The 113,711-nt window shown below is 56.0% G+C and carries 109 protein-coding genes and 2 pseudogenes (1 of these 111 running past the window's edge); 37 read left to right on the forward strand and 74 right to left on the reverse strand.

Going from position 1 to position 113,711, the window contains the following annotated elements:
• The coding region (locus tag QEP11_RS16645) for a hypothetical protein (protein WP_284337770.1) at nt 1–180 on the forward strand (180 nt) is incomplete at its 5' end.
• A 15-nt stretch (nt 181–195) separates the two neighbouring features.
• Here the strand turns inward: QEP11_RS16645 and QEP11_RS16650 are convergent.
• The 8 genes from QEP11_RS16650 to QEP11_RS16685 form a co-directional block, all read right to left on the reverse strand.
• Entirely contained in the window at nt 196–1,179 is a 984-nt protein-coding gene (locus QEP11_RS16650; protein WP_284337771.1) for a Bug family tripartite tricarboxylate transporter substrate binding protein, read from the reverse strand.
• 21 nt (nt 1,180–1,200) lie between these two features.
• Entirely contained in the window at nt 1,201–2,202 is a 1,002-nt protein-coding gene (locus QEP11_RS16655) for a Bug family tripartite tricarboxylate transporter substrate binding protein (RefSeq protein ID WP_284337772.1), read from the reverse strand.
• A gap of 113 nt (nt 2,203–2,315) precedes the next feature.
• Entirely contained in the window at nt 2,316–3,563 is a 1,248-nt protein-coding gene (locus tag QEP11_RS16660; protein ID WP_284337773.1) for a CaiB/BaiF CoA transferase family protein, read from the reverse strand.
• Nucleotides 3,564–3,602: 39 nt separating this feature from the next.
• Nucleotides 3,603–4,412 carry an oxepin-CoA hydrolase, alternative type gene (locus tag QEP11_RS16665; protein WP_284337774.1) on the reverse strand — a complete coding sequence of 270 codons (810 nt, stop codon included), beginning with the start codon at nt 4,410–4,412 and terminating at the stop codon, nt 3,603–3,605.
• Between the two features lie 85 nt (nt 4,413–4,497).
• A complete protein-coding gene (locus QEP11_RS16670) occupies nt 4,498–5,634 on the reverse strand; it encodes an acyl-CoA dehydrogenase family protein (protein ID WP_284337775.1) in 1,137 nt (378 codons plus the stop codon).
• 25 nt (nt 5,635–5,659) lie between these two features.
• Entirely contained in the window at nt 5,660–6,856 is a 1,197-nt protein-coding gene (locus QEP11_RS16675) for an acyl-CoA dehydrogenase family protein (protein ID WP_284337776.1), read from the reverse strand.
• A 23-nt stretch (nt 6,857–6,879) separates the two neighbouring features.
• Nucleotides 6,880–8,076, reverse strand: coding sequence for an acetyl-CoA C-acyltransferase (locus QEP11_RS16680; protein ID WP_284337777.1), 1,197 nt, complete (start codon nt 8,074–8,076; stop codon nt 6,880–6,882).
• Between the two features lie 220 nt (nt 8,077–8,296).
• The gene (locus QEP11_RS16685; RefSeq protein WP_284337778.1) at nt 8,297–10,408 is read right to left on the reverse strand and encodes a 3-hydroxyacyl-CoA dehydrogenase NAD-binding domain-containing protein; all 2,112 of its coding nucleotides are present in this window, start codon (nt 10,406–10,408) and stop codon (nt 8,297–8,299) included.
• 128 nt (nt 10,409–10,536) lie between these two features.
• Between QEP11_RS16685 and QEP11_RS16690 the strand changes: the two genes are divergently transcribed.
• Nucleotides 10,537–11,454 (forward strand): LysR family transcriptional regulator, encoded by a 918-nt coding sequence (locus QEP11_RS16690; RefSeq protein WP_284337779.1) that lies wholly within the window; start codon nt 10,537–10,539, stop codon nt 11,452–11,454.
• Between the two features lie 39 nt (nt 11,455–11,493).
• On the opposite strand, the gene QEP11_RS16695 is transcribed toward QEP11_RS16690, so the two are convergent.
• Complete coding sequence (locus QEP11_RS16695; RefSeq protein ID WP_284337780.1) at nt 11,494–12,102, reverse strand: chromosomal replication initiator protein DnaA; 609 nt, start codon at nt 12,100–12,102, stop codon at nt 11,494–11,496.
• A 106-nt stretch (nt 12,103–12,208) separates the two neighbouring features.
• Nucleotides 12,209–14,164, reverse strand: coding sequence for a GGDEF domain-containing protein (locus QEP11_RS16700; RefSeq protein ID WP_284337781.1), 1,956 nt, complete (start codon nt 14,162–14,164; stop codon nt 12,209–12,211).
• 689 nt (nt 14,165–14,853) lie between these two features.
• Here QEP11_RS16700 and QEP11_RS16705 point away from each other — a divergent pair.
• Nucleotides 14,854–16,269, forward strand: a complete 1,416-nt coding sequence (locus tag QEP11_RS16705; protein WP_284337782.1) for an ABC transporter substrate-binding protein — start codon at nt 14,854–14,856, stop codon at nt 16,267–16,269.
• Nucleotides 16,270–16,323: 54 nt separating this feature from the next.
• On the opposite strand, the gene htpX is transcribed toward QEP11_RS16705, so the two are convergent.
• The 3 genes from htpX to pyrC form a co-directional block, all read right to left on the reverse strand.
• Nucleotides 16,324–17,196, reverse strand: a complete 873-nt coding sequence (gene htpX / locus QEP11_RS16710; protein WP_284337783.1) for a protease HtpX — start codon at nt 17,194–17,196, stop codon at nt 16,324–16,326.
• A 224-nt stretch (nt 17,197–17,420) separates the two neighbouring features.
• Complete coding sequence (locus QEP11_RS16715) at nt 17,421–18,287, reverse strand: NYN domain-containing protein (protein ID WP_284337784.1); 867 nt, start codon at nt 18,285–18,287, stop codon at nt 17,421–17,423.
• Between the two features lie 316 nt (nt 18,288–18,603).
• Entirely contained in the window at nt 18,604–19,647 is a 1,044-nt protein-coding gene (gene pyrC / locus QEP11_RS16720) for a dihydroorotase (RefSeq protein WP_284337785.1), read from the reverse strand.
• A gap of 86 nt (nt 19,648–19,733) precedes the next feature.
• Between pyrC and QEP11_RS16725 the strand changes: the two genes are divergently transcribed.
• Nucleotides 19,734–20,510 (forward strand): siderophore-interacting protein, encoded by a 777-nt coding sequence (locus tag QEP11_RS16725; RefSeq protein ID WP_284337786.1) that lies wholly within the window; start codon nt 19,734–19,736, stop codon nt 20,508–20,510.
• Between the two features lie 100 nt (nt 20,511–20,610).
• Here the strand turns inward: QEP11_RS16725 and QEP11_RS16730 are convergent, their stop codons facing one another.
• From QEP11_RS16730 to QEP11_RS16750, 5 genes are all read right to left on the reverse strand, one after another.
• Complete coding sequence (locus QEP11_RS16730; protein ID WP_284337787.1) at nt 20,611–21,351, reverse strand: amino acid ABC transporter ATP-binding protein; 741 nt, start codon at nt 21,349–21,351, stop codon at nt 20,611–20,613.
• A 32-nt stretch (nt 21,352–21,383) separates the two neighbouring features.
• Nucleotides 21,384–22,055, reverse strand: coding sequence for an amino acid ABC transporter permease (locus tag QEP11_RS16735; protein WP_284337788.1), 672 nt, complete (start codon nt 22,053–22,055; stop codon nt 21,384–21,386).
• Nucleotides 22,056–22,058: 3 nt separating this feature from the next.
• Nucleotides 22,059–22,814: an amino acid ABC transporter permease gene (locus QEP11_RS16740; protein ID WP_284337789.1), complete on the reverse strand. Its 756-nt coding sequence runs from the start codon at nt 22,812–22,814 to the stop codon at nt 22,059–22,061.
• A gap of 105 nt (nt 22,815–22,919) precedes the next feature.
• A complete protein-coding gene (locus tag QEP11_RS16745) occupies nt 22,920–23,816 on the reverse strand; it encodes an amino acid ABC transporter substrate-binding protein (RefSeq protein WP_284337790.1) in 897 nt (298 codons plus the stop codon).
• 321 nt (nt 23,817–24,137) lie between these two features.
• Nucleotides 24,138–25,088 (reverse strand): LysR substrate-binding domain-containing protein, encoded by a 951-nt coding sequence (locus QEP11_RS16750; protein WP_284337791.1) that lies wholly within the window; start codon nt 25,086–25,088, stop codon nt 24,138–24,140.
• A gap of 195 nt (nt 25,089–25,283) precedes the next feature.
• Here QEP11_RS16750 and QEP11_RS16755 point away from each other — a divergent pair, with 195 nt between their 5' ends.
• From QEP11_RS16755 to QEP11_RS16765, 3 genes are read left to right on the forward strand one after another with little or no spacing between them, the layout of a single operon-like run.
• The gene (locus tag QEP11_RS16755) at nt 25,284–25,844 is read left to right on the forward strand and encodes a TRAP transporter small permease (RefSeq protein WP_284337792.1); all 561 of its coding nucleotides are present in this window, start codon (nt 25,284–25,286) and stop codon (nt 25,842–25,844) included.
• Nucleotides 25,841–27,139, forward strand: coding sequence for a TRAP transporter large permease (locus QEP11_RS16760; protein ID WP_284337793.1), 1,299 nt, complete (start codon nt 25,841–25,843; stop codon nt 27,137–27,139). Before QEP11_RS16755 ends, QEP11_RS16760 begins: the two co-directional genes overlap by 4 nt.
• A gap of 46 nt (nt 27,140–27,185) precedes the next feature.
• On the forward strand, nt 27,186–28,223 hold the full coding sequence (locus QEP11_RS16765) for a DctP family TRAP transporter solute-binding subunit (protein ID WP_284337794.1): 1,038 nt from the start codon (nt 27,186–27,188) through the stop codon (nt 28,221–28,223).
• A gap of 85 nt (nt 28,224–28,308) precedes the next feature.
• Here the strand turns inward: QEP11_RS16765 and QEP11_RS16770 are convergent, their stop codons facing one another.
• The 3 genes from QEP11_RS16770 to QEP11_RS16780 all read right to left on the reverse strand — a co-directional run bounded on the left by QEP11_RS16770 (nt 28,309) and on the right by QEP11_RS16780 (nt 33,079).
• A complete protein-coding gene (locus QEP11_RS16770; RefSeq protein WP_284337795.1) occupies nt 28,309–30,141 on the reverse strand; it encodes a Na/Pi cotransporter family protein in 1,833 nt (610 codons plus the stop codon).
• A gap of 133 nt (nt 30,142–30,274) precedes the next feature.
• Nucleotides 30,275–31,216 (reverse strand): 2-hydroxyacid dehydrogenase, encoded by a 942-nt coding sequence (locus QEP11_RS16775; protein ID WP_284337796.1) that lies wholly within the window; start codon nt 31,214–31,216, stop codon nt 30,275–30,277.
• A 42-nt stretch (nt 31,217–31,258) separates the two neighbouring features.
• On the reverse strand, nt 31,259–33,079 hold the full coding sequence (locus QEP11_RS16780; RefSeq protein ID WP_284337797.1) for an ABCB family ABC transporter ATP-binding protein/permease: 1,821 nt from the start codon (nt 33,077–33,079) through the stop codon (nt 31,259–31,261).
• Between the two features lie 42 nt (nt 33,080–33,121).
• Here QEP11_RS16780 and QEP11_RS16785 point away from each other — a divergent pair, with 42 nt between their 5' ends.
• Nucleotides 33,122–33,574 (forward strand): acyl-CoA thioesterase, encoded by a 453-nt coding sequence (locus QEP11_RS16785; protein WP_284337798.1) that lies wholly within the window; start codon nt 33,122–33,124, stop codon nt 33,572–33,574.
• 108 nt (nt 33,575–33,682) lie between these two features.
• On the opposite strand, the gene QEP11_RS16790 is transcribed toward QEP11_RS16785, so the two are convergent.
• The 14 genes from QEP11_RS16790 to argB all read right to left on the reverse strand — a co-directional run bounded on the left by QEP11_RS16790 (nt 33,683) and on the right by argB (nt 48,753).
• Nucleotides 33,683–34,261, reverse strand: coding sequence for a bactofilin family protein (locus tag QEP11_RS16790; RefSeq protein ID WP_284337799.1), 579 nt, complete (start codon nt 34,259–34,261; stop codon nt 33,683–33,685).
• Between the two features lie 172 nt (nt 34,262–34,433).
• Nucleotides 34,434–34,925, reverse strand: coding sequence for a thioesterase family protein (locus QEP11_RS16795; RefSeq protein WP_284337800.1), 492 nt, complete (start codon nt 34,923–34,925; stop codon nt 34,434–34,436).
• Nucleotides 34,926–35,225: 300 nt separating this feature from the next.
• Nucleotides 35,226–36,017: an enoyl-CoA hydratase gene (locus QEP11_RS16800; protein ID WP_284337801.1), complete on the reverse strand. Its 792-nt coding sequence runs from the start codon at nt 36,015–36,017 to the stop codon at nt 35,226–35,228.
• 78 nt (nt 36,018–36,095) lie between these two features.
• Nucleotides 36,096–36,953 carry an acyl-CoA thioesterase gene (locus tag QEP11_RS16805; RefSeq protein ID WP_413788746.1) on the reverse strand — a complete coding sequence of 286 codons (858 nt, stop codon included), beginning with the start codon at nt 36,951–36,953 and terminating at the stop codon, nt 36,096–36,098.
• Between the two features lies 1 nt (nt 36,954).
• Nucleotides 36,955–37,974 carry an alpha/beta hydrolase family protein gene (locus QEP11_RS16810; RefSeq protein ID WP_284337802.1) on the reverse strand — a complete coding sequence of 340 codons (1,020 nt, stop codon included), beginning with the start codon at nt 37,972–37,974 and terminating at the stop codon, nt 36,955–36,957.
• A gap of 3 nt (nt 37,975–37,977) precedes the next feature.
• Entirely contained in the window at nt 37,978–39,171 is a 1,194-nt protein-coding gene (locus tag QEP11_RS16815) for an acetyl-CoA C-acyltransferase (RefSeq protein ID WP_284337803.1), read from the reverse strand.
• Nucleotides 39,172–39,340: 169 nt separating this feature from the next.
• The gene (locus QEP11_RS16820) at nt 39,341–41,743 is read right to left on the reverse strand and encodes a 3-hydroxyacyl-CoA dehydrogenase/enoyl-CoA hydratase family protein (RefSeq protein WP_284337804.1); all 2,403 of its coding nucleotides are present in this window, start codon (nt 41,741–41,743) and stop codon (nt 39,341–39,343) included.
• A gap of 99 nt (nt 41,744–41,842) precedes the next feature.
• Nucleotides 41,843–42,277, reverse strand: coding sequence for a DUF2147 domain-containing protein (locus QEP11_RS16825; protein ID WP_284337805.1), 435 nt, complete (start codon nt 42,275–42,277; stop codon nt 41,843–41,845).
• Nucleotides 42,278–42,333: 56 nt separating this feature from the next.
• Nucleotides 42,334–44,130 carry an acyl-CoA dehydrogenase C-terminal domain-containing protein gene (locus tag QEP11_RS16830; RefSeq protein ID WP_284337806.1) on the reverse strand — a complete coding sequence of 599 codons (1,797 nt, stop codon included), beginning with the start codon at nt 44,128–44,130 and terminating at the stop codon, nt 42,334–42,336.
• A 39-nt stretch (nt 44,131–44,169) separates the two neighbouring features.
• Nucleotides 44,170–44,865 (reverse strand): TetR/AcrR family transcriptional regulator, encoded by a 696-nt coding sequence (locus tag QEP11_RS16835; RefSeq protein ID WP_284337807.1) that lies wholly within the window; start codon nt 44,863–44,865, stop codon nt 44,170–44,172.
• 186 nt (nt 44,866–45,051) lie between these two features.
• The gene (gene slmA / locus QEP11_RS16840; RefSeq protein ID WP_284337808.1) at nt 45,052–45,741 is read right to left on the reverse strand and encodes a nucleoid occlusion factor SlmA; all 690 of its coding nucleotides are present in this window, start codon (nt 45,739–45,741) and stop codon (nt 45,052–45,054) included.
• Between the two features lie 90 nt (nt 45,742–45,831).
• Nucleotides 45,832–46,911, reverse strand: a complete 1,080-nt coding sequence (locus QEP11_RS16845; RefSeq protein WP_284337809.1) for an ATP-binding protein — start codon at nt 46,909–46,911, stop codon at nt 45,832–45,834.
• A gap of 39 nt (nt 46,912–46,950) precedes the next feature.
• Entirely contained in the window at nt 46,951–47,673 is a 723-nt protein-coding gene (locus tag QEP11_RS16850) for a response regulator transcription factor (RefSeq protein WP_284337810.1), read from the reverse strand.
• Nucleotides 47,674–47,862: 189 nt separating this feature from the next.
• Nucleotides 47,863–48,753 (reverse strand): acetylglutamate kinase, encoded by an 891-nt coding sequence (gene argB, locus QEP11_RS16855; protein WP_284337811.1) that lies wholly within the window; start codon nt 48,751–48,753, stop codon nt 47,863–47,865.
• 153 nt (nt 48,754–48,906) lie between these two features.
• Between argB and QEP11_RS16860 the strand changes: the two genes are divergently transcribed.
• Nucleotides 48,907–49,971: an MraY family glycosyltransferase gene (locus QEP11_RS16860; RefSeq protein ID WP_284337812.1), complete on the forward strand. Its 1,065-nt coding sequence runs from the start codon at nt 48,907–48,909 to the stop codon at nt 49,969–49,971.
• Here the strand turns inward: QEP11_RS16860 and QEP11_RS16865 are convergent.
• From QEP11_RS16865 to glyQ, 7 genes are all read right to left on the reverse strand, one after another.
• Nucleotides 49,968–51,095, reverse strand: coding sequence for a glycosyltransferase family 4 protein (locus QEP11_RS16865; protein ID WP_284337813.1), 1,128 nt, complete (start codon nt 51,093–51,095; stop codon nt 49,968–49,970). The two genes, QEP11_RS16860 and QEP11_RS16865, sit on opposite strands and share 4 nt — an antisense overlap.
• Nucleotides 51,092–52,234 carry a glycosyltransferase family 4 protein gene (locus QEP11_RS16870; RefSeq protein WP_284337814.1) on the reverse strand — a complete coding sequence of 381 codons (1,143 nt, stop codon included), beginning with the start codon at nt 52,232–52,234 and terminating at the stop codon, nt 51,092–51,094. Before QEP11_RS16870 ends, QEP11_RS16865 begins: the two co-directional genes overlap by 4 nt.
• Before the next feature lies 1 nt (nt 52,235).
• Nucleotides 52,236–53,156, reverse strand: coding sequence for an EpsG family protein (locus QEP11_RS16875; protein ID WP_284337815.1), 921 nt, complete (start codon nt 53,154–53,156; stop codon nt 52,236–52,238).
• Nucleotides 53,157–53,229: 73 nt separating this feature from the next.
• On the reverse strand, nt 53,230–54,336 hold the full coding sequence (locus QEP11_RS16880) for a glycosyltransferase (protein WP_284337816.1): 1,107 nt from the start codon (nt 54,334–54,336) through the stop codon (nt 53,230–53,232).
• Nucleotides 54,320–55,750, reverse strand: a complete 1,431-nt coding sequence (locus QEP11_RS16885) for an oligosaccharide flippase family protein (RefSeq protein WP_284337817.1) — start codon at nt 55,748–55,750, stop codon at nt 54,320–54,322. Before QEP11_RS16885 ends, QEP11_RS16880 begins: the two co-directional genes overlap by 17 nt.
• A gap of 119 nt (nt 55,751–55,869) precedes the next feature.
• Nucleotides 55,870–57,984 (reverse strand): glycine--tRNA ligase subunit beta, encoded by a 2,115-nt coding sequence (gene glyS / locus QEP11_RS16890; protein WP_284337818.1) that lies wholly within the window; start codon nt 57,982–57,984, stop codon nt 55,870–55,872.
• 75 nt (nt 57,985–58,059) lie between these two features.
• Nucleotides 58,060–58,998 (reverse strand): glycine--tRNA ligase subunit alpha, encoded by a 939-nt coding sequence (gene glyQ / locus QEP11_RS16895; RefSeq protein ID WP_284337819.1) that lies wholly within the window; start codon nt 58,996–58,998, stop codon nt 58,060–58,062.
• Between the two features lie 362 nt (nt 58,999–59,360).
• Between glyQ and QEP11_RS16900 the strand changes: the two genes are divergently transcribed.
• Both QEP11_RS16900 and QEP11_RS16905 read left to right on the forward strand, forming a co-directional pair.
• Nucleotides 59,361–60,476: an SPFH and helix-turn-helix domain-containing protein gene (locus QEP11_RS16900; RefSeq protein WP_284337820.1), complete on the forward strand. Its 1,116-nt coding sequence runs from the start codon at nt 59,361–59,363 to the stop codon at nt 60,474–60,476.
• A 101-nt stretch (nt 60,477–60,577) separates the two neighbouring features.
• Nucleotides 60,578–61,729, forward strand: coding sequence for a TFIIB-type zinc ribbon-containing protein (locus QEP11_RS16905; RefSeq protein ID WP_284337821.1), 1,152 nt, complete (start codon nt 60,578–60,580; stop codon nt 61,727–61,729).
• Between the two features lie 63 nt (nt 61,730–61,792).
• Here the strand turns inward: QEP11_RS16905 and rfbC are convergent, their stop codons facing one another.
• The 5 genes from rfbC to QEP11_RS16930 form a co-directional block, all read right to left on the reverse strand.
• Complete coding sequence (gene rfbC, locus QEP11_RS16910; protein WP_284337822.1) at nt 61,793–62,347, reverse strand: dTDP-4-dehydrorhamnose 3,5-epimerase; 555 nt, start codon at nt 62,345–62,347, stop codon at nt 61,793–61,795.
• On the reverse strand, nt 62,344–63,231 hold the full coding sequence (rfbA, locus tag QEP11_RS16915; RefSeq protein ID WP_284337823.1) for a glucose-1-phosphate thymidylyltransferase RfbA: 888 nt from the start codon (nt 63,229–63,231) through the stop codon (nt 62,344–62,346). Before rfbA ends, rfbC begins: the two co-directional genes overlap by 4 nt.
• Nucleotides 63,232–63,242: 11 nt before the next feature.
• Complete coding sequence (gene rfbD, locus QEP11_RS16920) at nt 63,243–64,133, reverse strand: dTDP-4-dehydrorhamnose reductase (protein WP_284337824.1); 891 nt, start codon at nt 64,131–64,133, stop codon at nt 63,243–63,245.
• Nucleotides 64,130–65,200 carry a dTDP-glucose 4,6-dehydratase gene (gene rfbB / locus QEP11_RS16925; protein ID WP_284337825.1) on the reverse strand — a complete coding sequence of 357 codons (1,071 nt, stop codon included), beginning with the start codon at nt 65,198–65,200 and terminating at the stop codon, nt 64,130–64,132. Before rfbB ends, rfbD begins: the two co-directional genes overlap by 4 nt.
• Nucleotides 65,201–65,289: 89 nt before the next feature.
• On the reverse strand, nt 65,290–66,063 hold the full coding sequence (locus QEP11_RS16930; protein ID WP_284337826.1) for a type III pantothenate kinase: 774 nt from the start codon (nt 66,061–66,063) through the stop codon (nt 65,290–65,292).
• Nucleotides 66,064–66,247: 184 nt separating this feature from the next.
• On the opposite strand from QEP11_RS16930, the gene lysM reads away from it, so the two are divergent.
• Together lysM and galE are read left to right on the forward strand one after the other, a co-directional pair.
• Nucleotides 66,248–66,727, forward strand: a complete 480-nt coding sequence (gene lysM / locus QEP11_RS16935; protein ID WP_284337827.1) for a peptidoglycan-binding protein LysM — start codon at nt 66,248–66,250, stop codon at nt 66,725–66,727.
• An 88-nt stretch (nt 66,728–66,815) separates the two neighbouring features.
• Nucleotides 66,816–67,835: a UDP-glucose 4-epimerase GalE gene (gene galE / locus QEP11_RS16940; protein WP_284337828.1), complete on the forward strand. Its 1,020-nt coding sequence runs from the start codon at nt 66,816–66,818 to the stop codon at nt 67,833–67,835.
• 134 nt (nt 67,836–67,969) lie between these two features.
• Here galE and QEP11_RS16945 read toward each other — a convergent pair whose 3' ends face one another.
• The 10 genes from QEP11_RS16945 to QEP11_RS16990 all read right to left on the reverse strand — a co-directional run bounded on the left by QEP11_RS16945 (nt 67,970) and on the right by QEP11_RS16990 (nt 76,785).
• On the reverse strand, nt 67,970–68,392 hold the full coding sequence (locus QEP11_RS16945) for a rhodanese-like domain-containing protein (protein WP_284337829.1): 423 nt from the start codon (nt 68,390–68,392) through the stop codon (nt 67,970–67,972).
• A gap of 158 nt (nt 68,393–68,550) precedes the next feature.
• Nucleotides 68,551–69,240 carry a M48 family metallopeptidase gene (locus tag QEP11_RS16950; protein ID WP_284337830.1) on the reverse strand — a complete coding sequence of 230 codons (690 nt, stop codon included), beginning with the start codon at nt 69,238–69,240 and terminating at the stop codon, nt 68,551–68,553.
• 59 nt (nt 69,241–69,299) lie between these two features.
• Nucleotides 69,300–70,088, reverse strand: a complete 789-nt coding sequence (locus tag QEP11_RS16955; protein ID WP_284337831.1) for a lysophospholipid acyltransferase family protein — start codon at nt 70,086–70,088, stop codon at nt 69,300–69,302.
• 54 nt (nt 70,089–70,142) lie between these two features.
• Entirely contained in the window at nt 70,143–70,700 is a 558-nt protein-coding gene (locus QEP11_RS16960; RefSeq protein WP_284337832.1) for a D-glycero-alpha-D-manno-heptose-1,7-bisphosphate 7-phosphatase, read from the reverse strand.
• 102 nt (nt 70,701–70,802) lie between these two features.
• Complete coding sequence (fabB, locus tag QEP11_RS16965) at nt 70,803–72,023, reverse strand: beta-ketoacyl-ACP synthase I (RefSeq protein ID WP_284337833.1); 1,221 nt, start codon at nt 72,021–72,023, stop codon at nt 70,803–70,805.
• Nucleotides 72,020–72,544 carry a bifunctional 3-hydroxydecanoyl-ACP dehydratase/trans-2-decenoyl-ACP isomerase gene (gene fabA, locus QEP11_RS16970; protein WP_284337834.1) on the reverse strand — a complete coding sequence of 175 codons (525 nt, stop codon included), beginning with the start codon at nt 72,542–72,544 and terminating at the stop codon, nt 72,020–72,022. The genes fabB and fabA overlap by 4 nt, the downstream gene beginning before the upstream one ends.
• 171 nt (nt 72,545–72,715) lie before the next feature.
• The gene (gene lnt / locus QEP11_RS16975) at nt 72,716–74,272 is read right to left on the reverse strand and encodes an apolipoprotein N-acyltransferase (RefSeq protein ID WP_284337835.1); all 1,557 of its coding nucleotides are present in this window, start codon (nt 74,270–74,272) and stop codon (nt 72,716–72,718) included.
• On the reverse strand, nt 74,269–75,153 hold the full coding sequence (locus tag QEP11_RS16980) for an HlyC/CorC family transporter (protein ID WP_284337836.1): 885 nt from the start codon (nt 75,151–75,153) through the stop codon (nt 74,269–74,271). Before QEP11_RS16980 ends, lnt begins: the two co-directional genes overlap by 4 nt.
• A gap of 103 nt (nt 75,154–75,256) precedes the next feature.
• Nucleotides 75,257–75,967: a GNAT family N-acetyltransferase gene (locus QEP11_RS16985; RefSeq protein ID WP_284337837.1), complete on the reverse strand. Its 711-nt coding sequence runs from the start codon at nt 75,965–75,967 to the stop codon at nt 75,257–75,259.
• Between the two features lie 335 nt (nt 75,968–76,302).
• Complete coding sequence (locus QEP11_RS16990; protein WP_284337838.1) at nt 76,303–76,785, reverse strand: Lrp/AsnC family transcriptional regulator; 483 nt, start codon at nt 76,783–76,785, stop codon at nt 76,303–76,305.
• 230 nt (nt 76,786–77,015) lie between these two features.
• Here QEP11_RS16990 and QEP11_RS16995 point away from each other — a divergent pair, with 230 nt between their 5' ends.
• Nucleotides 77,016–78,725, forward strand: coding sequence for an AMP-binding protein (locus tag QEP11_RS16995; protein ID WP_284337839.1), 1,710 nt, complete (start codon nt 77,016–77,018; stop codon nt 78,723–78,725).
• Nucleotides 78,726–78,727: 2 nt separating this feature from the next.
• Nucleotides 78,728–79,672 (forward strand): MBL fold metallo-hydrolase, encoded by a 945-nt coding sequence (locus QEP11_RS17000; protein WP_284337840.1) that lies wholly within the window; start codon nt 78,728–78,730, stop codon nt 79,670–79,672.
• Between the two features lie 23 nt (nt 79,673–79,695).
• Here QEP11_RS17000 and QEP11_RS17005 read toward each other — a convergent pair whose 3' ends face one another.
• Nucleotides 79,696–81,678 carry a lytic transglycosylase domain-containing protein gene (locus tag QEP11_RS17005; RefSeq protein ID WP_284337841.1) on the reverse strand — a complete coding sequence of 661 codons (1,983 nt, stop codon included), beginning with the start codon at nt 81,676–81,678 and terminating at the stop codon, nt 79,696–79,698.
• A gap of 14 nt (nt 81,679–81,692) precedes the next feature.
• On the opposite strand from QEP11_RS17005, the gene QEP11_RS17010 reads away from it, so the two are divergent.
• The 3 genes from QEP11_RS17010 to QEP11_RS17020 all read left to right on the forward strand — a co-directional run bounded on the left by QEP11_RS17010 (nt 81,693) and on the right by QEP11_RS17020 (nt 83,298).
• The gene (locus QEP11_RS17010; RefSeq protein ID WP_284337842.1) at nt 81,693–82,265 is read left to right on the forward strand and encodes a 5-formyltetrahydrofolate cyclo-ligase; all 573 of its coding nucleotides are present in this window, start codon (nt 81,693–81,695) and stop codon (nt 82,263–82,265) included.
• Between the two features lie 8 nt (nt 82,266–82,273).
• Nucleotides 82,274–82,549, forward strand: coding sequence for a hypothetical protein (locus QEP11_RS17015; RefSeq protein WP_284337843.1), 276 nt, complete (start codon nt 82,274–82,276; stop codon nt 82,547–82,549).
• Nucleotides 82,550–82,614: 65 nt separating this feature from the next.
• A complete protein-coding gene (locus QEP11_RS17020; protein WP_284337844.1) occupies nt 82,615–83,298 on the forward strand; it encodes a glutathione S-transferase family protein in 684 nt (227 codons plus the stop codon).
• A 39-nt stretch (nt 83,299–83,337) separates the two neighbouring features.
• Here the strand turns inward: QEP11_RS17020 and queC are convergent, their stop codons facing one another.
• Both queC and QEP11_RS17030 read right to left on the reverse strand, forming a co-directional pair.
• Nucleotides 83,338–84,048, reverse strand: coding sequence for a 7-cyano-7-deazaguanine synthase QueC (queC, locus tag QEP11_RS17025; protein WP_284337845.1), 711 nt, complete (start codon nt 84,046–84,048; stop codon nt 83,338–83,340).
• Nucleotides 84,049–84,119: 71 nt separating this feature from the next.
• Nucleotides 84,120–84,575: a hypothetical protein gene (locus QEP11_RS17030; RefSeq protein ID WP_284337846.1), complete on the reverse strand. Its 456-nt coding sequence runs from the start codon at nt 84,573–84,575 to the stop codon at nt 84,120–84,122.
• Nucleotides 84,576–84,681: 106 nt separating this feature from the next.
• Here QEP11_RS17030 and QEP11_RS17035 point away from each other — a divergent pair, with 106 nt between their 5' ends.
• The 5 genes and pseudogenes from QEP11_RS17035 to QEP11_RS17055 all read left to right on the forward strand — a co-directional run bounded on the left by QEP11_RS17035 (nt 84,682) and on the right by QEP11_RS17055 (nt 89,266).
• On the forward strand, nt 84,682–85,920 hold the full coding sequence (locus tag QEP11_RS17035; RefSeq protein ID WP_284337847.1) for a multifunctional CCA addition/repair protein: 1,239 nt from the start codon (nt 84,682–84,684) through the stop codon (nt 85,918–85,920).
• Nucleotides 85,921–86,039: 119 nt separating this feature from the next.
• Nucleotides 86,040–87,560 carry an acetaldehyde dehydrogenase ExaC gene (exaC, locus tag QEP11_RS17040; protein ID WP_284337848.1) on the forward strand — a complete coding sequence of 507 codons (1,521 nt, stop codon included), beginning with the start codon at nt 86,040–86,042 and terminating at the stop codon, nt 87,558–87,560.
• A 127-nt stretch (nt 87,561–87,687) separates the two neighbouring features.
• Nucleotides 87,688–88,074: a DUF779 domain-containing protein gene (locus tag QEP11_RS17045; protein WP_284337849.1), complete on the forward strand. Its 387-nt coding sequence runs from the start codon at nt 87,688–87,690 to the stop codon at nt 88,072–88,074.
• Between the two features lie 47 nt (nt 88,075–88,121).
• Nucleotides 88,122–88,844: pseudogene (locus tag QEP11_RS17050) on the forward strand (aminotransferase class V-fold PLP-dependent enzyme); the annotation flags it as partial.
• 77 nt (nt 88,845–88,921) lie between these two features.
• On the forward strand, nt 88,922–89,266 hold the full coding sequence (locus QEP11_RS17055; RefSeq protein ID WP_284337850.1) for an aminotransferase class V-fold PLP-dependent enzyme: 345 nt from the start codon (nt 88,922–88,924) through the stop codon (nt 89,264–89,266).
• Nucleotides 89,267–89,288: 22 nt separating this feature from the next.
• Here the strand turns inward: QEP11_RS17055 and trxC are convergent, their stop codons facing one another.
• The 4 genes from trxC to QEP11_RS17075 all read right to left on the reverse strand — a co-directional run bounded on the left by trxC (nt 89,289) and on the right by QEP11_RS17075 (nt 91,652).
• Complete coding sequence (gene trxC / locus QEP11_RS17060) at nt 89,289–89,732, reverse strand: thioredoxin TrxC (protein ID WP_413788747.1); 444 nt, start codon at nt 89,730–89,732, stop codon at nt 89,289–89,291.
• A gap of 143 nt (nt 89,733–89,875) precedes the next feature.
• On the reverse strand, nt 89,876–90,082 hold the full coding sequence (locus tag QEP11_RS17065) for a DUF2905 family protein (RefSeq protein ID WP_284337851.1): 207 nt from the start codon (nt 90,080–90,082) through the stop codon (nt 89,876–89,878).
• A 24-nt stretch (nt 90,083–90,106) separates the two neighbouring features.
• Nucleotides 90,107–90,526, reverse strand: coding sequence for a hypothetical protein (locus tag QEP11_RS17070; RefSeq protein WP_284337852.1), 420 nt, complete (start codon nt 90,524–90,526; stop codon nt 90,107–90,109).
• A 22-nt stretch (nt 90,527–90,548) separates the two neighbouring features.
• Nucleotides 90,549–91,652: a class I SAM-dependent methyltransferase gene (locus QEP11_RS17075; RefSeq protein WP_284337853.1), complete on the reverse strand. Its 1,104-nt coding sequence runs from the start codon at nt 91,650–91,652 to the stop codon at nt 90,549–90,551.
• Nucleotides 91,653–91,805: 153 nt separating this feature from the next.
• On the opposite strand from QEP11_RS17075, the gene QEP11_RS17080 reads away from it, so the two are divergent.
• From QEP11_RS17080 to QEP11_RS17105, 6 genes are all read left to right on the forward strand, one after another.
• Nucleotides 91,806–92,180: a dihydroneopterin aldolase gene (locus QEP11_RS17080; protein ID WP_284337854.1), complete on the forward strand. Its 375-nt coding sequence runs from the start codon at nt 91,806–91,808 to the stop codon at nt 92,178–92,180.
• A complete protein-coding gene (gene ttcA, locus QEP11_RS17085) occupies nt 92,174–93,160 on the forward strand; it encodes a tRNA 2-thiocytidine(32) synthetase TtcA (RefSeq protein WP_284337855.1) in 987 nt (328 codons plus the stop codon). Before QEP11_RS17080 ends, ttcA begins: the two co-directional genes overlap by 7 nt.
• 193 nt (nt 93,161–93,353) lie before the next feature.
• Nucleotides 93,354–94,061: a DUF4136 domain-containing protein gene (locus QEP11_RS17090; RefSeq protein ID WP_284337856.1), complete on the forward strand. Its 708-nt coding sequence runs from the start codon at nt 93,354–93,356 to the stop codon at nt 94,059–94,061.
• Nucleotides 94,062–94,232: 171 nt separating this feature from the next.
• Nucleotides 94,233–94,643, forward strand: coding sequence for a DUF2501 domain-containing protein (locus QEP11_RS17095; RefSeq protein WP_284337857.1), 411 nt, complete (start codon nt 94,233–94,235; stop codon nt 94,641–94,643).
• 160 nt (nt 94,644–94,803) lie between these two features.
• Nucleotides 94,804–95,307, forward strand: a complete 504-nt coding sequence (locus QEP11_RS17100) for a YjjA family protein (protein ID WP_284337858.1) — start codon at nt 94,804–94,806, stop codon at nt 95,305–95,307.
• Nucleotides 95,308–95,339: 32 nt separating this feature from the next.
• Nucleotides 95,340–95,630, forward strand: coding sequence for a hypothetical protein (locus QEP11_RS17105; protein WP_284337859.1), 291 nt, complete (start codon nt 95,340–95,342; stop codon nt 95,628–95,630).
• A 12-nt stretch (nt 95,631–95,642) separates the two neighbouring features.
• Here QEP11_RS17105 and QEP11_RS17110 read toward each other — a convergent pair whose 3' ends face one another.
• The 3 genes from QEP11_RS17110 to QEP11_RS17120 are packed head-to-tail and all read right to left on the reverse strand — an operon-like array spanning nt 95,643 to nt 98,635.
• Complete coding sequence (locus QEP11_RS17110; protein ID WP_284337860.1) at nt 95,643–96,383, reverse strand: phosphoribosyltransferase; 741 nt, start codon at nt 96,381–96,383, stop codon at nt 95,643–95,645.
• A 45-nt stretch (nt 96,384–96,428) separates the two neighbouring features.
• Nucleotides 96,429–97,640 (reverse strand): M20 aminoacylase family protein, encoded by a 1,212-nt coding sequence (locus QEP11_RS17115; RefSeq protein ID WP_284337861.1) that lies wholly within the window; start codon nt 97,638–97,640, stop codon nt 96,429–96,431.
• A gap of 5 nt (nt 97,641–97,645) precedes the next feature.
• Nucleotides 97,646–98,635, reverse strand: a complete 990-nt coding sequence (locus tag QEP11_RS17120; RefSeq protein WP_284337862.1) for a Bug family tripartite tricarboxylate transporter substrate binding protein — start codon at nt 98,633–98,635, stop codon at nt 97,646–97,648.
• Between the two features lie 494 nt (nt 98,636–99,129).
• Here QEP11_RS17120 and QEP11_RS17125 point away from each other — a divergent pair, with 494 nt between their 5' ends.
• Nucleotides 99,130–100,047: an EamA family transporter gene (locus QEP11_RS17125; RefSeq protein ID WP_284337863.1), complete on the forward strand. Its 918-nt coding sequence runs from the start codon at nt 99,130–99,132 to the stop codon at nt 100,045–100,047.
• Between the two features lie 325 nt (nt 100,048–100,372).
• Here QEP11_RS17125 and QEP11_RS17130 read toward each other — a convergent pair whose 3' ends face one another.
• Both QEP11_RS17130 and QEP11_RS17135 read right to left on the reverse strand, forming a co-directional pair.
• Nucleotides 100,373–100,507, reverse strand: a complete 135-nt coding sequence (locus QEP11_RS17130; protein ID WP_284337864.1) for a hypothetical protein — start codon at nt 100,505–100,507, stop codon at nt 100,373–100,375.
• A gap of 136 nt (nt 100,508–100,643) precedes the next feature.
• Nucleotides 100,644–100,778 (reverse strand): OmpA family protein, encoded by a 135-nt coding sequence (locus QEP11_RS17135; protein WP_284337865.1) that lies wholly within the window; start codon nt 100,776–100,778, stop codon nt 100,644–100,646.
• Between the two features lie 213 nt (nt 100,779–100,991).
• On the opposite strand from QEP11_RS17135, the pseudogene QEP11_RS17140 reads away from it, so the two are divergent.
• A pseudogene (locus tag QEP11_RS17140) lies at nt 100,992–101,204 on the forward strand (IS5/IS1182 family transposase); the annotation flags it as partial.
• 248 nt (nt 101,205–101,452) lie between these two features.
• On the opposite strand, the gene QEP11_RS17145 reads toward QEP11_RS17140, so the two are convergent.
• From QEP11_RS17145 to QEP11_RS17160, 4 genes are read right to left on the reverse strand one after another with little or no spacing between them, the layout of a single operon-like run.
• Nucleotides 101,453–103,198: an ABC transporter ATP-binding protein gene (locus QEP11_RS17145; protein ID WP_284337866.1), complete on the reverse strand. Its 1,746-nt coding sequence runs from the start codon at nt 103,196–103,198 to the stop codon at nt 101,453–101,455.
• Nucleotides 103,199–103,200: 2 nt separating this feature from the next.
• A complete protein-coding gene (locus QEP11_RS17150) occupies nt 103,201–104,142 on the reverse strand; it encodes an ABC transporter permease (RefSeq protein WP_284337867.1) in 942 nt (313 codons plus the stop codon).
• Between the two features lie 10 nt (nt 104,143–104,152).
• Complete coding sequence (locus QEP11_RS17155) at nt 104,153–105,118, reverse strand: ABC transporter permease (protein WP_284337868.1); 966 nt, start codon at nt 105,116–105,118, stop codon at nt 104,153–104,155.
• Nucleotides 105,119–105,122: 4 nt separating this feature from the next.
• Entirely contained in the window at nt 105,123–106,724 is a 1,602-nt protein-coding gene (locus QEP11_RS17160) for an ABC transporter substrate-binding protein (RefSeq protein WP_284337869.1), read from the reverse strand.
• Nucleotides 106,725–107,057: 333 nt separating this feature from the next.
• On the opposite strand from QEP11_RS17160, the gene QEP11_RS17165 reads away from it, so the two are divergent.
• From QEP11_RS17165 to QEP11_RS17190, 6 genes are all read left to right on the forward strand, one after another.
• Nucleotides 107,058–107,699, forward strand: a complete 642-nt coding sequence (locus QEP11_RS17165) for a histidine phosphatase family protein (protein WP_284337870.1) — start codon at nt 107,058–107,060, stop codon at nt 107,697–107,699.
• Between the two features lie 172 nt (nt 107,700–107,871).
• Nucleotides 107,872–108,798 (forward strand): TauD/TfdA dioxygenase family protein, encoded by a 927-nt coding sequence (locus QEP11_RS17170; protein WP_284337871.1) that lies wholly within the window; start codon nt 107,872–107,874, stop codon nt 108,796–108,798.
• A gap of 117 nt (nt 108,799–108,915) precedes the next feature.
• Nucleotides 108,916–110,274, forward strand: a complete 1,359-nt coding sequence (locus tag QEP11_RS17175) for an ABC transporter substrate-binding protein (RefSeq protein WP_284337872.1) — start codon at nt 108,916–108,918, stop codon at nt 110,272–110,274.
• A gap of 21 nt (nt 110,275–110,295) precedes the next feature.
• A complete protein-coding gene (locus tag QEP11_RS17180; RefSeq protein WP_284337873.1) occupies nt 110,296–111,285 on the forward strand; it encodes a carbohydrate ABC transporter permease in 990 nt (329 codons plus the stop codon).
• On the forward strand, nt 111,275–112,096 hold the full coding sequence (locus QEP11_RS17185; protein ID WP_284337874.1) for a carbohydrate ABC transporter permease: 822 nt from the start codon (nt 111,275–111,277) through the stop codon (nt 112,094–112,096). The genes QEP11_RS17180 and QEP11_RS17185 overlap by 11 nt, the downstream gene beginning before the upstream one ends.
• 4 nt (nt 112,097–112,100) lie before the next feature.
• Entirely contained in the window at nt 112,101–113,177 is a 1,077-nt protein-coding gene (locus QEP11_RS17190; RefSeq protein ID WP_284337875.1) for an ABC transporter ATP-binding protein, read from the forward strand.
• A 77-nt stretch (nt 113,178–113,254) separates the two neighbouring features.
• Here the strand turns inward: QEP11_RS17190 and QEP11_RS17195 are convergent, their stop codons facing one another.
• Nucleotides 113,255–113,711, reverse strand: the 3' portion of a protein-coding gene (locus QEP11_RS17195) for a YbhB/YbcL family Raf kinase inhibitor-like protein (protein ID WP_284337876.1). 41 nt of this gene lie beyond the right edge of the window; the window shows 457 of its 498 coding nt (coding positions 42–498); its start codon lies off the right edge, out of view — the gene reads right to left on this strand; it ends in the stop codon at nt 113,255–113,257.

Here is a 113,711-nt window from a genome sequence, read left to right on the forward strand (position 1 = left end):
ATCGCTCTTCACACGGACTTTGACGTTGTAGTCCACCACGCGCTTGACTGGGACCAATACCTTCATGGTTTGTTCTTTCAGAAATTGTTGGTTAAAACATTCGCTAAAGCTTATACCTTAAGCGCTAGCAGCTATGAATTCAATAATTCGGCAATTGTGGCTTCGCAAAATAGCAGGTGATATGAGCAAAACGAATTACTCTGCAACCATGCCCTTGTCCCTGACCACCTTGCTCCACTTGGCGTAATCCTGCGTCAGGCTCTGCTGCAACTGCTGAGCAGGCATAAAGCGCGCAATGGCACCAGCCCCAAGAATGCGCTCTTGCACATCCTTTTTCGCCAGGATTTCTTGCACTTCCTTGTTCAGGCGGGCAACGATATCAGCGGACATGCCTTTCGGCCCCAGCAACGCTCCCAGTGAGACTGCGGAGAAACCATCAATGCCTTGCTCAGCAATGGTCTTGACCTCCGGTACCACGCTCACGCGCTCGGGAGAACCCACGGCCACAGCCACCAACTTGCCCGATTTGATATGTGGCAGCGCTGCCACCAAATCGGCATACATGATGGGCACCTGACCTCCAATGGTGTCTGTAATGGCTGGCACACCACCTTTATAGGCAACGTGCTGCATGTCGAACTTGCCCAGCTCTTTGAGCAACTCCATGCTCATATGACCAAAGCTGCCAGCCCCGCTGGTGGTGTAGTTCAGCGGATCTTTTTGCGCACGTGCAGTTTCTATCAACTGCGGCAAATTCTTCACATTGGGCAGCTTGCTGGGATTGACCACCATCACGATGGGCAAGTCATAGATCATGGAAACAGGCGTGAAATCCTTGGTGATTTCGTAGCCTGCGCCTTTGTAGAACAGGGGAGCAAACAATGTGGGAGTGGCCAGCGTCATCAAGGTATAGCCATCAGGTGCCGCACGCTTGACCTGATTTGCCGCAATCGAACCCGATGCACCCGCGCGGTTTTCCACGATCACCGGTTGCTTGAGGCGATCTGACAGCTCTTTACCCACAATGCGAGACACCACATCCGTGGGACCACCCGCAGGGAAAGGCACGATCAAAGTGATGGGTTTGCTAGGCCAGGCTGCCTGCGCCATGGCCGAGCCGGCAACCAGCGTTGCTGCGGTAGCCAAGATGATGCGGCGAGAAAAAGATACGTTGTTCATTGCGATGTCTCTGGGTTTGTTTTAGTCCACTTTGGCTTCAGCCACTTCAATCAGCGACTTCCACACCGGTGCTGCTTTGGCATAGGTTTGGGCGAACTCTTGCGGCGTGCTGAACACGGGCAGGAAGCCTGCACCATCAATGCGCTCCTTGACCTTGGCGTCTTGTGATGCATCCTTGAGTGCTGCAAACAACACATCCACAATCTCTTTGGGAGTGCCCGCAGGCAGCGCCATACCGACAAAACCAGCAATCGCGTAGGCGTCATCGGTCACGCCCTGCTCATAGATGGTGGGCACATTGGGCAACACACTCATGCGCTCCTTGCCTGTGACGCCAATGGCCTTGAGGCGGCCAGATTCAATAAAGGGCTTGGTGTTCTGGGCACTGGAGAAGCACATTTGCAGCTGACCACCGATCAACTCCTGAATCATGGGTGCTTCGCCCTTGTAAGCCACATGGCTCATGTCAGCGTCCATGCTCTTGCTCATGTACGCGCCACCCAGATGTGCATACGAGCCCACTCCCCAGCTGCCATAGGAGACCTTGCTCTTGTTGGCCTTGACCCATGCCAGCAGCTCTTTCATGTTGCTGGCAGGCACCGACGGGTGCACCACCAGGGTGACAGGCGCCGATGCAATCTCGGACATCATCAGCAAGTCACGCTGCGGGTTGTAAGCCATCTTGGAATACAGGAACTGGTTGATGAGCAATGAGGTGCTCAGTGACAACACCACGGTATAGCCATCAGGTGCGGCCTTTGCCACCTGGTCTGTGCCCAGCATGCCTGCTGCTCCACCCTTGTTCTCCACCACGATGGGCTGCCCCAGCTTCTTCGACATAGCCTCTGCCAGCACGCGAGCGACGATATCGGTAGCTCCGCCTGGATTAAAGGGCACGATGAAGCGAATGGGCTTGCTGGGATACGCAGCCTTGGCCCAGGCAGGCAGGCCGATCAGACTGCTGCCCGCTGCCGCTGCGGCAGCCACCATGAGGTGGCGGCGATTGGTTTGAACCGTGTCCATATTGTTGTCTCCCTAAAAAAACGTGCTTGCACGCAGGAAATGGCCCGACCTCCTACCCCGGCATGCAACCCTCTGATGGAGTTGTTGTGCCGAAAGCCTTGCCGTCGAAAAAGTTACTGAGGATTTGCCGAATCGGGCAGTGTGAGCACGCCCTTGTCTTTGAGCGCCTGCAACTGTGCATCGCTCATGGAGAGCAGCTCTTGCAACACCTCACGTGTGGCCGACCCCAGAGTGGGTGGTGTATGCCGAATAGGCAAACGCTGACCATCCATGCGGTAAGGCGGTGCAAACACCCAGGTCTTGCCCACCACGGGATGGGGCATTTGCTGGAACACGCCGGTTTGCTGGGTGCGCTCGCTGGTCAGCGCCTCGTGCAGACCTGCAACTTCACCACAGGGTATGCCAACAGCATGCATGCGTTCGAGCAGCACTTTGCGCGGGAAGCTGGCAATGATGCTTTTGAGCAGCGGCAAAATTTCCAGACGGTTTCTGGCCCGCTCCACATTGGTGGCATAACGCGGGTCTTCAAAAATGTCTGCTCGGTCAATGACGCTGCGACAAAACGCCTCAAACTGGCGGTTGTTGCCCACGCCAATGATCAGCGGGCCGTCCGCAGCATCAAACAAACCATAGGGCACGATAGACGGGTGGGCATTTCCATAGCGCTGCGTGTCATGTCCCAGCAGCATGGCATCCAAAGCATAGTAGCCATTGATGGTCAGACCGCAGTCATACAAAGCCAGCTCAATCTGCCGACCTCGCCCTGTGCGACTCTTGCGATACAGCGCAGCCAGCACGGCCTGTGCGGCGTACATGCCAGTCATCAGATCCACCACGGCCACGCCAAATTTGAGTGGCGGTGTCCCCTCTTCGCCGTTGATGGCCATCAAGCCTGCTTCGGCCTGAATCACCAAGTCATAGCCAGGGCGCTTGGCTTCTGGGGTGTCGCTGTTGTAACCCGCCACGCTGCAATAAATCAGATCAGGCTTGATGGACTTGAGCTTGTCATAGCCCAGACCCAGCTTATCGGCACCGCCATGCTTGAAGTTGTGGATGACCACATCAAACTGCGGCAGCAGGTCATAAATGATTTGCACGCCTTCGGGGCTTTGCAAATCCAGCGTGACCGAACGCTTGTTGCGGTTCATGCTGTTGTAGTAGGTAGTCTCTGTGTTGCCGATACGCATACCCCAGTCGCGCGTGTCATCGCCCCGCCCGGGGTGCTCCACCTTGACCACGTCGGCACCAAAATCAGCCAACACCTGACCACACAAAGGGCCTGCAAATACGCGTGACAAATCCAGTACGCGCACGCCTTCCAACGGAAAATCCATGCCTTCCGGCAAGGTGGATGAGGTCATTGCTCTTGTCTCCTGCGCTTTAATGTTTGAATACCCGGCTTACTCTGCCAGCGGCACATGAGGGGCTTGACGGAAACTGGCGCTGCGCTTTTCCAGAAAGGCAGCAATGCCTTCGCGGGACTCTTCACTCTCTTGCGACTGCACCATGTACTGCGCCTCCAGCTCCAGCTGCTGCTCCAGCGTATTGCGCGGCGCCTGGCGGCACAGATCCTTGATACGCGCCATGGCCAGCTCTGGCCCCTGCGCCACTTGCTGCGCCAGGCCCAAAGCCCAGACTATGGCTTGACCCGGTTCCGCCAAACGATTCACCGCACCCAACTGGTGCAAGCGCTCTCCACTGATGCGCTCGCCCGTAAGACACAGCTCGGTCAGAACCTGACGTGACACAAACTCGGAGAGAAAAGCGGTGGCACCGCCATCAGGGGTCAGCCCCACCTTCACATACGCCACCGAAAACACACTGTTCTTGGCCGCCACCAGCATGTCGCAAGCCAGCGCCAGAGAAAGCCCTGCGCCAGCGGCCGCACCTTCCACCGCAGCAATGACGGGCTTGGGGCAGTCTCGCACCGCACGGATCAGGTCGTGCAGACCTTCCAGCTTTTCGCGGCGAACCTCAACGGGCAGCTCGCGGCGCTTGGCAAGTTGCCGCAAGTCACCACCCGCACAGAAATGCCCACCTTCACCAGTCAACACCACCGCGCCCACACTATCGTCAGCGGCAGCATCTGCCAGCGCTTGCATCACCGCCGCGTAGAACTCTGGCGACAAGGCGTTGCGTGCAGCCACATTGTTGTTGGAGAGAATGAGCACATTCCCTTCACGACGTTGCAACAGGGGTTCTGGATTCACTGCATGTCTCCTCGTTGTTATGGATGCTGAAAAGCAACACCAGCCCTTGTCGCACCGTGCAGCAAGGGCTGTATGAGCAAAGGCTTTAAGCCGCCTGCCCCAATGCAATAAAGCGGGCCAGGTGATGGTCTTCGTCACCAAACTGGTGATCAATCATGACCAGACGTTTGGCATAGTGCGCCAAAGGCAATTCCCAGGTCATGCCAATGCCCCCATGCAGCTGGATGCTTTCCTGCGCCACCTTGGTACCCACATAGCCCACGGTGTACTTGGCGGCCGACAAGGCTTTTTCCTTGGTGGCGCCTGTAGCGTTGTCGATGGCATCTGCCGCGTTGATGACTGCAGAGCGAGCCTGCTCCACTTCCAGCAGCACATCAGCCATGCGGTGTTGCAGGGCCTGGAATGTGCCAATGGCCACACCAAACTGCTTGCGCGTTTGCAGATATTCCAGCGTGTGCTGCTTGGCCACGTCCATCGCCCCTACAGATTCTGCAGCCAGTGCCAGCAGCGCGTAGCCACTGATGTGTTCCAGCACCGCATGCCCCTTGCCTTCCGCACCCAGCAAGGCGTCACCCGACAGCCCGACGTTGTCGAATGTCAGCTCAGCCACACGGCCACCTTCAAAGCGCTGCAGACTGCGCTTGGCGATGCCGGCAGCACTGCCATCCACCAGGAACAGGCTGATACCGTCTTGGTCGTACTGGTTGCCTGATGTGCGTGCGGAGACCAGCAGCAAGTCAGCCTTGGCACCAAATGCCACCACGCCCTTGGCACCATTGAGTACCCAGCCTGTGGCAGTCTTGACAGCGGTGGTCTTGACGTTGTTCAGTTCATAGTGGCTGCCGGGCTCGTCGTGTGCCAGCGCAGCGATCACACCACCGGCCACAATGTCTTCCAGCTTGGCTTTTTGCGACTCGGTGCCTGCAGCGATCAACGCCTGCCCAACAACCAACGCCCCCAGCAGAGGCTCAGCCACCAGACCCCGGCCCAGCGACTCAAACACCACGCTGATGTCAAAGCCTGCCCCGCCAAAACCACCGTCTTCTTCCTTGAACAGCGCGCCAATGGCACCCAGTTCGGCAAATTGTGCATACAGCTCGGCACTATGGCCTTCTTGGCCGTACGCGATCTTGTTGCGGTGCTCGATACCGTACTGCTCAGCCACAAAACGGTTCAAGGTGTCCGCCAGCATGCGGCGGTCTTCGGTATGTTCGAAGTTCATGAGCTTGTTCCTTCCTTCGCCCGAATCAAAGGCCCAGGATCATCTTGGAGATGATGTTCTTTTGGATTTCGTTGGAGCCGCCAAAGATCGACAGCTTGCGGTAGTTGAAGTAAGCGGCTGCCGCCGAGAACGCTTCTTCAGGCCCCACGGTTGGCTCCGTGTTGTTGCCGTGCATGGCAGCCTCTTCAAACGGCGCAGCGTAAGGGCCCATGGCGCGGCGGATCAGCGACAGAATTTCCTGGCGAATCTCTGTGCCCTTGATCTTGAGCATGGAGCTTTCAGCACCTGGCACACCACCGCCAGCCACTGCTGCAATCACGCGCAGATTGGTGGTCTTCATGTTTTCCAGATCAATTTCGACCTTGGCCATGCGGGCTGCAAACAGCGGGTCTTGCGACAGGGGTTTGCCGTTGTAGAAGGTGCGGCTTGCGGCCACTTTCAGCTTTTCCAGCGAAGCGACGGAGAAGCCCACACCTGCAATATTGGTGCGCTCATAGGTCAACAGGTACTTGGCGTAGGTCCAGCCCTTGTTTTCTTCGCCCACCAGGTTCTCAACAGGCACCTTCACGTCAGTGAAGAACACTTCGTTGACTTCGTGCTCACCATCCAGCGTGATAATGGGGCGCACTTCGACGCCGGGGGTGTTCATGTCGATCAGCAAGAAACTGATACCAGCCTGCGCCTTCACGTCCTTGTTGGTGCGCACCAGGCAGAAGATCATGTTGGCGTGCTGGCCCAGCGTCGTCCAGGTCTTTTGGCCGTTGACGATGTAATGATCGCCATCGCGCACAGCAGTGGTCTTCACCGAAGCCAGGTCCGAGCCTGAACCGGGTTCCGAATAGCCCTGGCACCACCAGTCCGCACCATTCAGGATGCGTGGCAGCCAGTAGTTCTTTTGCTGCTCATTGCCGTACTTGATCAGCACAGGGCCCAGCATGTTCACGCCAAAAGGCACCAATCGGGGAGCGCCTGCCAGCGCACACTCGTTTTCGAAGATGAACTTCTCGACTGCGCCCCATCCTGGGCCACCGTATTGTTCAGGCCAGTGGTTGGCCAACCAGCCACGCTCGTTAAGCACATCGTGCCAGCCCTGCAAGTCTTGCTTGTTCAGGATTTGACCACCGCGAACCTTGTTGGCCAATTCGGGGTTGAGATTGGCCTTCAGAAAGGCTTGCACTTCCGCACGAAAGGCTTGTTCTTGGGGGGTGAATTGGAGATCCATTGCAATACCTCGGATAAACCAGATCAGAAAATTTCAAACAGGCCTGCAGCGCCCATGCCACCGGCAATGCACATGCTGACGACGCCGTATTTCACGGAGGGGTCTTTGGCCTTGCGACGCTGGCCTTCCAGCAAGATGTGACCAGCCAGACGCGCACCGGTCATGCCAAAGGGGTGACCAATGGAGATCGCGCCACCATTGACGTTCAGCCGTTCCAGGGGGATACCCAGTTGGCGCTGGCAATACAGCGCCTGGGAAGCGAAGGCTTCGTTGAGCTCCCACAGATCGATGTCGTCCACCGTCAAGCCATGGCGCTTGAGCAGCTTGGGCACCGCGAACACGGGGCCGATACCCATCTCGTCAGGCTCGCAACCGGCCACGGCAAAACCACGGAATGCTCCCAAAGGCTTGAGGCCCAGACGTTCTGCCACCTTCGCTTCCACCACCACACAGGCGCTGGAACCGTCCGACAGCTGCGAGGCATTGCCAGCCGTAATGAAGTTGCCTGGCCCTTTCACAGGCTCCAGCTTGGCCAGCCCTTCCAGCGTGGTGCTGGCACGGTTGCAGTTGTCCTTGGTGGCGATGACATCGCGGTAAGTGACTTCGCCCGTTTCCTTGTTCTTCTCGGCCATCTTTGTGGCGCAAGCAATGATTTCGTTGTCAAAAATGCCTGCCGCTTGCGCCGCCGCTGTACGTTGCTGGCTCAGCAGCGAGAAAGCATCCTGATCTTCACGCGAAATGTTGTAGCGCTTGGCCACCACGTCGGCGGTATCGATCATGGCCATGAACAGATCCGGCTTGTGCTGCACGAGCCAGGGGTCCATGTCCGTGGGCAAGTTGTTGCTAGCCCGCATGCCAGAGATCGTTTCCACCCCACCTGCCAGCATGGCATCCACACCTTCGGCCACGACGCGGCCTGCTGCAATAGCAATCGATTGCAGCCCGGAAGCGCAGTAACGGGTGATGGTTGTACCCGCAATGCTCAAGGGCAGTTCGGCACGAATCACGGTCTGGCGCCCCAGGTTACGCCCCTGGAACCCATCGGGGTTGCCGCAGCCGAGAATCAAGTCCTCAATCATTTCGGGATCAACGCCTGAACGCTCCACCGCCGCCTTGACCGAAAAAGCGGCCAGTTGAGCAGCCGGAGTCACGTTGAATTCTCCGCGGTGCGACTTGGCCAACGGAGTGCGGGCAGTGGAAACAATGACGGCTTCGCGCATGGTGTGTTTGTCTCGATTTGGTTTTTTGGATCGTCACCAGCACTGCTGCTTTATCGCACTGTGTACTGGCAACTTCTTTTGAAATTTGGAAAAGCACGGCAAGCTTTTCCGGTGGCGCGGCACCGCCAGCAACATGGGACAAAGATCGCCCAAAGCGCTGGCTCCACCCCATCGGCATTGCCTGGACAGGGCAAGTTCCGCGAACCACACGGAAGGTGGCTTATTTGTTCAAGCTGTCAAAGTTCTTGCCTTCAGCAACCAGCTTTTCCAGCAGGGCTGCTGGTTTCCAGAACAGCGGGTCTTCTTTTTCAAATTCCTTGATGTCTGCCAGCACCTTGTCCAGGCCTTGCATGTCGGCCCACTTCATGGGACCGCCGCGGTAACGCGGGAAGCCATAGCCTGAGATGAAGGTCACGTCCACATCCAGTGGGCGCAGGGCAATGCCCTCTTCCACCACCTTGGCACCTTCGTTGACCATGGAAGCCATGTAACGGCGCAGAATTTCCTCAGGTGTGAACTTGCGTGGTGTCACGCCCTTCTTGGCACGCTCGGCATCCACAATGGCCAGCACTTCAGGGTCAGGCTGGCCCACACGTGCACCTTGGGGATAGAGGTAAAAACCACGGCCTGTCTTTTGACCGAACCAGCCGTTTTCACAAATGCGGTCAGCCACTTCCACGTAGCGTGCCTTGGGGTCACGAGTGGCAGCGCGGCGCTTGCGCGTGGCCCAGCCAATATCACCACCAGCCAGGTCTGTCACCTGGAAGGGGCCCATGGGGTAGCCAAAACCTCGCACGGCTTCGTCAATTTCGTAGGGCGATGCCCCGTCTTCCATGATGTAGTCAGCAGCCTGCTTGTACACGGCCAGAATGCGATTGCCGATAAAGCCATCACACACACCAGCGCGCACAGGCACTTTCTTGAGCTTCTTGGCCAACTCGAATGCGGTTGCCACGACATCGGCGGACACCTTGGCAGGTACCACGATTTCGAGCAACTTCATGATGTTGGCAGGGCTGAAGAAGTGCAGGCCAATCACGTCTTGAGGACGGCTTGTGGCAGCAGCAATCGCGTCAATATCCAGATAAGAAGTGTTGGTGGCCAGCACAGCGCCTGGCTTGCACACACGGTCCAGCTCCTTGAACACGGCTTTCTTGACTTCAAGGTCTTCGAACACCGCCTCGATCACCAGGTCCACCTCTTTCAGGTCGTCATAGCTGGTCGAAGGTGTGTAGCGCGCAAGAATGGCGGCCTTGCCCTCTTCAGTCATGCGGCCCTTGGCGATCAAACCGTTGTAGACCTTCTCCACATTGGCATGGCCACGGGCAATCGATTCGGCATCGCGTTCAACCATGATCACAGGGTAGCCCGCATCCAGTGCTGCCACAGTGATGCCTGCACCCATGGTGCCTCCGCCAATGATGGCCAGCTTGTTGAACGCGCGGGGCGCAGCAGCCTTGGCTTCTGGGATCTTGGCAGTTTCACGCTCAGCAAAGAATGCGTGAATCAGTCCTTGGCGCTGTGGGCTTTCCAGGCATTGCACAAACAGCTCGCGCTCCTTGGCCAAACCCTGGTCAAAAGGCAGCTCCACGGCAGCCTTGGCGCATTCGATGATCTTCAAAGGCGAGAACAGGCCTCGCGCTTTCTTGGCAGTGTCGATGGCCAGTGCCTCCAGATCGGCCAGAGCAGCCACCTTGTCCGAAATTTCGATATTGCGGGTACGGAGCACCGCAGCACCATCAGCCAGCAGTTCACGTGTGTAGTTGAGGCCCGCGGCCAGCACATCATCGCCATCCACCAGCTTGTCTACCAAGCCTGCCGCAGCCGCAGCCTTGGCGCTCAGATGCTTGCCGCTAAGCATCAACTCGGTGGCGGCCTTCACCCCCATCACACGTGGAGCTCGCTGTGTGCCCCCTGCGCCGGGCAACAGGCCCAGATTTACCTCGGGCAGACCCAGCAGGGCTTTGGGCAATGCCACACGGTAATGTGCCGACAGTGCAATCTCCAGCCCGCCGCCAAGCGCAGGCCCGTGAATGGCGGCAACCACCAGCTTGTCGCTGGCTTCAATGCGGTTGCACACATCGGGAAGTGATGGTGGCATCGCAGGCTTGCCAAATTCACGGATGTCAGCCCCCGCGATAAATGCCTTGCCCTCTCCCACTATCAGCACCGCCTTCACAGCCACATCAGCAGCGGCCTGTTCCACAGCAGCCAGCAGCCCAGCGCGCACCGCCTGGCCCAAAGCATTCACGGGTGGATTGTTGATGCTGACGACCAGAACCTCGCCATCCAGGCGGGTTTGGACTACGGAAGCGTTGCTGTCAAAACTCATTGCGCGTGTCTCCGGAACTACGTTGTGAGAGGAAAAGTCGTTTTTACTACGACAATGCTTCTTTACAATTCCTTAAAAAATTGACACAGTGTCAAATACTTTTGAACAATAACAAGGGAAAACCCTAGGTGGACCTGCAATCACTCACTCTGCTCGTAGAGATCATCGACAGCGGAAACCTCAGCCAAGCCGCCCGCAAACTGAAGATGACGCGTGCCAACGTGAGCTATCACCTGGCACAGCTAGAAAAGTCGGTGGGCGTACAGTTGGTCAAACGCACCACACGCCGCGTAGAACCTACAGAGGTGGGTTTGCGCCTGTATGAGCATGGCCGCAATGTGCACAACGAAATACTGGCCGCGCGCGAAACCATTACCAGCCTGGGGCATGAGCTGCGTGGCCGCGTGGGTATCAGCGTGCCCAGTGGTTACGGACAGATTGTGATGAGCCAATGGCTGATCGAGTTCAAGCGCCTGAACCCTGGCATCGTGCTGGACGTGCTGTTCGAAAATCGTGCAGACAACTTGCGCGATGAAGTGGACATTGCGATTCGTGTGATGCAAGAGCCACCACTGTCAGTGATTGCTCGTAGCCTGGGCGATGTGCGCTATGTGGCCTGCGCCTCCAGGGACTACGCCTTGCAGCATGGTCTGCCTCAAACCCTGATGGAGCTGCGTGCCAGCCCCTTGATCACTGCAGGGGTCACTGGCCGCCAGCTGCGGCTATCGGCATACCAGGGCCTGGAGCGCCAGGAAGTGATGCTGGAGCCCACTCTCAGCTCCGAACACTTTCCATTCTTGCGAGAAGGCATTCTGGCAGGGCTGGGCGTTGGTCTGGTGCCCGATTACGTGGTCAAGGACAAAGTTGCCAGCGGCGAAATTCTGACAACGCTCAGCGATTACCGGCTGAGCATCTTTGGCACACATATGTACTTGCTCTATCTTCCCAACCGCCACCAGACTCGGGCAGTACGCACATGCATTGATTTTCTGCTGGCCAAAGCACGTAGCGACAACCTACCGCCATCCCGGCCTGAGCGAAGCTAAAAAAGCCTGCTGGCGTACCCGCAGGCCTTTACAGGAAATCTAGCCTCTCTCATCGCGCCGATCTGGGCGTGATGGTCCACCTCCACCGCGGTTGTGCTCACCTTCTCTACGTGGAGGACGGGCATCTTCGCGCTGTGGCGGGCGGTTAGGCCTTGCCTGCGGCGGGCGTGGTTGATCAGGCCGCATCTGCGGTGGTCGTTGCCCCCCATCCGGACGCATTTGCGGAGGCCGTGGGCGTGGCTGATCCGGCCTGAACTGCGGGGGACGGGGGCGATCATCCGGCCGCACCACTGGAGGTCGAGGGTTGGGCGGCGGCATGATGTGCGGAGGTCGAGGTGGCTGCACCATCGGACGATGCGGAGGCGGTGCAGGGCGATAGCCTGGCGGAGCCCAGCGACCTGGGCGCCAATCGTATCGGCTGCCACCCCAAAACCAGTCCCCGGCCACCCACACGTGGTGCGGCGAAGGTGCCACCGTACGGTATTCCACGCGAGGCGGTGGCGGGTGGCCATAGTCTGTATACACCGTGGTGCTGGTGTAGCCGTATTCCGCATAGCCATCATCCATGGGCGCAACCACACATCCACTCATTGCAGCCAAGGCCAGCAGACTAAAGGCCCATGTGGCTCGACGCATATTTGTTTGCACGGCAATCGCTCCTTGGAAATAGATGGATCTCAGTTTTTTTGTAACGTCCGCCATACCTTGGAAGCTGACACCTGATCCAGGCAATTTGTAAGACTTCTTAAAGCGCTTACACCCCCTCTTTGGGCTGCATGCTCACATCGAAGGCGCAAGCACGATTGCGCCCCAATTTCTTGGCTTGGTACAAAGCAACATCTGCCTGAGCAAACAATTCACGCATCGCACACTCCTGGTCCTCAGGCTTTTTGTTATAGACCGGCCAGACAGTAGCCCCTCCCACACTGATGGTGACCACTTTGTACTCCGGCGAAGCCAGGTGCTCAATTTGCATACGCTCAACGGCTTGGCAAAACTTCTTGGCAATCATCAGCGCATTGGCTGCATTGGTATTGGGCAATAACACAGCAAATTCTTCACCGCCGAAACGAGCCACGACATCTTCCTCCCGCGTGACTGTTTCAATCAGTTTTCTAGCTACACGTTTGAGGCACTCGTCCCCATCCAGGTGGCCATAGAAATCATTAAAACCTTTGAAGTAGTCAACATCCACCATCAGCACCGAAAGCGCCTGACTGCTACGACATGCCCTCATCCACTCCTGTCTGACGGCTTCGTCCAGCGCAAACCGGTTTGCCAGCCCCGTCAAGGCGTCAGTGCGCACTTGTGCTTCCAAAGAGCGACGGTAGGTGGCCAGTTCCTCTTCTGTTTTCTTGCGTAGACTGATGTCCTGGATAGTGCCTATCAGCTTCTTCTCATCGCTAAGGCCTTCATATTCGCACCAAGCCTCCAGCCATTTGGGGTGCACGCTTTTTTCAGGGAATACCCGGAAATGCGCCTGAAATGATTCATTGAGCACCAAGCTTTTGAATTTATCCCGGAGTACCGCTGCAATATCTTGCTCATGCAGCATTGATTTGATTTTTTGAATGGAGAGATTCTCCTCCCCCATGAATCCCAAAATACTAGCAGCCATGGGAGACAGTGTGACTTCTCGCTTTTTCAAATCCACGGAGAAGTGACCAATTGACGCTGTTTTCTGCGCACGCTCCAGCCAACGCATATTACGCTGCAGCTGCGTCTTGAATTGCCGCTCCTGTTTTACTAGCTGCCACACAGCATAAAGCGCCATGCAAGAGAGCACCAAAATCAGGCCGCCCACAGACAGCCCCAACCATAGGCTGTCGCTGCGTTGCTGCTCCAGAAATGCATCGGCTTCATCAATTTTGGAGACCAGCACCCAGGGTGAATCTGGAATCACGCTGACTACAGCTAGAACGCGTTGGTAACGGTAGTCTTTGTCATATACCACCCCCCGCAAACCATGAAATGCCTGGACGGCTACAAACTGTATGTCAGTGATACTTCCAAACTTAGCCAATGCACCAGCATTATTGTGGCGCAAGGGATTGATGTGATAGATGTTCTCGCCTTCACGCTGCAGCAGGAGAGACTCTGATGAACTGCTGGCAGCACGCCATAAATCCAATAAGGGAAACAATGTGGCCCTGAGGTCAACAATCAACCAAATCGCTCCAACCGCTTCGTCCCGGTCAAACAAAGGAGCCAGCAGACTCAAGGACGGGTAGGCAAAGTTGCTATTGTCGTAAGGCTCCACAAACACTGCGCTGGCCGTTTCCAGTGCCTCTCGTAGTGCTTCCGACTCCCTAGGAGGCAATGAAGTATGGTTGCCGCCAGAACTGAGTAAAACTTTTCCCTCGACATTCAGCAGTACGGCTTTGGTGAAGTCCCCGCGTTCAACCAAGGAGCGCAGCCGGTCCGAAAGAGGCGTCAGATTTTCCTCTGTGGCGACCAACTCCCATGCATGGACTGCACGCGCCAGCAACTGGTCGTCTGAAATTGAATTGGCTGATGCCTGCAAACGGGTACGCCACTGCACCAAGCTGCGCACCGTCAGTTCGCTGGTGGTTTTCACCCCCGTTTCAACCTGATGACGAAAGCGTTTCTCCCGCTCCGCATAGCTTGCCCCTCCCCAAATGGCCAAGCCGGTAAGGAAGATCAGTAGCAATCCCAATGCCCACCAAACACGGCGCACTCTGAAGTTCATAGCTGGCTGTTTTTATGGAACGGAATGAAATAGCTAACGCATTAATTTTTATTAAAAATTTGTTCACATTCTTTCACAGAAAAATACAATAACAAAAGAATCATTGGTGAGTACATACATCTCAAATATAAAAAAAAGTCTCTCAGTCCCTTGAAGTTGCCCCATCAGGATCATCTTGAAGGTGCTGCCCCAAGCCTCACCTCGGCGCCCACCCTTGTCTCCACCACAAAGAAACGGAGGTCGAGTGTGTTTTTTCCTGCATCCAGCACAGAAGTTCCACAGAACACGCTTGACTGCCTCAGCCACTAGCTGCATAGCTTGGCCCAAACCAATCAAAGTCATCGCAGGCCCATGCCATCCTCAAACACCTCAAATAAGCATTTAGAAAAGACGCGACGCAGATTTGTGTGTTGAACAACACGCATGCAGCACATAGAGGAGGCAGCGATGCATAAGCGCAGTGAAAGCACGCAGCAAGGTGGCGATGAAAACATCTGGCTTACTCATCAAGAGCATTCGACATCTCTAGGCTTCAGAACCTAGAAATTCATTGACGCAGTTTTCGAATAAAAAAACCAATATCCGCTATGAAAAAGATATACAACACCCTCGTATCGAGGCGAAGATGTTTACAAATTGCCACGGCCCTGGGCAGTGCCCCCCTTGCTTCGCAAGCATGGACTAGCCCAATGGCCGGGCGCAATACCGTCACCGCCAGCATTTCACTGGAGCCTGATGCACTCGATCCAACCACCTACCATGCAGCGTCCATCGGCCAGATCATCCACCTCAATGTGTTGGAAGGACTGGTCAAAATCAATGAAAGTGGAGAGGTGGCTCCGCTCCTGGCGCAACGTTGGGAGATCAGCGCCGACCGCAAGACATACACTTTCGAGCTACACCCCAACACGCTGTTTCACGACGGCTCTCCGCTCACAGCAGAAACCGTGCGTTTCAGCCTGGATCGTTGCCAGCAAGTAGGCAGCCGAAACAAGGCTCATGCCAGCTTCTTCAAAAATATTGCGCGAGTCCAAGCACTTGCTCCGCTGCAAGTGCAGTTACAACTGCACCGCCCCGATCCGCTGACACTGTTTCGCCTGGGCGAATCCACTGCCGTCATATTGCACCCTGACACCGTAAGCCAGGCAGCGCAGCACCCGGTAGGCACAGGGCCATATGCCATTGTTGAATGGCGCAAAGGGCACAGCCTGCGCATGCGCAAGTTTGCGAACTATCGCCAGGCAGCTCCCCAGCGCATTGAGCATGCAACCTTCCGGTTCATCCCATCGCTTTCCCTGCAATCCGAGGCCATGGAGCGTGGTGATATCGACATTTCATTCAACCTCATCACACACGACTTGCATCGTTTTCAAAGCGATCCCCGATATCAGGTGATGATAGGAGCCACCAGCGGCAAGGGCCTGCTAGCACTCAACCACCGCATGCCAGTCCTACAAGATGTGCGTGTACGGCAGGCGCTGTCACATGCGATCGACAAGCAGGCCTTTATCGAACGCGTGTTAAAAGGCAAAGGCACTGCCATTGGCAGCCATTTCACGCCTGCAGATCCTGGTTTTCTCAACCTCGCAAACACCTACCCTTACAGCCCGGTACAAGCCAGGCGATTGTTGCGTGAAGCAGGTATTACTAAGCCACTGGAGTTTACTTTGACGGCCTTGCCCATCCCCTACGCGCGGGAGGGAGCACCAGTCATTGCAGAATACTTGGCCCAGGTAGGCATCCATCTCAAAATTCAGCCGGTGACCTGGGCAGAATGGTTAGGTAAAACATTCAAAGGGGACTTTGAACTGACGCTGATCACGCATATCGAACCACAGGATCACTTGATCTACCTGGATCCTGATTACTACTTTGGCTACGACAGCCCCGCATTCAGAGATTTGGCGCAGCGCCATAACAACAGCAACAGTCCCCGCCAGCGCCAGCAGATGTTCAGCGAGATGCAACGCCATCTGGCAAGCGATGTTGCCAGTGTGTGGTTGTTTTCTCCGCAGCTGTGCACGGTCGCACGGCGCGGCCTACAAGGCCTTCAGATGAACCACCCGGTATGGGTGCATGATCTCAGCGGTCTTCGCTGGGTGTGAATCGGATACAAAAAAGCCCGGTCAAGCCGGGCTTTTTTCCAAAGTTATTCGCGCTCAGCCATGATTTTGCAACGCAGCGATACGTTCTTCAATCGGTGGGTGGCTGGAGAAAAGCTTGCCAATACCACCGGTGATACCCATGGCCTGCATGCTCTTGGGCAGCTCACCTGGCACCATGCCACCTAACCGCGCCAAGGCATTCACCATGGGCTGCTTGCGGCCCATCAACTGTGCTGCACCGGCATCGGCACGGAATTCACGCTGGCGTGAGAACCAGGCCACGATGATCGCTGCTGCAAAGCCCAGCAAGATGTCCATCACGATGGTGGTCACGTAGTAGCCAATGCCAGGTCCGGAGTTTTCCGAATCCCCCTTGCGCAAGAAGCTGTCAACGGCGTAACCCACAATGCGCGAGAGGAAAATCACAAAGGTGTTCATCACACCCTGAATCAGGGTCATCGTGACCATATCACCATTGGCAATGTGCGCCACTTCATGGCCAATGACGGCCTCCACCTCTTCACGTGTCATCCCCTGGAGCAAACCCGTGGATACCGCCACCAGGGCACTGTTTTTGAACGCACCAGTCGCAAAAGCATTGGGCTCGCCCTCGTAAATACCCACTTCAGGCATACCAATGCCGGCCTTATCAGCAAACTTGCGCACGGTGTCCACAATCCAGGCTTCGTCGGCATTGCGGGGCTGCTCGATCACGTGCACGCCTGACGACCATTTGGCCACGGGCTTGGAGATCAGCAAGGAGATGATGGCACCACCAAAGCCCATGATGAAGGCAAAGCCCAGCAAGGCACCAAGGTTCAGGCCATTGGCGGTCAAAAAGCGATTCACGCCCAGCAAGCTGGCCGTAATGCCCAAAACCACCACCACGGCAATATTGGTCAACAAAAAGAGTGCGATACGTTTCATTCTTGGATTTCTCCACGGTGGGGAAAAAACAGGTTCATGACCTCATGCAGCAAGATAGGGGCCAAGTCTGCGGATTCAAGCGTTGTCACCTTTCACACCCCTGCTGTTGTTTCGATATTTTGAGGGTGTACGCCATTTCTTAACGGTTGCAATCATAGATGGCAATGCTGGCTATGAGCAGACAGCAGCCATGTTAGTTCCGCAGCTTCTTCAGGGGAATGTGCCTACGTGGCGGCGGCGGATGGGTCTCGCACCGCCACACGCGCGGTGCCCTCATCACGCAGCTCAAAGACTTGCGTCGCTGCCATCAATTTGGTCAATGTGGCGTAACCATAGTTGCGCGCATCAAAAGACAGTTTGTTGCCAATATGCGTTCCAACCGCGGCCACACGTGCCCAGCCGGTCTCGTCCTGGGTGGCTTTGACGGCATCGCGCAGCATGGCAATCAGCTGTTTGTTCTCACGCAACATGTGTGTAGGAACCCGCAAGCCCACCGTAGCGGGCATAGCAGCACCTGTTCCTCCTGCCTGCTTGCCAAGGCTGGGCCTGGCGCCATTCTCCACTTCAGGCACATGCGGCAGAACACGCACATCAGCCGCTGCTTCATCCTGCTCGCGGCGATCACCACGGCTGGTAATGCCATCCCCCAATGCCACCAGCGCGTCAAAATACAGAAAGCGTGAACAGGCGTTGACAAAAGCTTTGGGAGTTTGTTCTGCACCGAAGCCGTATACGGCTGCACCCTTGGCACGCAGATGCATGACCAACGGCGTGAAGTCGGCATCAGAGGAAACAATGCCAAATGCATCCGGTTGATCCGTATAGAGCAGTTCCATGGCATCCACGGTCATTGCCATGTCCGTCGCATTTTTTCCTTTGGAATAGTCGAACTGCTGCATAGGGCGCACGGCATATTCGAGCAATTTGTTTTGCCACCCCTGCAAGCCTGCCTTGGTCCAGTTGCCATAAGCGCGGCGGGTGTTGATGACCCCAAAGGTTGACAACTCGGTCAGGATTTCATCAATCATCTCCGCCGGCGCGTTGTCGGCGTCAATCAACAGGGCAATACGGGGTTGGTCTTCGGCGGCCATGCAGTCTCCTTGAGGCAGTTAGAACTTGTTCCCGATCTCCTCACGCCACGACTGTGGCTAAGCAGGAGGCATGCTGGGCGCAGGTGTGCAGCAAGGCTCATGAATTGCAAGCGATTGCCACAACCTTGACCGCCCGCATAGCCATGGTCCCCAAACGGCTGGATCGCAAGCAAGTTCCTAGGCACAGACTAGCGCAGCGCCCCAAGAATGCCAAGCCCCATAAAAAGGGCTACCTCAGCAGCTCTTGGCGACATTGACAGTCTGGAAAGCTGCCGCAGATAGCGTTATGCAGTTAGGCTGCACAGTGCTCTGGCACTCAATCCAGCATCTTCCAGGGCAGCGCATCACCAAAGCGTAGCGGCTTCAAGACAGCCCCCTCCCCGTATTCAAAGCTCACGGGCGGTGTCCAGCTTTCCTTGACCAAGGTGATGGTGTCGGTGTTGCGTGGCAAACCATAGAAATCTGCGCCGTTGAAAGAGGCAAATGCTTCCAACTTATGCAGTGCTCCCACACTATCAAACACTTCTGCGTACATCTCGATTGCTGCATGGGCACTGTAGCAACCCGCACAACCGGTGGCAGCTTCCTTGAGATGTGCAGCGTGTGGCGCACTGTCCGTTCCAAGAAAGAACTTCTTGCTGCCACTGGTGGCCGCCTGCACTAGCGCCACACGGTGTGTTTCACGCTTGAGGACAGGGAGGCAATAAAAGTGTGGACGCACGCCACCCAGAAAAATGGCATTGCGGTTGAACAGCAAATGCTGTGGTGTGATGGTCGCAGCCAGAAAGTCATCAGCTGCTGCAACGTACTCCGCGGCCTCCTTGGTCGTCACGTGCTCCATGACAATCTTCAGCTCAGGGAAATCCTTGCGCAGTGGTTTCAGTTGCTGCTCAATGAACACGGCCTCGCGATCAAAAAGATCAATGCTTTGGTCGGTAACTTCACCATGCACCAGGAGTGCCAGACCTTCCCGCTGCATAGCTTCAAGTGTCGGGTAGATCTTGCGCAGATCGGTCACACCGTGATCCGAATTGGTGGTTGCGCCTGCAGGGTACAGCTTGCAGGCCACCACACCTGCCGACTTGGCACGCACAATTTCTTCGGGCGTCAAGTTGTCAGTGAGGTACAGCGTCATCAGAGGCTGGAACTTGCTTCCTGCTGGCACTGCAGACAGGATGCGCTCTCTGTAGGCCACAGCCAACTCTGCGGTAGTGACGGGGGGCTTAAGGTTGGGCATGATGATGGCACGGCCCATTTGTCGGGCACTGTGGGGCACCACGCAGCGCATGGCATCTCCATCGCGCACGTGCAGGTGCCAATCATCGGGACGGGTAATGGTGAGGGTCGTGGGGGAAGTCATATCCCTATTGTCCCATTGACTGCAAAACTTTCATCCGCCATCTGCTGTGCATAATGAGAAACACTCTCATTTGAAAAGAAGAAGATATGACAACTACAATGAACACTCCAGCTTTTGAACGCGTGCGCCACCCTTTCAAAGCACGCCACCTGCAATTGCTCTCGCGTGAGCAAATCAGCCCAGGCTTTGTTCGCCTGACACTGGTGGGGGAAATGCGTGACTTTGCCAGCGATGGTTTCGATGACCATTTCAAGCTCATCCTGCCTCAAGAAGGACTGGAAAAGCCTTTGTTGCCCGAGATGGTGGATGGAAAGCCTTTCATTGATGGCCCCCGCCCCACCATGCGCGACTACACACCCTTGCGCTGGACCACCAATACCCTCACCGTGGACTTTGCACTGCATGACCAGGGCCCTGCCACGGAATGGGCGCGCACCGCACCCATGGGTTCCTGGGTGGGCGCTGCCGGCCCACGTGGTTCCATGGTGATTCGCAAAGACTTCAACTGGTACTGGATGCTGGCCGATGCCTCGGGTCTGCCAGCCGTGGAACGTGCCCTGGCAGAGCTTCCTGAAACGGCCAACATCACATTGCGCTTGGCTCTACCTGAGGCCGATCGCCGTCCCCTCACTTCAGCAGCTCAACTGGATCTGCAATGGGTGAACTCCCTGACAGAAGCTGCACAAGCCCTGAAACTACCTGAAGATGAAGGCTTTATCTGGGCTGCTGGCGAGCACAGCGATATGGCTCAGCTGCGTAAGATTGCTGTGTCCAAGGGCGCATCCCCCAAACGCATGCGTATCTCCGCCTACTGGAAACGCGGGGAAGCTGACCACCATGAAGAGCTTGCCGACAAAGAGTGATATCACGCATCCAGCAACGGCACAAGCCATTGCCACGCCTTCTTTGGACACATGAAAAAAGCCGCTGACAGCAGCGGCTTTTTTCCTCAGTCAGCATCAATCAATGCTGCAGAATTTTGCTCAAGAAATCCTTGGTCCGAGGCTGGCGAGCCTCGGGATTGCCAAAGAACTCCTCCTTGGTGCAATCCTCCAAAATCTTGCCGCCTACATCCATGAAAATCACGCGGCTGGCCACCTTTTTGGCGAAGCCCATTTCGTGCGTCACGCACATCATGGTCATGCCTTCATGGGCCAGCCCCACCATCACGTCCAGCACTTCTCCCACCATTTCAGGGTCGAGTGCAGAAGTAGGCTCGTCAAACAGCATCACGTTGGGGTCCATGGACAGCGCACGCGCAATGGCCACGCGTTGCTGTTGCCCCCCCGAGAGTTGACCTGGAAACTTGTCTTTGTGTGCCATCAGTCCCACACGATCCAGCATCTTCAGCCCCCGCGCCTTGGCGTCGTCGGCTGAGCGGCCAAGCACCTTGATTTGGGCAATCGTCAGATTCTCCGTTACTGTCAGGTGTGGAAACAATTCGAAATGCTGAAACACCATGCCCACCGTGGAGCGCAGCTTGGGTAAATTGGTGTTCTTGGTGTCATGCACGGCTGTTCCATTGACCCAGATTTCACCTTTCTGTATGGGCTCCAGGGCATTGATGGTTTTGATCAGCGTGGACTTGCCGGACCCGGAAGGGCCACACACCACCACCACTTCGCCCTTTTGGATGCGGGTGGAGCAGTCATTGAGCACCTGGAAGTCGCCGTACCACTTGGAAACGTTCTTGAGTTCGATCATGAATAAATCCTCAATCTTTCAAACCGCATGCATCAACGAATGATGGCGATCTTTTTGTGCAAGCGCTTGACCAGATACGACAGGCCAAAGCAGATCACAAAGTAAACAACAGCGGCGGCCAGATACGCCTCCATGGGGCGGCCAAAGTTCTTGCCCGCCACTTCAAAGCCCTTGAGCATGTCGTAGGCGCCAATTGCGTAAACCAACGATGTGTCCTGAAACAAGATGATGGTCTGTGTCAGCAACACCGGCAGCATGTTGCGAAATGCCTGTGGCAGGATCACCAAGCGCATGTTCTGGCTGTAAGTCATCCCCATGGCTTGACCTGCAAACACCTGCCCGCGAGGAATCGACTGAATGCCTGCACGCATGATTTCGGAGAAGTAGGCAGCCTCAAAAGCAATAAATGTGACGATGGCCGACATCTCTGCACCGATGGGCTTGCCGATGACCAAAGGTACCAGCAGAAAGAACCACAGAATCACCATCACCAGCGGAATGGAGCGCATACCATTGACATAAATGGTGGCAGGCACATCCAGCCACTTCTTGCCCGACAGGCGCATCAGAGCCAGCAAAGTGCCAAAGAAAATGCCGCCCAGCGTAGCGATGATGGTCAGCATCACGCTGAAACCCAGACCCTTGATCACAAAGTTGCTGATCAGATCCCAGTTATAGAAAGACCAATCCAAAGAGAAATTCATGGCTTAGTGACCTCCCGATGCGGTAGAGGCCACCAGGCCGGGCACTCGCGTACGTTTTTCAATGAAGGCCATGATGCGGTTGATGGTGAACGCCGAAACGATGTACAAGCCGGTCACTGCCAAATACACCTCGATCCCGCGACCCGTTTCTTCCTGCGCTTGCATGGCAAACATTGTCAGCTCTGTCACCGAGACAGCAAACGCCACGGACGAGTTCTTGAAAATGTTCATCGTCTCACTGGTCAACGGCGGAATGATGATGCGAAACGCATTGGGCAACAGCACGTAGCGGTAGGTTTGCCAGGTGGTGAATCCCATTGCCATACCGGCGTAACGTTGACCGCGCGGCAAGGCCTGAATACCAGAGCGCACTTGCTCTGCAATACGAGCCGACGTAAAGAAGCCCAAAGCCAGCACCACCAGCACAAAACCCGAGACTGATTTCATCGACGGGAAGATCGTTGGCACCACGTGGTACCAGATAAAAATTTGTACCAGCAATGGAATATTGCGGAAAAACTCCACCCATGCATTGCCAAAGCGTACCGTCCAGGGACGCCCTTCCAAGGTGCGCAAAGTACCAATCACCACCCCGGTGATAAGTGCCAATATCAAAGCCAGAATGGACACGGAGATCGTCCATCCCCAGGCCGACAACATCCAGTCCAGATAGGTAATGTCGCCATCTTTGCCAAAACAGCCTTCGCGCACCGTGCGGTCCAGCGTATCCTCGCAAAACATTTGCCAATCCCAATTCATAGGATTCCCTTCCAATAAACCTGCCAACGCATGCCAGCACATGCCATCCAACAGAAAACGCCCCGACCCACAGCAATGCAGGCGGGGCGTTCAACTGGTGAAAAATTACTTGTTGTAATCTTCCTTAGGCTTGTTGTTGGGGTTCTCCCAAGCGTGCTTGGTAGCTTCCGACAGAGGCAGCCCCACGGCCACATTCGCTGGAGGAATTGGCTGGAGGAACCACTTGTCCCACAGCTTGGCCATGGTGCCGTCCTTGACCTGACGAGCGATGGAGTCGTTAACCGCCTTCAGGAACGCAGGATCGTTCTTGCGCACCATGCAAGCGATTGGCTCGGTGGACAGCGGCTCTCCCACAATCTTGAAGTCCTTGGCATTCTTGGACTTGGAGATATTGCCGGCCAAGATGGAGCCATCCATCACGAAGGCATCCGCACGGCCTGTTTCCAGCAACAAGAAGCTGTCTGCATGGTCCTTGCCCATGATGTTCTTGAACTCAATGCCCTCAGCACGCTTGTTCTGGCGCAGCAGTTGCACAGAAGTGGTTCCGGTGGTGGTGGCCACGGTCTTGCCATTCAGATCCTTGACATCATTGATGCCTGAGTTGGCTTTCACTGCAATACGCACTTGCTCCACGTAGGTGGTATTGGCAAAGTCCACATCCTTTTGACGGTTCAGGTCATTGGTGGTGGAGCCGCACTCCAGATCCACGGTGCCATTCACCACCAAAGGAATGCGGTTTTGCGATGTCACTGGCTGGTACTTCTTTTCCACCTTCACGCCCAATTGCTTGGCGATATCGTCGGAGATGTTCTCCGCCATTTCCGTGTGGAAACCCACGTACTTGCCATCACCCAGGGTGTAGCCCAATGCACCAGAGGATTCACGCACTGCCAGCGTAATGCTGCCAGACCCCTTGATTTTTGCCAGCGTGTCATTCGCTTGCGCCATGGCACTACCGGTTGTCAACACCATCACGGCTGCTGCCAGCAAATGTTTCTTCATACAGTGCTCCTCAAATCAAACTTTGTGAACGAGCCGCCCTATAGCGAATCGCATAGGGTCATGCAAGACATACATAATCTGCCACACTTTGTCCTGCATGTGACAGACCTCTCCGCTCTTTAATGCATCGTCAAGCGGCATGACTTCCATCGTAAAAGGTTGCAATGCGTTTCACGAGAAAGATAGATGCGTGAAAACCCGTAAAGAATTCACTTTTTTGCAATTCTTCTGCCCAATTCACACAAAAAAATGACCTCCCTGAACTTCAGGGAGGTCATCCGCATTGAGGGCATCACCTTCTTTTGCAATCTGGAAAGCAGACTAGTCGGGTTTGGACTTGTCCTGCTCAGCCGCCAGCTGCTGAAGGAAGCTCCACAAGGCATGCGCCACATTTTTTTGCGCTTCTTTGCCATTTGGCTTTTCACGGTACGCAAGAACATCCATGGGCAGCTGAAATTTGTCTGATCCGGTGGGCACTGCACTCACCAAGCGTCCGGATGCCAGTTCATTGCGTACTGCGCTATAGGGCAAAAAGGCCACACCATGCCCTTCAATGGCCATGGCTTTAAGGCCTTCAGCCATATCGGTCTCGTACACACGCTCCAGATGCACTGGCATATCGGCCTCTTTGAGCAACAACTCTGTCAGGCGCCCCAGATACGCACCAGGCCCATAGGCCAGGAAAGGCAATGGCTCAGTACCAGTGCCCGGAAGCATGAACATGGGTTTGCCATCGGCATCTGGCTTGGCATATGGAGCCAGCAATTCCTCACCCAGTCGCACCATTTCATAGCGTGAGGTGTCCAGCTGAAAAGGCTGGGAGCTGTGGTGGTAAGCGATCAACAGATCACAACCACCTTCAACCAGGCGCATCACTGCGTCATGCACGTTCAAGGCAATCAAGCGGCTTTTGAACGAGCCGAACTGCTCCTGAACCTGCGACACCCAGGCAGGAAAGAAGGTGAAGGCCAGCGTATGCGGCACTGCAAATCCCACCATGCCTTTGTCGCTGCTGGAGTGCGCCCTGAGCATGGAGCGGGTGCTTTGCAGCGACTGGAGCATCTCCAGCGCCTGGTCGTACATGGTCTTGCCCGCCGACGTCAGACGGGTGGGGTAAGAGCTGCGATCGACAAGATCGGTACCAGCCCACGCTTCCAGTGCCTGAATACGGCGCGAGAACGCGGGCTGTGTCACATGGCGCAGTTGGGCGGAGCGGCTGAAGCTGCGCGTTTCAGCCAGACTTACAAAGTCTTCAAGCCATTTTGTTTCCATTCCATGATTATCGCCTTGCCGCCACGCAACGCTACGAGACGTTCCCATAGGCAACGTAATAGAAAGCCCCAATAATGTCGAATGCGCCTTCTTTTCCATCCGTATAGAAGGTGCAGCGTCCGGCTGGCGTGCACAACACGGTCAGATCAGGGATCGCACTAGCGTTTGTATTGCTTCTGTTACCGATTCCGCGAAATGTCCGACCCCACACCCAGCCCAGCCACCAAGGCTGAAGGCTCCGACGAGCCACGTTCCCTGCGTATTGAAGACTGGCTGACCGTCATCATCGTGGCGCTGTTGGCCCTGATCACATTTGCCAATGTGCTCGTACGCTACTTCACCGATGCCTCATTTGCGTGGACAGAAGAAATCTCCATCTTTTTGATGATTTTGCTGGCCATGGTGGCTGGCAGCGCAGCGGTTGCTCGCGATCAGCACATCCGCATTGAATTTCTCACCACCCGTGGCAGTGCTGCGCGCAAAAAGGCACTGGCCCGTTTGGGTTCATCCAGCGTAGCCCTGCTGTTTGCCTTGCTGATGGTGCTCAGCGCACGTGTTGTCTGGGACGACTGGCGCTATGAGGAAACCTCACCCGGCATTGGAGTGCCACAGTGGTGGTACTCCATGTGGCTTCCGATCTGCTCTTTAGCCATTACCTTGCGCGCCATCGGTTTGTTCATCCGTCAAGGCAAGCCAGACGCATTCAGCACTGAGATCACCGATAACGCAGCCTCCTCAAACAAGGAGCAAGCATGATCGCCACCCTCCTGTTTGTCGCTTTTCTGGTGCTGATGTTTTTGGGCGTACCGATTGGCGCTGCCTTGGGACTTGCTGGGGCAGCGTGCATTGCGCTGGCCAATATGGATGTGCAATGGTTCGGCCTGTTGGCTGTGCCGCAAAACTTCTATGCCGGCTTGGGTAAATACCCTCTGCTGGCCATTCCCATGTTTGTATTGGTGGGCGCCATCTTTGACCGTTCAGGTGTGGCTGCACGCCTGGTGAATTTTGCGATCGCCATCGTGGGTCGTGGCCCTGGCATGCTGCCCTTGGTGGCGATTGTGGTGGCCATGTTCCTGGGCGGTATTTCCGGCTCTGGGCCCGCGAATGCGGCTGCCGTGGGCGGTGTCATGATCGCAGCCATGTATCGCGCAGGCTACCCCGGCAGCTTCTCTGCCAGTGTGGTGGGTGCCGCAGCAGCCACCGACATTCTGATTCCGCCGTCTGTGGCATTCATCATCTACTCGGTCTTGGTGCCAGGCGCTTCGGTGCCCGCCCTGTTTGCAGCTGGCATGGTGCCCGGTGTGCTCGCTGGTATCGCCTTGATCGTGCCAGCTGTCTGGATGGCGCGCAGACACAAGATGGGCCACCTGGAAGCAGGTCTGCCTCGTCCCGGACTATGGAAGAGCTTCAAAGAAGCAATCTGGGGCCTGTCTGCACCTGTATTGATTCTGGGCGGTATGCGCGCAGGCTGGTTCACTCCGACCGAAGCAGCCGTGGTCGCCGTGTTCTATGGCCTGTTTGTGGGCATGTTTATCCACCGCACCATCACCGTGCGCGACCTGTTCACGATTCTGCGTGAAGCTGGCGAGCTGTCTGCCGTGATCATGCTGGTGGTGTCACTCGCTGGCATTTTTGCATTCTCGCTGTCCACGCTGGGGGTGATCGACCCCGTCGCCAACGCCATCGTCAACTCGGGTCTGGGCGAATACGGGGTATTGATGCTGCTGATCCTGCTGCTGATCAGCGTGGGCATGTTCCTCGACGGCATCTCGATTTTCCTGATTTTTGTCCCGCTGCTGTTGCCCATCATGAACCACTACGGCTGGGACCCCGTCTGGTTCGGCGTCATCCTGACCCTGAAGGTGGCACTGGGTCAGTTCACACCGCCTCTGGCCGTCAACCTGATGGTTTCATGCCGTATTGCCAATGTGCAGATGGAGTCCACCATACGCTGGGTCATTCCCATGCTGCTGGCCATGTTCTGCGTGATGCTTCTGATCATTGCCTTCCCGCAACTTGCGCTGTGGCTTCCTGCGCGCCTCGGCTATTAACACTGCTTCATTACCCGACAACACCACCTTATCCAAGGAGACAAACATGCAACTGCGTACTTTTTTGACCGCCACTGCTGCTGCAGCCACTTTGCTCACACTGGGCCTGCCTGCTGCACATGCACAGGCCAAATACAAAAGCGAGTACCGCCTTTCTATCGTGCTTGGCACGGCTTTTCCCTGGGGCAAGGGCGCAGAGCTTTGGGCAGACAAAGTGCGTGAACGCACCGAAGGTCGTATCAACATCAAGCTCTACCCCGGTACCTCACTGGTACAAGGCGACCAGACCCGTGAATTCAGCGCCATTCGCCAGGGCGTGATTGATATGGCCGTGGGCTCCACCATCAACTGGTCGCCCCAGGTCAAGGCCTTGAACCTGTTCTCGCTGCCCTTCCTCTTCCCAGACTACGCGGCAGTGGATGCTGTCGTGCAAGGTCAGGTGGGCCAGGAGATTTTCAAGACCATCGACAAAGCTGGCGTGCTGCCCCTGGCATGGGGTGAAAACGGATACCGTGAAATCTCCAACTCCAAGCATGCCATCACCAAGCCTGAAGACTTGAAGGGGCTGAAGATTCGTGTGGTGGGTTCGCCCTTGTTCCTCGACACCTTTACAGCCCTGGGCGCGAACCCTACGCAAATGAGCTGGGCTGATGCCCAGCCCGCCATGGCCAGCGGTGCCGTGGATGGTCAGGAAAACCCCGTTTCGGTGTACATGGCGGCCAAGCTCACTACCGTGGGCCAGAAATACATGACGCTGTGGGGGTATATGAACGATCCGCTGATCTATGTGGTCAACAAGGACGTATGGAACAGCTGGACCCCAGCAGACCAAGCCATCGTCAAGCAAGCGGCACTGGATGCCGCCAAAGAGCAAATCGCTATCTCCCGCAAGGGCATGATCGAAGCCGGCAAGCCCCTGGTCAAAGAACTGTCTGCCCAAGGTGTGACTGTGACTGACCTGGATGCCGCGCAGCGCAAAGTGTTTGCTGATGCCACCAAGAGCGTCTATAGCAAGTGGAAGCCACAAATCGGTACCAACTTGGTGGACATGGCTGAAAAGGCCATTGCCGAGCGCAAGAAGTAATTCTTCTACATCTCCAATTTGAAGGGGCCTTTCGGCCCCTTTTTCACTACGAAACCATCTACACGGAATATCCGCTCATCGCTGCCTACACTGTCTGAATCAGCGGTGCCTCACCCATCAACAGTTGCTGCTGGCGTGCAGCTTCATGTCCTTCGCCCAGCAGCAATACATGGCGCAGACCTTGAATGATGGTCTGCGCAAAACCCAAATCGTTCATCAATGAGCTCACGGTGAGGCTGTCGAGCATTCCTCCACGGATGGATGCAAACAAGTGCTTGCGGAACTGCGCATCAAAAGCCTGGAAGGAATCATCCAAAGCCTTTAGCTCTGACACCCATTGCGCCTCAGGCATATCCGAGACGCTCAGCACATGCATGTCTTTCAATGCATGCAACAAGTACGTGCGCAGTTCCAAATAACTGCTGCGTGCCGCCGAATCATCGGGTCCCTGCAGAAACTTGTACATATTGCGCTGCAGACGCTGGGCATCCTTGACCGCATCCACCAACTGGAAGGCGGCAACCTGGCTGCTGTGCCAGAACGCTTGCTGCGCACTGTCCATCGGCAACACCACGCTGCCCATGAACTCCAGCAAATCGGCATACACGCCTTTAATGTGTGTTTGGTACAGCGCATCTGCGTTGATGGCTTGTTGCTGCAGCCGATTGCGCAGACCAGCATCTTCACGCTCCAGCGTTGCGGGATCATTCGGTGCTGCATACAGGGCATGCGCCACCACCTCCAGACCCAGACGCCCCAGATGCTGCAGCTCTTTGGATACAGCACTGCTGGCGCTTTCCACACTCTGCAATGAGGCAGGCTGCAGATAACGGGCACGCGTGACCTGCGCCACTTCCTTGGTGTCGGTCGCAATCAGTACCGTGGGTTCTTGCGCGTCGGGCATCCAACGCTCCAGCACAGCAGCCAGCTGCTGCTGAAAAGGCCAGAACACCAAGACACCCATCACGTTGAACAAGGTGTGAAACATAGCCAGCTGAATCAGCTTGTTCTCTCCCAAGCCGATCCAGCCGGTGGCCAGCAACACCAGCCATGTCATGGGTGACAGCAGAAAAAAGGCGATGACTGCCGTAGTGCAGTTGAACACCACATGCGCTACAGCCAGACGCTGGCCGCTGCGTGCACTGCCAATCACCCCCATCACACCAGTCGAAACAGCCGAGCCCACGTTCGAGCCAATGGCAATGCAAAGCGCTTGCGACAACTCCAGTTGCTGGCTGGCCAAAGCTGCCAATGTGAGCATCAAGGTGGCATGGCTGGACTGCAGCACCACAGTTATCAGCGACCCCACGCCAATGAACAGCAACACCCCTTTGACGCCTTCAGCGCTGTAGCGATCCAGACGCAGATCGCCAAAGCTGGAAAAACCTTCCTTGATTTCATCGATCCCCAGGAAAATCAATGAAATACCCAATAAAAACCGGCCAGTTGCCTTGCCTTTGTCACCCGAAAATCCCAGCAGCACACCAAACACCAGCAACGGCATTGCCAGCTTGGACATGCTGATGTCTTGACCGGCCAGTGCCAGCAACCAAATGCCACTGGTCGCCCCCAGATTGGCACCAAATAACACCGCGATGCTGCCTGCCAGCGAAATCAATCCTGTACTGAGAAAAGCAATGGTCAGCAGCGACACCAAAGTACTGGACTGCAGCACAAAAGTAGCCGCGGTGCCAAACAGCAAGCCTTTGAATGGCGTTGCCGTGCTTTGGGACAACAAGCCCTCCAGCTTGCTTCCGGCCAGACTTTTAAGGCCCTGCTCCAGGTTCTGCATGCCAAACAGAAACATGGCCAAGCCGGCGCAAAGCACCAGCCAGCCAACGCTGTACCAGAAAGACCAGGCTAGCGCTGCAAACGCCAGCACGACCAGTGAATGTTTGGAATAGACGGGGCTGAGCACGCCATACCTCTGCAAAGTGGGTGTCTAGGAATTGCGCGCATGCCTCTTGTGTTCATCAAGGCTCAGCCCAAAATGTTCAGCCTGAAGGTTTTAACGCCGCAAAGCTTTGCAGTGTAGGGGCTCGTCCTGACTTTTAAATAGGGGTGCGCAAGGGTTGCCCGGAAAAATGTCGTAACGCGTTGTCCAGAAACAAATCCACTGTCGCTTGCACCGCCTCGGGAGACCACCCCGCCACATGCGGCGTCAGCACCACATTGTTCAGCTCCAGCAAGGCTGCGGGCACCTTGGGCTCTGTTTCGAAAACGTCCAAGCCCGCGCCAGCCAGTGCCCCACTGCGCAGAGCCTGCGCCAAGGCCTCTGTATCCACCACAGAACCGCGCGCAATATTGACCACATAGCCCCCTGGCCCCAGCGCTTGCAACACCGAGGCATTGACCAAATGCTGTGTCCCCACACCGCCCGGCGTTGCCACCACCAGCACATCGGCCCATTGCGCCAAGCCCTGCAAGCTGTCGAAATAGCGATAGTCCACATCAGCTTTGGGCTTGCGGTTGTGATAGCCCACCGGCATATCAAAGGCCTCGGCTCTACGCGCAATCTTTTGGCCGATCGTGCCCAGCCCCAGAATACCCAAACGCTTGCCTGACACATTGGGAGGCAATGGAATGTCATTGCGCCATCCACCTTGCCGCGTGAGCTTGTCAAGTTGCACCAGTCCACGCACGGCAGCAATCACCAAGCCAAAAGCGTGATCCGCCACACAGTTATCGTTGGTGCCTGCACCATTGCTCACTGCAATACCGCGTGCCTTGGCATAGGCCACGTCCACGTTCTCATACCCAGCGCCCAGTACGCCCACCATACGGAGCTTGGGCATGGCATCCATTTGCCCCGCAGTCAGGCCGATCGCTCCAATCGTCAGCACCAGCTCAACGCGGTCGCCGTGCTGCGCAATCGCCTGTGCGCCTTGCTGTGCATCTGGCGCATACAGCACGTCAAAATGTTCGGCAATCTGCACCCTGTGCTCAGGCGACAAGACGTGCAAAATTAATACAACGGGCTTGGAATCAGACATGGCAGACACTTTCGGCAATCAATCAAACTACATTTGAAACGCTTATTCTGTGGTCTCCGCACTTTGTTGCAGTGCCCACATTTCGGCATAACGGCCACCTTGTGCAAGCAAGTCCGCATGTGTGCCGCGCTCGGTAATCTGTCCCGCTTCCATAACCAGGATTTCGTGAGCCTCCACCACCGTGGAGAGACGGTGGGCAATCACCAAGGTGGTTTTCCCTGCTGCGGCACTGCTCAACTCATGCTGGATGGCTCGCTCGGTCTGGCTATCCAGCGCTGAAGTGGCTTCGTCAAAAATCAAGACCGGCGGGTTCTTGAGCAAGGTGCGCGCAATAGCCACACGCTGCTTTTCACCGCCAGACAGCTTCAGACCGCGCTCTCCCACCTTGGTGGCATAGCCCTGAGGCGTTGAGATGATGAAGTCATGAATGCGTGCTGCCTTGGCTGCCGCTTCCACTTCAGCCTGGGAAGCTCCGGTACGACCATAGGCAATGTTGTACGCCACTGTATCGTTGAACAGCACCGTGTCCTGCGGCACTATGCCAATGGCCTGGCGTACGCTGTCTTGCGTGACCTGCCGGATGTCTTGCCCCGCAATGGTGATGCGTCCTTCACGCACGTCATAAAAGCGATACAGCAGACGCGCCAGCGTGCTTTTACCGGCGCCCGAGGCACCCACCACGGCCACGGTTTTACCTGCAGGAATGGTGAAGCTCACCCTTTTCAAGATGGGACGCTCGGCATCGTAGGCAAACTGCACGTTGTCGAACCGCACATCCGGCTGACCGTGCAGCTGCAAGGGCTGGGCACCAGGGCTGTCCGCCACTTCACGCTCCTTGTCCATGAGCATGAACATGCGCGAAAGATCTGCCATGCTTTGCTTGATTTCACGATACAAGGTACCCAAAAAGTTCAGCGGTATGTAGAGCTGAATCATGAACGCATTGACCATGACAAAGTCACCCAGCGTCAACTCCCCTGCCACCACACCCTGCGTAGCCCGCCACAACATCGCCACCAGGGCCGTGGCGATGATGAGCTGCTGACCACTGTTGAGCAGGCTCAATGTGCGCTGGCTTTTGAGGCGTACACGACGCAGCTCCTGCAGGTTCTGGTCATAGCGCTGCGCTTCAAACTCCTCGTTGTTGAAGTATTTGACGGTCTCATAGTTCAGCAGTGCATCCACGGCCTTGGTGTGCGCAGCCGAGTCCTGCACATTCGCCGCACGGCGAAACTGCGTGCGCCACTCCGTCACTTTCACCGTAAACGTGATATAGCACAGCAGTGCCACGGCAGTGATGGCGGCAAATCCCGCATCAAAGGTGATTGCCAAAATACCCAGCACCAGCGCCATTTCGATCAGCGTTGGCAAGATGCTGTAGAGCGAATATGAAACCAGTGACTCGGTGCTGCGAACACCGCGTTCAATATCACGTGTCATGCCACCAGTTTGGCGCTCCAGATGAAAGCGCAGGCTCAGCGCATGCAAGTGGCGAAAAGTAGCTAGCGCGATGGAGCGCGAAGCCCCTTGCGTGGCCTTGGCAAACACCAGATCGCGCAGCTCGGTAAACAGCGACGTACTGAAGCGCAAAGCCCCATACGCCAGCAGCAACCCCACAGGCACCACCAACAGCGCTGCAGGATCTCCGGCTTTCACATCCAGCGCATCCACCAGCTGTTTGAGCAATAGCGGCACTCCCACATTCGCCAGCTTGGCGCCCACCATGAACAGCAAAGCAGCAATCACACGCCATTTGTATTGCCACAAATAGGGAAGCAAACGGCGCAGTGCCGTCCATTCAGCGGCATTAGCCACATTCGTCAATGAGGGTTCTGAAGAAGCTGCTTCACCGCTGCGTCGCATAGGGGACAATTCCGAGCTGTTTTTGTTGCCAGATTGTCTCCCATGCCCCGTTCTCCCGTCCTGCCCAGCGTTGCATTGCCTACCGACAAAGCGTTGATTCTCAAGGTTGTCCCCATGCCTGGGGATTGCAATGCCAATGGCGACATCTTTGGTGGCTGGGTGATGTCCCAGGTGGACTTGGCAGGATGCACGCTGGCCATGCGTCTGGCTGGTGGGCGTATGGCCACCGTAGCGGTCAAAGAGTTTGTCTTCAAACACCCAATCCGCGTAGGTGATGTTGTGTCCTTTTACGGCTGTGTGACCCGTGTAGGCCGCACCTCAGTCACCGTCGATATTGAAGTCTTTGCCGAGCGTATGAGCCGCCAAGGAGAGTACGTGAAGGTCACCGAGGCCGTACTGACCTATGTGGCCATCGACTCCGAAGGTAATCCTCGCCCATTGAATGCTCCTGTGCCAGAAGAAGTGTCTGCCTCCATCCTTCCCCAGCAAGATTGAGTAGCTTGCAGCGAAAGCTGCGCCTGCCGCTTCTACATAAAAAAAGCCCAGTCATAAGATGCCGGGCTTTTTTTGCATGTGCGGTGAAGCGGTTTTACGCGCTATCTCTTAGGCAGTAGCGACAGCGGTGCTGGTATCGGTACTGGCTGGTGCAGCAGGCTTATTGCTGGCGGTGACACTAGCGCGAGGCCCCACACCCACTTCAATCTCACCAGAAAGCTGTCCGCCCTCTTCAATCACTATCTTGCCGTAGCGAATCTTGCCACTGACTTTGCCTGTGCTGTGAATCACCAGCTTTTGGCGCACAGTCAAAGAGCCCTGAAATTCGCCATGGATCTCGGCGATGTCAATTTCAGCGGAACCATGAAAAGCACCTTGCTGGGCGATCTGGATGACGCGCGAATCCATGGTGGCTTCCACGGTGCCTTCCACCACCAAGGTATCGCAATCAGTAATCTCTACGCCTTTGAGCTTGATGTTGGGGCCAACAGTTAGCTTGCTGCCACCTTGCTCCGTAGCAGGAGCTGCTGTAGCAGCAGAGGAAGCGCTCTCCACAGGACGCACACTGTTGCTCTCACTTGTAGTCGTGGCACTCGCGCCACCGGAAATGCCGCCCACAGGGGTGGTAGGACGGGTAGAAAACGTCTGCGGTTCGCGCTTGGTAAAAAATGGACTGTTCACGGCCATGCATCCTCCAGATAGAAAGGCTTTAGCTTAGAAAATCACGGCAGATACCTTTTACCTCGTTTCGCAACAAGCGTAAGCAAAGACTTCGTTTGTGACTTTTGCTCACACCTATTGCCTAAGCAAACAGGGGCTCGGTAACCAAACGCTTCTGTGCGCCGCCTTTCAGCACTTGCTATGAAGTGATGTAAGCGGCCATACCTGCTGCCAGGATTACGCCTTCTTCACTCAGGAATTCCATGCGCGTTGTGGCCACACGCGAGCCCAAACGCAAAACTTCCGCACAAATAGTAAAGCGCTCACCGATGCCAGGGCGCATAAAGTCCACGCGCAAGTCGATGGTACCTAGTTTGCCGAAACGTTCTGTACGCTTCATCACAGGCTCATCCATATGCTTTGCACCGATCGCGCACATCACGGCAACCCCTCCAATACCATCCAAAGCTGCGCTGATGGCACCACCATGGATACGGTTGATGGCTGGATGCCCTACCAGAGCTGGCCGCATCTCCAGGCATGCCGTTACCGTGGTGGCATTCGCGCTGAGCAGCTTCAGGCCCAGTACTTTGTTGAAAGGCACATACTCTTCGGTCACATGCTTGAGCGCTGCCATAAATTCAGGCTCAAATTGAAAATGTGGTGGTGTGCTGGATTTTTTAGAAGACATGGCTCTTCCCAGAACAAAGCAAACCGCTCAGGCAGCCACAAAGAGCTACCTGTAGCGCTGACAGCAGTGAAGCCACGGCTTCGTCCAACGCTATCCCCCGGCCGATGCGAGCTCGGCCCCCCTATTTCAGCACCTGCTGAAATAGGGTTTGCGCTTTTAACGAAAGCCAAAACCTTCGCTATCGCTCAAACCGAGACAAGCTCGGCCCCCATTTCAGCACTTGCTGAAATCGGGTTTGCGCTTTTAACGAAAGCCAAAACCTTCGCTATCGCTCAAACCGAGACAAGCTCGGCCCCCATTTCAGCACTTGCTGAAATCGGGTTTGCGCTTTTCCATGAAGGCGGTGAAGGCTTCTCGGGCAGCGGGTTGGCCCAGCATGCTGCCAAAGCTTTGGCCCTCTTCAACCATTTGTGCCTTGATTTCGGCACGCTGACCGCTTTTCATCAAGCGCTTGGTCTCCACCAGCGCAGACAGTGGCTTGGCAGCCAGCTTGGCAGCTTGTGCCTGCGCCACGGCATTGACCTCGGTTGGTGGCACAACGCGGTTGACCAGGCCAGCTTCCATGGCGGCTTCTGCCATAAAGGGCTCGCCCAACAACAGCGCCTCGGCAGCCCGCTGATACCCCATCAGGCGTGGCAGCAACAAGCTCGATGCGGCCTCAGGACACAGGCCCAGATTGACAAACGGCATGGAGAAAGCTGCATTGTCACCGGCATACACCAGATCGCAGTGCAGCAGCATGGTCGTGCCAATACCCACGGCAGGCCCTGCTACAGCTGCAATCAATGGCTTGGGAAAATCAGCCAGCGCATGCAAAAACTGGAATACGGGACTTTGCTGAGGCAGCCCATCGTTGCTGCTTTGGCGCGCCAAAAAGTCACCGATGTCATTGCCCGCACTGAATACCGTGGCATCGCCTTGCAGCACGACCACGCGCACAGCGTCATCGTCCACAGCACTGGTCAATGCTTCAGCCATGGCGCTGTACATGGCTTGGGTAATCGAGTTCTTCTTTTCTACGCGATTGAGCGTCACGGTACGCACACCATCTTCAGTGTGCACCAAGATGTCTTGGTTGGTGGTTTCAGTCATGGTCTTCCTGCAAAAAAGGGGCGCAAGGGTACAGCGCTGCCTTGGACTCGACGCAGCGCCAAGCCAGCTTGCGCAGCCTTACTCTTTGTAATAAACGATTTGATGGCTGGTTGCCAGCAAACTGCCCTCGGCATCCCAAATCTGGGCAGTTTGGTCAAAGTAACCATTGCGAAAAGCTTGTGCGCTGGCTTGCGCCAATACATGGCGATCACCTTGGCGCACCAGTTGCTCCGCACCGGCGTGGAAATATACGGTCATCCCGACGGTTCCTGCAGGAACCCGACGGGCCCGACGCAACCAGATGCGAGGGAAAAACACATCGCACAGCCCAAGCAACGCAGGAAAGTCCAAGGCTCGCGCAGGCTCATCACGCACCCACAATTGCGAGAGCGTTTCATGCTCGCTGTCATCCCAGACTTTGGGAATGGCGCCTTGCACTACGCGCATGTCATAGCGCTGCAGCCACTCCATGGCGCCACGCGTGTCAAATCGTTCGCAACGTGCGGGGTCTGGCATGGCGGGTGGCACAAAATCGTCCTGGCTGAAGGTTTCACGCCGCACAGCCGTGATCACGGTCGCCGTGGTCGACACCACAAACTCCCCTTCGGCACTTCGCTGCCCCATGGCGACCGTCCAATGCTGGGTAGAACGGTTGGTGCGAATAGGCATGGCCTCAATCCGCGATTCACCCGCCTCCACAGGACCGGCAAAATTCACGGTGATGGAAATGGGCTCCCCCAACAACGCAGGGTGTTGCAACACAGCTTGCAGCATTTGCGCGGCAGTAATACCACCATAGGGGCCTACCATGTTCCAGTAGGCGGTTGGCGCCTGAACCTGCATGCTCCCGTCATGCTGTGGTGTCATACGCAATGCAATATCCAGCGGATGAAAAACCGCCACCACTTCCTTGTGAGAATCTTGAGGGGCACTCATATCATGGAATCTCCGAGAAAAGCTCACCTTGTCCGGGTTGCTGATGTACAACCTCGGCCCTACGCTCCATCTTATTGAATGTAGTTCCTTGGCCCGCAGATTGGTGACCCTTTGGTGTCAGAGGGGCATTCTCTGCACGCCAGCCTTCCAGTACCGCCAGCGCCCGCGGCCATAGTGTTTCTGCCATCTCGGCACGGAAAAAACCAATGTGTCCTATACGCCGCCCGGACGCATCCTGCACCCGCAATCGCTCAATGCTTTGCGAGCAGTTGCTATACCAGTTCACCAATGATTCTGTGGAACGCCACGACATCATCTCATCGTCTTCCACAGAGAAAGCATGCACGGGATAACGCGCTGTGTCATAGGCGGCGCGAAGCGGTTCACCTTCCACACCGATAGCATAGTCCGGGTTCAGGCACCACGCACGCCACTGCCACACCACGCCTGCTGGCAAATCGCCCACCAGACCCCATTTTCTCCCCGGCAAGCAGCCGCAAAGGCTGGTCATCACCGGTGCAATGCCGTGCCACCAAAGCAACACCTTGCGGCGTGTGGGAGGTGCGTTATCACGCCAATAACCACTGCCGCTGGCAATGGCCAACATCCCGTCAATGGGCATGGACTGCATCCCCGGCAATTGCGCTCCCACACTGTGCCCGATCCAGTACAGCGGGATATGGGGAATTTGCAAGCGCTGATGTCTTGCCACCGCAGCGCAATCTGCTGCCCAATCCAGCAAATCAGCCTTGGCTTTCCTCAGCGGCCCGTGCAAGGACTCCGCATGCCCACGGTAATCAAACGTGGTGACGGCATAGCCATGGGCTGCCAGCCACTGCGCAAACGCGGAGTAAAAACGCTGCGGTACACCAACCGCCGCAGCGATAACCACCTGCGCATGCACCAGATGATCGCTGCGCTGACAATGCCTCAGCGCCAATGACCCTGTGGTGCTGCCCACATCCAGTGTTGACGCTTGCCAGCGTACCTCTACCTCTTGGTGTGCTGAAGCGTCAACCATGGCTTAGACGCGCTCGAAAATACCGGCAGCGCCCTGGCCTGTGCCCACACACATGGTGACCATGCCGTACTTGAGCTTGTGGCGACGCAGCGCATGCACCACAGTGGCTGCGCGGATGGCACCAGTCGCACCCAGCGGGTGGCCCAAGGCAATCGCGCCACCCATGGGGTTGACCTTGGCTGGATCCAGCCCCAGCGTATTCATCACGGCCAACGACTGCGCAGCAAACGCTTCATTCAGCTCAAACCAGTCAATGTCCTGGTGGTTGATGCCGGCATAGCGTAAGGCAGCAGGAATCGCTTCAATAGGGCCAATGCCCATGATTTCGGGTGGCACGCCGCGTGCGGCAAAGCTCACAAAACGTGCGAGTGGCGTCAGACCAAACTGCTTGACCGCTTTCTCGCTGGCCAGAATCAATGCGCCTGCACCATCGCTGGTCTGCGAGGAGTTGCCAGCCGTGACCGAACCACGCGCTGCAAACACGGGCTTGAGCTTGCCCAGCGCTTCCAGCGTGGTGTCGGGACGTGGCCCCTCGTCCAGATTCACGGTGCGCTTCTGGGTGATGACTTCACCGTTGAGCAGATTGGGCATGCGGTCCACGATTTCAATCGGGGTGATTTCGTCAGTGAACTCGCCAGCCTGCTGCGCCTTGATGGCGCGCAGGTGTGACTCCAGCGCGAAGGCATCTTGCTGCTCACGGCTGACCTTCCACTGCTGCGCCACCTTCTCTGCCGTCAACCCCATGCCATAGGCAATACCCACGTCTTCATCACGCTCAAAAATGGCTGGGTTGAACGAAGGCTTGTTGCCCCCCATGGGGACCATGCTCATGGACTCGGCACCACCGGCGATCAGCACATCCGCCTCGCCCACACGGATGCGATCTGCTGCCATCTGGATGGCCGAAATACCGGATGCACAAAAGCGGTTCACGGTGATCCCGCCCACGGGGTGGTTGAACGCCAGCCCCACGGCGATACGCGCCATGTTCATGCCTTGCTCGCCCTCGGGGAAGGAGCAGCCAATGATGGCATCCTCGATCGCCTTGGGGTCCAGCGTGGGCACTTGCTGCATGGCCGACTTGATGGAAGCAACCAGCAGATCATCGGGGCGGGTATTCTTGAAATAGCCACGCCCGGAACGACCGATAGGGGTGCGTGTAGCGGCAACGATGTACGCGTCTTGTAGTTGTTTCATTTCTTGATCTTTCAGTAATTCGTTTGAAAGACACTGCGCTCGTGACTGAGAAAGCGTCGCGAGCGGCCTTCAGGCAAGGCGGACGGAGCGCAGCCACCACAACGTACTTGCTGTACGTGAGGATGGTGAGCACCGCCCAACGCGGCATGAAGGACGCGCAGTAGCTTCATCAGTTGCGAACGGGCTTGCCGGTGTTGAGCATGCCCAAAATCCGCTCGTGCGTCTTGGGCTGGCCAATCAGGTGACAGAAGGCCTTGCGCTCCAGCGCCATCAGATATTCCTCGGTGACCAGCGAATTGGCATCCACTTCTCCGCCACAGACAATCTCGGCAATCAAGCTTGCAATCTTGAAGTCGTAGGCGCTGATAAAGCCGCCATCGCGCATGTTCACAAGCTGGGCCTTGATGGTGGCAATGCCACTGCGGCCAGCGACAGGGAAGCTGCGCTTGAGCGGGGGACGCCAGCCGCCCGCAGCCATGGATTTGGCTTCATTGATTGCGGTGAACAGTACCTCGTCCTTATGGGGCACGATGATGTCCGAGTCCAGCAGATAACCCAGCTTGCGCGACTCGATGGCAGAAGTGCCCACCTTGGCCATGGCCGCAGCAGTAAAGCCCTCGGTCAGAAAAGGCAGAATGTCTTTGCCTGTGCTGCTCCTGGCATTTTCCGCCGCACGACGGGCGATATAAGTCAGTCCACCAGCACCTGGGACTAGGCCCACACCCACTTCCACCAGCCCGATGTAGCTTTCCATATGCGCCACCCGGCGGGCCGAGTACACGGCCAGCTCGCAACCACCGCCCAGCGCCATGCCGTGAATGGCCGCAACCACGGGAACCTGCGCATAACGGATGCGCATCATCAGGTTTTGCAGTTCAGCCTCGATGCTGTCGATGGCATCTGCGCCACCAATCAAGAATGCCGGCATGGTGGCTTCCAGGTCAGCACCCACGCTGAACGGCGCATCACCCGACCAGATCACCATGCCCTGAAAGTCCTGTTCGGCCGTGTCAACAGCTTCCATCAGCCCTTCCATGACTTCAGGGCTGATGGCATGCATCTTGTTCTTGATACTGGCAATCAGAATCTCGCCATCCAGCGTCCAGGTACGCAGTGCCTTCGATTCGAAAAGCGTGGTGCCTGCAGTCTTCCAGTCAGGCAAATTGGTTTCACCCAGCAGTCGCTCGGGGAAGAGTTGGCGCTCATACACAGGCAGCACGCGGCGAGGCACGAACTTGCCCAGCGAGGGGCTCCATGAGCCTTGCGCCGTATGCACGCCACCAGCTTGCGCCACCGGGCCTTCAAAGACCCACTGGGGCAGCGGCGCTTTGGACAGCGCCTTGCCCGCGTCGATATCTTCTTGCACCATCTTCGCCACTTCCAGCCAGCCCGCTTCCTGCCAGAGCTCGAAAGGACCTTGCTTCATGCCGAAGCCCCAGCGCATGGCCTGATCCACATCGCGCGCAGATTCAGCAATGGTCTGCAGATGGATGGCGGCGTAGTGAAAGCTGTTGCGCAGGATGGCCCACAGAAACTGACCGGCCGCACCTTCTGCATTGCGCAGCAGCTTCAGCCGCTCGGCGGCAGGCTTTTTGAGCATGCGCGCATACACCTCATCGGCCTTTTGGCCCCCGGGAACATAGTCTTCACTGTCCAGCTCGAACTGCAAAATTTCACGACCGACTTTTTTGTAGAAACCAGCCTTGGTTTTTTGTCCCAGATTACCCAACTCCAGCAACTTTTGCAGCACGGGTGGCGTGCCAAAACTGTCATAGAAAGGGTCTGTCTCAGCACTCAAGGTGTCTTGCAACGTTTTGATCACGTGAGCCATGGTGTCCAGACCCACCACGTCTGCCGTACGGAACGTACCGCTCGACGCACGGCCCAGCTTTTTGCCGGTCAGATCATCCACCACGTCATAGGTCAGACCGAAATTCTCCACTTCCTTCATCGTGGCCAGCATGCCGGCAATGCCAATACGGTTGGCAATGAAGTTGGGAGTGTCCTTGGCGCGCACCACGCCTTTGCCCAGACCGCTGGTGACAAAGGCTTCCAGCTGGTCCAGCACTTCGGGGTTGGTTGTGGGAGTATTGATCAACTCCACCAGCGGCATATAGCGAGGTGGATTGAAGAAGTGAATACCGCAGAACCGGGGCTTGATCGCGTCCGGCAGGGCTTCGGAGAGCTTGGTGATGGACAGACCCGAGGTATTCGATGCCACCAGCGCATGCTTGGCGACAAAGGGGGCGATCTTGGTGTACAGATCCAGCTTCCAGTCCATGCGCTCGGCAATCGCCTCGATCACCAAATCGCATTGTTTGAGCAACTTGAGGTGCTCTTCATAGTTGGCGGGCTGAATCAGGTCTGCATCCTCTGCCACACCGATAGGCGAAGGCTTGAGCTTCTTCAGGTTGGCAATGGCCTTCTCGGCAATCGCGCTTTTGGAGCCTTCTTTGGCTGGCAGGTCAAACAAGATGACCGGTACTTTGACGTTCACCAAGTGCGCAGCAATTTGCGCACCCATCACGCCTGCGCCCAATACGGCGACTTTCTTCACATTGAATCGGGACATGAGAGTATGTTCCATGAATGCCGTCCACGTGCTGCATGGCTCCCCACCAGGATGAAGCCATGCAGACTGGAGCAGCGTTGTTCTTCTTGAGGCTGGCCCTTACTGCACGCGCACCCATGTCTGGGTACGCCCGAAAGGACCAATGGAGCCGCGTACATCCAGCTTGCTTCCACCCTCGACAGGGGTCAGGCGTAGTGTGTAGGTCTTGCCATTTTCAGGATCAAGAATCTTGCCGCCTTCCCAGATCTCCTTGCCTTCAGTCTGTTTGGCGCCACGAATGATCTCAAGGCCCACAATAGGTTGCCCCTTGCGGTCATCGACACACTTGTCGCAGACAGCAGCAGGATCCGCGCCCTCGCGCAACACTCGCTCTACTTTTCCGGAGAGCACACCACTGTTGTCAGTGATGCGCACTTCCGACTTGGGTGCCCCGGTCTTTTCATCCACACTTTTCCACAAACCGATAGGCGACATCTGCGCCATGGCAGGTACAGAGAAAGCGACGAAAACCAGAGCTGCCAGCGTTTTGTTCATGAGGACCTCCTTATCAAGACTTTCACATGGAAGGAAATACGCGCGCTAGCAGTGACTCAACTCAATGCTGCATCGCTGTCCATCAGCACCTTGCTACCCGCACGGGCCGTACGCATCAGCGTGACAGTTTCAGGGAATAGCTTGGCAAAGTAAAAGCGTGCGGTCTGCAGCTTGCCGACATAGAACGGATCAGCATTGCCTCCAGCAATCGCCCGCAGCGCCACCTGCGCCATGCGTGCAAACAAATAGCCAAACACCAGGTGACCTGCCACACGCAAATAGTCCACCGATGCGGCACCCACTTCATCAGGGTTTTGCATGCCCTTGAAACCGATTTCGGTGGTGAACTTGGTCATCTGGTCACCAAGCATGGCAATGGGGTTGATGAACTCGGCCATCTTTTCATTGACGCCTTCCTCCTCCACCAGCTGTGCCACCAGCTTGCCAAACTTCTTGAGTGTTGCTCCCTGGTTACCCAGCACCTTGCGACCCAGCAGATCCAGCGCCTGCACGCCGTTGGTGCCTTCATAGATCATGTTGATGCGGTTGTCGCGCACAAACTGCTCCATGCCCCACTCTTTGATAAAGCCATGCCCACCGAACACCTGCTGGCAGGCGGTGGTGGAAATCCAGCCGTTGTCGGTCAGGAAGGCCTTGACGATAGGTGTCAGCAGCGCCACAAGATCCGCGCTGTCTTTTCGCACCTTCTCATCCGGATGGTTCAACTCCTTGTCAATCAACAGCGCACAGAATGTGGACAGTGCACGCCCGCCTTCAGCGTAAGCCTTGGCAGTGAGCAGCATGCGGCGTACGTCAGGGTGCACGATGATGGGGTCAGCGGGCTTATCTTTGGCCTTGACGCCCGACAGGCTGCGCATTTGCAGGCGGTCTTTGGCGTAGGCCAGCGCGTTTTGGTACGCCACTTCTGTCAGACCCAGCGACTGGTTGCCCACCCCCAGGCGCGCTGCATTCATCATCACGAACATGGCTTGCAAGCCCTTGTTGGGCAGCCCCACCATTTCACCAACGGCATCTTCCATCACGATCTGGGCGGTCGCATTGGATTTGATGCCCATCTTGTGCTCCAGGCCGCCGCAGTAGATGCCATTGCGCTCACCCAGCGAGCCGTCGGCATGCACTTTGTACTTTGGCACGACAAACAGACTGATGCCTTTGGAACCCGCTGGTGCGTCGGGCAAGCGCGCCAAGACCAGATGCACGATGTTGGGAGTGAAATCGTGCTCCCCTGCAGAAATAAAGATCTTGCTGCCCGTGATCTTGTAAGTGCCGTCGGCTTGTGGTTCTGCCTTGGTGCGCAGCAGGCCCAGGTCGGTCCCGCAGTGGGGCTCGGTCAGGCACATGGTGCCGGTCCATTCGCCGCTGGTCAGCTTGGGGAGGTACTTGGCCTTGAGCTCGTCGGAGCCATGGGCGTGCAGGGCTTCATAAGCTCCGTGCGACAGACCCGGATACATGGTCCACGCCTGGTTGGCGCTGTTGAGCATTTCGTACAGCGCGGAATTGATGGCAAATGGCAGCCCCTGACCACCATATGCGGGATCGCACGACAGTGCAGGCCAGCCGCCTTCCACGAACTGTGCATAGGCTTCCTTGTAGCCTTTGGGCGTGGTGACTTCGTGGGTGGTCTTGTCGTGATGGCAACCCTCTTCGTCACCGCTGATGTTCAAGGGAAAGGCCACGTTGGCTGCAAATTTTCCGGCCTCTTCCAGCACCGCGTTGATGGTGTCTGCATCCACCTCGGCGTGCTTGGGCAAAGCTTTGTATTCATCTTCGAGCTTGAAGACTTCGTGCATCAAAAATTGCATATCGCGCAGTGGCGGGTTATAGCTGGGCATGGTTTGTCTCCTGGTGAATTCAAAAAATGTTGAACGGGCTTACGCCTTGGCGATTTGTGGAGCGCCGTAACGCTGCAAAATGCTTTCAAAACCTGTCAATGCACGCTGCATGGCGCCAGGACTGCGCATAAAGCGAGCTTCATAGTGCAGCACCAGGATCAGACCGTGAATTTCAGAAAGAATCTGGTGTTCATCCACATCCTGCTGCAAGTCACCCAACTCCTTGCACTGCGCAATGCTGCGGCATAGCGCTGCGTGCCAGATGCCTACGGAGTTCACCAACGCCTGGCGCACCGGACCTATGTTGTCTTGGAATTCAATCGCACCGCTGATGTAGATGCAACCCGAATCAAGCTCAATGGTTGTGCGCTTCATCCAGTTATCGAACAATGCACGCAGACGCAGCAAGCCGCGCGGAGATTGCAAGGCTGGGTAGAACACCTCTTGTTCGAAACGCTGGTGATACTCTCGGATCACCGAAATCTGCAACTCTTCACGCGAGCCAAAGTGTGCAAAAACACCCGATTTGCTCATCTGCGTGGCTTCGGCCAAGCCTCCAATCGATAGGCTTTCCAGACCGTTGTGCATGGCCAGCTGCAAAGCCACATCAATGATGTGTGCCTTGGTCTGCTGCCCTTTAGGGGATGCGCGGTGTCCAGACGCTACGCCACGCGGCTTGCGCGTTAGTGAAGACGATGTGGGCACCGCAGGGAAAATATGTGGGGTAGAAGACATGCAATACCAATAAAAACGAACGTTCGTTCTTTTTTTATCGTAAAAACATCCCTTTGCTTTGAGCATAGGTGCTAACCCTTGGCTTTGCAGTTTTTTCTTTGCTGCATCAGACAACGGACGCACAAGCCATAAAAAAAGGGTGACAGACTCACTGTCACCCTTTTAGTTTGTCGCACCTAACAGTGCTTAGATCATCATGGCCAGGCTGGCATCCAGATGCTCGGTTGGCTGGCGACGGAAACCCGTGCGCACAAAACGCTGCAAACGGCCCTGCACAAATGACATCAGCACGCTGGCAGCCACTTGGGCATCCACAGTCGGGGTTGCAGATCCCAACGCGCCTGCGGCCGGGCGAAGGCATTGACGCAGTGTCGATTCAATACGGTCAAAGAATTGATTCATCCGCGCTTGCAGACGATCATGCTCGAGCAATAAGGCATCGCCGACCAGCACCCGCACCATCCCAGGATTACGCTCGCCAAACTGCAGCACCAAAGCCACAATGCGCGCCGCTCGACGTGCACCATCTTCAGGAGTGAACTCCAAAGCTTCGCCATCGCGTCCAGCCACTTGTTGCACCAAACTGAAGACAGACTGCTCAATAAAGTCGATCAAGCCTTCAAACATTTGGGCCTTGCTGGCGAAGTGGCGGTACAGCGCTGCCTCGCTCACGGACAAGTTCGCAGCCAAAGCTGCAGTGGTGATGCGATCGCTGCCTGGCTTTTCCAGCATGGCAGCCAGTGCCTGAAGAATCTGCTCACGGCGCTCGCCAGGTTTAGGGCGCTTGCGCGTACGGGGTTGCTCCTCCAACATGGTGTTAGCAACGACAGTCTCGGCTGTTTCGGTCAGAGGGCTCAGAACTTCAGATACGGACATATGGCAAGCAAATCAACAGGTAAATCGATTTATTCTCTCACACAGAATCACAGCGGTAACCGTTTGTCAGACTCACAGAGCCCTAAGTTGCTACTCAGCAAACACCAGTTGTACTCTCATTCCACGCTGCGCGGCACCAGAACTGAAACGTAAAGTTGCACCATGCGCCTGCGCTATTTCTTCTGCAATGGCAAGGCCCAAGCCTGTGCCTTCTGCAACTGCTCCAGGTACGCGGTAAAAGCGCTGCGTCAAACGTGTGTACTCACCCTCATGCACGCCTGGGCCATCATCCTCGACCTCCACGTACACGCGCACCTGGCCTGAATCAGTAGTCCGCCGACCACATCGCAATGTCACTTGCCCGCCCTGCGGCGTGTATTTGATCGCGTTATCCAAAAGGTTACCAATCAATTCACGCAACAACCATTCGTGACCAGAGACGTGGGCCACTTCGACCTCCAGCCCGAGATCCAAGCCTTTGTCCAGGGCGCTGGATAAAAAAGACTCAAGCAACGCCTCACACAAACTCTTCAGATCCACGCGCTGGGCACTCTCTCCCTGCCCCAAACCACTGTCAATACGAGACAGCGCCAACAGCTGATGGGCCAATTGCGTAGTTCTGCGCGATGCCTTGCGTAGCTGATCGACCTGCTCTGCGAGCAGGTGAATGCTTTTTCCAGGAGAAGCATGTGCCATCAATGCCCAGGCTTCTACCTGCGACTGCAAGGCCGCCAAAGGAGTGCGCAACTGGTGTGCAGCATCCGCAATGAAACGCTGCTGCGCATTGCGCTCTGCCTGGGCTCGCACTAACAAGCGGTTGATTGCTTCAGCCATCGCAAGCACTTCCGCGGGCGCGTCCGCGACCATCTCAATGGGTTGCAAATCTTTGGCAGAGCGTGTCTGCACCGTTTGTGCAAGCCTGGCCCAGGGCAGCAAGGTTTTACCCACTGCAAGGCAGACCATAAACACCGTGAACAGCAATGCCAGCAAAGCGGGCCATACAGCCATCAGCAGATTTCCGAGCTTGAATGGCGCCTGGGTATGCAGCGCCGAATATGCGGCTACGCCATAGCCCAGCCATGCTGCCGCCAGCACCAAGCCCAAGATAGGTAGCACCATGGGCAGCAACCAAGCCACCAAGCGTTTGTGCGCAAACACTGGTATCAGCATAGAGGGATGGTCGCCGCGAACATTGGCCAGTGCCTTCCGCTAGGCAGCAGCCACCTCAGGATGCAACAAGTCCAGGCGATAGCCAAAGCCTCGAATGGAGCGCAGTGCCACACCATAAGGCTCCAGCTTGGCGCGCAAGCGTGAGACATAGACTTCCACGGCGTTGGGCGTAATTTCTTTGTCCCAGCCCGTCAGGGCTTGCAACAACTTGTCTTTGCTTGCGGGTTTCGGGGCATGAACAAGCAAATACTCCAGTACTGTCCACTCTCGCGGGCCCAGGTCAATGTTTTGCAATTCGCCAAGGCCTTCCTGCCCCCCTGTCCACACACCTGCGCTTCGTGCCGCCGTATCCACCGCCAGAGGACCAAAACTCAGCAGTGCACTGTTGGCTGCTTGTGAGCGCCGCAGTAATGCACGCAAGCGTGCCAGAAGCTCAGGTAGCTCATAGGGCTTGACCATATAGTCGTCAGCTCCAAGATCCAACCCACGCACGCGGTCGTGCAAGCCATCTCGCGCAGTGAGCATGAGCACAGGCATACCAGCACAAGGCATGGTTTTCCCGCGCATGCGACTGAGCAGCTCGAGCCCGTCCATACCGGACAAGCCAATGTCCAAAATTGCAATATCAAACGACTCCTGAGCCAACACATCCAATGCCCGCTCTGCACTACTCACCCAGTCAACGGCATAACCCGCATCGCTCAACCCGAGCTTCATGCCACTGGCCACCATCAAATCATCTTCAACCAGCAAAAGCCGCATCTCACGCCCCCTTGTGTTCCTCTGCCTTGCCACATGAATCACCTGCTTGAGATGCATGCAGCATGCGCACGAAACTGCCTCTTGTTTATCTATCGGGAGATATTAGTAAATTTTTGCCACTCGATACCTATGCCCAGAAAGCTGCGACATAAAAAAACGCTGAGGTCTGGTGACGCTCAGCGTTTTTCTTTAATGACTACGGATCATGGTTCCGTAGGCTTGATCGGTCAGAATTTCCAGCAGCATCGCATGCGGCACACGCCCATCGATGATATGCACCGCATTCACCCCGGCCTTTGCTGCATCCAAAGCGCCTGAAATCTTGGGCAGCATGCCGCCCGAAATGGTGCCATCAGCAAACAGGCCGTCAATCTCGCGCGCTGTCAGATCAGTCAACAAGCTACCACCCTTGTCCAGCACACCGGGCGTATTGGTCAACAGCACCAGTTTCTCGGCCTGCAGCACGGTGGCCAACTTGCTGGCCACCACATCTGCATTGATGTTGTAGCTCTCGTTCTCCTCGCCAAAGCCGATGGGGCTAATGACAGGAATGAAGGCATCATCTTGCAGCGCTTTAACAACACTGGGGTCAATGGCCACAATGTCACCCACCTGCCCCACATCATGCTCGATGGCAGGGTTCTTGTTGTCCACCATCTTCAGCTTCTTGGCGCGAATCAAACCGCCATCACGCCCCGTCAAACCAACAGCCTTGCCTCCTGCTTGGTGAATCAGGCCCACGATGTCTTGCTGCACTTCACCAGCCAGCACCCACTCCACCACTTCCATGGTTTCTTCGTCGGTCACACGCATGCCCTGAATAAACTCGCCCTTCTTGCCCAGTCGGTTCAAAGCAGTCTCAATCTGCGGCCCCCCGCCATGCACCACCACCGGATTGATACCCACCAGCTTCAACAGCACCACATCTTCCGCAAAGTCTGCCTGCAGCGCAGGATCAGTCATGGCATTGCCGCCATACTTGATGACCATGGTCTTACCATGGAACTTGCGAATGTAGGGAAGCGCCTGAGCGAGGATTTCAGCTTTGTCGCGGGGGGTGATGTGAGAGAGGGTTGTCATCTTTGTCTGTCAGCTCTTAGTGGGACAATGGGGTAAAACAATCCCTGCATTGTGCCGCAGCGGATGTGGTTCAAGTGCATACCTAGAAAACAGCACATATATATGTTCCCCACTACAGTGCCACTTCAAGAACTCGTCAGGTTCGACGCGTTCATGGCTTTCGTGACTTCCTTCCTTACCTGCCTGGTCCTGGTTCTGACCAAGAGGTGGCATGGCGCCTTCACCACTGACACAACGACAGGTTTGCAAAAGTTCCATACAGCTCCTACGCCTCGTATTGCTGGTATTGGCATCGTTGCGGGTGTTCTAGCCGGCTTTTTCGCATCCAGCCATGGCGTAGCTGCCGCTGAAAAGCGTGCCATTTTGAACACCATCTTGCTAGCCGGGATGCCTGCATTTCTTTTTGGACTGCTTGAAGACGTAACTAAAAAGGTTTCCGTCAAAACTCGGCTGCTCGCAACCATGGCCTCTGGCGTGCTCGGCTGGGGAATTACTGGCACTTCTTTGACCCATGTTGATATCTGGGGCATCGACTGGCTTTTGAGTTTTACCCTTATTTCCGTCGTATTCACCGCTTTTGCTGTGGGTGGCGTGGCCAATGCCATTAACATCATCGACGGTTTCAACGGTCTGACGGCTGGCACGGCCATCATCATGCTGGCTGCCTTTGGCTTTATTGCACGCCAGGTTGGAGATATTCCCCTGGCATTTACCTGCCTTATCATTGCAGGTGCAGTGGCAGGGTTCTTCATCGTCAACTGGCCTTCCGGGAAAATCTTTCTCGGTGATGGTGGCGCCTATTTCCTGGGTTTTATGCTCGCCTGGATTGCCGTCCTGCTTCCAGAGCGCAATGCAGCTGTTTCACCCTGGACCAGCCTGCTGATCTGCTCCTACCCCATTATCGAGGTGGGTTTCAGCTTTATAAGAAAAACAATGCGCGAAGGCTACCACCCCAGCCAGCCCGATGGCGTGCATTTGCATATGCTGGCCAACAAGCGCTGGGCTAAAAAGGTGTTCTCCAGGTTTTCCAAACCCATACAAAATGGACTCACCTCGCCTTTTCTGTGGGTATATGCGGCTGTTCCTTGTGTTTTAGCGATCTTTACCTATCAGAACAAGTGGTTGGCCGTCGGTAGCTTTTTCATCAGTGTGCTCTGTTATTTGGCGTTTTACAGCAAGCTGGCTTTCTTCCACTGGGTACCGTCACACCGTGACTAATCAAGCAGTATTTGGATCAGGCGATCGTTAACTTTCCTGGCATCGAACCGCTCTTGTGCAATACGCCGACTCTGCTCTCCCATCCTGACTACCATGGTGGGATTTTTTATCAAAAAGATAATTTTCTCTGCCAATACATCTGCATTCCAAGGCGGGACCAGAAACCCATTGATGCCATCAATGACAGTTTCTCTGCAGCCAGGAACATCGGTAGTTATCACTGCGCGCCCCACCGCCATTGCCTCCTGCGTGCTGCACGGAACCCCTTCACGATAGGATGGCAGCACAAAGACGCTGCTATCCGCCAACCACTGAACGACGCTGCTGACATGCCCCGGGTATTCAACGACACCCGAAGCAATCAACTCATCAAGCTCCTGGCGTGAAAGCCCGCCCGGGTTTTCCTCGTCCATCCCCCCCAGAACTACAAAGCGCGCGTGCGGATACAAGTTCTTCACCTTTTTAGCGGCGGCCACATATTCATTGATGCCCTTTTCCGCCAAAAGTCTGCCTACAAAAATGAAGCAGGGTGATTTTTTGGAATCCACTGGGATCCGTGTGTACTTTTCTAGATCTACACCGACTCCACCGAGAATGCTGACCTTCTTGACCCTTAGCCCATTGTTCTTCAATAAGTCGGTGACGTCATCTGGATTCAGGAAAATAAGGTGATCCAGCCCCGGAAAGGCAAGACGATAAAGAAATAATTGCACCCTGCGCAGAACTTTTTGCTTGCGCGTCAACCCTGTCGGAAGATCGGTGAAAACATAGCCAAGGCCTTCCAACATGCCGATATTGCGAGAAACACCAGCCATTCTTGCGGCAATGGATCCAAATATGACCGGTTTAACAAAATAGGAAAGCACCACATCGGGGGCTATATTTTTCAATTTTTTGTACAACTTCCAAGTGTCGGAGATATCTCTGAATGGATTAATCCCTGCCCTACTTAGTGAGTAGTCCACAGGTATGCCTCCAAGCTCTACCACCCTTTTGCGAGAAGCATCATCAAAGTCCACGCAGAAGACATATACCGTGTGATTTCTCGCTACCAGCTCCCTGATGAGCGCCGTGCGAAAGTTAAACACACTGGCAGCAACCGTACCAAGCAAAACTAATTTCACACGCGACCTTCCCATGCATCACCGTAGGATGCAAGCATACGATCCAAACTGAATTTTTTTGACACATGGGCTCTGGCGGCAGCCTTTCTCATGAGCCAGGCTTCGGTCTGCGCCATGGCAGACACAGCGTCTTGAATACCATCTGCTAAGGCCTTCGGATTGCTTGGCGGAACCACCCAGCCTGTACCCCCCACCATCAAAGCGGCATCACCTACATCCGTAGTCACGCAAAGTGTCTCGCAAGCCATGGCTTCAGCGATCACATTGGGAAAGGCTTCAGCAGAACTGGAGAGCACATGCAGGTCCAGTGCACTCATCACTGCAGGGATGTCATTGCGTTGTCCCAACAAGAGCATGCGCTCTTCCAGGTCATGGTGCTGCAACAGACTCCTGATCTCCTGATTGGCATCGCCCATGCCTCTTCCCACCAGCACACACCGAAACTCCAAGCCCTGCTTCTTCAAAAGCGCCAATGCCTTAAACAGGTTGTCGTGGTCCTTTTGCGGATCAAAGCGCCCTACCATGCCCAACAAAAGCATGTTTTCGGCAATTCCCCACTGTTGCCTCAAATGCTTTGCTTCAACGGGGGCTGGAGCAAACTTCTGAAGGTCATAGCCGTTAGGGATGACTTTCATTTTGCGCGAAGAGAAACCTATCTCTTCGTGAATAGCTCGAGATTTTTCTGCGCAACAGACAATGATTTCAGGAACCCAATGGGAGAGCACAGCATTGATTTTGGCGATCAATCTCGTCGATGCCTTGGTTTTCCCCTTTTCCAGGATACTGTGATGGATCCCCCAGACAATATTCCTGATACCAGAAACCCTGGCGACTACTCCACCAACCAAGTCACTATGGTACATCCAGGTCTGAATAGCCAAATCTTTTTGTTCATACTCTTTTTTAGCTTCGCGCAGCAATTTCCACATGCGTTTAAGACCTTGAAGGGTCAAGCGCCCCGCAGGCATATCCAGTGTATGGACTTTAACGCCCCTTGCCTCCAGCAAAGGGCCATACTTACCCAGATTCATCAACGATATAACGCTATGTGTGTGCGTATTGTCTGCGGTGCACAAACGGAATAGCACTGCTTCCGCACCGCCATCTTCAAGACTTGTAATCACATGGAGAATTAACATTTTATAAGAACCTCAGCCAAAACAACCACTGCGCACATATATAGAAAAAAAACAAAGTTACGATGGATATTTTCCAAAGTCCTTTAAAATTAAATACACTTAATACGATCAAAGGAAATGCTGCAGCCAAAAAACGTGTTGAGTATCCGCCATGCAATGTATTAAATGCCACCACAGACAAAATAATAAAAACATACGCATTAATCACATCATCCATCAAATATTTATAATTCAAAATCATCCAAAAAAGAAAAATAATCCAAAAAGTAGAATACAAAAAAGAGCTTTGCATATCTGGATATTCAGCCCGACGATCTCCTATAAGCATCAAAATCCATTCCCTCAAAGGACCTAATGCCAGAGAAACTATTGCACCAAAAATTAGCAATGCCATGAAATAATAAATTTTAGACAGATTAAAAAACAATACAATTCTATTCATAAAAAGCAAAAACAAATAAAAAATAACAAACAAAAATGATGCCGTATGAACCATCATCGCAAAAAACACCAAAAATAGAGAAATTATTTTAAATCTATCTTTGGCCAGATACGCATACATAAGCAATGAAACGGCCAAAGCAGATCTGAGTTGAGAAAAATAAAAATCAATTAAAAGAGGATTTATCAACAACAACAACATCCAGGGTTTGCCAAACCTCAAAATAAAAAATGCTGCGCTCAATAGTGAGAAGAATGAAATAAAATAAAATATAAACTCAATTTCAAAATTCAACCTCAACAAGTGGCCAATCAAATAATGCCAAAGAAATTCATGTATAAAGTAGTCTTTTACCCCTGAGAAAACAACATAATCAAGAACACTTTCCTCAAAAAGGAAATATTTAAGATAAACGCTACGATCCTCATAGGGAACGGAATATATCGACTCGTAGACATCCACCCAAGGAATAGACATCATAAAAACAATAAACAATGATAAAATCAAAAAGTCATAGAATCTATTAATATTTAATTTCATCATTTTATGCTTTTTATAATTTATTAACAAACTCAATGTATCTCAAAACAGAATTTCTGACACTAAAATTTTGAGCCCTTTTTTCTACTAGTATTTTTTCAGGATTTAATATTGCAGCTTCCATAGCCTCCGCTAAGGCTGCACTGTTTCCAACCGGGACCAGCTTTCCCCATTTACCATCTTCGAGGATTTCCTTTGGTCCGCTAGGACAATCCGTGCTGATAACAGGCACTCCACATGCCATCGCTTCTATCAAAGCGGTAGGAAGGCCCTCCCATCGAGAAGACATCACAAAAAGATCGGCCGATGCCATCCATGCATATGGGTTTTTAACAAAGCCTTGCAGTACAACATCCTTCGTCAATGCCTTTTGAGTAATTATGTCTTCCAGCAACCCGCGCTCTTCCCCTTCCCCGAGGATAACGAGCTTAGCTGGTATTTTCTTTTTTAGTATTTCAAACGCATTTAACAAGTTTGAAAAATCCTTTGCCGCGACCAGTCGACCAGTCGCTAAAACAAATGGACTCCCCTCATATCTCTCCCAAGGCCACTGCGCCTTCTCTGCTGATAATTCTTTTAGCTCATCAGTTACCACAGGGTTATAAGCCACTCCAACTTTTGACCTATCCAAACTCAAAACATCTGCCAAGTCATCTGCAACGCCCTGCGATACTGCGAGAACCTGATCTGCCCCAGGATATGTCAATTTCATAAGAAAATGTAATATCCAAGTTCGCAAATTAAAATCTTTTTGGTTTGCAGCCGACAAAGTGCTATGCTCAGTAACAATTATTTTTGTTGTAGATCTTGAAATTTTCCTTGCAAGCAATGCAATGACATTTGCATAATCCAAAGCTGAAATTAAAACTCTCGGGTTTTCTTGTTTAAGATATTTAATAAATATTGGAAGAGATTTGATTACACGTGATTTCTCAAAATTAATCAAATTCACCTTTTCCGACAAAGAAGATGAGTTCACCCCATCTGAGTTAACAACAATAAAATCAACTTCAAACCCTTCTTCCGCTAAACCATTTGCCAGCAAAACCATGACGCGTTCTGCTCCACCGCAACCTAATGAGGGTACAAATAAAGCTATTTTTTCAGACGTCTTTCGCATAACTCACCTTTTTACATAGATGGGTTCTGCTACCCATGAAGTTCATTGTTATCAAAGCCAGAAAGTACAGCAAGCCACTCACAACTGATGCAACATAAAACAAGTATCCACTTAAATTTGCACAGGCAAGCAAAAGCATGAAAAATATAAGGTTTGCCAGCAGTACTTGTACTGTTTCTTTATTGAAAAAAGGTATCTTCAAGAAATTTCCACCCATTTTTGCACTCAAGAACAATGAAAATGCATATGCAATCACTGTGGCATAAGCCGAGCCAATAACTCCATAGATTGGAATAAGCCAAAAATTCAAACTAATATTCAAGATTGCAGTCATACCTACAATCAACACCTGATATTTGGTACGTGCCTTTATCTGGAAAGCCAGATCAAAGTGATACGCCCGAATTCCTGCCAGGACTGCAGCGACGGCAATCCACGGAGCAATAGTACGGCCCGCATCTCTGAATTCAATACCAAGCACCAGCTCTGTCCACTGAGGAGCCAGTACACCAAGGGCGCATGCCAATGGCAAAGAGATAGCCAACAGCAATGGCACATTACGGGCTAGTTGGGTCAAAGCACCGGCATCGCCATGCTTTGCATAAGCATTGAGTGTAAGAGGGTAAACAGCTAAATTAATGACAACCATTGCAAGAGTAATCAACTGCCAGATGAAGTCAAAGCTGGCTGCATAGCTTCCTGCTTCAGCCTCGTTCATGAGACTGCTGATCATCAGCCTATCGGTTCCTGCAATCACCATAGCCAATGCAAAAGTCAATGTAAGCGGAAGTCCGTAGTGCAGATAGGAGGCAATATCCATACGCGAACCTGTCCATATATTCAAACGCCCTCGCATGTACTGCCCCCCGAAAATCAACGCCGCCGCAAAGGAGCCCATAAGAAGCCCGGACAGTGGCCCATAGTAGTGCCCTCCCATGACAGCAATCAAGCCACCTACAGACAGGCTCAGCACAGAACGCATAAAAGCCATAGCGCCATAACGCATGGGCTTGAGATTTATGCGAGCAATCTCGGACATGAGATCAAACCAAGCTTGGGACAGCGCCAGTGCAAAAATCAGCACCAATAGCGTCCACGAATTGAGCGATGGAACAAATATATAAATTACTGGCGCAGCAAATAATAATGGTATCGCCGATATTAAAAAGCAATAAAAAATTGTTCTAATAAATTCATCTTTCTGATGAGCATTTTCAGTATAAAACCGAAGTAAGGAAAGCTGAACCCATTGAAAAAACACCAGTGCCAAAAAACTTGATGTTATTAGCGCAATGGAGTAAATTCCATAATCATGAGGCGTAAGAATTCTTGTATATAGTGCAATTGCAGAAAAATTAATAACACCCGGAACTGCTTTGGAGATAAAGTACTGAAATATTTGATTAATGACCAATTTCAGTCCTCAATTCAGGTAAATAACAACAATCTCTCAATCAAAGATTTTCGTTATTGAAGAATTCAAAAAAAAGGAGATGCATACCCAAAGCATCTCCTTTTTTTACGAAAAAACGCTTAGGCAGCCAACTTCGCCAGATCAGCCACCCGATTCATGGCTTCGTGCAGCGTAGCTAACAAGCCCAGGCGGTTCTCCTTGAGTGCCGCGTCTTCCGCATTGACCATGACATGCTCAAAGAAAGCATCTACCGTAGCGCGCAATGCTGCCAATGTTTGCAAGCTCGCGGTGTAATCACCTGTCGCAAACTGTTGCTGTGCTTTGGGCCCAACCAACTGCAAGGCAGCGTACAGATCCTTCTCGGCTTGCTCGGTCAACAACGCTTCGTTGACCTGCGCCTGCACAGCAGTTTCCGCCTTTTTGAGGATGTTACCCACACGCTTGTTGGCTGCGGCCAACGCTGGTGCTTCCGGTAAGGCTGCAAAGGCGCGCACTGCCTCCAGGCGCTTGTGCACGTCAGCCAAGCGCTGGGGACGCAATGCCAGCACAGACTCCACCTCTTGCGCGGTATAGCCTTGCTCGCGCAGGCTAACTGACAGACGGTCGAAAAAGAAGTCTTCCAGTTGTACTGTGGCGTCTTGAATCTTGTCGCCAAACGCAGGAACTGCGCTCTTGAGCAAAGCGTGCAAGTCCAGCGTCAAGTCCTTTTCCACCAGCATGCGAATCACACCCAGCGCGTGGCGACGCAAAGCAAAGGGGTCACGGTCACCGGTGGGAAGGTTGCCTATACCGAACATGCCGACCAGCGTTTCCAGCTTGTCGGCCAAGGCAACGACCACGCCCGCATCTCCACGGGGCAAATCATCACCGGCAAAACGGGGTTTGTAGTGGTCTTCAATGGCATCAGCCACGGCCATGTCCAAGCCATCGTTCAGGGCGTAATAACGCCCCATGGTGCCTTGCAGCTCGGGGAATTCACCCACCATGTCTGTCACCAAGTCCGTCTTGGCCAGCATGGCGGCCTGATCAGCCTGCTGAACCAGTTGATCGCCGCCCAGTTGCTGCGCAATGGTTTTGGCAATCGCTCGCACGCGCTCCACGCGCTCGCCTTGCGTGCCCAGCTTGTTGTGATAGACCACTTTGCCCAGTCCTTCGACACGGCTTTCCAGGGTTTTCTTGCGGTCTTGATCAAAGAAGAACTTGGCGTCTGCCAGACGCGGGCGCACCACACGCTCATTGCCGCCAATAACAGCAGACGCATCTTGCGGCTGGATGTTGCTGACGATCAGGAACTGGTTGGTCAGCTTGCCTTGTGCGTCCAACAGCGGAAAGTATTTCTGATTGGCCTTCATGGTCAGAATCAGGCACTCCTGTGGCACGTTCAGGAATTCTTTTTCGAATTCGCAGATCAGCACATTGGGGCGCTCGACCAGCGCCGTCACCTCGTCCAGCAAAGCCTCATCTTCAATGGGGCGCACACCTCCGCCGACACGCTCGGCAGCCGCCTGCAACTGGCGCACAATGTCCGCACGGCGCTCTGAAAAGCTGGCGATCACTGCACCTTCTTCGCGCAGCTGTTCGGCATAGCTGTCCGCGTTGCGGATCACCACAGGCTCAACCGTCGCTTCAAAGCGGTGGCCATGGGTTGCAGGCCCTGCCGTAAGCCCCAGCGCCTTCACACCAATCAGCACCTGAGTGCCGTGCATCACCACCAGACCATGGGCTGGGCGTACAAAGTGCACGCTGCTCCAGCCGTCTTGCAACTGATAGCGCATGACCTTGGGAATCGGCAGCTTGGCCAAAGCTTCATCCAGTGCCTTTTGCACGCCATCCGTCAGTTGCACGCCTTTGACTGTCGAGGCATAAAAGAGTGCTTCGGCCTTGCCTCCACCCTGGCGCAGCAAGCCCGTCACCGCAGATGCATCTGCGCCCAGCGCAGCCAGCTTCTTGATCAATGCGGGCGTGGCCTTGCCTTCAGCATCCAGGCCCACAGAAACGGGCATGAGCTTTTGCGATACGGCCTTGTCCTCTGCCTGGGGAAGTACTTCCGTAATGTGTGCAGCCAAACGTCGGGGGGATGCATAAGCCGTCAGACGCGATTCCGTCGATGCCAACAGCCCTTGCGCCTTGAGCTGGTCAAACAGCACGCCAGCAAAAGCGTCACCCAGCTTTTTCAAAGCCTTGGGTGGTAGCTCTTCAACAAACAGTTCAACCAGAAGATTCGATGCGTTCATAGTATTTGGGTCGCCGCCAGAACTTGTCAGTCAAGCACTGGCAGCAGATTTCTTGAATATGTGGTCTACAACCGCTTAGGCGGCCTTCTTGGCTTGTTGCTCTGCGGCCTTGGCCAGCTCGGCCAGCACTTCGTCCGCATGGGCCTTTGGGGCCATGGGGAAACCCAAACGTGCACGGCTGTCCAGATAGCTCTTACCTACGGCACGGGCCAGGTTGCGAATGCGGCCAATATAGGCTGCACGTTCTGTCACCGAGATAGCTCCGCGTGCATCCAGCAGATTAAATGTATGCGCAGCCTTGAGCACTTGCTCATAAGCAGGCAGCGCCAGTTGGGCTTGCATCAACTTGTTGGCTGTGCCCTCGTGCGCATTGAATGCATCAAACAGGAAGTCCACATTCGAATGCTCGAAGTTGTAAGTGGACTGCTCCACTTCGTTTTGGTGGAACACATCGCCATAAGTGAGCCCGTCGGTGTAGACCAAGTCGTACACCGATTCCTTGCCCTGCAGGTACATGGCCAAACGTTCCAGACCGTAAGTGATCTCGCCCGTCGCAGGCTTGCAGTCAATACCAGCCACTTGCTGGAAGTAGGTGAACTGGGTCACCTCCATGCCATTGAGCCACACTTCCCAGCCCAGGCCCCACGCGCCCAAGGTGGGGTTTTCCCAGTCGTCTTCCACAAAGCGGATATCGTTTTTCTTCAAGTCAAAGCCCAGCGCCTCCAGCGAGCCCAGATACAACTCCAGGATGTTGTCGGGCGCGGGTTTGAGCACTACCTGAAACTGGTAATAGTGCTGCAGGCGGTTGGGATTCTCACCGTAGCGGCCATCCTTGGGACGACGGCTGGGCTGAACATACGCGGCCTTCCATGGCTCAGGCCCGATGGCGCGCAAAAAGGTGGCTGTGTGCGAAGTACCTGCGCCCACTTCCATGTCATAGGGCTGGAGCAGTGCGCAGCCATGGTCGGCCCAGTAGGACTGCAGTTTCAGAATGATTTGTTGGAAAGTCAGCATGCTGTCTGAATTGGGCTGGTGGGCTGGCGCTCAAGCGCCAGCGCAATCGTTATAAGAGATGCACAAGCAGCGGGCACAAGCAGTTGCCTCGCTCGCAGGCGCAAAAGAGTGATTTTAGGCCTCTGGCTTGCACATTGGCGATCACAGCATTTTGTGTCTGTGAAGGTCTTCGCAAATTCTTTCAAAAAATAGAGCGTATATCTCGCATCAAGTAAAGGATTTTTGATCTGGAAAAATTTAAACCCTTTGTGCAACAAGCATGGATAGCTACTTTTTTTGATGATTGCACAATGCTCGTCCTGCAGCGTCGCGCCCTAAAATGCAGCACAACTTTTTCTTCTGACCTGCTTGCGAGGATTGGCATGAACCTGTTCAACATCATCAAGAACCAGCTGATTGAAGTTATCGAGTGGACCGATGACTCGCGCGACACCCTGTCTTACCGTTGGCCTGACGACGACAAGGAAATCAAAAACGGTGCGCAGCTCATTGTGCGTGAGTCGCAGCAGGTGCAATTTGTGGCCGCTGGCCAGTACGCCGACCTGTTTGGCCCCGGCAAGCACACGCTGACGACAGAGAACGTTCCCGTCCTCTCCACCATCCTTGGCTGGAAGTATGGTTTTCAGTCGCCCTTCAAGTGTGATGTTTACTACATCAACACACGTTTGTTCACGGGCAACAAATGGGGCACATCCAACCCGGTCCTCATGCGCGACAAGGACTTTGGCGTTGTGCGCATCCGCGCCTTTGGTTCCTATGACTTCCGCATTGTGGAGCCCGCCAAATTCCTCAAGGAAGTAGCCGGCACCGACCAGAACTTCCGCATTGACGAGTTTGCCGACACCATGCGTTCGCGCATTGTCAGTGTTTTTACCGAAGCGCTGGCCAAGGCCCAAGTCCCTGTTCTCGATGTGGCCACGCGCTACAGCGATCTAGGCAGCGCCCTGGTGCAAATCATCAACCCTGCCATGGTCGAGAAGTACGGCATTGAGGTGACCACCTTTGTGCTGGAAAACGTCTCCGTACCGCCTGAGGTGGAAGAGGCCATCGACAAGCGCTCCAGCATGAGCGCCATCGGCAATCTCAACGACTATGTGAAATATCAGATGGGCCAGGCCATGGTCAACGGTGGTGAAGGTGCCGCCGCTGCCACCATGCCAGCCACCATGGCCATGGGTTTTGGCATGGCCCAAGAGATGATGAAACAGATGCAGCAACCTGGTGCTGGCCAAGCCGGCTTTGGCGCTCAAGTGGCTAATGACGCATTCTCACCAGCCGCAGCACAGGCAGCACAGGCTCCTGCCGTACCTGCCACTACCGGGCTTCAGGTCTACACCCCCGAGCAGGCTGCCCAATTGCTCGGCGTAAACGTGACGGATGTCATGGCTGAACTTGAGGCCGGCAACCTCAAAGGCCGCAAGATTGGTGCGAACTGGCGTATTGCACAAGCAGCACTCAATGAATTCTTGCGAGGCTAAACAAGGCCAGTGCAAGTCACTGCCCAGCCATTTTCGCCTGGAGCCTCCAGCACACTGGGCCGCGACTTGCGTTGCTAGAGCACCTTGTTTGACTGCATGCCGTGACTGATACGACCTCGACTTCTTCCTATACTGCCGTACCTGACGCCCCTCGCCCCTCCATGGTGCGCAAGCACCCTTGCCCGGAGTGTGGTGCCAATCTGGAGTGGAACGCCAAGGCGCAATCGCTCAAATGCCCATATTGCGGCACGGTGGTGCCGTGGAGCGAAGAGGTGCGTGAGGAGCTGGGCCAGTCCATTGTTGAGCAGGATCTGGCCGAGGCGCTGCGCAATCCGGATTCCGGCCGTGGTTGGGGCGGGCAACGCTTTGAGGTGCAATGCCAGAACTGCCGCGCCATCTCGGTGTTTGTGGATGGGCGCACCGCACAACGCTGCGAATTTTGCGGCTCTCCATCCATCGTGGCGCATGAAGAGCGTAATGACGCCATCACGCCGCAAAGCATCCTGCCTTTCAAAATCAGCGATGGGCAGATCCGCGACAGAATCCGCCAGTGGTATGGATCGCGCTGGTTTGCACCCAGCAAACTCAAACACGCAGCGCTGACCGATACGCTGCACGGCGTCTACCTGCCCTACTGGACATTTGACGCCCATGTCAGCGCCGACTGGTGGGCCGACGCAGGCTTTTATTACTACACCACCGAGACCTACCGCGATGCCAATGGCAACACACAGACGCGGCAGGTACGTCATGTGCGCTGGCAGCCTGCATCTGGCAATCTGCGCCATTTCTTTGATGACGAGCTGGTACCCGGAACCATAGGCGTTCATGGCAATTTGCTACGCCAGGTAGAGCCCTTCCCCACAACCACCGACCTGAAACCGTATACGCCAGAGTTTGTGCGTGGCTGGACGGTGGAGCGCTATCAGGTCGATCTGGGCAAAGCATCCAAGCTCAATGAGCAGGACATGGACAGCCAGGTGCAGGCCATGTGCGCGCGTCAGGTGCCCGGAGACACTTATCGCAACCTGCGCGTGCAGCGCGAATACGCAGGCCGTACCTTCAAACACGTGCTAGTGCCTGTTTGGGTTGTCGGCTATACCTATGGCAGCAAAAACTACCAAATCATTGCCAACGGCTATACCGGTCAGATTGCGGGTGAGCGCCCTTACAGCTGGGTGAAGATCGCTTTCGCCGTGCTATGTGCAGTGCTGGCTCTTCTGATTGTGCTGGGGATCTCGCAAAACGCTTAGCACAACACTTTCATGTAAAACGGCAGCCCAGGCTGCCGTTTCTTTTGGCATCACACCGAATGGTCAGCCAGCAAAGACCTCTGCGGCAGAAAAGGCAGGCTGCTTCTGATCTTTCTCCGAAAGGAGAAACTCCATACCCACATCCGGCCACCGAATCCCAATGTCTGCATCGTTCCAGACGATACCTCGATCGGATTGCGGCGCGTAGTAATTGGTGGTTTTGTAGAGGAAGTCTGCAGTATTGCTAAGCACCACAAAGCCATGCGCAAACCCTGGGGGAATCCAGAACTGCTTGTGGTTGTCTTCGGTCAGTGTCTCGGCCACCCATTGACCAAAAGTGGGCGAATTTTTGCGGATATCCACTGCAACATCCCACACCGCGCCACGCACCACGCGCACCAATTTGCCTTGTGCATGCGGCGGCAGCTGATAGTGCAAGCCGCGCAGCACACCCTTGGACGAGCGGCTGTGGTTGTCTTGTACAAACTCAAAGCTGGTGCCTGTAGCTGCATTGAATACCTGCTGGTTGAAGCTTTCCAGAAAAAAGCCACGCGCATCACCAAAAACCTTGGGCTCAACAACCATCACGTCCGCAATCGCGGTAGGCGTCACCTTCATCGCTTCACACCTTTGAGGCATTGCATCAAATACTTGCCGTAGCCGTTCTTAAGCAGAGGCTGCGCCAGCTTTTCCAGTTGCACAGCATCAATCCAGCCAGCCCGGAAAGCAATCTCTTCCGGGCACGCCACTTTCAGACCTTGGCGCTGCTCCAGCGTGGCAATGAACTGCCCTGCTTCCAGCAAGCTTTCATGTGTACCCGTATCCAGCCAGGCGTAGCCGCGCCCCATCAGCTTCACATTGAGCTGCTGCTGTTCCAGGTACAGCTTGTTCAAGTCCGTGATTTCCAGCTCACCACGTGCCGAAGGCTTCAGCGACTTGGCCAGATCAACCACTTGGTTATCGTAGAAATACAAGCCGGTGACCGCGTAGTTCGACTTGGGGCTGCTTGGCTTTTCCTCCAGAGACAGTACCTTGCCTTGCTGGTCAAACTCGGCCACGCCATACCGCTCGGGGTCTTGAACATGATAGGCAAACACGGTCGACCCGGTGGTTTGCTTATCGGCACCTTCCAGCAATTTTGGAAAGTCATGCCCATAAAAAATGTTGTCACCCAGCACCAGCGCACTGGGCGCACCTGCCAGGAACTCCTCGCCAATCAGAAACGCCTGCGCCAGCCCATCAGGACTTGGCTGCACGGCGTACTGCAAATTCAGGCCCCACTGGCTTCCATCACCCAGCAATTGTTCAAAGCGCGGAGTATCCTGAGGCGTGCTGATGATCAAAATTTCGCGAATCCCTGCCAGCATCAGCGTGCTCAGCGGGTAGTAAATCATCGGCTTGTCATACACGGGCAGCAATTGTTTGCTGATGGCCAGTGTTGCAGGGTGCAGCCGTGTACCGGAGCCCCCCGCCAAGATGATGCCTTTGCGTGCTTGTGTCATGGGTGTGTTTCTCACAAAATTTCTTGCAGCATGCGCTTGACGCCATGCTGCCAATGGGGCAACTGCAAACCAAAATTGCTTTGCAGCTTGGCGGTATTCAAGCGCGAATTTTGAGGGCGCTGCGCCGGAGTGGGGAACGCACTGGTAGGCACTGGCTCAATGGTCTGCACTTTCAATGCCAAATCAGGCCGCAGCTGACGCACTGTTTCGATCACAAACTGCGCATAAGCATGCCAGTTGGTTTCTCCAGCCGCCACGCAGTGATACAGCCCCAGATGCTCCGGGTGCAGGAGCACATGGCGAATCGCATGCGCGGTCACATCGGCCAGCAGATCTGCACCTGTCGGCGCGCCATACTGATCATTGATCACCGTCAGTTTTTCGCGCTCTTGCGCCAGACGCAGCATGGTCTTGGCAAAGTTGCCACCGCGGGCGGCATACACCCAGCTGGTACGAAAAATCAGATGGCGGCAGCCACTGGCCTGAATGTGTTGTTCCCCCTCCAGCTTGGTCTGACCATATGCCGACAGAGGCGCCACCGCAGCCTGCTCATCGCGCGGCGCATCACCGTTGCCATCAAACACATAGTCGGTACTGTAGTGCACCAGCAGTGCGTTCAACGCCAATGCTTCACGCGCCAGCACAGCCGGTGTGGCGGCGTTCAGCAAACGTGCAAGCTCTGGCTCGCTCTCTGCCTTGTCAACCGCTGTATGCGCGGCTGCATTGACGATGACATCCGGCCGCACAGCGCGCACGCTGCGTGCCACGCCTTCAGGATCTGCAAAGTCACCGCACAAATCTTGTCGGTCATGACCCAGGGTCACGACTTCGCCCAGCACGGACAGGCTGCGCTGTAATTCCCAGCCCACCTGACCGCTGGGCCCCAGGAGCAAAATCCTCATATTGCCGCCTGTGCGCTGTACTGTTTCTGCACCCAGTCACGGTAACTACCAGACTGCACATTGGCCACCCACTCAGGATTGTCCAAATACCATTGGACCGTCTTGCGAATACCTGTTTCAAAGGTTTCCGCAGGTTTCCAGCCCAACTCACGCTCGAGCTTGCGCGCATCGATGGCATAGCGCCGGTCATGGCCAGGACGATCCGTCACAAAGGTGATCTGCTGCGCATAGGACTGACCGTCGGCACGTGGGCGCAGCTGGTCAAGCAGAGCGCAGACCGTTTTAACGATGTCGATATTGGCCTTCTCGTTCCAGCCGCCCACGTTATAGGTTTCTCCCAGCTTTCCAGCCTCCAGCACACGACGGATCGCACTGCAATGATCTCGCACGTAGAGCCAATCACGGATTTGCTGCCCATCACCGTAGATGGGCAAAGGCTTGCCTGCCAAGGCATTCACAATCATCAACGGAATGAGCTTCTCCGGGAAGTGCAAAGGTCCGTAGTTATTGCTGCAGTTTGTGGTCAGCACTGGCAGACCATAGGTGTGATGCCAGGCCCGCACCAGATGATCTGATGCTGCTTTGCTGGCCGAGTACGGGCTGTTGGGCTCGTAGTTGTTGTCTTCTGTGAAAGCCGGATCGCTGGAACTCAATGTCCCATAGACCTCATCGGTGGACACATGCAAAAAACGAAAGTTGGTTTTGGCGTCAGAAGGCAGTTCATTCCAATAAGCACGCACTGCTTCCAGCAAACGAAAGGTGCCCACCACATTGGTCTGGATGAAATCCTCGGGACCGTGAATGGAGCGATCAACGTGACTTTCCGCCGCGAAGTTCAACACCGCTCGCACCTGGTGTTCACGCAGCAACCTCCCGATGACTGCGCTGTCACCAATGTCCGCCTGCACAAACACATGGCGTGCGTCGCCTTGTAGCCTCGCCAAGTTTTCCAGGTTGCCTGCATAGGTCAGCTTGTCAACATTGACCACAGGCTCAGCAGAAGCCGCGAGCCAATCCAGAACGAAATTGGCGCCAATAAAACCTGCGCCACCGGTAACAAGGATCATGGGTATGAAGTCTTAGAAAGATGATCAATTATGGACTGCCCATGCACAGACCCTGCAGCAGACCGTTTCAGTCTGTTGTTTGGTGCTTGTTATTTCCAGCGTTGTTCAGCCATCACCAGCAAACCCTCGAAGATCAAGTTATCCACCAGTTCGAACGGCCGTGTCATGCTGGGCACCATCTTCCAGCCAGCGCCGCCAGCCATCACGCAGGCAGGTTCCATGCTGCAGTGCAGGTACAGATGCTGGTACATGCGCTCCACGGCTCCGGCAATTGCATAAGTGCCCCCGCTGGTCAATGCATCACTGGTGTTTTTGGGGAACGGCGTCACAGACCCCGTTGGCACATGCAAGCCAGCCGTACCGCTTTCCAGCGCGCGCAGCATGATGCCGTGGCCCGGCAAGATCAATCCACCTAGAAAATTACCATGGGTATCCAGCGCATCAACGGTCACGGCTGTGCCCACCATCACCACAATCAGAGGACGCTCATTGCCACGCTGCAGGATATGGTTGCGCGCACCAATCATGGCCACCCAGCGGTCTGCTCCCAAACGCAGGGGATGGTCATAGCCATTGGTGACTCCAGCCTCTTGAAAGGACGGTACCACCCACTTGGGTTCAATATCCCATCCGACCATCAGCTCCATCTGATCGTTCACTCGGCGGCGTGCAGTCTCTCCCGCAACCACGCATCCGAGCATATGGGTTGGGGTTGGCAGCTTGCTCCACGGGCCTTCTGCCAAGCGCTCAATATGCTCCAGGAACTCTGCGCCATGGGCCAGCAAAGCGGCACCAGGGCGTGGAGCGTCATACATCGCCCACTTCAAGCGGGTGTTGCCGATATCTATGGCCAAGAATGTCATGGGCGGCATTATCAAGATTTTTTACAGTCGTATCCGTGTGCTTTGCGACACGAATACCGGTTCAGTGCACCATTTCGGCACAAATTGTCAATAAATTTGCTCGTAGGAAGTGTCTGGCCTCACACCCGAATCATTTGGTATTACATTGAGCCTTCTCCCCAACTATTTTTTCAGGAGTGAATGTATGGGCCTGTTTAGTTTCATCAAAGAAGCCGGTGAGAAGCTGTTTGGCGGCAAAGACGCGCAAGCGGAGACCCCTACAGCATCGCAAGACGATCTCAACGCGAAAGCCGCTGCAGCGATCGAGACATACATCAACACCCAGAAACTTGGTGTGAGCAACCTCAAAGTCAGCTATGACGCCAGCCAGGGCAAGGTCACTGTGACGGGTGAAGCCCCTACCCAGGCGGACAAGGAAAAAGTCACCTTGTGCTGCGGCAATGTGGCCAGCGTGACTTCGGTTGACAACCAGATGACGGTGACCAACCCCGAACCAGAAGCGCAATACCACGACGTGGTGCGCGGCGACACGCTGTCGGCCATTGCCAAGAAATACTACGGTGATGCCAACAAGTACCCGGCAATCTTTGAAGCCAACAAGCCTATGTTGTCCCATCCAGACAAGATCTACCCCGGCCAGAAGCTGCGTATCCCCGCGCTGTAATAAACTGCCGCAAAAAAGAGCTCTCAAGAGCTCTTTTTTGTATTTACTCCATCTACCGGTACTCACTTATCTTTGTAGACTTGACTGGATGAAAATCTTGCTCACAGGCGGTGCCGGCTATATCGGCTCTCATACTGCTGTCGAACTTCTCAACGCTGGGCACGAGGTTGTCATCTACGACAACTTCAGCAATAGCCGCCCCGAAGCCATTGATCGTGTTGAACAGATCACCGGGGGCAAGCTGACTTGGGTTGAAGGTGACGTTCGCGACCAAACGCTGGTCGAGAAAACCCTGAACACATACGCTATTGACAGCGTGATTCATTTCGCGGGCAAAAAAGCCGTAGGCGAATCCGTTGCACAACCCCTTGACTATTTTGACAACAACGTCAACGGCACCTTGGTGCTGCTGAGGGCCATGCAAACAGCTGGTGTCAAGAATCTGGTCTTCAGCTCATCTGCCACCGTTTACGGTTCACCCCGATACCTGCCACTGGATGAAAAGCATCCAACCTCGGTCACCAATCCCTATGGGCGCACCAAGCTTTTTGTCGAAGAAATCTTGGCCGACCTGTTCCATGCAGACCCCAGCTGGTCCATCATCGTTCTGCGCTATTTCAATCCTATTGGAGCGCACCCCAGCGGACTGATTGGCGAAGACCCCTCCGACATTCCCAACAACTTGCTGCCCTATATTGCTCAAGTAGCGGTTGGACGACGCGCAAGCATTCAGGTGTTTGGCAATGACTATCCAACCCCTGATGGCACAGGCGTGCGTGACTACATCCATGTGACGGATCTGGCTGTTGGTCACCTCAGAGCACTAGAAAAAATCCACACACTCCAGCACCCGGAACTGCTGACTATCAATCTCGGCACAGGGCGTGGTTACAGCGTCTTGGAAGTGATTCATGCCTTCGAGCAAGCCTGCGGCAAAACACTACCACACACATCGGTAGCACGTCGCCCTGGAGATATTGCAAGCTGCTATGCCAACCCAGAACATGCAAAAACCATGCTCAATTGGCAAGCTCAGCATGATTTATTCACCATGTGTGTAGATACCTGGCGCTGGCAAAGCCAAAACCCCAACGGCTACAACACCTGAAAATAAAGCGCCACAAGGCGCTTTATTTTTTTATGCTCTCTGCCCGTTCGAAAAATCTCTGAGCCAATCAATAGCTTGCATTGGGTACTTGGCAAAGCGATGACGTGCAGAGGCGCGACGTTGGCAAGCCTTAGTCATTGCCTCCAGGGCAAGCCCTGCTTGCGCCATCCGCCGATATTGCCTCGGTGCCCGTTGGCATCAGCATCACCTTCAAATCCTTCCAGAATGTTGTACGCCTCAATTCCTAGCTGTGCAGCACGGGTTGCAGCAGCTACGGAGCGAACTCCGCTACGACACAACAATACTGCCTTGCACCCCGCTGGCACGGCGGCTTTCAACTGCGTATCAAATTCAGTGTTTGGCGCCATTGCAGGCCATATTTTCCACTGCACGGCAACAGCTCCCGGCACCTGCCCCACCCAGGCACGCTCTGCATCAGTGCGCACGTCAATCAGCACCGCCTCTCCTGCCTGTACCCACTGCCATGCCAAAGGAGCAGGTATATCACCCGCATAGCCAGCAGCCGGGGTTATTTGAAGCGTTTGGTGAGTCGTCATATGCAATCCATGAAAAGAACCAGTACTGCGCAAAGTGTCTCACACGCCTTGCAGATGGACCAAGGGCATGCTTAAGGAAACCCATAGTTGCACAGTGCCGTACAACCTCGGCTGCAACAACTCATGCACCTGATGCTTCGGCGCACCAAACGAATACGTTACAACCCCCAGTCAGGAACAGGCTGCTGACGCAGCTCCGCACGCAGAGACGGATAGTCGGGGCAAGCAGAGGCAACCACTGCCCAAAAACGCGGACTGTGATCCATCACGCGAAGATGCGAAAGCTCGTGGATCACCACGTAATCCAGCACCGGCAGGCGAAAGTGCAGCAAACGCCAGTTCAGCATGATGCTGCCATCCGCCTTCGCGCTGCCCCAACGGGTACGTGCATTGGACAAGCGCAGACTTTGCCATCGCACACCCAGGTCTGGCGAAAAACGTTGCAGCCGCTGCGTAAACAGCGTGCGCGCATGGCGCAGCCACCAAGCGTTAACCAAAGCGCGGACATTCGCAGGCGTAGCGTCCACAGGTAACCTCAGGTGAAGCACCCAGCGGTTTTCAGCCACCGTAAAAAGCTCTCCACCACGCGCTGCTGCAGGATTCAGCTGCAATTGCAGTTGGCCGCCCAAGTAGGGCAGGCTCGCGCCATGACGCCACTCAACACACGGTGTTTGCAGGCTGCGGACTTCTCGCTCATTCAGCTTCGCCAAGACCCATCGCGCCTTATCCTGCAGGGCAGATTCAATATGGTTCATGCTGACGCGCAAAGGTGCACGTACTGTCAGGCCGCTGTCGCTGACTTCCAGGCCGATGCTGCGCCGGCTGCTGCGCACCAACAAATAAGCCACGCGGACAGGCCCCAAAGGGGTACTGTGCGTGGCTTGTGGATGAGAAAACGCTGGCGTATTCAAGCTTCGGGACTACGCTGTGTGATGGCCGCTGCAGGGGCTGCAGGGGCTGCAGGATATGCATCAGGATCCAAACGGTGCATTTCACTTTCGATCCAGTTTTGGACTTCCACCATCAGTTCCTCATGTTTGCGGCCCGTACTGGCAATCATGGGACCAATCGAGACATCGACCACGCCTGGAGTCTTCACAAAAGACTTTCGAGGCCAGCACTTGGCAGACGTCACGGCAATCGGCACCACAGGCACGCCCGTCATGATGGCAAGGCGCGTGGCGCCGGTCTTGTACTCACCGACTTCGCCACGTCCCACACGAGTGCCCTCCGGGAACATGATGACCCAGATACCCTGTGCCAATAGGCGCTTGCCTTGCTCTACCACCTTGTGAAAAGCACGCGAACCATGTTTGCGGTCAATATGAATCATGTCCAGACTGCCGATCGACCATCCAAAGAAAGGAATGCTGAGCAACTCTTTCTTGAAGACATAAGCCAGTGCGCGCGGCATGATGGCAGGCATCAGAAAAGTTTCGTATGTGGACTGATGCTTGCAGAGCAACACCACGCCCTGCTGACTATCAGTAGGCAGGTTTTCCATGCCTTGAACACGATATTTCACACCACAGAACCAGCCAGCGCTATCCACACTCAGCTTCAGCCAGGCGCGTGCAATCTTCCAGCGTAACGCTGGAGAGGCGCCAAACACTCGCACCAGCAAAATCAGCAAGGTGTAGGGAATAACAGTGATGCCCATCCACAGCATGTGGATCAAAGAGCGAATAAAAGACATGAAAACAGTCCTAAAAATGGGCTGGTGTTGCCCCAGAAATCTGAAAGGGCCTTGTCACGGTCTCGGAGCTGCTGGAGGCGTTTGTACATCTGGTGCCAGCGCGTCAGCCAACGCTTTCCAACTGACGTATCGAGGTACATCCTGAAAGACTCCGTTCAATGGAGCGGTTTCTCCCAGTTGTAGCCATACAACGTGCGCACCTATCGCTTCGCCAGCTTCGAGGTGCTTCGTGTCTTGCCCAACCACCCAGATCTCATCTGGCTCGGCACCATAGCGCGCTGCAATTTGCTGCAACAATCCCGGTGCGGGTTTGCGACAGCTGCAACCTTCTTCCGGTGTATGCGGGCAGAAGAAAACCGCTTCAATGCGCGCGCCCACCGCAGCCAATTCACGCTGCATTCGCAAGTGAATGGCATTGAGGTCATTCAGATCAAAACTGCCGCGCCCCAAGCCCGGCTGGTTGGTTGCCAGCGTTACATGCCAGCCACCACGATTGAGCTGCGCCACCGCATCCAGCACGCCCTCCTGAAGCACCCAATCCTTCAGCGCCACGATGGAGTCCTCACCCTCGATATTGAGGGTGCCGATACGATCCAGGATGGCAAGCTTCATAGGTCAGAGGCGATGTACGCAGCAAATTGTCCAACGAGAAAAGCGGCGCCACCAGGGTATTTATGCCCAGGCAACAACCGCTCTTGAGAGGATGCAAGCGCTTTACGCACCCATCCAGCGACGCAAGGCCACCGATGCGTTGGTGCCACCAAAGCCAAAGCTGTTGGAGAGCACGGTATTGAGCGCAGCATCACAGGTCTTGGTCACCAAAGGCATGGTACCCAAAGCTTCATCTGGAGTTTCCACATTCACCGATCCGGCAATGAATTGCTTGTCCAGCATGATCAGGCAATAGATCGCTTCTTGCACGCCTGTAGCACCCAAGGAGTGGCCCGTCAACGACTTGGTTGAAGAGAAAGGAGGCACCTTCTCTCCAAACAGCGTCTGCATGGCACGCACTTCCTGCATATCACCCACGGGGGTCGATGTGCCATGCGTGTTGATGTAGTCGATCGTCCCGTCCACGGTTTCCATGGCTTGCTTCATGCAGGCTACAGCTCCATCGCCCGAGGGCGCCACCATGTCTTCACCATCGGAAGTAGCACCGAAGCCCACAATTTCAGCCAGAATGTTGGCGCCGCGCGCCTGCGCGTGCTCCAGACTTTCCAGCACCAGAGCGCCGCCACCGCCAGCAATCACAAAACCATCGCGGTTGGCGTCATAGGCACGTGCAGCTTTTTCGGGCGTTTCGTTGTACTTGCTGGACATGGCACCCATGCCATCAAACAGCAACGACATGCCCCAGGACAGTTCTTCACCGCCTCCAGCAAACATCACATCCTGCATACCCCAGGCAATTTGCTGGGCCGCGGCGCCAATGCAATGCGCAGAAGTCGAGCACGCAGAGGTAATGGAGTAATTGATGCCCTTGACCTTGAAATTCGTGGCCAGGCACGCCGAAACAGTCGAGCTCATGCAACGCGTGACCTGATAAGGCCCCACACGGCGGATACCTTTTTCACGCAAGGTGTCAGCAGCTTCAATCTGGTTGGCTGGCGAGCCCCCACCAGAGCCCATGATCAGGCCGGTGCGCGGATGGCTCACCATCTCAGGAGTCAACCCCGCCTGGGCAATCGCGTCTTCCAAAGCGATTTGAGCAAAAGCGGCTGCATCGCCCATAAAACGCAACTGCTTGCGGTCAATACGCGCTTCAACGTCGATCTCGGGAATGCCAGCCACTTGACTGCGCATACCCAGCTCTTTGAACTGAGGCATGGCTTTGATGCCGGAGCGGCCTTCCCGCAGGGAGGTCTCCACAGTTGCCAAGTCGTTACCAATGCACGAGACAATGCCCGCACCCGTGATCACTACGCGTTTTTTCATGCCGCAGTCCCTTGACCATCACCTTCGCGCAGGAACAGACCCACGCGCAGATCGTTGGCCACATAAATTTCTTTGCCGTCTGCAAACAAACGTGCATCACCAATCGCCATATTCAGCTTGCGCTTGATCACGCGCTTGATATCGATCTCATAGCGCACCAGCTTCACATCTGGGCCGACTTCACCAGTGAACTTCACTTCTCCAGCACCCAAAGCACGGCCACGACCCGGCAATTGCAGCCAAGTCAGGTAAAAACCGATCAGCTGCCACATGGCATCCAGACCCAGGCAACCGGGCATGACAGGATCGCCTTGAAAATGGCACTTGAAGAACCACAGATCCGGGTTGACATCCAATTCAGCCACGATCTTGCCCAGGCCATGCTCTCCGCCATCTTCGGAAATATGGGTGATGCGGTCAAACATCAACATGGGTGGCAGGGGCAAACGTCCGCTATCGGGCTTAAACAACTTGCCTTCACCAGAAGCGATCAGTTGTTCATAGGAAAAAGATTCAGCCATTTTTCTAACTTGCTCCGCAGCGGCTAGGCCGCTACTTGGTTTCTCGTGTATGTAATCGCGACAGTTTATACATGTGCTGCGCACAGCCGCACATTATGAAAGTTCAGAAGAGACTTGTAGGCAGAAAGCCCCAGCAAACTTCACATAACGTATCAATCACACCTAGTTTTCTCAAATTTTCTTGCGTAACTTGGCACACCAAGCTACGACAGCTACGCAAAACATCCACAAAGGCCAAAGCCCCCATCGCGACACCCATAAAGCAAAAGGTGTCACACCATCACGCCCATGCACCTGCGCCAACAGCACGTCGCGGGTCGCGGAAGGCAAAGCTGCCGCAACAGAGCCACGGTGATCAATCACCGCTGTAGCCCCCGTATTGGTGGCGCGCAGCATGGGACGCTCAAACTCCAAGGCACGCATGCGACTGATCTGCAAATGTTGATCAATCGCGATACTGTCGCCAAACCAGGCAATATTGCTGACATTCACGAATACCGTGGGAGCTTTGGAAGCGTCCGCAAAGCGTGCCCCCAGCTCCTCACCAAACAAGTCTTCGTAGCAAATATTGGGAGCCCATCGCTCGCCGCGCCACAGCAGAGGCGCCTGCCCCACGCTGCCACGCGCAAAGTCGCCCAAGGGAATGTTCATCATACGAACAAACCAATGAAACAACGGGGGAATGAACTCACCAAAGGGCACCAAATGGTGTTTGTCGTACCTATATTCTGGCATTTCCCCAGGAATCCAGCCCACCACTGCATTGCTATAGCCCTGCACTTCATTCCCCAAAGGCATGCCAACCAGAGCCGCCGACTGGCTTTCGGGTTGCCGGTAAGGCGCCGACACCGCTTCCAGATAGCCTTTTGGCAATTGCTGTGGCAGCAGTGGCAAAGCCGTCTCAGGCAGTACCACCAGTTCGGCTTGCGGCTGCAGCAAATGCTCACCATACCATTGCAGAGCTTCTGCAATGCCGCCGCCCGGAATGAATTTTTCATCCTGCGCAATATTTCCCTGCAGCAAAGCCACGGAAACCGGTGTGCGCCCGTCTGGCTGCAAAGCCTGTTTCTGACCCAGCCAGGCTAAAGCCCAAACTATGGCTGCAGACAACACCCACATTGCCGTCCATTGGGGACGCAGCGCCAAATGCTTGGCTTGAACCATGAGCATGGACAATCCCGCCGCAATCAGACCCGTTCCGTACACACCCAACCACCTAGGCCACACTGATAAAGGTCCATCCACATGGGCGTAGCCAATCGCCCCCCAGGGAAAGCCTGTCCACAAGGTTCCACGTGCAAGTTCAGCGAATGTCCAGCACGCAGCAAACAAAAACACGGCTTGCCAGCCACGTTGTGCCCATCGCTTCCACACCCACAGCATCAGTGCATAGTAGCTACCCAGAAAAGCTGCCAGCGCCAGCACAGCCAATCCCGCCAAAGGGCCTGGCAAACCGCCGTAGGTGTGCATGGAGATAAACAGCCACCAGAATGTGGCTGCCAGCCAGGTAGTGGCAAATATGCCCCCTAACCAGGCGGCTTGTTTACAGGAGGGGGCTTTGTGAAGCCCCAGGCACAGAACGCTCAGAGAAAGTATTTGCAACCACCAAAGTGGTTGCCCGCCTACCGGCCAAGCCAGCGATGCTGCCTGCAAAGCTCCAGCCAGCGGCATGACCACCATCCAGCTCCATGGGCGAACATGGTGCACCGCACTGTTCACAACACTCATTCAGCCTTGCCTTCCAGCCACCCATCGTTCGTGCGTGTTACTTGAAACCAGCGCACTGCCCCGCCCTTGGCGTGCAAAACAGTAAAGCTCAGACCGGCTGCTTCCAAGGTTTCTCCGCGCTTGGGCAATCGCCCCATGGCATGGCTTACCCAGCCACCAATGGTGTCAAACTCGTCCAAGCCTTCTTCTTGTGGAAATACAACATTGAAAGCCTCTTCCACCCGCTCCAGAGGGGTATGCCCTGCGACTCGGTAGGTGTTATCGGCCAGGGCAAAAATGTCGCCATCTTCCTCTGGCACATCAAACTCGTCCTCAATTTCGCCGACGATTTCTTCCAGCACGTCTTCCATCGTCACCAATCCGGCCACATTGCCAAACTCATCAATCAAGATGCTCATGTGGTTGCGGTTCACGCGGAATTCACGCAACAGGTCATAAAGACCCTTGGTTTCTGGCACGTAAGTGACTGGGCGAAGCAAAGCACGCACACTCATCGTGGGAGAGCGTTGTAGCTTGAGCAAGTCTTTGGCCATCAAGATGCCGATGATGTTGTCGCGCCCTCCTTCATAGACCGGAAAGCGTGAGTGCGCAGTACGAATCACTTGCACCAGCAGTTCATCGTATGGGGCATCAATATCCAGCACATCCATGCGCGGGGCTGCAACCATGATGTCCGAGGCCGTTCGATCAGCCATGCGTATCACGCCTTCAAGCATGACACGAGCCTCGGTGCCTATGACTTCGTTGTCTTCGGCTTCAGCCAGCGTCTCAATGAGTTCATCCTTGGAATCAAGCCCCGGATGAATGAATTCGACAATTTTTTGCAGGAAGGTGCGCTTGTCTTCGCGCTCAGCATGGCGCGCAGGATGCGGGTCTGACACAGACTTTCAGTGCAGGACGTGCGGTAGTGAAGAGGACGACAAGGATAGCTGATTCCGCTGTTCAGGCAATGGGGTTAGCTTCGTAACCCCGCCTCGAGCACATTTATGGCGAGGATTTATGACGCCCTTCACGCATACCCTGCCGGATTTCCTGCACATCAGCCAGGATGGTCCAGAACTGCTTGGCCTGTTTTTTAAGCTGGTAGTCCACCTCGCCTACCTGACTGTCCCAGATTTCTGAAACCTGGCTCTCCAGGCCTGCTGCAGGCAATTGCAAATACGCTTCGGACTCGCTGCCATCGCGCTTGACCCGAGCCCCCGCATTACGTGCAATCTTGAGCATGGCTGTGTTTTCACTCAAGGCGTGAATGAACATCATCTCCACACCTTGGTTGCGAGAGCGCAACACTGCCCGAGCAAACAAGCGTGTTCCCAAACCCAGACCACGTGCGGTCTTCAACACCGACACGCCAAACTCAGCGCAGTTGCTGTGTTCGGCCAGATCCACATAGGCCACATGGGCCATCGCAATCAGATCCAGACGACGGTTGAAGATGCCAAAGATGTCATCGCGCTCAAAATCCAGATTGTCTGCATACCGTATCACCTGCTCATCGTTGGCTGCGTAACCAAACCGAAGATACCGGTCTCCCTCATCCAGCTTGAGCAAATGCGCACGAATACGGCTACGGTGCCGTGCAGACAGCTCGCGAATCGGCACCATGCTGGGCACGCTTCGCTTGGCCGAAGACCGGCGCAACCATTGCTTGCTGGCTTTCCAGGGGGAAGTAATCCAACGAAGGGGCTCAGTCATGGTCAAAGTCCTGTGCGGGAGGCAGTGCACATTGTTTCAGTCAATGCGCCACACTGCCAGAGGCTATTTACGCACTGTCCAAACCTAGGGTTTACGTTAATTTATTGCATTGCAACATAAAACCCGGAGACTCGGTGTCCGCATGGTCAAACTCGTGACATGGCTGCTGCACTACGCTGTTTTTTCGCCACATTCACTCGGCTAGAACGCCAGCAGAAATATGCCGTTAACCATAAATCCAGAATGGTGATAGGCGGTTACTGCACTTCTAGCCCTGAAGCCACAGCAAAAAACTTTTTAAGTCTCGCCCCACCCGAACAGCAATTGCCGTGTATTTACAAAGGAACTGAAGTGGTGGCCTTCACGCGGTCCAGGACAAAGCTGGTTTTGCAATCGGAGACGCTGGGGTGTTTGAGCAGTGTTTCCATGATGAAGCGGCTGTAATGCTGCATGTCTGCCACCACCACACGCAGCAGATAGTCCATCTCTCCTGTCAGCGAAGCGCACTCCACCACTTCAGGCCAGTTCTGCACGCTTTGCTTGAACGCATCCATCGGATTTCGCTTGTGGGTTTCGGAGCTTTTTTCCAGACGCACGTTCAGATATGCCGTCAGACCCAGACCCACTTTCTCGGGAGGCACCAGCGCCACATAGCGTTCGATTACACCCGCTTCTTCCAGACGCTTGACACGCCGCAGCACTGCGCTGGGCGAGAGGCCTACCTGCTCGCCAATAACGTCATAGGTTTCACGACCATTCTCTTGCAAGCGACGCAAGATGGAACGGTCCAGTTTATCGAGGGTGTGTTCTGCTGTCATGAGCAGATATTTTATGCAAGCTACAACTCATATATAAGAGTGAAGCCATGATTTATGCAAACAAACATCGATAGACGCAATTTTCTTGACACTTGGCACACCTGCTCCCGCCCAAACTCTTGCCCAGGCTTTCCTAGGAAAACCCCCCTCCCTGTTAGCCCTCGCTAGCTTCAAGAATGCCTGATGAGCAACGCATTGGCCAGTTGCCGCTATCCAGGAAAGGCGCCGAAATGAACCGCTTGTGGCTAAACAACTACCCGGCAGGAGTTCCTTACGAAATTGACCCCGCAGCGTATTCCTCGGTGGCGGATTTGCTGGAGGCTTCATTCAAAAAAAATGCCGCCCAGCCTGTCACCGTCTGCATGGACGTCTGGATGAAGTACGGCGAGCTGGACAAGCTCTCTGAACAACTTGGCGCCTGGCTGCAAAGCTTGCATCTGGAGTCCGATGCACGCGTGGCCATCATGCTGCCCAATATTCCGCAATTTGCCGTCACCATGGCTGGCGTGCTGCGTGCAGGTTATACCTGCGTCAACGTGAACCCGCTGTACACCGCGCGCGAGCTGGAACACCAACTCAGGGACTCTGGTGCCACCTGCATCGTCATTCTGGAAAATTTCGCGCACACCCTGTCTGAAGTGATTGCAAGCACACGCATTCAACACGTTTGCCTGACATCCATGGGGGATTTGCTGGGCACAGCCTATGGCGCCTGGATTACGTTTGCCGTGCGCCACCTGGCAAAAATGGTGCCCAAATATGCAATACCGCTCAACGGACGCACCGTCACGCCTTTCAAGAAAGCGCTTTCCATAGGGGCTGGTCAAAAACTGCGCAAGCCTGAACTCAACCACGACAGCATTGCTTTTCTCCAATATACGGGAGGCACTACTGGCCTGTCCAAAGGTGCAGTGCTGACACACCGCAACATCATCGCGGCCACATTACAGGCCGAGGCCTGGTTTGCGCCTGCATACGAGGGCCGCACTGACCTGCGCAAACTGCACGGCATTGCAGCGCTTCCGCTCTACCATATCTTTGCGCTGACCTTGTTGCTGCTAACCCTGCGTCAAGGCTCTAGTCTCAGCCTGATCCCCAACCCACGCGACATCCCCAAATTTGTCGAAGTGCTGCGCAAGCGGCCTTTTCACACGCTGCCTGCGGTGAACACTTTGTTCAACGCACTGCTTCAAAATGAGAAGTTCCGCGCGCTGGACTTCTCGGAGCTGGCTGTTTCGCAAGCAGGTGGCATGGCGGCATCGGAAGGCACAGCCAAACAATGGAAAAAAGTCACCGGAAAAACCATGATTGAAGGCTGGGGCATGAGCGAGACCTGTGCGATCGGCACCAACAACCCGGTGAATGCCGTGAATTTCAGCGGCACGATTGGATTGCCCTTGCCAAGCATTGATATCGCCATCAAGGACGATGAGGGCAACAATGTCCCCTTGGGCGAGACAGGCGAGATCTGCATCAAAGGCCCCAACGTCATGCGCGGCTACTACAACCAGCCCGATGAAACCGCCAAGGCATTCACCACCGACGGATTCATGCGTACCGGCGATATTGGCGTAATGGATGAACGCGGTTTCACCAGAATCATTGATCGCAAGAAAGACATGATCCTGGTCAGCGGCTTCAACGTCTTTCCGAACGAACTGGAAAACGTCATTTCACTGTGCCCAGGCGTGGTGGAATGCGCCGCCGTAGGCATCCCGGACGAGCATGCGGGCGAGGCCATCAAGGTTTTCGTCATCAAAAACGATCCCACTTTGACAGAAGAGCGTCTGATGCGCTACTGCCACGACAACCTGACGGGTTACAAACGACCGAAATACATCGAGTTCCGCGAAGAGCTGCCCAAAACCAATGTGGGAAAGATCTTGCGCCGCGAGCTGCGTAGCCAACCTTCGGCCAGCAAGGAAACCGCGATCCACTGACTATGAGCGTCTCTCACACAGCGCCGGGCCTGTGGCCCGGTATGTTATTTCTCGAGCGTGGCTGGCTGTCCGCCAACAATGTGGTGTTTGTGGATGGGGACTGCGCCACCATTGTCGACACAGGCTACTGCGCCCATGCCACACAGACACTGGCCTTACTGCAAGCCACCATTGGCACACGCTCCCTCGGGCGCATTCTGAACACCCATTTGCACAGCGACCACTGCGGTGGCAACGCCTTGCTGCAAGCTACATGGCCTGACGTTCAGACCTGGATTGCACCAGGCCAGGCGCAGCATGTTCACGATTGGAACCCCGAAGCGCTCAGTTACATCCCGACCGGCCAGGATTGCCCCCGCTTTCAAGCCACGCAGCTGCTACGCCCCGGAACGGAGATGGTACTGGGGCAGCATGAATGGCAGATACACGCCGCGCCTGGGCATGATCCGCATTCCATCATCCTGTTCGAGCCGCAACGGCGCATTCTTATTTCTGCCGATGCGCTCTGGGAAAACGGTTTTGGCGTGGTTTTCCCAGAAATTGAAGGTCAAGAGGCCTTCGCTGAAGTGGCTGCCACCCTGGATGTGATTGAGGCACTGCAACCAACCTTGGTACTCCCCGGCCACGGCCCTATGTTCAGCGATGTGCAAGCCGCACTCACGGTTGCGCGCCAGCGTTTGCGCAACTTCGTGCAGCAGCCTGTACGCCACGCGCGCTACGCAGCCAAAGTGCTGCTCAAGTACAAACTACTGGAGTGGCAGCAATTGCCGCTGCAGGACGTCAAAAACTGGAGCCAGCAAACGCCTTATCTAAGCATGTTGCACACTCAGTATTTTGCCGATAAAGCTTTCCAGGAATGGCTGCAAGCTCTCGTCCAGGAACTGGTCGCCAGCGGCGCAGCATCAGTGGAGCATAAAGACGGCACGCCTGTGCTGTGCAACCGCTGAATGTGACTTGGATGCACTGTCCCTCAAGGTAAGTCGCGGTTGTACTCGGCAGTGGTCACCTTGGGACCCACGGTACCCAGGCGGGCTTTGAGGGATTGGGGCTGCCCCGTAATCAAGGCTGCATAGTTGGTAGTGTTGGACAGCACCTTTTTGACGTAATCACGCGTTTCCGTAAAAGGCACGTTTTCCGCCCATATCGCACCATCGAGCACCGGCCCATTGCGCCAGTTGCGTGGTCGGCCTGGCCCGGCGTTGTAGCCCGCTGCAGCCATGGCCATGGAACCATCGAAGTCATCCAGTGCCAGCTTCAGATAGGAGGTGCCGATCACGATGTTCACGTCCCGGTCATTGATCATGCTGGGCTTGAAATCCGTCATGCCAATTTTCTTGGCAGTCCATCGAGCCGTAGCGGGCATTACCTGCATCAGACCTGATGCCCCGACGTGAGAGCGTGCGTCCATGATGAAGCGGCTCTCCTGGCGGATCAGTCCATACACATAGGCTGGATCCAGACCAATGCTGTTGGATTGCGCAATCACCGCATCATGAAATGGCATGGGGAAGCGCTGGCTCCAGTTGATCACATCACGGGTACGCTCGCTGGTGTTGATGCACCGGTCCCAGATTTGCTGTTTGCACGCCAAGTCTGCTGCAGCCAGCAACTCCCGGTCATTCATGCCCCCAGGGCTGTGCAATGCCACGGCGTAATTCCATTCACGCACACCTTCACTGCGCAATCCCATATTGATCGCATAGATGGCACGCTGCAAGCTGGGGTTGTTCGCGGCAGCCGCTTGCTCCTGGGGCGTCGGCGGTTGTGGCTCCGCAGGCATGGAAACCACCTGCCCCAGATCTTCCAGCGCGAGCTTTTCGTAGAAGCCCTTCACACTGGCAATGCTCTGCAACAAACGCTGTGCTTCGGCCTGATCGGCATCACTGACGCGACGGTCATTGAGCAAGGCACGCGCCTTCCAATACACCCAGGTACTGTCCGCCTGCATGGATGGAGGCATGGCATCAATCGTTTTGCGTACCGCGCTCCAGTTACCCGCGCGCAAATTGGCGCGAACCATCCACTCCTGTGCTTCTTCAGACATGCGCGAGGATTTGCCTGCATTGGCAAAGTAGGCCGGCGCATCATTGGACAGGCGGCGTGCGCTGACCTTGCCAATCACGCCCCAGACCCAATCCCGCTCCTCTGCACGCAACTGGCTGTTCCAGCGCGACTCCATCAAGCTGGCCGCTTGCAGCGGATCATTGCTGGCCAGACGAATCAGCGCCAGCGCCGCCAGTTCACGACGAGTTTCACCACGCACCTTGCTGGTGCCCGACAAATATTTCACAGGAGAGGCAAACACCTCTGCCACATGCTGCAAGGCATCCGGCGCCACAATGCCCACCGCACGCCGTGTCGCAGTCTGGCGATTGAGTTCCGCTGACAAGCGGGCACGCTTCCACACATCGTTGTCATCGATTTGCTGGATCGCATACAGCTCACTGGCTGCATGCGTGCACCCGTCATCCGCATCACGCTGTCCATGCCAAAGGCGCACCACTTCCTGCGCTGCACTCTCAGGTTGGCGGCGCTCTATGGTCTGCACGGCCAGGTCGTAGCAACGCACCTCCTTGTCATCGTTCATGCGATAGCCCGGCAAGAGGCGCTGGAATTCCGACCATTCCCGCCGTTGTCCCAGCAATAGCAGCCAGTCGTTTCGCAAGCGGTCCTCATGATAGGTGCCACGCCAGCGTTGTAAAAAAGCATCGACCTCAGAGGCGTCCGCTGTGTTCAGACGCGCCTTCAACTCCCAATATGCAGCCCAGGGTTCCAACGGATGGCCCGCAGCCTGAGGCAAAAGCATAGAAAGCCGTGCTTTGTCGCCTTTGCGGGCGGCTTCCTGCATCTGCAGCAAAACATTGTCGCCCGCTGTTTGGGCGCTTGCCCATGAAGCAGGGACACTTAAAAAAGCTGCCGCGCAAAGCGGTGTCAAAATCTTGTGCAATTGCATGGGGGAATTATGTGATGGACAAAACGGCTCTTCGACGGACTTTGGTACAGCAACGCCTGAATATGGCTGACCGCCTACAGCGGGCAGATGATTTACAACGCGTGATGCGCATCTGGCTGGTGGATCGCCCGGACCAGGTCATCGGTGCCTACTGGCCGATCAAAGGTGAGTTTGATCCCTTGCCCGTATTGCACCGCTGGAAAGAGGACGGCGAATTACTGGATAAACCCCAGCGCCGTCGCATCGGCCTGCCTGTGATCGACAAGGTCACCAAAACCATGCGTTTTCACGCTTGGCACCCTGGTTGCCCCATGGAGGAAGACGCCTACGGCATCCCCAAGCCCAAAGACACTGAGGTGCTTACCCCGACTTTACTATTTGTGCCCTGTGTGGGCTACGCCCCGGGCGGATACCGCCTGGGTTATGGGGGTGGTTTTTATGACCGCACGCTGGCCGAGCTCAGGCCCAGCCCTTTCACTGTAGGCCTTGGATTCACCCAAGGTTTTATCGAGGATTTCCTGCCAGAGCCCCATGACTTGCCATTAGATGCCATCCTCAACGACAACGGCGTCGTTTGGCCGGTTTGATTGTTTGTATGCCTGTTCGCAAAAAGAAATCTGTTCCCCAGCGCCTGATTCAGCAGCGCCCACCGCTCACTCCCATGCATGAGCCGCTCAACCGCGCTGAGGTACAGCGCCTGCAAGCCCATATGCGCAAGCACGGCCCACGCAGCCTGACGCCGCGCCAGCACGACGCCGTCTGGGACTTTTTATTTGATGTACCCGAAAGCCAGGCATGGCTGGCTGACATGGCGACACAAACCCAGGCAGCGCAAGCAGGTTTGCGCCCCCGGGCCAAGACACAAGCATGAGTACTGGGCTCACAAAGAGCTGAAAACAAAACGGCCTGCGCTACTTTTCCAGCAAGGAGACTGCGATGTTGCAACTGTATATCGGTAACAAAAACTACTCCTCCTGGTCAATGCGACCCTGGGTGGCCATGCGCCAGCTTGATATTCCATTTAAGGAAATTCTGGTGCGCTTCGACGGCTTCGGCCCCTCGTCCCAGTTCAAGCAGACCATGCTGGCCCTCACGCCCACGGGCAATGTGCCGCTGCTGGTACATGACGGTCTGGCCATCTGGGACACTTTGGCCATTGCCGAATACCTGGCAGAAGAATTCCCTGACGCGGGCATCTGGCCCCGCGCCTTTGCAGACCGAGCCCGGGCACGCAGCATCTGCGCTGAAATGCACAGCGGCTTTGCTGCGCTGCGCCGCCATTGCCCCATGAATATTGAAGCAGCCCTGCCAGAGATCGGTGCCCGAATATGGAGTGAGCAAGCGGGCGTGCGTGCCGATGTGCAGCGCCTGAGCGCCATGTGGACCACCTTGCTGCAAAGCCATGGCGGACCGATGTTGTTTGGTCATTTCAGCATGGCCGATGCCTTTTTTGCGCCCGTATGCATGCGCTTGCACAACTATGCGCTGCCTGTGACGCCTGCTGTCGAGGCCTATATCGAACGTGTGCTTGCCCTGCCTGCGGTACAGGCCTGGATCACTGACGCTCTGGCCGAGCATGACTTTGTGCAGGAAGACGAACCGTACCGCACGCAGCGATGATGCAGGCAACGTAAGAGTTGCTGCATCAGCCAGAAAGCATCAAGCTGGCAAGGCCTGACTTGCTCTCCAATGCTTCCATCCATTGGCTCGCAACGCACACGCCGGACAGTTGCCACAGCCATAGCCCCAGTCGTGCAACACGTCCCTTGTGCCCTGGTAGCAGGTATGGGTGTCGTTGACGATCAGCTCCACCAGCGGCTCTCCACCCAAGTCTTGCGCCATCTGCCAAGTCTGCGCCTTGTCTATCCACATCAGCGGCGTGGCAATGCGCAAGCGCCGTTCCAGCCCCAGATTCAAGGCCAGCTGCATGGCCTTCATGGTGTCATCGCGACAATCCGGATAGCCTGAAAAATCGGTTTCACACACGCCCGTCACAATCACCTGAATGCCACGGCGATAGGCCAGCGCACCTGCCACCGTCAAGAACATCAGATTGCGGCCTGGCACAAAAGTGTTGGGCAATCCGTCGGCCTGCATGGCAAACGCGACCTCGTCGGTCAAAGAAGAGCCACCAATTTCCTGGAGCACATCCAGCGAAAGCACATGGTCCTCACCCAGCTTGTGTGCCCATTGGGGGAAGCTTGCACGGATTTTTTCAAGAACCTGCAGGCGTGCCTGCATTTCCACGCTATGGCGTTGACCGTAGTTGAAGCCCAAGGTTTCCACACGCTCGTACCGGGACAGAGCGTGGGCCAGACAAGTGGTGGAGTCTTGTCCACCCGAAAACATGACAAGCGCAGAGGTATGCATGGATCGAAATTACAGCACAGCTCCAGGCCACAGTTGCTGCAGCCACTGCCCAGACCTCATCGCAGCGCCACTTATTTGTACTGTTTGCGCAAGAATGGCTTGTGACGCGCAATATGCTCCAGCTGTGCTGGGGCCAAGGACCCACCGAGGTCTTCATCTTCAATATTGAGCACATCGTTGGCGTAGTTCAGCGCGCGCTTGACCACATCTTCCTCGCTCACGCCATGCTTGGCCGCCAAGTCCATGGCAGCCCGGCGCATGGCTCGCTGGCCTAGCATCCACATTGCGGCGTACGCGTCCCAGGCAGCCGCATTTTTCTTCAGTTGCTCATGCTCGGCCAGGATGTCTTTCAGGGGCTTGGCCAGAATTTCCTGCATCTCCTTCATCTGAGCCTGCATGGCCTCGAACTGCGCTTCGCGCTCCAGGGCCGCTGCAGCTGCCTTGGCCTGGGCATCCGGTGCCTGCGGCACGGGCACACTGCCATCTGGGTTGAGTTGGGCAATGGTCAAGTCTGAAAGCATCGACATACAACATGCATCCATAGCAAGAAGAGAGCAGCGACTCTATCAACAAAACTTGCCCTTTTCACGCATCGAAAAACTTGCCCGGCTAAGCCCGCCTACACTTGCAGGCATGAAGATTTACAAGGTTGGCGGCGCGGTACGCGATCGCTTGTTGCAGCGCCCTGTTCATGACACCGACTGGGTGGTGGTGGGCGCGACCCCCGACGAAATGACGGCGCAGGGCTACACCCCTGTGGGCCGCGACTTTCCCGTTTTCCTGCACCCCAAAACACATGAAGAATATGCGCTGGCCCGCACCGAGCGCAAAAGTGGCATGGGATATCGCGGTTTTGTGGTGCACACCTCGCCAGACGTCACACTGGAAGAAGACTTGGCGCGCCGTGACCTGACCATCAACGCCATGGCAGCTCCGGCAGACTGGACCGGCACCGAAGCCGTGATTGACCCCTACCACGGCCAGGCAGATCTGCAGGCCAAAGTGCTGCGCCATGTCACCGATGCCTTCCGCGAAGACCCCGTGCGCATCTTGCGTGTGGCGCGCTTTGCCGCGCGCTTTGAAGACTTCAGCGTGCATCCAGACACGCTTGCGCTGATGCGCGAAATGGTGGAGGCTGGCGAGGTTGACCATCTGGTGCCAGAGCGTGTATGGCAGGAAATCAGCCGCGGGCTGATGGAAGGCAAGCCTTCGCGCATGTTCGAGGTACTGCGCACCTGCGGCGCTTTGAAAGCGCTGCTGCCCGAGCTGGACCGCCTCTGGGGAGTGCCTCAACGGCCCGAATACCATCCAGAGGTCGACAGCGGCGTGCACGCCATGCTGGTGCTGGATATGGCTGCACGGTTGCAAGCCCCTCTCACCGTGCGTTTTGCCTGCCTGTGTCATGACTTTGGCAAAGGCACCACACCCAGGGATATGCTGCCCCGCCACATTGGCCATGAACAGCGCAGCGCTCGCTTGCTCAAGGAGGTGTGCGAGCGCTGGCGTGTTCCCAACGACTGCAAGGAGCTTGCCGATTTGGTGGCCCGAGAGCACGGCAATATTCACCGCAGTCAAGACCTCAACGCAGCGGCTTTGATGCGCCTGTACGAGCGCTGCGATGCCATCCGCAAGCCTGAGCGCTTTGCGCATGCCCTATGTGCCTGCGAATGTGATGCGCGTGGACGCACGGGTTTCGAAGAGCGCCCCTACCCCCAGCGTGAACGGCTATGGAGCGGCTTGCAGGCCGCGCTCACTGTGGATACGGCAAGCGCCGCCAAAAAGGCCACAGAGCAAGGGCTCAAAGGCAAAGCCATTGGCGATGCGGTCACCGCCGTGCGCGTCGCGGCCGTGCAGCAGTGGCTGCAGGCCTGAAACAAGAATATTGAGATAACTCACCGACCTTCAAGGGAATTCCAGCAAGGACAAACATCACAAGGCGTAGGAACATAGGGCAGTCCGTTCCCTGTCCAACCCTTTTCAGGAGTGATGCGATGCCTTACGTTCTTCCCGGCCAAACTGGAGCCCTGCACCAATACCAGACCAAGTACGACCACTACATTGGAGGTCAGTGGGTTGCTCCCACCAATGGTGAGTACTTCGATGTCACCACACCCATCAACGGCAGCGTCTACACCCAGGCGGCACGCGGCACCGCCGCCGATATCGAAAAGGCGCTGGATGCCGCCCACGCTGCTGCCGATGCCTGGGGGCAGACCTCGCCCACCGAGCGCAGCGCAATATTGCTGCAGATCGCCGACCGCATTGATGCCAACCGGGAATTGCTGGCCTATGTGGAAACCATTGACAACGGCAAAGCCATTCGCGAGACCCTGGCCGCAGACATTCCGCTGTCTGCCGACCACTTCCGCTACTTCGCCGGCGCCATTCGCACCCAGGAAGGCGGTATCAGCCAGATCGACAACGACACTGTGGCCTACCATTTTCACGAGCCACTGGGCGTGGTCGGGCAAATCATTCCTTGGAATTTTCCCATCTTGATGGCGGCCTGGAAGCTGGCTCCTGCTCTGGCGGCTGGCAATTGCGTGGTACTCAAACCGGCCGAGCAAACGCCCATCAGCATTTTGGTGCTGGCTGGCTTGATTGGCGACTTGCTGCCACCTGGGGTGCTCAACATCGTCAACGGGTTTGGCCGCGAAGCCGGCATGCCGCTGGCACAAAGCAAACGCATCGCCAAGATTGCCTTCACCGGCTCCACCAGTACCGGCCGTGTGATTGCACAGGCTGCAGCCAACAGCCTGATACCGGCCACCCTGGAGCTGGGCGGCAAGTCCCCCAACATCTTCTTCGCAGATGTGATGGACAAGGACGACAGCTTCCTCGACAAGGCCATTGAGGGTCTGGTGCTGTTTGCCTTCAATCAGGGCGAAGTCTGCACCTGCCCCAGCCGGGCACTGATCCATGCCTCCATCTATGACAGATTCATGGAACGTGTCTTGCAGCGGGTGGCCGCCATCAAGCACGGTGACCCGCTGGACCCGAACTCCATGATGGGGGCGCAAGCCAGCAAGGAGCAGCTGACCAAAATCCTGTCGTATCTGGATCTGGGCAAGCAAGAAGGCGCACAGGTGTTGATCGGGGGCGCACAGGCCCAGCTGGGCGGCGCCCTGGATGGCGGTTATTACGTGCAGCCCACCATCTTCAAAGGCCACAACAAGATGCGCATCTTCCAGGAAGAAATCTTTGGCCCGGTACTGGCCGTCACCACGTTCCAAACTGAAGCCGAAGCACTGGAGATTGCCAACGACACGCTCTATGGCTTGGGCGCTGGCGTGTGGAGCCGCAATGGCAACGTAGCCTACCGCATGGGCCGTGGCATCAAAGCCGGACGCGTGTGGACCAACTGCTACCACCACTATCCGGCACACGCGGCGTTTGGTGGCTACAAGGAATCAGGTGTGGGACGCGAAAACCACAAGATGATGCTCAATCACTACCAACAAACCAAGAACCTGTTGGTCAGCTACTCCGAATCCAAACTCGGATTCTTCTAAGCGGTTGAAGGAGAGCGCCGAATGCAGCCTTGCCTACGGTGCTCTCAAAGTGTTGAAAAGAACTTTTCAGCTCACCCCATTGCTGCGCACACACAGCACTTCATGTCTCGATACAAAGGAGCACCCCATGGTTGATCGCGTCATTGCCACGCCAGCTACTTTGGCCTTGATTGAGGTGCTCAAGGCCAAGTACGGGCCGCATCTGTTCTTTCACCAATCAGGGGGCTGCTGCGACAACAGCGCCGCCAACTGCTATATCGAAGGCGAACTAACGATCGGTCCAGGCGATGTCAAGCTTGGTGACATCGGCGGGTTGCCGTTTTATATGAGCACCTCACAATTTGAATACTGGAAGCACACCCAGCTCATCATCGATGTGATTGACGGCCACGGGGGAGGCACCCTCTCCCTGGAGGGCCCAGAAGGCAAAGCCTTTCTCACGCGCTCGCGCGTTTTTACCGACGAAGAGCTGGCCTTGCTCAATCGCGAAGAGACTGCACGCCGCATGTCTTAGGCTCTCGGCAAGCGCTAGCATGGTGCCCCCACACGCAGGAATGCACCATGATTTTTCTGAACCATGCCGCCAACGGACTGATGCCCAACAGCACCGTGCAGGCGATCACCGACTATCTGCACGCCGAGCAGCAACGCAGCCCCCATCTGGCAGAGTTGGATGCTGCACCGCAGTTGCAACAGCTCTACCCTTTGCTGGCTGAACTACTGGGCAGTCAACCCCAGGACATTGCATTGACCAGCGGCAACAGCCATGGCTGGACAGCGGTTGTCGGCGCCATGCCCTGGCAGGCTGGAGATAAGGTGCTGATTGCGCCCGGTGAATGGGGCGGCAATGTGAGCATGCTGCAGCATCTGCAAAGCCGCCATGGCATCAGCGTGCAGACAATGCCATGCTTGGCAGATGGCAGTCTGGATCTGCCCACGCTCGAGCTGCTGCTGCAAACCGACCAGCAGATCAAATTGCTGGCGCTGACTTGGGTGCCCGCCAACGGTGCCATCATCTACTCTGCCGAAGCAGTGGGTGCATTGTGCAGCCAGTACAAGGTGACATTTGTTGTGGATGCAGCCCAGGCGCTGGGCCATTTTCCCGTTGATGTGCAGCGCTTGCAGTGTGACGCGCTCACCGCACCAGGGCGCAAATGGATCAATGCTCCACGCGGCACCGGCTTGCTCTATGTGCACCCTCGTTTATTGCCCAAGCTGCAACCCTTGGTGGTCGACCACCAGTCCCGCCCGATCACTGCAGAAGGTGCGCAGCTGCGCTCAGACGCACGTCGGTTTGAGCTGTCGGAAAGCGCCATCTCACTCAAGCTGGGTTCAAGGCCGCGCTGGAACATGCCCGCGCCATGGGCTGGGACACGCGCTATGCTGCCATCGCCCGCAGGGCTGTTGAGCTACGCCAGGCCCTGCGCACCTTGCCCCACGTCACGCTGCAAGAGCACCCAGGCAATCCTGCAGAAAACGCGTTGGTCGCATTTTCGGTACAGGGCTTCAGCGCCCAGGAGGTGCAGCAGGCACTGCTGGAGCAAGGCATCTCTGTTGCCGTAAGTGGCATGGGCTACACCCCTCTGGACATGCAGGCTCGTGGCCTGGAAAGCGTGGTGCGCGCCTCGGTCAGCTGGCAGACCACATCGCATGAGATTGCAGCGCTGGCTGCCGCACTGCAAACCGTGCGCAAAACCAAGGCTTAGCCCCTCAGCAGATCCTGCGCTGTTACAGCACTTGCGCCCGAACCCAGCGCACAATCTCCCCTGCGGGCAAAGCACCTGAGATGCGGGCCACCTCGTTGCCATCTTCAAAAATGATCATGGTAGGGATGCTGCGCACGTTATAAGGGGCTGCCACATGCGGATAGGCCTCGGTATCGAGCTTTGCGAAACGTACTTGCGGCTCCAGCTGCTGTGCGGCCTGTGCAAAGGCTGGCGCCATCATGCGACACGGGCCACACCACGGCGCCCAGAAATCCACCACCACAGGCAAATGGCTGCGACCAACATGCTTGGCAAAGCTGTCCGCGTCCAGTTGCAACGGCTCACCTGTGAACAACGGCTGATGACAGCTGCCGCAGTTGGGCTCAGCGTTCAGATGTAGCTGCGCCACACGATTGGTTTTGTGACAGTGGGGGCAGACAACGTGCAGAGGTTCTTGGATGGTCATATGCGCAGCTTAAATACGATGTTTCAAGGTATGTGGCACCTAGGGGCGACATTGCAAGTCAGACAAACCCAATGTCCAAAGAATTCGCCACTGCTCGCGCAATCACGGAGCCCTGTTTCCAGCATTCACCATGGCAGCAACTGCTACAACAGCCATGCCACCAGCTTGATGCAACTGAACAGCAGCACCGTCACCAGCACCGCGCTGGCAAAAGGAATGAAAACCTCTCGCCCTAGCAGCCTGAAAGTGAAATCGCCCGGCAAACGGCCCAGTCCGATCTTGCGCAAGACTCCCGTGGTGCTGTTGATGAGCACCAGCAGGATAAAAATCAAGAACATCCAGCGAATCATGGGCGAGCAATAGAAAGTGCGAAGCTAAGAGGTAAAAGCGCTGCGCATCAACAGCGCCTGAATCATCAATGCCGCCATGCCATAGGCGGTGGCCAAGGCCCATTGCTGGGTCCACAACAAGGTCGCCGCAATCAGCACATCACCCAAGATGCTGACACAGCGATAGGTCCAGGGCCAGACACCCGGCTGCAAATGCCGGATGGAATCACCAAAGACACGCCGCACCTGCCATTGCAGCCAAAGCCTGCGCAAGAGGTGCGCCCAGGCGTTGACGGTGAATAGCAGTGTCAGCAAGCTGCCAAGCGCAAACGCTGTATCACGCGGCCAGAGGTACTCCGCCCACAATAAGAGCAGCAACAGCGAGTCCATCCCCACCGCCCAGGCCCATCGCGCAGCAGAAACTTTCAGCGTCACAGCGTTGGTGCTTGCGGCAGATTCCGACATAGGGCGAATGCAGGCTTACGGCTTACAGACGGTGGGTGCGATCACCCTGTGCAAAACCCAGTGCGTCCCAAGGCTCCACGCCCTTGCTCAGCCCAATCACCTTGAACAGCTCGCCCATCTCGTGTTCCAGCATGAGTTTCAGCGCCATGGCACGATCTGCGGCCCCCATGGCATCCAGCTTGGCCTGCAGACCACAGTTGATGAGAAAGTGCGCCTGCGTGGTGTAGCCCAGCACGTCCATGCCCGCATCCTGCGCGGCCACGGCGGTGCCGGTGAAATTGACGTGGGCGGTAATGTCTTTCAGCCCCACTTTGTCCAGCGGATTGCTGTCCACCTTGTGCTGGTAGTGGCAGACCATGGTTCCCATGTGGCGCTGCGGATGGTAGTACTCGGACTCGCCAAAGCCATAGTCGATCAGAAACACCGCGCCGCGCGTCAGATGTTCGCCCAGCGTACGCACAAAGGCTTCGCCTTGCTGATGGATCTCGGTTTCGTAGTCGTGCTCGCCTTCGATCTCCAGGGGGGGGCGCAAATCCGTGGGGCGATTGGCCCAGACCAGTTCACTCCCTTCCAGGGCTACACCACGCTCATGCCAGACACCTTGAACACGGGCCAGGATCTGCACCGGCATGGCGTCCAGAACCTCATTGCCCACAATCACGCCCTGCATTTGCGCAGGTAGTTCGTTAGCCCAGAAGACTTTCGGCGCGTGCGCCACCAGCTTCGCCTGCTGGCGCGCACGCAGCGTGCCAGAGAGGTCCACAATGGTGTAGCGTTCGATCTGCACACCAAGGCGCTGCAGCTCATCCAGAATTTGCAGGGCCAGGGCACCGGTTCCCGCGCCAAATTCCCAGACTTCCTGGGTGCCCGTCTTGGCCAGCGCCTCCGCAATCTGGACTGCCACGAGTTGACCGAAAGCCGGAGAAATCTCGGGCGCGGTCACAAAGTCACTGCCGGAATCAGGCAATGCGCCGAACTTGGCCGTGTCATTGGCGTAGTAGCCCAGCCCTGGCGTATACAGGGCCATGGCCATGAATTGGTCAAAACCAAGCCATCCACCTGCTTGGGCAATGGCCTTGTCGATGTGCGAACGCAATGCGCCCGTTAAAATTGTGGGTTCTGTCATCACCCCTGCATTGTCGTCGCTTGTGCAAGCCTGGTCCGAAAATTGGTCATGCTGGATTGAGCACCTTCAGGATGTGAACGACAAAACGCCTACCCAACGATACGCCGAAACCCGCGAGTACAGGCCACCAGCCCGTAGCACGCTCCTCTTTTTATGTCGTCTATTGCCTCTGGCCTCCGTACCATCGCACTGACAGGACTGCGCCTGAACGCACGTCTGGGCATTCTTGCCCACGAGCGCGAAGCGGCGCAGCCCATCCGGGTAGATGCCGAGCTGAACATGGGCTCCCAGCCCCTGCTCCCAGCCAGCGACGACATTGCCGAGGTTCTCGACTATCGGCTGGCGCGCAACGCCATTTTGGAAGTCTGCACCGCACGGCACACCGACTTGCTGGAACGTCTGACGGGCGAAGTGGCGCAACAGCTGCAAGCCTTGCCCGGCGTACTGGGTGTGCGGGTGAAGATTACAAAGCTAGAGATTTTTGACGACTGCGAAATAGCCATTCGCGTCGAAACTGGACAATGGTGAACCCCATGAACGCTGTGACTGAAAACCCCTGGATTGCCGAAGAAGCTGCCGATGCAGCACCCCAAGGCGAAGCATCCGCTGCCGAAGCCAAGCCCGGCAAGATCAAGATTGAGCGCGAACAGATCAAGCTCGAAAAGCGCCTGTGCCGCGAAGTGGGCCGTGCCATCATGGACTTCAACATGATTGAGGATGGCGACAAGATCATGGTCTGCATGTCGGGCGGCAAGGACAGCTACACCCTGCTGGATATCCTGCGCAAGCTGCAAAAGCGCGCGCCCGTGAAGTTCGAGATCGTGGCCGTCAATCTGGACCAGAAGCAGCCGGGCTTCCCCGACCATATCCTGCCCGAGTACTTCCAATCAATTGGCGTGGACTACCACATCGAAACACAGGACACCTACTCGGTGGTCAAACGCGTGATCCCCGAAGGCAAGACCACCTGTGGCCTGTGCTCGCGCCTGCGCCGCGCCATCCTGTATTCGGTGGCAGACCGCCTGGGTTGCACCAAGGTGGCACTGGGCCATCACCGCGACGACATCGTGCAGACGCTGATGCTCAACATGTTCTACGGTGGCCGCATGAAGGGCATGCCTCCCAAACTGGTATCCGACGATGGCAAGCATGTGGTGATCCGCCCCCTGTGCTACGTGCCCGAGAAAGATACGGCACGCTGGGCACAGTATCAGCAGTTCCCCATCATTCCCTGCAACCTGTGCGGCAGCCAGGATGGCTTGCAGCGCGTGGCGGTGGGCGACATGCTGCGCGAATGGGACAAGAAGTTCCCCGGACGCATCGAAAGCATGTTCCGCGCCATGGGCAACATCGTGACCACACACATGATGGATCCCCAACTGCACAACTTCAAGGACGCCAAGGCCACCGGCATTGCCGACCCCAATGGCGACATGGCGTTTGACCACGAAGAGCTGCCCACCGCGCCCACCCTGCCCGGTGGCGTTCAAGTGGTGCAAATCGGCTAAGCGCAAGACATTCCATTCAGCCCCGCCACGCGGGGCTTTTTACATTGGGCGACACGTGGTTGCTGTAGCCTCCTGCAAGCATTTGGAACTTGCTTGCCCTATGCTGTGTCTTACCGCCATTGCTGCCATGCTTGCCTTGTCAGCCCCAAGGGCTTGGTCTGCGTTCAACTAACAAAGCACTAGGAGTTTTCGCATGCAAACCCTCGCCACTTCCCGCCGCTGCATCATGGCGGCTCTGATTGGCACAGCTGCCGTTCTCGCAGGCTGCGCCAGCGGCCCGCGTGAAATCGCCAGCAATGTGCAAACCTACTCCAGCATGGCTGGCGTGCAGCTGCCCTCCAGTTACCGCATGGAAATTCTGCCTTCGCAGAGTCAGCAGCAAAGCTTTGCACGCATTGAGCAAGCTGCAGAAAAAGCGCTGCAACGCGTTGGTCTGACACGCGATCCGCGTCCTGATCTGGCGCGCTTGGTGGTGCAGGTTAGTGCCAGCGCCACGCAAGGCCGTGCCTACCACCCTGCCTATGACGACTGGTTCTACGGCCCGCGCTTTGGATGGGGCATGGGCTGGGGTGGACCACGCATGGGCTTTGGCATGCACTGGATGGATGCACCACCCATGGTCTATTACCGCGGTGTGAAACTGGTCATGCGCGACCAGAAAACGCAAAAAATCGTCTACGAAACCTCTGCCGCCTATGACGAAGTCTGGATGGATGACAACGTGATCTGGAACATCTTGTTTGATGCCGCTTTGACAGATTTTCCCAACCCCACCCAAGGCAACCGCACAGTGCGCACCACGCTCACTCCCCTGCCGAAGCAAACGACGCCGCCCCCTGCTGCGGCAAGCACTGCTTCCAGCGCCACGCCGGTCACGTCTACTGCCCCGGCACCCCGTTAAGCACATTCGCTGGGAGAAGATACGGCCCAGGTGTTTTCAAATCGCTACATTTTTGCGTCTGCTACAGGCCTATGCTGGCGCATGTCCACGACATACTCTGTGCATATGAAAAAACATACTTCTTGGCTGTGCGCCATGCTCCTTGGCTCCGCCCTTGCTCTGGCAGGCTGCGTGACCCAGCCTACACAAACCAGCGCAAGCAATGCTGCGTCCACCAGCACCACCACTGCTGCCAATGGCTCATTGGCTAGTGCCGCAGGCAGTCTGATGTCTTCGCTGGGCGTTCCAGCCGCAGGTACTGCCAGCAATGCAGCGGGAGTATTGACCTACTGCGCCAAAAACAATCTGCTCAATCCCGACAAAGCCACGCAGATGGCAGACCAGTTGCTTGGCAGTCTGGGCTTGCCAACCACCCAGGGCAGCACGGCTGCTGCGCCCACGCAGGATCAGGGCTACTTGAACGGTATAGCCGGCATGGTGGTCTCTCCAAACGGAGAACTCTTCAGCCTGGACCAGATCAAGGGCAACGTCAAAGACAAGGCCTGTGACTTTATTCTGAACAACGCCAAGTCCTTCCTCTGACGGCAAGCGGCTTCGCCGCAGCTCCACCCCGTCAAGGCCTGCCACACCCGCTGTGGCGGGCCTTTTTGTTACTCCAGCTTTGCAAATCCCTACATTTGCCCACGTCCACCATGGCGGCTGACATGCTAAGTTGCAGCCCATGTCCAAACAAGGAGAGCGCATGAGACATTGGATCAACATCGCCGTGCTGGCGGCCACCGTGAGCAGCATCAGCTGGAGCGCCCATGCCAGTAGCTGGGGTGATGCTTTGCGCGAGCAAGCATCACAACTGAGTGGCAACCATAGCGCAAGCGACAGTGGCAGCACTGCATTGGGCAGTCTGCTGGGTGGCGGTAGCGGCAGCACCTCTGCTGGAGGGCTACTGTCTTCGCTGGGCGTACCTGCTTCAGGCACTGCCAGCAATGCAGCCGGTGTCCTCACATACTGCATGAAGAACAACTATCTGAACGCCAACAAGGCGGAAGCGGTGAAAGAACAGTTGCTGGGCAAGCTGGGCGTGGGCACGCAAAAACAAGAGGCTTCCCAAGACCAAGGCTATCTCAGCGGCCTTGCAGGCATGATCACCGGCAGCAACGGCCAAAGTTTCAGCATGGACAAACTCAAGGGCGACCTGAAGGAAAAGGCCTGCGACTTTGTGCTGGACAACGCCAAATCCCTGCTCTGAAATCGCTGAGTCTTGAATCGCTGCACCACGCCATGCCACGATCACGTTCGCCGCTAGAAATTGCCGCAGGCAAGCTGATCGGCGCGATTCAAAAAGAATGGGTGGCGCAAGCTGGTGAGCCCGAAGCGCCACACAGCGAGCAAGTGATGGACCTCGCCCACGAGCTGCTGCAAGTGGCCTGCCGTGAGGGCAACCTCACTGCGGTACTGCGTGGTCAAAACCTTGCGGACTATCTAGGCGCTGCCTGGGTGCAGGACCACCCGGCAGTGCTCCCCCATATCGCCCGGCTGCAAGCCCTGTGCCAGCCAAGCACGCATTGCTAAGACGCTGACAGACTAGGCATCTGCAGCGACCTCAGGCCACCACGCACCATCTTTGCGCTGCATGCGCGGGCAGTCCAGAGCGCCAACGACCGCAATGGCGCTGCCATCACTGCGCAGCAGTTGCTGGCGCCACTGCGTGCCTTGTCGCATGGCCACAGCAATGGCGCTGATGTGTGCGCCACAACGCTGCAGCAGCTTCAGCCCAGAGACCATGGTCGTGCCGGAGCTGACTGCATCGTCCACCACCAAAACACGCTTTCCCGCCAGCAATGCCAGTTGGTTGGGATCCACATAAAGCAGCTTGCCTTTGCCTGGCGTGGTGATGGAGCTGACTGGCTCAGACAATGCCTCGCGGTACCAGTACTTGCGCGAATAGCCCAGCGGCACATAGCGGCTGTGGCCCAAGGCTTTGGCCACCAGCGGCGCAAATGCCAAACCGAGCGTGGGCAGGCCCACCACCACATCAAAGTCATAGGCCTTGGCTGCTTGGGCCATGTGCAGCGCCAAGGTATCAACCACCTCCATGGATGCCTGATTGGCAATCAGCGAAGCCACACAGCGCTCGGGCTGCGCAGGCATGCCGCGCAGCGGCAGCACCAGATAACGGCCATCAGGCAGGCGTGCCGGATAGCTGCGCGCATAGGGAGGCTGGGTGGACTGAGTGAGTTCGGCTTCGGTAACGATGCGCTGCCAGTAGTCGGTCGTGGCATCAAAGCCGGGCAGGTTCTGCCCGGAAAGGTCAATAGCAGTCATGCAATAGGGTTCACTGTGTCAGGCAGCGTGCGCTGCCTCGTGCCTTCAAATCTTCAGATAACTTTGGGCCAGCTTGACCCAGTAGCTGGCTGTCACAGGCAACAGATTGTCGTTGAAATCATAGGCCGCGTTGTGCACCATGCAGCCACCTTCGCCCATGCCGTTGCCCACAATAAAGTAATTGCCGGGCACCTCATTGAGCATGATGGCGAAGTCGTCACTGGCTTGCAAAGGCTGCAAATCGGGAATCATCCACGCATCACCTAAAAACTCGCGGGCCACACCGACAGCAAACTCCGTCGCAGCCGGGTCGTTCATCACTGGCGGGTAGCGCCAGATGTAGTTGACTTGTGCAGTCGCGCGATGCACGGCCGCCTGCGCATGGGCCATGGCCGTGATGCGTTCGCGCAGCAGTTCACGCACCTGAGGGCAGCGTGCCCGGATGGTCAGACGCAGCTCGCAGGTCTCAGGAATCACATTGGGCGCGTCACCGGCATGGATGGCGCCGATGGTGACCACTGCCATGTCATTGGGGTCCACCTCTCGTGAACGAATGGTTTGCAGCGCCAGCACCAGATGAGAGGCCACAACAATGGGGTCTACCGCCACATGTGGCATGGCGCCATGGCCGCCCTTGCCCCGAATGGTGATGATGGCCGTGTCGGAGCTGGAATACATTACCCCGGAGCGAAAGCCAAAGTGGCCTGCGGGGTAGCCTGGCTCATTGTGAAAGGCGTAGAGTGCATCGCAGGGAAACAGCTTGAACAAGCCCTGCTCCACCATCTTCTGGGCGCCACCATGACCTTCTTCGGCTGGCTGAAAAATCAGATGCAGCGTGCCCTGCAACTGCGCTTTGTGCTGTACCAGCGCCTTGGCAGCCGCCAGCAACGTGGCAGTGTGGCCGTCATGCCCGCAAGCGTGCATCTTCCCCACGTGCTGGCTGGCATAAGGCAGACCTGTGGTTTCATGGATGGGCAATGCATCCATATCGGCCCGCAAGCCCAGGCGAGGCCCTTCGCCGCAGCGCAGGGTTCCCACCACACCGGTGTCGCCCAGCCCACGGTGCACCTCATAGCCCCACTCCTGCAGCTTGCGCGCCACGATGTCACCGGTACGGTGCTCTTCATAGGCCAGTTCCGGATGGGCATGCAAATCGTGGCGGATGGACAGCATCTCCGCAGCCAGGGCCGCCACCTCAGGCAATACAGGTGGATCAATCAAGGCATGAACGGGGTTCAGCGGTGCGGGCAAGGCCATGGAACTCACTCCTGCTCAATCTTGGCGGATTGCACAATCGCAGCGTAGCTGGCTTTTTCTTTCTTCAGGAATTGCGCAAAATCACCCAGCGTAATCTGGCCGGGCGTAGCGCCACCGTCTTTGAGACGCTGCTGCACCTCGGGCTGCTGCAACACCGCGCCCAACTCTGTTGCCAGACGTTGCACCACAGCTGTGGGTGTGCCTTTGGGCGCAAAAAGTCCCGTCCAGGTGTTGATTTCCAGACCCTTCAGAACGTGGGTTTCCGAGAAAGTTGGCACCTTGGCGATCGAGTCAATACGCTGCGCAGAAGTCACGCCCAAAGCATGCAGCTTGCCCTGATTGACCAAGGGCGTCGCACTGGTCGTGACCATATAGCCGGTATCCACCTGGCCGCCCATCACATCGTTGGTGATTTGCGCACCGCCTCTGTAAGGCACGTGCACCATCTTCACTCCAGCACGTTCTTGCACCATTTCCATGGCCAGGTGCAGCACCGTGCCCACGCCCGATGAGCCATAGGTGATCTTTCCGGGTTGTGCCTTGGCCAGATCAATCAACTCCTGCATGTTTTGCGCAGGCAGGCCTGGGCGCGCCATGAGCACCACAGGAGCAACACTGACCAGCCCAATAGGCATCAAATCCTTTTCGGCATCGTATTTGACCGCTTTGTTGACCAACTGCGCCACACTCACCGGACCATCAAAACCCATCACCAGGGTATAGCCATCAGGTTTGGCTGCAATCGCCTTGCTCACGCCGAGCACACCGCCTGCGCCAGGTGCGTTATCAATCACCACGGTCTGACCCAGACGCTCCGACAGCTTCTGCCCAATCAGGCGCGACTGAAAGTCCACATTCCCCCCTGCGCTGAATGGAACAATCAGCGTGATGGGCTTGAGCTGGGGCCATGCTCCGCCTGCAGCCCAAGCGGTGGAGGTTGCAGCAACAGAAGCGAGGGCCACCACAGCGGTGGAAATCAAGGTGCGTCGAAGCATGGTGAAAAGCAGTATGTGAGCAAAAAATCACAGGCCGCTACATGCAACCTGCACGGGGAAAACCCTTGGATTGTGGCATGCAGCCGCACGGACAGACTGCGCAGAAACCACATCGCAACACCTGCGCAACAAAGCGGCCTCCACATTCATCACTGACTTGAAGGTCAAGACTTTTATCAGCCCAAACCATACTGTTAACTCTCCGGTGCACTGCTACGGCTTTTAGTGACACCGCTGTATTTCGCATAAAACGCCATGCCCCTCTCTGGGCTTGCTGCCTTGGCAACGCCAGATAGCAGGTATCTGTGATCTGTGACCACCTGGCCCGCACACGTCAATGTCCTTCTTGGCTTTCCCCATTACTGGATCTGTCTCCGCTAATAAGTCATTGGTAAATACCCAACAGAAAAAATGACTGTTGCAGGCGCAAGCTCAGTCCACTCAACACCCTTGTCCCACGAGGCCTACCAACAGCAGCGTTACATTCACGCTCTATGTCTGCGCCTCGCTCCTCCTCATTCGTTCCGGTACTGGCCCTTCTGGGCTCCATCGCATTTTTATGTACCGGCACGTCATGGGCCAAGCATGAACTGTTTCCCACCATCGGCGCGCAAGGCACCACGGCTTTGCGCATCGGTTTTTCCGCCATGCTCATGTCCCTGTTCTGGCGCCCTTGGAATGCACAACTGATAAGATCCGACTGGCGCTCCATTACACTGTACGGTGGCACGCTGGGCGTGATGTGCCTGTTTTTTTATATGTCACTGCGCACGCTGCCATTCGGCATTGCTGTTGCGATTGAATTTACCGGACCGCTCACCGTGGCCATTTGGTCCTCACGCCGCTCACTGGACTATCTGTGGATTGCCTTGGCCATGACCGGTCTGGGCCTGCTGCTGCCCTTGGGGCACGATCTACACACACTCGATCCTGTCGGAATTGCCTGGGCCGCATTAGGTGGAACCGGATGGGGGTGCTACATCATTTTTGGTAAACGCATGGGACATTTGCCCATCAGTGTCTCCGCCCCGCTGGGTGCTGCCATGGCGGCCTTGGTCGTTGCTCCAGTCGGTATTGCCCATGCTGGCAGCGCGCTGCTCTCCCCGTCCGTTCTGCTCACTGGTCTGGGTGTAGCCCTGGTGTCGAGCGCCATCCCCATCTCTTTGGAGCTATTTGCACTCAAACATCTGCCCAAAAACGTCTTTGGCACCATGACCAGCATGGAGCCTGCTGTTGCCGCATTGTTGGCTTTGCTGCTGTTGGGAGAGGTATTAAGCTTCACCCAGTGCGTGGCAATTGCACTCATCATGTCGGCATCCATCGGCTGTGCGATCACGGCACAGGCGCGGCGGATAAAGCCTGTGCCAATTGCTTCAGGATCTGAAGGAAAAAGCGTAGCTGGAGGCGTTTGATACGTCTACCCTAAAGGCAGAAAAGGCCTGGATCCTCTTTGTGGGTTTCAAGCCTTTTTTCTTGGGCAGCCTGTTGGAGTTGCAGCTGGCTTCTGTCAACCAGACCTTCACAGCAATGACAGCGTCGCTGCTGACAAACACCAAACAAGCGTCCCAAGCACCTGGAAAACAAAAAAGACTCATGATCTAGACCGTGAGCCTTGCAATAAATCAAAGATTTGGAGCTGGCTTTTTAAAAGCAGCGCAACCCAAGCAGCCAAACAACTACCCGGCATCGTCATCAGATCACGACGGCGGAACGGATCGCAGATATTGGAACAGTGCCTCACTGGCTGCCTGTGAACATGAAATACGCCAATACACACGCTGCCAGTGCCACGATCAGTTTGGCAATCCATGGTGTGACCAGCCAAGCTCCCAGCGCCGTAACCACACGCCCCCAGACATGGGGAGACTGCAAAGCGGACTATGTTGGCGGCTGCGACTGCAAGGGATAGCCGCAGCCAGGGCAAGAGCTGGCATATGTGGAGACTTCGCGACCACATTCCGGGTATTGCACCAAAGCCATCTCAGCACCTCTCGCGTTCGTTTCTGCCTCACTGCGGCCCAGGCAAGCCAATGAGAATCTGCACACGCCGGTTCTGCTGGCGCCCCTCCGGGTTGACCTGCCCGTCAGGCATGGTGTGGGGTGCAATCGGCTGGTGCTTGCCCAAACCTTCGGTCTTCACCAATCTGCCCGTTTTGCTTTGCAGCACCTGTGCAACCGCTTGCGCAGGGCGCAGGGCGTTGTTGCATGAAAACTGGCCCGTCCGTTATAGGCTTGCTACATGAGTCAGCTCTGTCAGCGCCGTTATCGCATCACGAACTGGAAACAGTACAACGCCTGCCTCAAAGCCGGTGGCTTGTTGACGGTGTGGCTGGATAAGCGCATATGCCGGGTTGCTGCATGCAAGCACTTAGGACGAAGCATCTGTAAACGCAGGATTGGTTACCACCGGGGATGTTTGGTGGAAACCCAAATGAGCTGCATCAAACTATTGGGCAAGCGCGTGATGACTCGAACCTTTGAAGGCCGAGTCAACGAACTGCATATCCAGGCAGCCCTATTGAATTGTTTTACTGAACTAGGCCGCCCTCAGACAGCTTCCGAGGCATAGTCATGGCCTGGGTTTGGGGTCGCTCGCCACAAACTCGCTTGATGCAACAACTCCCTTCCAGACAAAAAAAAACCCTTGGCTAGCCAGGTGGCGGGTGCGTAATGCGGGGCAATGGCGCTTTGACTGACTTGCGAAATACCAGCCTTGGCCAAAACAAATACCCCTGTGCCCAGCCCACATACAGAAAAGGCCTGAAACCTCACACGATTTCAGACCTTTCTTTTGCATCCCAAATGCATTAAATGCATTCAATGCACGTGCGCTATATCTGGAATTGCTGCCATCAAGTCCTTGGTGTATGGATGCTGCGGATCATCCAGCACACCCTGCGCTTCGCCCACTTCCACCAGCCTGCCACGCTGCATCACACCAATGTCGTCACACATATGGCGGATCACCGCGAGGTTGTGGCTGATGAGCAGATAGGTCAGGCCAAACTCGTCCTGCAAATCCCGCATCAAATTCAACACCTGGGCCTGCACGGACACGTCCAGGGCCGACGTGGGCTCGTCACAGATGATGAACTCGGGCTTGCTGGCCAAAGCACGCGCTACGGCTATGCGCTGACGCTGGCCGCCCGAAAATTGGTGCGGGTACTTTTTGGCATCGTCGGGCTTCATGCGCACACGGCGCAAGGCTTCCTGCACACGCTCGGCGGTTTCGGCTGCCCCAGAGGTCAGGCCCAGCACCACCAAGGGCTCCGCAATCAGCTGCTCCACCGTCCATCGCGGATTCAAACTGGCATACGGGTCCTGGAAAATCATCTGAAAACGACGCCGCATGGCCACGGTCTGAGCCGCAGGACTCCACTTGTCCACACCATCGAACAAGATCGAGCCACTCGTGGGGGGCGTCAAGCCAGCCACCATGCGCGCCACAGTAGATTTGCCCGAGCCAGACTCGCCCACCAGGCCAAAGGTCGTCCCTTTGCGGATGTCGAAGCTCACATGGTCAGCCGCCTTGAGGATTTTCTTTTCCTCACGCGCCAGCACACGGGCCAGCCATCCGCTGGAAAGATCGTAGTCCTTGCACAGGTCTTTGACTTCCAGCAGCGGACGTGCCTGCGCAGCCTCCGGCGAAGTTGGCTTGGCCGTCCATGGCACAGCCTTGGCAACCGGGCCACCGCCGACCTCTGGAACCGGCAGGCGCTCCACACGAAGGTGCACGCTGGGAATGGCGGCCATCAGGACTTGTGTGTAGGGGTCACGCGGTGCATCCAGCACCTGGCGCACCGCGCCGGTTTCCAGTACCCGCCCTTGGTACATCACCATGACGCGGTCGGCCGTCTCCGCAATCACGCCCATGTCGTGCGTGATCAGCATGGCTGCAGCCCCCCGCTCCTTGCAGACCTTGCGCAGCAAGGCAATGATCTGCGCCTGCACTGAAACATCCAGCGCCGTGGTGGGCTCATCGGCAATGATGAGCTCCGGCTCCGCACACAGCGCCAGGGCAATGGCCACGCGCTGACGCATGCCGCCCGAAAACTGGTGCGGATACTGGCTCATGCGCTCCTTGGCGTGTGGAATCTCCACCTCTTCCAGCAGCGCCAGGGCGCGGGCTTCGGCATGTTTTTCACTCACCGTCAAGTGCGTGCGAATGGTTTCCACCAAATGATCGCCCACGGTGTAAACCGGGTTCAAGCTGGTGAGCGGGTCCTGAAAGATGGTGCCAATGCGCTTGCCGCGAATGCGGCGCAGATCCTCACCCTGCAGTTGATCGATGCGCTCGCCGCGCAATTCCACGGTGCCACTGGAGATGCGGCCGGGTGCTTCAATCAATCCGGTGACGGCAGAACCGGTCATGGATTTGCCTGCCCCCGACTCTCCCACTACACCCAGAATTTCGCCCGGGTAGATGTCGAAGGACACGTTGTGCAGCACGTGCACCGGGCCTTTGTAGGTATCGAACGTGACGCTGAGGTCTCGCACGCGCAAAACGGGTACTGCTGCAGGTGCATCACCGGCAGGCACGGTAGAAAGTGTGTCTGTGGTCATGTTCATTGCAGCTTGGGGTTCAAAGCGTCGCGCAACCAGTCGCCGACGAGGTTCACGGACAGTGCCAGTGCCAGCAGCACCAGCGAAGGGAAAAGCAAGATCCACCACTCGCCCGAGAACAGGAAACTCTGGCCAATGCGGATCAAGGTACCCAGCGATGGCGCAGTGGGCGGCAAGCCCACACCCAGGTACGACAGCGTCGATTCAGCCACGATGGCATGCGCAAAGCTGATAGTGGCAATCACCAGAATGGGCGCCAACATATTGGGCAGGATGTGCTTGGTGAGAATGGCAGTTTTGCTGCGGCCAATGAGCTGGGCTGCCAGCACGTAGTCTTTTTGCTTTTCCACCATGACGGCACCGCGCACCGTGCGTGCATATTGCACCCAGTCGGACAGACCAATGGCCACGATGATGACGAACACCGCCATATCATCCCGGTAGCCCTCAGGCAACACGCCGCGCGCAATGCCGAAGATCAGCAATGCCACCAGAATCACCGGGAAAGTCAGTTGCACGTCGGCAATGCGCATGAGCAGCGTGTCGAACCAGCCGCCGGCATAACCCGCAATCAGACCCAGCGGCACACCGATGATGAGCGACAGCGCCACGGCGGCCACCCCCACGAACACCGACATGCGCAGGCCATAGAGGATGGCAGAGTACACATCGCGGCCTTGGTCGTCTGCGCCCAGGGGGTAGAACATTTCGCCCATGCCCTGGCTCCAGGGCGGGGTGAATGCATCCATCAAGTCCAGATTGCCCGGATCGAAGGGATTGTGCAGCGCCAGCAAGGGCGCAAAGATGGTGGCCAGCACCAGCAGGGCCAGTACCGCTGTCGCCACTTGCACCAGGCGCGATTTGGCAAACGCCCGTTTGACAGGGGAATCGCTGGCCTTCCAGCCAGTCGGCAGTGGTGCCGAAGGTTTCACAGCATCAGTCATTGCAGCCCCCTTATTTCTTTCGCAGGCGGGGGTCCACCAGCACATACAAAAAGTCCACCAGCAGGTTGATCACCACGTACAGCAACGCAATGAACATCAGGTAGGCTGCAATCAAAGGCACGTCCACCCCCTGCACCGAGGAGATGAACAACAATCCGACACCGGGCCACTGGAACACGGTTTCCGTGACGATGGCAAAAGCAATCAGTGAGCCAATTTGCAGGCCTGCGATGGTGATGACAGGAATCAGCGTGTTGCGCAGTGCATGCCCGAAATACAGGCTTTTCTCATGCAGGCCACGGGCACGGCCAAAGCGGATGTAGTCCGAGCGCAGCACTTCCAGCATCTCGGCACGCACCAGGCGCATGATCAGCGTCATGTTGTAAAAACCCAGGGTGATGGCCGGCATGATCAGCGCTGCCCAGCCAGAGGTTGTGAGAAAGCCGGTTTCCCAGCCACCGACAGTCACGGTTTCTCCCCGACCAAACGATGGCAGCCAGCGCAGCTCCACCGCAAACAGATAAATCAGGCCAATGCCAATCAGAAAGGTAGGCAGCGACACGCCGACCAGAGACACCGTCATGATGGCGCGGCTGAGCCATCCGTCCTTGCGGATGGCCGTGTAAACACCCAGCACCACGCCTATCAGCAATGCCAGCACAGCGGCCGTCATGGCCAGCTCCAGTGTGGCCGGCAAACGCTCGGCGATCACATCGGCCACAGGGCGTTTGAGGCGGTAGGAGATACCCAGATCCCCCTGCAACACCTTGCCCACATAGGACAGGTATTGCAGCGGCACGGGTTTGTTAAAGCCCAGCTCTTCCACCAGCGCTGTGCGCTCCTCCAGCGTGGCGTCTTCGCCTAACAAACTGATGGTGGGATCACCGATATGGCGAAACACCATAAACGAAACAAGCGAGACGGCCAGCAGCACCAGGACTGACTGGCCCAGTCTGCGCAGCAGATGGACCAGCATGGTTTTACTTCGCGTTCTTGTTGATCTTCACGTCCTTGAAATGCACCACGTTATCGGGGTGCACAGGAACGTTGATGGATTTGACCGAAGCGAAGTGAATCACCTGGTCGTGCAGCGGAATGTAGAAACGCTCTTTTTGCACCACCTGCCAGATGTCCTTGATCGTGGCGTTGCGCTTGGACACATCGCTTTCGGACGAAAGCGAGATGATCTTTGCATCCAGGTCTGGGTTGCTGTAGTGCGTGGCGTTCTGCGCGCCGCGCCCTTCCTTGCCACGTGTGGCCACCAGGAAGTCAAAGATATAAGCGGAATCGTAGGTTGGCACGCCCCAGCCATACAGGTAGAAGTCACTGTCGGCATTCACGATGGACACGCTGTGCTGCGCAATGGGGCGCGAGGACACTTCGGTCTTGATGCCAATGCGGCCCAGGAAGCCTGCAATCGCGGTGCTGATCGCTTCGTCGTTCACATAACGGTCATTGGGTGTGTGCAAGGTAATGGTGAAGCCGTCAGCATAGCCCGCTTCCTTGAGCAAGGCTTTTGCCTTGTTCACATCCGCCTTTTTGTACACCCCCATCTCTTTGGCATAGCCGTTCACAAAAGACGGTGCCATCACACCCGAAGGGTTGGACAGCCCGCGCATGACCGAGCGCTTGATGGCATCGCGGTCAATCGCCAGCTCGATCGCTTCACGCACCTTGGGATCGGCCAGCGGATTCTTGCCCTTGATGTTGGAAGACTTGAGTTCGGCGGCACCAACATTCAGGCCCAGGAAGATGGAGCGGTTTTCTGGCCCTTCATTGATGCGCAGCTTGCTGTCTTGCTTCAGGCGCGCCACGTCTTGTGCTGGAATGTCCTGAGCAAAATCCACTTCACCGGACAGCAGCGCAGCCACACGCGTAGCGGGTGACTTGATGGGCAGATACACCAGCTCGGTCACCTGACCTGCCACCTTGCCCTTGCCCCAATAGTTGGGGTTTTGCTTCATCACGGTCCTGCTGTCCACTTCACGTGTCGCCAGCGTGAACGCGCCCGTGCCATTCACTGCGCGTGTAGCACCGTTTTCGGTCTTGCTGGTGGCGTCCTGTGTTTCCAGCGCGCCATTGGCCTTGGCCCACTCTTCATTCATGATGAAGATGTTGGTCAGGTTGTTCGGAAAAATCGGATTCGGACCTTTGGTCTTGACATGCACGGTCAGGTCATCAACCGCTTTGATCGTATCCACCGATGCCAGCAGTGACTTCACCTGCGCATTGGGGCCCTTGGCACGGTTGAGCGAAAACACCACATCCTTGGCGGTCAGCGCCTTGCCATCGTGAAACTTCACATCAGGCCGGATCTTGAAAACCCACACGGTGGGGTCGCCCTCCAGCAGCTTCCATTCGGTGGCCAGCAGGGGCACCAGCTTGCCATCGTTGGTACGGTTCACCAAGGTTTCATACATCTGGTGCATCAACACAAAGTTGGTGCCAGTGTTGAATACGTGCGGATCCAGCGTGGTCACATCAGCAGAACGTGCCCAGCGCACGGTTTCGGCTTGTGCCAGTGCGGCGGAAGTCAAAAGGCCTGCGGCCAGCATGGCGGTGCCAATGGTTTTCAAGATCATGTTGTCTCCAGAAATGAGGTTAGATTGACGGTATGCCATGAGCTGCCAGTGGGCAGCTCTAGGGTTAGGCCTAGGAAGCAAAAAATGCACCTGTAATCACCTACCGTCTGTCGCTTTTTTTGTAATACGCTCATCTTTATAGCGAAACACTCCCAACGTCACGCAATAAGCTTATGGGTTTCTGTGTTTTCACGCCAAAAATCTTGTGCAACGGCTTCAGGCAAGGTATGTGCAGATGTCCGACAATGGAGGGCTTGCTGCTGCGCTGCCATACATGCGCGCAACCTGCTTGCTTTGTTTTGACTCTGGGCGCTGACCCCGCCCGTTTGCCGCATGCTCGCTACACGCATCGTCGCCATCCGTCATGGCGAAACCTCATGGAATGTTGACGCCCGTATCCAGGGCCACCTGGATATTCCGCTCAATGACATTGGCTTATGGCAGGCACAGCGCGCCAGCGCAGCTTTGGCCGACGAGCACTTTGACGCCATCTACAGCAGCGACCTTCAGCGCGCACTGCACACCGCACAAGCACTAGGCAGCGCCACAGGATGCACCGTACAACCCGACGCTGGCTTGCGCGAACGCTGCTTTGGCAGCTTTGAAGGCCGCACCTTCAAAGAAATTGAGGCAGAGCAGCCCGAGCAGGCACTGCGCTGGCGCAAGCGCGACCCCGATTTTGTGCCCGATGACGGAGGCGAGTCCCTTCATATGCTGCGTGGCCGCATCCAGCACACCGTAGACCGCCTGGCTTCGAAGCATGTCGGTGGACAGATTGCGCTGGTGGCACACGGCGGCGTGATGGACATCTTGTACCGCTTGGCCACGCACCAAGACTTGCAGGCTGCTCGCACCTGGGAGCTGGGCAATGCTGCCATCAACCGTCTGCTCTGGACCCCTGATGGCCTGTCCTTGGTGGGCTGGGGTGACGTGGCGCACCTGCAAGCACCGACACGCGACGAATTTGTGAGCTAGCTGCAAAACACCATCACAAGAATGCACCTTTCTGGCTACAGAGCACCAGCCATGCAATTGACTTGCATCATGCGTTTTTCGTGTATCGATCTGCGAAAAGCTTCGTAGCCAGAGACTGCCTGAGTTTTTAGCATGACCTCCAACCAGCCCCTCAACTGTTTGGAGACATGCCATGACTGCTACCGCAATTGCTTCTGCAACCACCACTCACGTCCACCTGGACATTACCCCACTTGCAGGGCGCATTGGCGCTCGTATTGATGGTGTTCGCTTGGGAGGTGACCTGGACCATGCCACCTTCACCGCCATTCACCAGGCCTTGCTCCAACACCGCGTGCTGTTCTTTCGCAATCAGCAGCATTTAGACGACGCCAGTCACCAAGCCTTTGGTCGTTTGTTTGGCGAAATTGAGGCGCACCCCACAGTGCCCGCTCCTGAAGGCACTGCATTCCTGGAACTGAACTCCCAGCACGGCGGGCGTGCTGACTCCTGGCACACCGACGTCACGTTCAAAGCTGCCTTTCCCAAGGCCTGTGTTTTGCGCGCCATCACGCTTCCCTCTTATGGGGGAGACACGGTGTGGTCCAGCACAGTGGCCGGCTATGAAAGCCTGCCAGGCTCGCTCAAGCTCTTAGCAGAGCAGTTGTGGGCTGTACACGGCAACGACTACGACTATGCGGAAAGCTTCCGCCATGCACACGCCAGCAACCAAGAAATCACTGGACGTGAGGCATACCGAAAAACCTTCACCCGCCAGTTGATCGAGGCAGAGCACCCTCTGGTGCATATTCATCCCGAAACGGGTGAGAAGGCGCTACTGCTGGGGCACTTTGCCAAACACATAAAAGGTCTGCGCACCCAAGAGGCTGCCGCCCTGCTGCAAATTTTCAACGACCGCATCAACCGGTTGGAAAACACGGTGCGCTGGCAATGGCAAGAAGGCGATGTCGCACTATGGGACAACCGCAGCACCCAACACTACGCCATCAATGATTATGGCGATGCCCATCGCGTCATGCGTCGCGTCACCATCTCGGGGGACCGCGCTGTTGCCGTAGATGGACGCCGCAGTGTAGAGCGCACAACACAAGCTGCTTGAAGCGCCCTCACCTCACTGCATGGTCAGCCATATGCGTTGGTCACGCCCGCCCTATTTGCAGGTCCCCGAGCATTTTTCTTCTTTCACTTTCCCATCGTGCGCAGCCCAGCGCTTCCTATGACAAAAACAACATACACCCTCGAAAACGGCGTGCTGCTGCCCCGACGTCGCTTACTCACCAGTGTGCTGGGACTGGGCGCTGCCAGCCTCGGATTTCCGGCGCTGGCACTGTCCAAGCCCCTGAAAGGCATCACGCTCAACACCTCGTTGTTCACCACCGCCTATTCCAAACTTCTACGCCCCTGGATTAGCGAGTTTGAAGAAGCCACTGGGGCCACCATCAATTTTGATACGCCCTCATTTGCGGTTTACAACCAGCGCACGGACCTGGAGTTGTCTACCCATGGCGCATCCCTGGATGCAGTGAATGTGACATTCATCTATTCCAGCCGCTGGATCAACTCGGGCTGGCTACAGCCGCTCGATGACTTCATCAGCGCCCCCCAGCTCACGCCCACTGACTACGACATCAACGACTTCTTGCCCGGCGCACTGGCCCCTGAGCGGGGCTCCGACGGCAAGCTCTACGGCATTCCATGGACGGCAGAAACCACTCTTACCGCAGCCAGCCGCTTTGATGTTCTGCGCGAACAAGGTTTGAGCTTTCCAGACACCACCGATGCGTTACTGCAAGCCGCACAGCAGCTTAATCGCAAAGAACGTGCTTCAGGCTTTGTGACCGACAACCACTACGGCTGGTCCTTCCCGCCGTTTCTGCACGCTTTTGGGGGTGACATCTTCCGCAATGCCCCGCATGACCTATACCCCACGTTAGACACCCCTGAAGCAATTGCCGCGGCCGACTATTTTGCACACTTGCTGCGTGAATTCGGGCCGGACGGCGTAGTCTCTTTCACCCCAGACCAATCGTTGCAATCCCTCAAGGCTGGGCGCAGCCACTTGGGTGTACAAGGGCAGATTTATCTGTCTCAGCTGGCCGACCGTACTTCCAGCAAAGTGGCCGGCACAGCCGCCTGGGGCCTGATTCCCAAAGGACCTGCCGGACGCTTTCCCGGAGTGGCTGTTCATGGCTGGGGCATTCCCGTGGGCAGCAAAAACAAAGAAGCCGCATGGCAATTCATACGCTGGGCCACCTCCAAAGCCACGCTGCAACGCGCCGTGGCCGCCGGTTATGGATCGCCTACCCGCCGCTCTGACATCGCTTCACAGGCATACGCCCAACGCCAGCGTGCCAATGGTTTCGACATTGGCAAACTGGTGTCCCAATCCATTGACCTGGCGGGCAGGCAAGGCCATATGAAATACCGCACCGTGGCCGTATATCCGCAGGTGGATCAGCAAATCAACAAGGCGATTGAACTGATTGCCACCGGTCAGCGCACTGCAGAACAGGCCATGAAGCAAGCCCAGATCGCCAGCATTGCCGAGCTGAAACGTGCAGGTATCAAGCTCTAAGCACCAGCAGGAGACCGCCGCATGCCGCCAACCGCCTCGCTGTCCGTCAGCACCTGGAGCACCCCTGGCACGACAGCCTCCGCTGGGCAGCCTGCGCCATCGCCCATCACGCCACATAGGCTGAGTTGGCAAGCACGCAAAGCGCGGGCATGGTGCTGTGGCCTCACACCCGCACTGCTGGTGCTGGGTGCCATCACCTTATTGCCCCTGCTGACACTGCTGAGCGTCAGTCTGACGCCGCTGAGTCTAACCAGCCCAAAAGAGAGTTTTCATTTCTCAGAACCCCTGGGCAACTTCATCCATTTGCTGCGCGATGACCGCTTTCTCAACTCTCTGCTGGTGCAAGCCAAGTTGTCCATCTCAGGGGTAAGCATGCAATTGCTCATCGGCTTGGGACTGGCTTTGCTGCTCAACACATCCACTCATACCTCTCACAGCGTGCGCACGGCATTGCTGATACCCATGGTGCTACCGCCGATTGTGGTGGCGCTGGTGTGGAAAATCATCTATACGCCAGACATCAGCCCAGTCCACGCATTACTTGAACAATGGGGCTGGCCACTGCGCTCGCTCATCACCAACCCTGACACAGCCTTGTGGGCGCTGGTGGTGGCAGACACCTGGCAATGGTTTCCCTTCACCATGTTGATGGTGCTGGCACAGCTTCAAATGGTTCCGCGTGACCCACTGGATGCCGCTCGCATGGATGGTGCCAGCCGCTGGCAGGTGTTCCGTTTCATTGTGCTGCCCTATCTGCAGCAAACACTGGTGGTGTGCGCGCTGTTCCGCCTGATTGACAGCTTCAAGGCCTTCCCGCTGCTGTACATCCTCACTCAGGGTGGTCCAGGCACAGTCACCGAAGTCACCAACTACTACGGCTTCATCCAAGCTTTCAACTTCTCATACTGGGGCTATGGCAGTGCCATTGCTGTGGTGATGCTGATGGGCGTGCTAGCTCTGAGCTGGTTGATCACCCGTTGGAGCATCCAGGGAGAAAGTCATGCTCGCTAAGTCCTTGCTCCTGCCCTTGTCTATCCGAGATACGGCCGCTTGGCTGGTCTTGGTGGTGGTGTTGCTACCTTTCGCGTGGATGGTGCTGATGGCCTTTCGCCCAACCGAATCAGCATTGGACGTGACCCTCACGTTCACCCCCACCTTTGATGCATTTGTCAGTCTATGGCGTGAGGGTTTCTGGAAACCACTGAGCAACAGCTTGCTGACCAGCGTGTTGTCTACCACCTTGTCGCTGTTAATTGGTGTTCCAGCCGCCTATGCGCTCTCACGCTGGCGCTTCAAAGCCCGCAAGCACATTGCTTTGTGGATTTTATGCACCCGCATGGCCCCGCCCATTGCCTTCACCATTCCCTTCTTTCTCGCGTTTCGCTGGGTAGGCCTACTCGATACCGTCACAGGTTTGGTGCTGGTCTATCTCACATTCAACTTGGCCATCGTGATCTGGATGATGCAAGGCTTCTTCGATGCAATCCCCACCGCTTTGGAAGAAGCTGCCTGGCTGGACGGTTGCAGCATCTGGCAAGCGTTTTGGCATATCACCCTGCCACTCACAAGACCGGGCTTGGTGGCTACCGCTGTGCTGTGCTTCATCTTCTCGTGGAGCGACTTTTTCTACGCACTGATTCTCACGCGCACCCAGGCCATCACGGCACCTGTGGCCATCGTCAACTTCCTGCAATACGACGGCTGGGAGTGGACCAAGATTGCAGCTGCCGGCACCTTGGTCACGCTGCCCGTTGTAGGGTTCACCATTGTGGTTCGCAAATACTTGGTCCACGGCCTGACCGCCGGGGGCGTGAAGGACTAACGCCATGGCATCTATTTCCTTGCACCATATTCACAAAAGCTACCAAGGCCACGCGGTGTTGCACGGCGTTACGCTTGACATTCAAGATGGAGAATTCATCGCCTTGGTCGGACCTTCTGGCTGCGGCAAGTCCACCTTGCTGCGTGTTTTGGCGGGGTTGGAAGAGATTGACAGCGGCCAGCTCCATGTGGGCACGCACAACATCACGCATGAGCCACCTCAGTCACGCAATATGTCCATGGTGTTTCAAAACTACGCGCTCTATCCCCACATGAGCGTTGCCAGCAACTTGGGCTTTGCGCTCCAATTGCAAAAAGTAGCATCTGCCGATATTGCACAACGTGTGCAAGAAGTAGCGAACATCCTGGGCTTGCAAGACTTGCTGCAGCGCCGCCCGGCCCAGCTTTCGGGTGGGCAGCGCCAGCGCGTAGCCATGGGTCGCGCCATCATCCGCCAGCCTCAGGCTTTTTTGTTTGATGAGCCTCTATCCAATCTGGATGCACAGTTGCGCGTGGAAATGCGTGCCGAAATCAAGGCCCTGCACCAGCGCTTGGGCACCACCACGATCTACGTCACCCACGACCAAATTGAGGCCATGACCATGGCGGATCGCATCGTAGTGCTGCGCGATGGTCACATTGAACAGGTCGGGACACCGTTAGAGTTGTACGACCGCCCTGCCAATGCCTTTGTGGCGCAGTTCATTGGTTCACCGTCCATGAACCTGATTGCTGCACGCGTGCACAATCGCACGCACCAGGTCCGTACTGACGATGGGCTGGAGCTGGCCCTGCCTGTCAGCCTGGAATTACCCTCCGGCCAAGACCTGCTGCTGGGCATACGCCCTGAGCACATTCAGCTGCGCCCCTCGGCCGCCGACAGCGCAGTCCTGCAATCCGAAGCACTGGTGGTGGAGCCCACCGGAACTGACACACAGATCATTGCGCAATGTGGGCTCCTGCGCCTGACAACCTTATCGCATGAGCGCTTGCCCATCACTCCCGGTAACCCGCTCAAGCTGCATGTACCTACCGAGCATCTGCACGTTTTTGATGCCCGCAGCGGAGCACGGTTGCACTAATCGCCATCAGCAAAAAAAGCGGACAGCACCTTTTAGCCATACCTTTTGATAAGGCAGGCTCGGCAATGGTTTCACGCTTAACTGCGTGCGTAAGTCGCTGTAAACGAAGCCTTTGCAATGGTATTGGCATTGATCATGAATCCGCCAATCGCCGTGGTAGCGTCATCCGGTATATCCAGCTTGGGGACCGATAGCGCATGCACTGTGAAGATGTAGCGGTGTGGTTTGTCGCCGGGTGGTGGGCACATGCCACCCCAGGCAAAAATACCGTAGTCATTGCGCATCTGGCGCGCACCCGCAGGCAGATTGGCATTGCCTTTGGCGCCAGCATCGGCTGCCAGCTCCGTGATATGGGCTGGCAAATCAATCACCATCCAGTGCCACCAGCCCGAGCCTGTGGGCGCATCGGGGTCGTACACGGTCACGGCAAAGCTTTGCGTGCCTTCAGGGGCACCGCTCCATTGCAGCACTGGTGAGGCATTGGCACCACCGCAGCCAAACATATCAGACTCAAACACGGAAGCAATGCTGCTG

This window comes from Comamonas halotolerans (genome assembly GCF_030162935.1).
GTDB lineage: Bacteria > Pseudomonadota > Gammaproteobacteria > Burkholderiales > Burkholderiaceae_C > Comamonas > Comamonas halotolerans.

Excerpts from the sequence above, each read along its gene's own strand:
- QEP11_RS16990 (WP_284337838.1), bottom strand. The coding sequence starts at position 76,785 with ATGACAGCAGAACACACCCTCGATAAACTGGACCGTTCCATCTTGCGT.
- QEP11_RS16880 (WP_284337816.1), bottom strand. The coding sequence starts at position 54,336 with ATGCGAAAGACGTCTGAAAAAATAGCTTTATTTGTACCCTCATTAGGT.
- rfbA (WP_284337823.1), bottom strand. The coding sequence starts at position 63,231 with ATGACACAAGCACGCAAAGGCATCATCTTGGCGGGGGGCTCCGGTACA.
- QEP11_RS17185 (WP_284337874.1), top strand. The coding sequence starts at position 111,275 with ATGCTCGCTAAGTCCTTGCTCCTGCCCTTGTCTATCCGAGATACGGCC.
- QEP11_RS16670 (WP_284337775.1), bottom strand. The coding sequence starts at position 5,634 with ATGAACTTCGAACATACCGAAGACCGCCGCATGCTGGCGGACACCTTG.
- QEP11_RS16725 (WP_284337786.1), top strand. The coding sequence starts at position 19,734 with ATGACAACTACAATGAACACTCCAGCTTTTGAACGCGTGCGCCACCCT.
- htpX (WP_284337783.1), bottom strand. The coding sequence starts at position 17,196 with ATGAAACGTATCGCACTCTTTTTGTTGACCAATATTGCCGTGGTGGTG.
- glyQ (WP_284337819.1), bottom strand. The coding sequence starts at position 58,998 with ATGCTGACTTTCCAACAAATCATTCTGAAACTGCAGTCCTACTGGGCC.
- pyrC (WP_284337785.1), bottom strand. The coding sequence starts at position 19,647 with ATGACTTCCCCCACGACCCTCACCATTACCCGTCCCGATGATTGGCAC.
- QEP11_RS17035 (WP_284337847.1), top strand. The coding sequence starts at position 84,682 with ATGAAGATTTACAAGGTTGGCGGCGCGGTACGCGATCGCTTGTTGCAG.
- fabA (WP_284337834.1), bottom strand. The coding sequence starts at position 72,544 with ATGGCTGAATCTTTTTCCTATGAACAACTGATCGCTTCTGGTGAAGGC.
- QEP11_RS16860 (WP_284337812.1), top strand. The coding sequence starts at position 48,907 with ATGGCTTTCGTGACTTCCTTCCTTACCTGCCTGGTCCTGGTTCTGACC.
- QEP11_RS16835 (WP_284337807.1), bottom strand. The coding sequence starts at position 44,865 with ATGTCTTCTACCCCACATATTTTCCCTGCGGTGCCCACATCGTCTTCA.
- QEP11_RS17145 (WP_284337866.1), bottom strand. The coding sequence starts at position 103,198 with ATGACCACAGACACACTTTCTACCGTGCCTGCCGGTGATGCACCTGCA.
- QEP11_RS16870 (WP_284337814.1), bottom strand. The coding sequence starts at position 52,234 with ATGTTAATTCTCCATGTGATTACAAGTCTTGAAGATGGCGGTGCGGAA.
- QEP11_RS16875 (WP_284337815.1), bottom strand. The coding sequence starts at position 53,156 with ATGATGTCTATTCCTTGGGTGGATGTCTACGAGTCGATATATTCCGTT.
- QEP11_RS17150 (WP_284337867.1), bottom strand. The coding sequence starts at position 104,142 with ATGACTGATGCTGTGAAACCTTCGGCACCACTGCCGACTGGCTGGAAG.
- QEP11_RS16740 (WP_284337789.1), bottom strand. The coding sequence starts at position 22,814 with ATGAATTGGGATTGGCAAATGTTTTGCGAGGATACGCTGGACCGCACG.
- QEP11_RS16685 (WP_284337778.1), bottom strand. The coding sequence starts at position 10,408 with ATGAGTTTTGACAGCAACGCTTCCGTAGTCCAAACCCGCCTGGATGGC.
- QEP11_RS17000 (WP_284337840.1), top strand. The coding sequence starts at position 78,728 with ATGAGCGTCTCTCACACAGCGCCGGGCCTGTGGCCCGGTATGTTATTT.
- QEP11_RS16820 (WP_284337804.1), bottom strand. The coding sequence starts at position 41,743 with ATGTCCCGATTCAATGTGAAGAAAGTCGCCGTATTGGGCGCAGGCGTG.
- QEP11_RS16795 (WP_284337800.1), bottom strand. The coding sequence starts at position 34,925 with ATGTCTTCTAAAAAATCCAGCACACCACCACATTTTCAATTTGAGCCT.
- QEP11_RS16830 (WP_284337806.1), bottom strand. The coding sequence starts at position 44,130 with ATGCCCAGCTATAACCCGCCACTGCGCGATATGCAATTTTTGATGCAC.
- QEP11_RS16680 (WP_284337777.1), bottom strand. The coding sequence starts at position 8,076 with ATGCGCGAAGCCGTCATTGTTTCCACTGCCCGCACTCCGTTGGCCAAG.
- QEP11_RS17100 (WP_284337858.1), top strand. The coding sequence starts at position 94,804 with ATGAGACATTGGATCAACATCGCCGTGCTGGCGGCCACCGTGAGCAGC.
- QEP11_RS16735 (WP_284337788.1), bottom strand. The coding sequence starts at position 22,055 with ATGAATTTCTCTTTGGATTGGTCTTTCTATAACTGGGATCTGATCAGC.
- QEP11_RS17175 (WP_284337872.1), top strand. The coding sequence starts at position 108,916 with ATGACAAAAACAACATACACCCTCGAAAACGGCGTGCTGCTGCCCCGA.
- QEP11_RS17155 (WP_284337868.1), bottom strand. The coding sequence starts at position 105,118 with ATGCTGGTCCATCTGCTGCGCAGACTGGGCCAGTCAGTCCTGGTGCTG.
- QEP11_RS16655 (WP_284337772.1), bottom strand. The coding sequence starts at position 2,202 with ATGGACACGGTTCAAACCAATCGCCGCCACCTCATGGTGGCTGCCGCA.
- QEP11_RS16790 (WP_284337799.1), bottom strand. The coding sequence starts at position 34,261 with ATGGCCGTGAACAGTCCATTTTTTACCAAGCGCGAACCGCAGACGTTT.
- QEP11_RS16985 (WP_284337837.1), bottom strand. The coding sequence starts at position 75,967 with ATGACTGAGCCCCTTCGTTGGATTACTTCCCCCTGGAAAGCCAGCAAG.
- QEP11_RS17165 (WP_284337870.1), top strand. The coding sequence starts at position 107,058 with ATGCTCGCTACACGCATCGTCGCCATCCGTCATGGCGAAACCTCATGG.
- QEP11_RS16800 (WP_284337801.1), bottom strand. The coding sequence starts at position 36,017 with ATGACTGAAACCACCAACCAAGACATCTTGGTGCACACTGAAGATGGT.
- QEP11_RS17020 (WP_284337844.1), top strand. The coding sequence starts at position 82,615 with ATGTTGCAACTGTATATCGGTAACAAAAACTACTCCTCCTGGTCAATG.
- QEP11_RS16755 (WP_284337792.1), top strand. The coding sequence starts at position 25,284 with ATGTCCGACCCCACACCCAGCCCAGCCACCAAGGCTGAAGGCTCCGAC.
- rfbB (WP_284337825.1), bottom strand. The coding sequence starts at position 65,200 with ATGATCCTTGTTACCGGTGGCGCAGGTTTTATTGGCGCCAATTTCGTT.
- QEP11_RS16775 (WP_284337796.1), bottom strand. The coding sequence starts at position 31,216 with ATGTCTGATTCCAAGCCCGTTGTATTAATTTTGCACGTCTTGTCGCCT.
- QEP11_RS16810 (WP_284337802.1), bottom strand. The coding sequence starts at position 37,974 with ATGGTTGACGCTTCAGCACACCAAGAGGTAGAGGTACGCTGGCAAGCG.
- QEP11_RS17055 (WP_284337850.1), top strand. The coding sequence starts at position 88,922 with ATGGGCTGGGACACGCGCTATGCTGCCATCGCCCGCAGGGCTGTTGAG.
- QEP11_RS17120 (WP_284337862.1), bottom strand. The coding sequence starts at position 98,635 with ATGCTTCGACGCACCTTGATTTCCACCGCTGTGGTGGCCCTCGCTTCT.
- fabB (WP_284337833.1), bottom strand. The coding sequence starts at position 72,023 with ATGAAAAAACGCGTAGTGATCACGGGTGCGGGCATTGTCTCGTGCATT.
- QEP11_RS16650 (WP_284337771.1), bottom strand. The coding sequence starts at position 1,179 with ATGAACAACGTATCTTTTTCTCGCCGCATCATCTTGGCTACCGCAGCA.
- QEP11_RS17010 (WP_284337842.1), top strand. The coding sequence starts at position 81,693 with ATGGACAAAACGGCTCTTCGACGGACTTTGGTACAGCAACGCCTGAAT.
- ttcA (WP_284337855.1), top strand. The coding sequence starts at position 92,174 with ATGGTGAACCCCATGAACGCTGTGACTGAAAACCCCTGGATTGCCGAA.
- QEP11_RS17170 (WP_284337871.1), top strand. The coding sequence starts at position 107,872 with ATGACTGCTACCGCAATTGCTTCTGCAACCACCACTCACGTCCACCTG.
- QEP11_RS17005 (WP_284337841.1), bottom strand. The coding sequence starts at position 81,678 with ATGCAATTGCACAAGATTTTGACACCGCTTTGCGCGGCAGCTTTTTTA.
- QEP11_RS16955 (WP_284337831.1), bottom strand. The coding sequence starts at position 70,088 with ATGTCTTTTATTCGCTCTTTGATCCACATGCTGTGGATGGGCATCACT.
- QEP11_RS16850 (WP_284337810.1), bottom strand. The coding sequence starts at position 47,673 with ATGCGGCTTTTGCTGGTTGAAGATGATTTGATGGTGGCCAGTGGCATG.
- QEP11_RS16715 (WP_284337784.1), bottom strand. The coding sequence starts at position 18,287 with ATGGCCGCCGAAGACCAACCCCGTATTGCCCTGTTGATTGACGCCGAC.
- lnt (WP_284337835.1), bottom strand. The coding sequence starts at position 74,272 with ATGAGTGTTGTGAACAGTGCGGTGCACCATGTTCGCCCATGGAGCTGG.
- QEP11_RS16930 (WP_284337826.1), bottom strand. The coding sequence starts at position 66,063 with ATGACATTCTTGGCCATAGATATCGGCAACACCCGCTTGAAGTGGGCG.
- QEP11_RS16760 (WP_284337793.1), top strand. The coding sequence starts at position 25,841 with ATGATCGCCACCCTCCTGTTTGTCGCTTTTCTGGTGCTGATGTTTTTG.
- QEP11_RS17190 (WP_284337875.1), top strand. The coding sequence starts at position 112,101 with ATGGCATCTATTTCCTTGCACCATATTCACAAAAGCTACCAAGGCCAC.
- QEP11_RS16960 (WP_284337832.1), bottom strand. The coding sequence starts at position 70,700 with ATGAAGCTTGCCATCCTGGATCGTATCGGCACCCTCAATATCGAGGGT.
- QEP11_RS17125 (WP_284337863.1), top strand. The coding sequence starts at position 99,130 with ATGTCTGCGCCTCGCTCCTCCTCATTCGTTCCGGTACTGGCCCTTCTG.
- QEP11_RS17110 (WP_284337860.1), bottom strand. The coding sequence starts at position 96,383 with ATGACTGCTATTGACCTTTCCGGGCAGAACCTGCCCGGCTTTGATGCC.
- QEP11_RS17105 (WP_284337859.1), top strand. The coding sequence starts at position 95,340 with ATGCCACGATCACGTTCGCCGCTAGAAATTGCCGCAGGCAAGCTGATC.
- exaC (WP_284337848.1), top strand. The coding sequence starts at position 86,040 with ATGCCTTACGTTCTTCCCGGCCAAACTGGAGCCCTGCACCAATACCAG.
- QEP11_RS16780 (WP_284337797.1), bottom strand. The coding sequence starts at position 33,079 with ATGCGACGCAGCGGTGAAGCAGCTTCTTCAGAACCCTCATTGACGAAT.
- QEP11_RS16745 (WP_284337790.1), bottom strand. The coding sequence starts at position 23,816 with ATGAAGAAACATTTGCTGGCAGCAGCCGTGATGGTGTTGACAACCGGT.
- QEP11_RS16995 (WP_284337839.1), top strand. The coding sequence starts at position 77,016 with ATGAACCGCTTGTGGCTAAACAACTACCCGGCAGGAGTTCCTTACGAA.
- QEP11_RS16945 (WP_284337829.1), bottom strand. The coding sequence starts at position 68,392 with ATGACGACTCACCAAACGCTTCAAATAACCCCGGCTGCTGGCTATGCG.
- QEP11_RS16785 (WP_284337798.1), top strand. The coding sequence starts at position 33,122 with ATGCCCCGTTCTCCCGTCCTGCCCAGCGTTGCATTGCCTACCGACAAA.
- trxC (WP_413788747.1), bottom strand. The coding sequence starts at position 89,732 with ATGACCATCCAAGAACCTCTGCACGTTGTCTGCCCCCACTGTCACAAA.
- QEP11_RS16730 (WP_284337787.1), bottom strand. The coding sequence starts at position 21,351 with ATGATCGAACTCAAGAACGTTTCCAAGTGGTACGGCGACTTCCAGGTG.
- QEP11_RS17045 (WP_284337849.1), top strand. The coding sequence starts at position 87,688 with ATGGTTGATCGCGTCATTGCCACGCCAGCTACTTTGGCCTTGATTGAG.
- slmA (WP_284337808.1), bottom strand. The coding sequence starts at position 45,741 with ATGTCCGTATCTGAAGTTCTGAGCCCTCTGACCGAAACAGCCGAGACT.
- QEP11_RS16700 (WP_284337781.1), bottom strand. The coding sequence starts at position 14,164 with ATGAACTTCAGAGTGCGCCGTGTTTGGTGGGCATTGGGATTGCTACTG.
- queC (WP_284337845.1), bottom strand. The coding sequence starts at position 84,048 with ATGCATACCTCTGCGCTTGTCATGTTTTCGGGTGGACAAGACTCCACC.
- QEP11_RS17030 (WP_284337846.1), bottom strand. The coding sequence starts at position 84,575 with ATGTCGATGCTTTCAGACTTGACCATTGCCCAACTCAACCCAGATGGC.
- QEP11_RS17015 (WP_284337843.1), top strand. The coding sequence starts at position 82,274 with ATGCCTGTTCGCAAAAAGAAATCTGTTCCCCAGCGCCTGATTCAGCAG.
- QEP11_RS16675 (WP_284337776.1), bottom strand. The coding sequence starts at position 6,856 with ATGGATCTCCAATTCACCCCCCAAGAACAAGCCTTTCGTGCGGAAGTG.
- QEP11_RS17070 (WP_284337852.1), bottom strand. The coding sequence starts at position 90,526 with ATGTCGGAATCTGCCGCAAGCACCAACGCTGTGACGCTGAAAGTTTCT.
- QEP11_RS17065 (WP_284337851.1), bottom strand. The coding sequence starts at position 90,082 with ATGATTCGCTGGATGTTCTTGATTTTTATCCTGCTGGTGCTCATCAAC.
- QEP11_RS16825 (WP_284337805.1), bottom strand. The coding sequence starts at position 42,277 with ATGAACAAAACGCTGGCAGCTCTGGTTTTCGTCGCTTTCTCTGTACCT.
- QEP11_RS16845 (WP_284337809.1), bottom strand. The coding sequence starts at position 46,911 with ATGCTGATACCAGTGTTTGCGCACAAACGCTTGGTGGCTTGGTTGCTG.
- QEP11_RS16660 (WP_284337773.1), bottom strand. The coding sequence starts at position 3,563 with ATGACCTCATCCACCTTGCCGGAAGGCATGGATTTTCCGTTGGAAGGC.
- QEP11_RS16815 (WP_284337803.1), bottom strand. The coding sequence starts at position 39,171 with ATGAAACAACTACAAGACGCGTACATCGTTGCCGCTACACGCACCCCT.
- rfbD (WP_284337824.1), bottom strand. The coding sequence starts at position 64,133 with ATGAGGATTTTGCTCCTGGGGCCCAGCGGTCAGGTGGGCTGGGAATTA.
- QEP11_RS17080 (WP_284337854.1), top strand. The coding sequence starts at position 91,806 with ATGTCGTCTATTGCCTCTGGCCTCCGTACCATCGCACTGACAGGACTG.
- glyS (WP_284337818.1), bottom strand. The coding sequence starts at position 57,984 with ATGAACGCATCGAATCTTCTGGTTGAACTGTTTGTTGAAGAGCTACCA.
- QEP11_RS16805 (WP_413788746.1), bottom strand. The coding sequence starts at position 36,953 with ATGAGTGCCCCTCAAGATTCTCACAAGGAAGTGGTGGCGGTTTTTCAT.
- QEP11_RS16750 (WP_284337791.1), bottom strand. The coding sequence starts at position 25,088 with ATGGAAACAAAATGGCTTGAAGACTTTGTAAGTCTGGCTGAAACGCGC.
- QEP11_RS17090 (WP_284337856.1), top strand. The coding sequence starts at position 93,354 with ATGCAAACCCTCGCCACTTCCCGCCGCTGCATCATGGCGGCTCTGATT.
- QEP11_RS16705 (WP_284337782.1), top strand. The coding sequence starts at position 14,854 with ATGGCCGGGCGCAATACCGTCACCGCCAGCATTTCACTGGAGCCTGAT.
- QEP11_RS17160 (WP_284337869.1), bottom strand. The coding sequence starts at position 106,724 with ATGATCTTGAAAACCATTGGCACCGCCATGCTGGCCGCAGGCCTTTTG.
- argB (WP_284337811.1), bottom strand. The coding sequence starts at position 48,753 with ATGACAACCCTCTCTCACATCACCCCCCGCGACAAAGCTGAAATCCTC.
- galE (WP_284337828.1), top strand. The coding sequence starts at position 66,816 with ATGAAAATCTTGCTCACAGGCGGTGCCGGCTATATCGGCTCTCATACT.
- QEP11_RS17075 (WP_284337853.1), bottom strand. The coding sequence starts at position 91,652 with ATGACAGAACCCACAATTTTAACGGGCGCATTGCGTTCGCACATCGAC.
- lysM (WP_284337827.1), top strand. The coding sequence starts at position 66,248 with ATGGGCCTGTTTAGTTTCATCAAAGAAGCCGGTGAGAAGCTGTTTGGC.
- QEP11_RS16900 (WP_284337820.1), top strand. The coding sequence starts at position 59,361 with ATGAACCTGTTCAACATCATCAAGAACCAGCTGATTGAAGTTATCGAG.
- rfbC (WP_284337822.1), bottom strand. The coding sequence starts at position 62,347 with ATGAAGGTGACGCCTACCGCGATTGCGGACGTGATGGTTGTTGAGCCC.
- QEP11_RS16765 (WP_284337794.1), top strand. The coding sequence starts at position 27,186 with ATGCAACTGCGTACTTTTTTGACCGCCACTGCTGCTGCAGCCACTTTG.
- QEP11_RS17180 (WP_284337873.1), top strand. The coding sequence starts at position 110,296 with ATGCCGCCAACCGCCTCGCTGTCCGTCAGCACCTGGAGCACCCCTGGC.
- QEP11_RS17115 (WP_284337861.1), bottom strand. The coding sequence starts at position 97,640 with ATGGCCTTGCCCGCACCGCTGAACCCCGTTCATGCCTTGATTGATCCA.